General features: G+C 46.0%; 75 protein-coding genes and 1 other RNA gene (2 of these 76 only partly in view). 36 read left to right on the forward strand and 40 right to left on the reverse strand.

Annotated elements, in window-relative coordinates; all coding sequences use genetic code 11:
- The 9 genes from QFZ48_RS03745 to QFZ48_RS03785 all read left to right on the forward strand — a co-directional run.
- On the forward strand, positions 1-399 hold the 3' portion of the coding sequence (locus tag QFZ48_RS03745; protein WP_429061201.1) for a carboxypeptidase-like regulatory domain-containing protein. The gene continues 519 nt to the left of window position 1, outside the view; only the last 399 of its 918 coding nucleotides appear in the window; the start codon falls outside the window, past its left edge; the stop codon is at positions 397-399.
- On the forward strand, positions 299-3,067 hold the full coding sequence (locus QFZ48_RS03750; protein WP_429065457.1) for a SusC/RagA family TonB-linked outer membrane protein: 2,769 nt from the start codon (positions 299-301) through the stop codon (positions 3,065-3,067). Before QFZ48_RS03745 ends, QFZ48_RS03750 begins: the two co-directional genes overlap by 101 nt.
- A gap of 11 nt (positions 3,068-3,078) precedes the next feature.
- Positions 3,079-4,503, forward strand: coding sequence for a RagB/SusD family nutrient uptake outer membrane protein (locus QFZ48_RS03755; protein WP_429045622.1), 1,425 nt, complete (start codon positions 3,079-3,081; stop codon positions 4,501-4,503).
- 26 nt (positions 4,504-4,529) lie between these two features.
- The gene (locus QFZ48_RS03760; protein WP_429045620.1) at positions 4,530-5,456 is read left to right on the forward strand and encodes a hypothetical protein; all 927 of its coding nucleotides are present in this window, start codon (positions 4,530-4,532) and stop codon (positions 5,454-5,456) included.
- 146 nt (positions 5,457-5,602) lie between these two features.
- A complete protein-coding gene (locus QFZ48_RS03765) occupies positions 5,603-6,532 on the forward strand; it encodes an ABC transporter ATP-binding protein (RefSeq protein ID WP_429061202.1) in 930 nt (309 codons plus the stop codon).
- A gap of 21 nt (positions 6,533-6,553) precedes the next feature.
- Positions 6,554-8,854, forward strand: coding sequence for a Gldg family protein (locus tag QFZ48_RS03770; RefSeq protein ID WP_429061204.1), 2,301 nt, complete (start codon positions 6,554-6,556; stop codon positions 8,852-8,854).
- 14 nt (positions 8,855-8,868) lie between these two features.
- Positions 8,869-10,218 carry a MutS-related protein gene (locus tag QFZ48_RS03775; RefSeq protein WP_429045616.1) on the forward strand — a complete coding sequence of 450 codons (1,350 nt, stop codon included), beginning with the start codon at positions 8,869-8,871 and terminating at the stop codon, positions 10,216-10,218.
- Positions 10,215-11,525: a MutS-related protein gene (locus QFZ48_RS03780; RefSeq protein WP_429045615.1), complete on the forward strand. Its 1,311-nt coding sequence runs from the start codon at positions 10,215-10,217 to the stop codon at positions 11,523-11,525. The genes QFZ48_RS03775 and QFZ48_RS03780 overlap by 4 nt, the downstream gene beginning before the upstream one ends.
- Positions 11,526-11,591: 66 nt before the next feature.
- Positions 11,592-14,396 (forward strand): M16 family metallopeptidase, encoded by a 2,805-nt coding sequence (locus QFZ48_RS03785; protein ID WP_429061205.1) that lies wholly within the window; start codon positions 11,592-11,594, stop codon positions 14,394-14,396.
- Between the two features lie 71 nt (positions 14,397-14,467).
- On the opposite strand, the gene QFZ48_RS03790 is transcribed toward QFZ48_RS03785, so the two are convergent.
- The 11 genes from QFZ48_RS03790 to QFZ48_RS03840 all read right to left on the reverse strand — a co-directional run bounded on the left by QFZ48_RS03790 (position 14,468) and on the right by QFZ48_RS03840 (position 39,402).
- A complete protein-coding gene (locus QFZ48_RS03790) occupies positions 14,468-14,902 on the reverse strand; it encodes a hypothetical protein (RefSeq protein WP_429061206.1) in 435 nt (144 codons plus the stop codon).
- A 20-nt stretch (positions 14,903-14,922) separates the two neighbouring features.
- The gene (locus QFZ48_RS03795; RefSeq protein ID WP_429061208.1) at positions 14,923-16,161 is read right to left on the reverse strand and encodes a hypothetical protein; all 1,239 of its coding nucleotides are present in this window, start codon (positions 16,159-16,161) and stop codon (positions 14,923-14,925) included.
- A gap of 704 nt (positions 16,162-16,865) precedes the next feature.
- Complete coding sequence (locus QFZ48_RS03800; RefSeq protein WP_429061209.1) at positions 16,866-17,348, reverse strand: hypothetical protein; 483 nt, start codon at positions 17,346-17,348, stop codon at positions 16,866-16,868.
- A complete protein-coding gene (locus QFZ48_RS03805) occupies positions 17,320-25,644 on the reverse strand; it encodes an RHS repeat domain-containing protein (RefSeq protein ID WP_429061211.1) in 8,325 nt (2,774 codons plus the stop codon). Before QFZ48_RS03805 ends, QFZ48_RS03800 begins: the two co-directional genes overlap by 29 nt.
- 6 nt (positions 25,645-25,650) lie before the next feature.
- Positions 25,651-26,391 carry a hypothetical protein gene (locus tag QFZ48_RS03810; RefSeq protein WP_429045602.1) on the reverse strand — a complete coding sequence of 247 codons (741 nt, stop codon included), beginning with the start codon at positions 26,389-26,391 and terminating at the stop codon, positions 25,651-25,653.
- On the reverse strand, positions 26,384-29,842 hold the full coding sequence (locus QFZ48_RS03815) for a hypothetical protein (RefSeq protein WP_429061213.1): 3,459 nt from the start codon (positions 29,840-29,842) through the stop codon (positions 26,384-26,386). Before QFZ48_RS03815 ends, QFZ48_RS03810 begins: the two co-directional genes overlap by 8 nt.
- 39 nt (positions 29,843-29,881) lie before the next feature.
- Positions 29,882-30,376 carry a hypothetical protein gene (locus tag QFZ48_RS03820; protein WP_429045598.1) on the reverse strand — a complete coding sequence of 165 codons (495 nt, stop codon included), beginning with the start codon at positions 30,374-30,376 and terminating at the stop codon, positions 29,882-29,884.
- Positions 30,377-30,399: 23 nt separating this feature from the next.
- Complete coding sequence (locus QFZ48_RS03825) at positions 30,400-35,979, reverse strand: PA14 domain-containing protein (RefSeq protein WP_429061214.1); 5,580 nt, start codon at positions 35,977-35,979, stop codon at positions 30,400-30,402.
- Between the two features lie 41 nt (positions 35,980-36,020).
- Positions 36,021-36,254: a hypothetical protein gene (locus tag QFZ48_RS03830; protein WP_429061216.1), complete on the reverse strand. Its 234-nt coding sequence runs from the start codon at positions 36,252-36,254 to the stop codon at positions 36,021-36,023.
- Positions 36,223-37,122: a hypothetical protein gene (locus QFZ48_RS03835; RefSeq protein WP_429061217.1), complete on the reverse strand. Its 900-nt coding sequence runs from the start codon at positions 37,120-37,122 to the stop codon at positions 36,223-36,225. Before QFZ48_RS03835 ends, QFZ48_RS03830 begins: the two co-directional genes overlap by 32 nt.
- A gap of 9 nt (positions 37,123-37,131) precedes the next feature.
- Positions 37,132-39,402 carry a hypothetical protein gene (locus tag QFZ48_RS03840; RefSeq protein ID WP_429061220.1) on the reverse strand — a complete coding sequence of 757 codons (2,271 nt, stop codon included), beginning with the start codon at positions 39,400-39,402 and terminating at the stop codon, positions 37,132-37,134.
- A 481-nt stretch (positions 39,403-39,883) separates the two neighbouring features.
- Here QFZ48_RS03840 and QFZ48_RS03845 point away from each other — a divergent pair, with 481 nt between their 5' ends.
- The 4 genes from QFZ48_RS03845 to QFZ48_RS03860 all read left to right on the forward strand — a co-directional run bounded on the left by QFZ48_RS03845 (position 39,884) and on the right by QFZ48_RS03860 (position 42,830).
- On the forward strand, positions 39,884-40,798 hold the full coding sequence (locus tag QFZ48_RS03845) for a hypothetical protein (protein ID WP_429045591.1): 915 nt from the start codon (positions 39,884-39,886) through the stop codon (positions 40,796-40,798).
- Positions 40,799-40,912: 114 nt separating this feature from the next.
- On the forward strand, positions 40,913-41,773 hold the full coding sequence (locus tag QFZ48_RS03850; RefSeq protein ID WP_429061222.1) for an NmrA family NAD(P)-binding protein: 861 nt from the start codon (positions 40,913-40,915) through the stop codon (positions 41,771-41,773).
- Between the two features lie 80 nt (positions 41,774-41,853).
- The gene (locus tag QFZ48_RS03855) at positions 41,854-42,375 is read left to right on the forward strand and encodes a hypothetical protein (RefSeq protein WP_429045589.1); all 522 of its coding nucleotides are present in this window, start codon (positions 41,854-41,856) and stop codon (positions 42,373-42,375) included.
- Positions 42,376-42,488: 113 nt separating this feature from the next.
- Entirely contained in the window at positions 42,489-42,830 is a 342-nt protein-coding gene (locus QFZ48_RS03860; RefSeq protein ID WP_429061224.1) for a HopJ type III effector protein, read from the forward strand.
- 81 nt (positions 42,831-42,911) lie between these two features.
- On the opposite strand, the gene QFZ48_RS03865 is transcribed toward QFZ48_RS03860, so the two are convergent.
- The gene (locus QFZ48_RS03865) at positions 42,912-43,694 is read right to left on the reverse strand and encodes a phytanoyl-CoA dioxygenase family protein (RefSeq protein WP_429061225.1); all 783 of its coding nucleotides are present in this window, start codon (positions 43,692-43,694) and stop codon (positions 42,912-42,914) included.
- A 229-nt stretch (positions 43,695-43,923) separates the two neighbouring features.
- Here QFZ48_RS03865 and QFZ48_RS03870 point away from each other — a divergent pair, with 229 nt between their 5' ends.
- Entirely contained in the window at positions 43,924-45,387 is a 1,464-nt protein-coding gene (locus tag QFZ48_RS03870; protein WP_429061226.1) for a TlpA family protein disulfide reductase, read from the forward strand.
- Positions 45,388-45,436: 49 nt separating this feature from the next.
- Here QFZ48_RS03870 and QFZ48_RS03875 read toward each other — a convergent pair whose 3' ends face one another.
- The 7 genes from QFZ48_RS03875 to QFZ48_RS03905 all read right to left on the reverse strand — a co-directional run bounded on the left by QFZ48_RS03875 (position 45,437) and on the right by QFZ48_RS03905 (position 50,064).
- On the reverse strand, positions 45,437-46,075 hold the full coding sequence (locus QFZ48_RS03875) for an NAD(P)H-binding protein (protein WP_429045584.1): 639 nt from the start codon (positions 46,073-46,075) through the stop codon (positions 45,437-45,439).
- Between the two features lie 40 nt (positions 46,076-46,115).
- A complete protein-coding gene (locus QFZ48_RS03880) occupies positions 46,116-46,931 on the reverse strand; it encodes a DJ-1/PfpI/YhbO family deglycase/protease (RefSeq protein ID WP_429045583.1) in 816 nt (271 codons plus the stop codon).
- Between the two features lie 49 nt (positions 46,932-46,980).
- A complete protein-coding gene (locus QFZ48_RS03885) occupies positions 46,981-47,658 on the reverse strand; it encodes a putative quinol monooxygenase (RefSeq protein ID WP_429061228.1) in 678 nt (225 codons plus the stop codon).
- Between the two features lie 147 nt (positions 47,659-47,805).
- The gene (locus tag QFZ48_RS03890) at positions 47,806-48,618 is read right to left on the reverse strand and encodes an alpha/beta fold hydrolase (protein WP_429045581.1); all 813 of its coding nucleotides are present in this window, start codon (positions 48,616-48,618) and stop codon (positions 47,806-47,808) included.
- Positions 48,619-48,672: 54 nt separating this feature from the next.
- Complete coding sequence (locus QFZ48_RS03895; RefSeq protein WP_429045580.1) at positions 48,673-49,242, reverse strand: carboxymuconolactone decarboxylase family protein; 570 nt, start codon at positions 49,240-49,242, stop codon at positions 48,673-48,675.
- A gap of 16 nt (positions 49,243-49,258) precedes the next feature.
- Positions 49,259-49,828 (reverse strand): cupin domain-containing protein, encoded by a 570-nt coding sequence (locus QFZ48_RS03900; protein WP_429061230.1) that lies wholly within the window; start codon positions 49,826-49,828, stop codon positions 49,259-49,261.
- Positions 49,829-49,839: 11 nt separating this feature from the next.
- Positions 49,840-50,064 carry a 2TM domain-containing protein gene (locus QFZ48_RS03905; RefSeq protein WP_429045578.1) on the reverse strand — a complete coding sequence of 75 codons (225 nt, stop codon included), beginning with the start codon at positions 50,062-50,064 and terminating at the stop codon, positions 49,840-49,842.
- Positions 50,065-50,476: 412 nt separating this feature from the next.
- On the opposite strand from QFZ48_RS03905, the gene QFZ48_RS03910 reads away from it, so the two are divergent.
- Positions 50,477-52,948, forward strand: coding sequence for a histidine kinase dimerization/phosphoacceptor domain -containing protein (locus QFZ48_RS03910; RefSeq protein ID WP_429045577.1), 2,472 nt, complete (start codon positions 50,477-50,479; stop codon positions 52,946-52,948).
- 12 nt (positions 52,949-52,960) lie between these two features.
- The gene (locus QFZ48_RS03915; RefSeq protein WP_429061232.1) at positions 52,961-54,928 is read left to right on the forward strand and encodes a sigma 54-interacting transcriptional regulator; all 1,968 of its coding nucleotides are present in this window, start codon (positions 52,961-52,963) and stop codon (positions 54,926-54,928) included.
- 102 nt (positions 54,929-55,030) lie between these two features.
- On the opposite strand, the gene QFZ48_RS03920 is transcribed toward QFZ48_RS03915, so the two are convergent.
- From QFZ48_RS03920 to QFZ48_RS03955, 8 genes are all read right to left on the reverse strand, one after another.
- Positions 55,031-58,153: a glycosyl hydrolase gene (locus tag QFZ48_RS03920; protein ID WP_429061233.1), complete on the reverse strand. Its 3,123-nt coding sequence runs from the start codon at positions 58,151-58,153 to the stop codon at positions 55,031-55,033.
- A gap of 85 nt (positions 58,154-58,238) precedes the next feature.
- A complete protein-coding gene (locus QFZ48_RS03925) occupies positions 58,239-60,074 on the reverse strand; it encodes a beta-N-acetylhexosaminidase (protein WP_429061234.1) in 1,836 nt (611 codons plus the stop codon).
- On the reverse strand, positions 60,074-61,123 hold the full coding sequence (locus tag QFZ48_RS03930; protein WP_429061235.1) for a DUF6528 family protein: 1,050 nt from the start codon (positions 61,121-61,123) through the stop codon (positions 60,074-60,076). Before QFZ48_RS03930 ends, QFZ48_RS03925 begins: the two co-directional genes overlap by 1 nt.
- 1 nt (position 61,124) lies before the next feature.
- The gene (locus QFZ48_RS03935; protein ID WP_429045567.1) at positions 61,125-62,234 is read right to left on the reverse strand and encodes a DUF6528 family protein; all 1,110 of its coding nucleotides are present in this window, start codon (positions 62,232-62,234) and stop codon (positions 61,125-61,127) included.
- Positions 62,235-62,249: 15 nt separating this feature from the next.
- Positions 62,250-63,806 carry a RagB/SusD family nutrient uptake outer membrane protein gene (locus QFZ48_RS03940; RefSeq protein WP_429061237.1) on the reverse strand — a complete coding sequence of 519 codons (1,557 nt, stop codon included), beginning with the start codon at positions 63,804-63,806 and terminating at the stop codon, positions 62,250-62,252.
- Between the two features lie 12 nt (positions 63,807-63,818).
- Positions 63,819-67,181: a TonB-dependent receptor gene (locus QFZ48_RS03945; RefSeq protein ID WP_429045564.1), complete on the reverse strand. Its 3,363-nt coding sequence runs from the start codon at positions 67,179-67,181 to the stop codon at positions 63,819-63,821.
- Positions 67,182-67,393: 212 nt separating this feature from the next.
- A complete protein-coding gene (locus QFZ48_RS03950; protein ID WP_429061238.1) occupies positions 67,394-68,563 on the reverse strand; it encodes a FecR family protein in 1,170 nt (389 codons plus the stop codon).
- Positions 68,564-68,645: 82 nt separating this feature from the next.
- Positions 68,646-69,227: an RNA polymerase sigma-70 factor gene (locus QFZ48_RS03955; protein ID WP_429045561.1), complete on the reverse strand. Its 582-nt coding sequence runs from the start codon at positions 69,225-69,227 to the stop codon at positions 68,646-68,648.
- Between the two features lie 418 nt (positions 69,228-69,645).
- Between QFZ48_RS03955 and QFZ48_RS03960 the strand changes: the two genes are divergently transcribed.
- Complete coding sequence (locus QFZ48_RS03960; RefSeq protein ID WP_429045559.1) at positions 69,646-70,161, forward strand: GNAT family N-acetyltransferase; 516 nt, start codon at positions 69,646-69,648, stop codon at positions 70,159-70,161.
- Positions 70,162-70,529: 368 nt separating this feature from the next.
- On the opposite strand, the gene ssrA is transcribed toward QFZ48_RS03960, so the two are convergent.
- The 4 genes from ssrA to QFZ48_RS03980 form a co-directional block, all read right to left on the reverse strand.
- Positions 70,530-70,903: a transfer-messenger RNA gene (gene ssrA, locus QFZ48_RS03965) on the reverse strand.
- Positions 70,904-70,979: 76 nt separating this feature from the next.
- Complete coding sequence (gene rseP / locus QFZ48_RS03970; RefSeq protein WP_429061239.1) at positions 70,980-72,314, reverse strand: RIP metalloprotease RseP; 1,335 nt, start codon at positions 72,312-72,314, stop codon at positions 70,980-70,982.
- Positions 72,315-72,398: 84 nt separating this feature from the next.
- Entirely contained in the window at positions 72,399-73,565 is a 1,167-nt protein-coding gene (locus QFZ48_RS03975) for a 1-deoxy-D-xylulose-5-phosphate reductoisomerase (protein ID WP_370909813.1), read from the reverse strand.
- A gap of 90 nt (positions 73,566-73,655) precedes the next feature.
- Positions 73,656-75,155 (reverse strand): GH3 auxin-responsive promoter family protein, encoded by a 1,500-nt coding sequence (locus tag QFZ48_RS03980; protein WP_429045555.1) that lies wholly within the window; start codon positions 75,153-75,155, stop codon positions 73,656-73,658.
- Between the two features lie 384 nt (positions 75,156-75,539).
- Here QFZ48_RS03980 and rplU point away from each other — a divergent pair, with 384 nt between their 5' ends.
- From rplU to QFZ48_RS04015, 7 genes are all read left to right on the forward strand, one after another.
- On the forward strand, positions 75,540-75,896 hold the full coding sequence (rplU, locus tag QFZ48_RS03985) for a 50S ribosomal protein L21 (RefSeq protein ID WP_235015888.1): 357 nt from the start codon (positions 75,540-75,542) through the stop codon (positions 75,894-75,896).
- Between the two features lie 49 nt (positions 75,897-75,945).
- Entirely contained in the window at positions 75,946-76,224 is a 279-nt protein-coding gene (gene rpmA, locus QFZ48_RS03990) for a 50S ribosomal protein L27 (RefSeq protein WP_079468897.1), read from the forward strand.
- Between the two features lie 64 nt (positions 76,225-76,288).
- The gene (locus tag QFZ48_RS03995; RefSeq protein WP_209863763.1) at positions 76,289-76,720 is read left to right on the forward strand and encodes a hypothetical protein; all 432 of its coding nucleotides are present in this window, start codon (positions 76,289-76,291) and stop codon (positions 76,718-76,720) included.
- A gap of 120 nt (positions 76,721-76,840) precedes the next feature.
- A complete protein-coding gene (locus QFZ48_RS04000) occupies positions 76,841-78,529 on the forward strand; it encodes a helix-hairpin-helix domain-containing protein (RefSeq protein ID WP_429061240.1) in 1,689 nt (562 codons plus the stop codon).
- Positions 78,526-79,230 (forward strand): PrsW family intramembrane metalloprotease, encoded by a 705-nt coding sequence (locus tag QFZ48_RS04005; RefSeq protein ID WP_370909810.1) that lies wholly within the window; start codon positions 78,526-78,528, stop codon positions 79,228-79,230. Before QFZ48_RS04000 ends, QFZ48_RS04005 begins: the two co-directional genes overlap by 4 nt.
- 62 nt (positions 79,231-79,292) lie before the next feature.
- Positions 79,293-79,928, forward strand: a complete 636-nt coding sequence (locus QFZ48_RS04010; protein WP_429045550.1) for a DsbA family protein — start codon at positions 79,293-79,295, stop codon at positions 79,926-79,928.
- 4 nt (positions 79,929-79,932) lie between these two features.
- Positions 79,933-80,427 carry a GNAT family N-acetyltransferase gene (locus QFZ48_RS04015; RefSeq protein ID WP_429045548.1) on the forward strand — a complete coding sequence of 165 codons (495 nt, stop codon included), beginning with the start codon at positions 79,933-79,935 and terminating at the stop codon, positions 80,425-80,427.
- A 276-nt stretch (positions 80,428-80,703) separates the two neighbouring features.
- Here the strand turns inward: QFZ48_RS04015 and QFZ48_RS04020 are convergent, their stop codons facing one another.
- From QFZ48_RS04020 to QFZ48_RS04035, 4 genes are read right to left on the reverse strand one after another with little or no spacing between them, the layout of a single operon-like run.
- Positions 80,704-83,187, reverse strand: coding sequence for a Calx-beta domain-containing protein (locus QFZ48_RS04020; RefSeq protein ID WP_370909807.1), 2,484 nt, complete (start codon positions 83,185-83,187; stop codon positions 80,704-80,706).
- Between the two features lie 43 nt (positions 83,188-83,230).
- The gene (locus tag QFZ48_RS04025) at positions 83,231-85,381 is read right to left on the reverse strand and encodes an OmpA family protein (RefSeq protein WP_429061242.1); all 2,151 of its coding nucleotides are present in this window, start codon (positions 85,379-85,381) and stop codon (positions 83,231-83,233) included.
- A 20-nt stretch (positions 85,382-85,401) separates the two neighbouring features.
- A complete protein-coding gene (locus QFZ48_RS04030; protein ID WP_370909805.1) occupies positions 85,402-86,316 on the reverse strand; it encodes a PorP/SprF family type IX secretion system membrane protein in 915 nt (304 codons plus the stop codon).
- 58 nt (positions 86,317-86,374) lie between these two features.
- Complete coding sequence (locus tag QFZ48_RS04035; protein WP_429061243.1) at positions 86,375-96,688, reverse strand: Calx-beta domain-containing protein; 10,314 nt, start codon at positions 96,686-96,688, stop codon at positions 86,375-86,377.
- A gap of 517 nt (positions 96,689-97,205) precedes the next feature.
- Here QFZ48_RS04035 and ahcY point away from each other — a divergent pair.
- Together ahcY and QFZ48_RS04045 are read left to right on the forward strand one after the other, a co-directional pair.
- Entirely contained in the window at positions 97,206-98,534 is a 1,329-nt protein-coding gene (gene ahcY, locus QFZ48_RS04040; RefSeq protein WP_079468905.1) for an adenosylhomocysteinase, read from the forward strand.
- Positions 98,535-98,631: 97 nt separating this feature from the next.
- The gene (locus QFZ48_RS04045; RefSeq protein ID WP_429045541.1) at positions 98,632-99,363 is read left to right on the forward strand and encodes a pyridoxine 5'-phosphate synthase; all 732 of its coding nucleotides are present in this window, start codon (positions 98,632-98,634) and stop codon (positions 99,361-99,363) included.
- A gap of 149 nt (positions 99,364-99,512) precedes the next feature.
- On the opposite strand, the gene lon is transcribed toward QFZ48_RS04045, so the two are convergent.
- From lon to QFZ48_RS04065, 4 genes are all read right to left on the reverse strand, one after another.
- Positions 99,513-101,915 (reverse strand): endopeptidase La, encoded by a 2,403-nt coding sequence (lon, locus tag QFZ48_RS04050; RefSeq protein WP_429045539.1) that lies wholly within the window; start codon positions 101,913-101,915, stop codon positions 99,513-99,515.
- 222 nt (positions 101,916-102,137) lie between these two features.
- Positions 102,138-102,755, reverse strand: a complete 618-nt coding sequence (locus QFZ48_RS04055) for a porin family protein (protein WP_370909800.1) — start codon at positions 102,753-102,755, stop codon at positions 102,138-102,140.
- A 113-nt stretch (positions 102,756-102,868) separates the two neighbouring features.
- A complete protein-coding gene (locus tag QFZ48_RS04060; RefSeq protein ID WP_429061245.1) occupies positions 102,869-103,777 on the reverse strand; it encodes a hypothetical protein in 909 nt (302 codons plus the stop codon).
- 123 nt (positions 103,778-103,900) lie between these two features.
- Complete coding sequence (locus tag QFZ48_RS04065) at positions 103,901-105,166, reverse strand: metallophosphoesterase (RefSeq protein WP_429045536.1); 1,266 nt, start codon at positions 105,164-105,166, stop codon at positions 103,901-103,903.
- 344 nt (positions 105,167-105,510) lie between these two features.
- On the opposite strand from QFZ48_RS04065, the gene QFZ48_RS04070 reads away from it, so the two are divergent.
- The 9 genes from QFZ48_RS04070 to QFZ48_RS04110 all read left to right on the forward strand — a co-directional run bounded on the left by QFZ48_RS04070 (position 105,511) and on the right by QFZ48_RS04110 (position 113,362).
- Positions 105,511-106,191: a metal-dependent hydrolase gene (locus QFZ48_RS04070; protein WP_370909797.1), complete on the forward strand. Its 681-nt coding sequence runs from the start codon at positions 105,511-105,513 to the stop codon at positions 106,189-106,191.
- Between the two features lie 66 nt (positions 106,192-106,257).
- Positions 106,258-107,079 carry a ParA family protein gene (locus tag QFZ48_RS04075; protein WP_370909796.1) on the forward strand — a complete coding sequence of 274 codons (822 nt, stop codon included), beginning with the start codon at positions 106,258-106,260 and terminating at the stop codon, positions 107,077-107,079.
- Positions 107,063-107,980: a ParB/RepB/Spo0J family partition protein gene (locus QFZ48_RS04080; RefSeq protein WP_429045534.1), complete on the forward strand. Its 918-nt coding sequence runs from the start codon at positions 107,063-107,065 to the stop codon at positions 107,978-107,980. The genes QFZ48_RS04075 and QFZ48_RS04080 overlap by 17 nt, the downstream gene beginning before the upstream one ends.
- A gap of 61 nt (positions 107,981-108,041) precedes the next feature.
- Positions 108,042-108,680 (forward strand): DUF5683 domain-containing protein, encoded by a 639-nt coding sequence (locus QFZ48_RS04085; protein ID WP_370909794.1) that lies wholly within the window; start codon positions 108,042-108,044, stop codon positions 108,678-108,680.
- Positions 108,681-108,721: 41 nt separating this feature from the next.
- Positions 108,722-109,441 carry a 4-hydroxy-tetrahydrodipicolinate reductase gene (gene dapB / locus QFZ48_RS04090; protein WP_370909793.1) on the forward strand — a complete coding sequence of 240 codons (720 nt, stop codon included), beginning with the start codon at positions 108,722-108,724 and terminating at the stop codon, positions 109,439-109,441.
- A 151-nt stretch (positions 109,442-109,592) separates the two neighbouring features.
- Positions 109,593-110,012 carry an RrF2 family transcriptional regulator gene (locus QFZ48_RS04095; protein ID WP_142683316.1) on the forward strand — a complete coding sequence of 140 codons (420 nt, stop codon included), beginning with the start codon at positions 109,593-109,595 and terminating at the stop codon, positions 110,010-110,012.
- Positions 110,013-110,402: 390 nt separating this feature from the next.
- Positions 110,403-111,086 (forward strand): phosphoadenylyl-sulfate reductase, encoded by a 684-nt coding sequence (locus QFZ48_RS04100; protein WP_429061247.1) that lies wholly within the window; start codon positions 110,403-110,405, stop codon positions 111,084-111,086.
- A gap of 35 nt (positions 111,087-111,121) precedes the next feature.
- On the forward strand, positions 111,122-112,030 hold the full coding sequence (gene cysD, locus QFZ48_RS04105) for a sulfate adenylyltransferase subunit CysD (protein ID WP_370909791.1): 909 nt from the start codon (positions 111,122-111,124) through the stop codon (positions 112,028-112,030).
- A gap of 81 nt (positions 112,031-112,111) precedes the next feature.
- The gene (locus QFZ48_RS04110) at positions 112,112-113,362 is read left to right on the forward strand and encodes a sulfate adenylyltransferase subunit 1 (protein ID WP_429045529.1); all 1,251 of its coding nucleotides are present in this window, start codon (positions 112,112-112,114) and stop codon (positions 113,360-113,362) included.
- A gap of 224 nt (positions 113,363-113,586) precedes the next feature.
- Here QFZ48_RS04110 and QFZ48_RS04115 read toward each other — a convergent pair whose 3' ends face one another.
- Positions 113,587-114,525, reverse strand: a complete 939-nt coding sequence (locus QFZ48_RS04115; RefSeq protein ID WP_429045527.1) for an NAD-dependent epimerase/dehydratase family protein — start codon at positions 114,523-114,525, stop codon at positions 113,587-113,589.
- A 245-nt stretch (positions 114,526-114,770) separates the two neighbouring features.
- Here QFZ48_RS04115 and kdsA point away from each other — a divergent pair, with 245 nt between their 5' ends.
- A protein-coding gene (kdsA, locus tag QFZ48_RS04120; protein ID WP_370909788.1) for a 3-deoxy-8-phosphooctulonate synthase crosses the window boundary here: on the forward strand, positions 114,771-115,343 show its 5' portion. 249 nt of this gene lie beyond the right edge of the window; 573 of the gene's 822 nt are visible here — the first part of the coding sequence; it begins with the start codon at positions 114,771-114,773; its stop codon lies off the right edge, out of view.

The following is a 115,343-nucleotide window of genomic DNA, read 5'->3' on the forward strand; positions in this document are numbered from 1 at the left end:
GACAACGGATATACCGCCAACACGCTGGATAAAGCACAATCGAAGTCGCTGCTGGTGAAAGAAGGAGCCAACCTCCTGCTGAACATTACGCTGAACAGGAAAGACCTCGAAATGAACGACGTGGTGATCACCGGGTATATGAACGTGAATAAAAAGAATTACGTAGGTTCCGTTTATTCCGTAAAGGCAGATGATATCAAGATTGCCGGCGAAACCAGCATCGATCAGATGTTACAGGGCGTTGTACCGGGCCATGTCTGTTATCACGCAATCAGGACAGGTAGGTTCCACGCCAAAGATCCGTATCCGCGGTACCTCCACCATCCTGGGCAACCAGGAACCGGTTTGGGTAGTAGATGGCGTAATCCAGCGCGATCCCCTGCCAATGCCCAATGGTAGCGGATCACTGGCAGGAGATATGAGCGAACTGCGGCTGATCGCCTCCAATGCCATTTCCTGGCTCAATCCAAACGATATTGAAACCATCACCGTTTTAAAAGATGCTTCGGCCACTGCTATTTATGGTTCACAGGCAGCTAACGGCGTAATTGTGCTCACCACGAAAAAAGCGCGCCCCGGCCAGTTATCGGTGTCTTATAGCTCCAACCTCACAGTGGGTCAGAAACCTACCTACGGCGACTTCGACCTGATGAACTCCCAGGAACTGATGCAGTTTTCGAAAGAAGTATACGAAGCCCGCGACAGCTATACCGCTGAAGTATTGCCGATCGGCTACGCCGCATTGATCCAGCAGTTACAGAGAAAAGAAATCGATTATGCCACTTATATGGAACGGTACCGGAAGCTGGAAAACCAGAATACCGACTGGTTCTCACTCCTGTTCCGCAACCCGTTCAGTCAGAATCATAGCCTGAGCATCTCCGGCGGTACCGAGAAGATCTCCAACAGAACCTCTTTCAGTCTTCAGCAGCAGAACGGGGAAGCCAAAGGGAATGACCTTACTTCTTTCGCCGCTTCCTCCAATACCACTCTCCGGTTCGGAAAACGGCTGACCGTAAACCTGATGCTGAACGGCAGCCGGCGGGAAACAAATGGTTTTTCGTATGGCGTAGATCCGTTCAACTATGCTTATAATACTGCCAGAACCATTCCTATGTATAATGATGACGGATCCCTTTTTTACCATGAGAAAAGAGGAGAATCCAGCACCGTTTTCCCCGGCAACAACAGCTACCGGTATAACATTCAGAATGAAATTAATAATACAGGAAATAAAAATGTTACCAATAACCTCGCATCTACTGTAGATGTAAACCTGCAGTTAACAAAGGACCTGCAATACCAGGGACTGTTATCTTACACCCTTACCAATTCCAGCGTAAAATCCTACGCAACGGAATTATCTTACTTTATCACCCAAACAAGAGGATATGAGTTCGGCAGCGTACTGTCCAACTCTCCGCAGGAACTGGCCAGCCGCCTGCCTTTCGGAGGACTCGCACAACTGCAGAACGCCGACAACAGTGGCTATACCTGGAGAAACAGCCTGGTATATAACCACTTATTTGGTACCCGCCATGCCGTGACCCTTCAGGCTGGAATGGAAGCCAGATCCGCATTAATGCAGGGTAACACCGATACCCGTTATGGTTATCTACGGTATCGCGGGGAAAGCTATGCACCTGTTCCGGTAATGCCCGCGATGATTTCTGCCAATGGCGACAACCTGCTTGATCTCATGCGCACAAATTCAGGAATCGTCAATCAAAAAAGTAATTTCCTGAGTGAGTACTTCTCTGCGGTATATGCTTTTGATCAGCGATTTATCTTCAACTTCAATGCGAGATTGGATGCCTCCAACCGTTTTGGCCAGGATAAAAACAAGAAATTCCAGCCAACCTGGTCGTTTGGTGGAAAGTGGCGCGTTGCCAATGAAAAAATCCTGAGCTCCGTGAAATGGCTGAACGCACTTGACCTGTCTGCCACTTACGGCTACCAGGGAAATGCAGTGGAAGCGGTATCTCCTTACCTGATTGCCACCGACGGAGGACTTAGCAATGTATTCAAACAATATGTCCTCAACATCAAATCGCTGCCTTATCCTGAACTGGGTTGGGAGAAAACAAAAACATGGAACTTCGGACTGGACCTGGCAATGTTTAACGGCCGCCTGAGCGCCACCGCCAACTGGTACAAAAAAAGCAGCAATATCCTGGCTTCACGGGACGTACCCATTGAAAATGGGATGAACTCCGCTACCGTATTTGGTTCCCTGATGGAAAACACCGGGTACGACCTGATCATCAGCGTAGTGCCGGTGCGTACGAAAGACTTCATGTGGCAGTTTTCTGTGAATACCGGTCTTGCCCGGAACGTGCTGAAACAAAACGAAAGGATCAATACAAAAGATGATTACCTGAACGGAACTGCTATTGTGAACGGAGAGGCTTACTCCACCTTTTATTCCTTTGCCTATGCCGGTTTAAATCCAGCCAATGGCGTGCCTCTCTTCAAAAACATGGATATTAAACCTACTGCCAATGACCTGGATTACCTCGTTAAATCCGGTAAGCTGGATCCCGATTTTTCCGGCGGATTCAATACCATGGTGCGATATAAAAACCTTTCGTTAAGCGCGCAGTTTGCTATGGCTTTCGGAAATCAAAAAAGGCTGCCGGTGTTCTACAATTCTTCCGGGGCGCCTACTCCTGAACAGAATGCACCCAGGATCCTGAAGGACCGCTGGAAACAACCTGGCGATGAGCAGCACACCAACATCCCTGCTGTTCCACCCGGTAATCCCCGCAGGATAGAGTTCTACCTGCCCACGATAGCGTCAAACAGAGTAACGCCGTATGACCTGTATAATCAATCCGATTACATGGTGGCAGATGCTGACTTTATCCGTTGCCGGCAGATTGCGTTGAACTATGAGTTTACACAGGAACTGCTGAAAAAGATACACATCAAACGACTGAGTACGTCCCTCAGCATGACCAACCCATTCCTGGTAACTTTTGACGACGCATGGAGAGGTTACGATCCGGAAACAAACGGATGGCCTGCCCGCAGAACAACGTCATTATCTTTTAATATGACTTTCTAATATTGAAGCGCATGAAATATAAGTTATTTGCTGTTTTCTTTGTCTTCACGGTGCTGACATCCAGCTGCACCAAATTCCTGGAAGAACAATCACAGAGCGAGATTATTCCCAAAACGGCTACCGACTTCCGGGAGCTATTGATGGGATCAGGTTATATGGGAAATCAGGAGCCAACTGATTTTCTTTCCCGCATGGACGACGATGTGGACCTGAACATTGAATGGGGCGCGGGCACCCCCTACACTATCGTAGGCACCGCTACGGTTAAAACAGATTACCTGTTTTATACCTGGCAGCCCCAGTTGGCCGACAGGAATGGGTTAGGCGATCTTATCAGTGAAGATCCCGCGTCTACCGCCTATTACTATTTTTATGAGAAGATAATGGGATGTAACGCTGTACTGGATAATATCAATACCGCGATCGGCAGCCAGCAGGATAAAGACAGGGTAAAAGCCGAAGCCCTGGCGATGCGGTCGTTCTATTATTTCCGGTTGGTAAATCTCTATGGAGCACCTTACAACAACAATCCACAGGCGCTTTCCATTCCTTTAAAGCTGAACTCCAATGTTACAGCCGAATACACGGAGCAGTCGACCGTGGCAAGGGTGTACGAGCAAATCGTTAACGATCTGAAAGAAGCTGCCACGCTGATGGATCCGCTGCCTGTTGCGCGCAGGGACTTTCACATCAATCAACCAGCCATTCACATTCTTTTGTCCAGGGTATATCTCTATATGGAAAAATGGGAAGAGTGCGTAGCAGAAGCCAGTAAAGTTTTTGAACAGTCGTCAGTACTGATGAACATGACCGGCATCACCACTGGTTACTGGCTCACCTATACCAACCCTGAAGTAGAGTGGATGTTTGGTGCAAAACCGCAAGGGGGCGACCAAACCGCCTTTATTCCTTCTCCGGATCTCCTGTCAGTTTTTGATCAGAACAATGATGTGCGCCTAAAATATGGTATAACGAATTCAGGTGGCACACCGCTCATCACGAAGTATACAATCATAAACGGAGAACTGACCCAATGCATTCGTACAGCAGAAGCAGTGTTAAACAGGGCGGAGGCAAACGTGCAGCTCGGAAAACTGCCTGCTGCCATGAAAGACCTGAATGACCTGCGCCGTACACGCATCATTGGTTACACAGATGAAAATATTGGCGACAAGGCAGCACTGCTGCAGGCAGTCCGGGTAGAGCGCCGTAAGGAATTTTTCCTGGAAGGATTCCGCTGGTTTGATCTCCGGCGCTATGGCATGCCTGCCATTACACACCGGTATCAGCATGAGCCGGGGGAAGCGGTATTGCATTATACCCTGAAGGAAAAAGATCCGATGTACACGCTGCCTCTTCCCAATAGCATACTGCAGAGAAACCAGGCACTGAAACAAAATCCATCCGGCACTATGCCCGACAGGATCGGCCAGTAATGTTTAACAAGCAATAACATCATAACATGAAGCATATATTTCTAATCGGCTGCATCTCCAGCATATTACTATTTTCCTGTGCGAAGGATACTGAAATCGGCGCACCAACGCCGATCGGACCTGATTATGTTTTACCGCAGGGCAACGCCCCAAAAGAGGCAAATGATAAAATTCAACAGCTCTATAACAACTACGGATCTTACTTCCTGTATGTGTTTACACAAAAGGATTTTGAATGGATGCAGGCAGCCGGCGGCAGCGCATCAAAGATCGATACAGCGGTATTGGGCAACCCTGCTTATACCGGTGATATGCTGAATTTCCTGAACGATGTGTGGTTGAAATTCCTGCCGGATGATTTCAAGAAAAACCAGGGGATTCCTTACCGCGTTCTCATGGCAGATACCATCAAACAATACAGGACCGGGTATCCCCCCGGCAGGGAATACCTCTACTTCGATTACAAGGTAGTAGGTAAGTCCATCACTTTCGCCGGCATGAACGCATCACTGCGTACCATGACCCCGGCTCAAAAGGTGGACAAAAAGAATGTCCTGACAGGCGCTATCTGGAACTATTATATCAGTAATAATATTCTTGATATTCCGGCAGCATTCTACACGGTCAGCAATTATGCGGCAGAAGCAGCACCCACAGCGCCGCTGTCCATTCCTGCCAACCTGGAGGCCTTCCGCAGCAGGGGCTTTTTACCAACCAGCTATGATGCCCTCAGCGGCAGAATAGGTGAATGGTATTATGGCACCTATTCCTGGGGAACGGCCAAATCAAATGATATCACGTCATTTATCATGCATATTACAACCCGGACGGATGCACAAATGCAGCCTTACCTGCAGTATCCGCTCATTAAACAGAAGTTTGATATCCTGGTGGATTATTACAAAACAAAATATCATATAGATGTGCGTGCTATCGCCAACGCCACCTACTGATGTATAACCTTTCCTTTCGCCCGGGGCTTCGTCCCCGGCGAAAGGTATCTTTCAGCAGCACATCTTCATAAAAAATATTCAACTGCAATCACCGTGTAAGCAAAAGCTTACGCCTGCTATATTATTTAATAAACAATCCGTAATGAATGGAAAACGCCATCGTAAAAGTTGAAAATCTGTCTCACCGTTACGCTTCCCAGTGGGCGGTTCGGGACATAAATTTTGAGATCCATAGCCAGGGAGTGGTGGGACTGCTGGGTTCCAACGGAGCCGGCAAATCCACTACCATGAACATCATTTGTGGAGTATTAAAACAATCGAAGGGAGAGGTATTCATCAACGGGATCAACCTGAAAGATGACCCGGTAACCGCCAAGCGCAACATCGGGTTTATGCCGCAAAAACTGCCGCTGTACCTCGATTTCACTGTGGAAGAATACCTCACCTACTGCGCTGATCTGCGGATGGTGGAAAAAAGCCAGTTAAAAAAAGCAGTCGACCAGGCCCTGGAAAGATGCGGTGTGGCACATTTCAGGGAACGTCTGCTCCGCAACCTCTCCGGTGGATACCAGCAACGCGTGGGCATCGCCCAGGCCATTGTGCACAACCCTAAATTTGTAGTGCTCGATGAACCCACCAACGGCCTGGATCCCAACCAGATCGTGGAAGTACGGAACCTGATCAAAGAAATTGCGATAGACCGCTCGGTGCTGCTATCCACGCACATCCTCACAGAAGTACAGGCTACCTGCAAGGAAATAAAAATGATTGAAGAAGGCCAGATGGTATTTTCCGGCACACTGGAAATGTTCGATAATTATATTGAACCCAACTCACTGGTAGTTATGCTGGACACAGCTCCTGCACCTGAAGAACTGCTGAAGCTGGAAGGTATCAGATCTATCGAACAACTGGCCCCCTCCCGTTTCAGGCTCGGATACGACGGGGAAAAGAAAACAGCACAGCGGCTAGCGGAAATAAGTGTGGGCAAAGGCTGGGGACTAACCGAACTGATTATCGAAAAGAGTTCACTGGACGCAGTATTTGCCAGGTTGTCTAAAAAAAATACCAAATAAAAAATCATTAAAAGATATTCAATGAGACAAATTTTTAAGATCGCCAAAGCAGAGTTATTCACTTTGTTTTATTCACCGATCGCCTGGATGATCCTCGTGGTATTTACTTTTCAGACGGGAATGGGCTTTGCAGACACCCTGCAGGAGATGCTGCGTGGCCAGAGCAGCGGTATGGGCCTCTCCTTTATTACCGCTAATATTTTCTCTGGACAAAGGGGAATGCTGGCTTCCGTACAAAATTACCTGTACCTCTATATGCCCCTGCTTACAATGGGATTGATGAGCCGGGAGTTAAGCAGCGGTTCTATCAAATTACTGTATTCATCCCCGGTTACTTCCTCACAGATCATTCGTGGTAAGTTCCTTGCCATGATGACCTATAGCTTACTACTCATCGCCGTATTACTGGTGTATGTAATAGTGGGTATGTTTGTGGTAGATAACTTTGAACTGGCGCCTGTACTATCAGGTCTCCTTGCCATCTACCTCCTGATGTGCGCCTATGCGGCTATCGGGTTGTTTATGTCTTCCCTCACCTCTTACCAGGTAGTAGCGGCTCTCGGCACATTGGTGCTGCTGGGAACACTCAGCTATATGAACAAAGTATGGCAGAGCATCGATTTTGTACGTGACATTACGTACTGGCTGTCTATTTCCGGCCGTTGCAACGAAATGATCAGTGGGTTGATCTGCACAGAAGATGTGCTTTATTTTGTGATCGTAGTTGCCATGTTCCTGGCACTGAGCATCCTGAAATTGCAGTCCAACCGCACCCATGCCTCTTTTTCCTCGGTATGGAGCAAATATGCAGTTGTAGTGATCGCCGCTATGGCGCTGGGTTATACCACTTCCCGCCCAATATTCATGGCTTATTACGACGCTACCGAAACCAAGCGGAATACCCTCACCCCCAATAGCCAGCAGATCATGGCTAAACTGGATGGCGGTCTCACCATCACCACCTATGTAAACCTCCTCGACCGGGAAGGCTATAATGGTATGCCCGAAATGGTAAATGAAGATAAACAACAGCTGAAACAATACATCCGCTTCAAACCGGAAACAAAGCTGAAATACGTTTATTACTACGATTCTGCCAGCAATAACCCCCGCCTGAATTTTGTTTATAAAAACAAATCACTCGCGGAAATGGCACAAAAGGAAGCAGAGATCAAAGACCTCGATATTGATCTATTCCTGACACCGGAAGAAATAAGGAAGAAGATCAACCTCCGGGATGAAGGCAATATTTTTGTCCGCCTAGTAGAAAGAGAAAACGGGCAAAAGGCATTTCTCAGGATCTATGAAGATATGATGAAATTTCCCGACGAAGCGGAAGTATCAGCCGTTTTCAAACGCATGGTAATGAAGCTGCCAAAAATTGCTTTCCTGCAGGGACAAGGAGAACGGAAAATAGAAGGGGATCGTATAAAAGATTATACCCTGTTCTCTTCTGTTAAAACATTCCGTTATGCGCTCACTAACCAGGGCTGCGATGTGGAAACGCTGGATCTTTCCGGTAATAACCAGATTCCCGCAGGAGTAGACATTATCGTGATTTCTGATATGCAGCAGGAGATGGATTCCGTTTCCAAACGAAAACTGGACACCTATATTGCCAATGGCGGAAACCTGGTGGTGACCCTTAAACCAGGATCAGCAGTCATGGAATCTTTCATTTCCCAATTTGGCGTAAAAACAATACCCGGCCAACTGGTACAACCTAAAATAGATGTAGTTGCGAATGCCGTTATATGCCGGCCCACAAATGCTGCTATCAGCATCGCACCTATGTTCGATCTCATGATCAAACAACATGCGTATGTGGGCATGGTGAAAGCGGCTGGTTTGATAATGGCGGAAAACAAAGGCTTTAAAGCCACCCCCGTTCTTCAGACCGATACCATGAAAACATGGAATGAAACGCAGACCATCGATTTTGTGAATGATTCTGCTTCCGTAGATGTAATGGCCGGAGAAAGGGCAGATAGCTTTGTTACGGCAATGGCTTTATCAAGAAAGATAGGTAATAAAGAGCAACGCATCATGATCATAGGAGATGCCGACTGTATCAGTAACGGGGGTATGAAACCGCCTATCAGATATTACGGCGCTTCCAACTTTTCTTTGATTCCGGGTATGTTCCATTGGTTATCTTACGGCACTGTACCAGTAGACGTAAGCCGTCCGCATTCAAAAGACAACACCCTCTTTCTTACCAAAGGAAGCCTGAAGGTGGTGAAATACGGATTAATGGGCGTGATCCCGGGATTATTGCTGATAGGAAGCAGCATTTTACTCATCAGGAGAAGAAGAAAGTAAAACAAACAGCTGGTATGAGCCTAATGACCGATAAACAAACGCTGAATGACCTGAACATTTTCGGGAAAGGTGGAGGCGATTCAGTGTACACGATATTTAACCGCACCTTTACCCGCGGCGGCTCAGAGCTGCTGGAAGAAATGTTCCGCAGCCCGCTCTCCGACGCTGCCGCCATCAATGCGCGCAGCACCATCATCCGCGCCTTTTCTGAACAGCAGATAAGCTTTCCGTATGAGGGTGAATGGTTCGATGCCGCAGAACAACACCTGCAAAATACCGATGAGCGCACGAAGCTGAATGACCAGGAACATACGCTGGGCAGAAAGTTTAATCACCTGATTGCCGCCGACACAGAATACAAAGCCATTGAAAAAGGCGTGGTAAGCCTGATCGGTATCTTACAGGCCACCCGGGTGTTTGCAGACAGCATCCGGCAACAGGTAGCAGGTATTCCTTACAACAGGGAACTCGCTTCCATCGACCGGTTATTACAAACAACAGAATTGCAGCCCCTCCTGCAGGAACATACCAAACAGAAATTTTCTTTTGCCAAGGTAGCGGAGTATGATAAAATACTCCGCTTCCGGCAACGGAACATCATCCTCCAATTGCTGGGACATATTTACCTGGCCGATGTATACCTGTCGGTGGCCCGTACTGCCAGGGAACGGAAGTTCTGCTTCCCGGTTGCCCTGGATGCGGAAAAGCAAACAGTAATACTGGAAGATTTTTACCATCCGTCTTTAACCAGGCCGGTGGCGAATACATTAACCATCACTCCTTCCAGTAACATTATTTTCCTGACAGGAGCCAATATGGCGGGAAAATCCACCTTTATGAAAGCGCTGGGTATTGCTATGTTCCTGGGCCAGATGGGATTCCCGGTGCCGGCAGCCAAAATGGAATTTTCTGTAAGGGATGGTATTTTCACCACCATCAACCTGCCGGATAACCTGAGCCAGGGGGCCAGTCACTTTTATGCGGAAGTGCTGCGGGTTAAAACCATTGCACAGGAGCTAAGCCGCGACAAATACCTGTTTGTCATTTTCGATGAACTGTTCCGCGGCACCAATGTAAAAGATGCATATGAAGCCACCATCGCCATTACATCGGCCATCGCACGCAGGAAGAATTGTATGTTCGTGGTATCTACACATATCATTGAAGCCGGCGATGTGCTCAAAGAAAAATGTGACAATATCAACTTCGTATACCTGCCAACGTTAATGGAAGGCAATAAGCCCGTTTATACGCATAAACTGGCCTCCGGTATTACTTCCGACCGGCATGGTATGGTAATTATAAAAAATGAAGGTATCCTGGACCTATTGGCCAGGAAAAAATCAATAAAGAAGACCACATGAGCTTTATTGCCGATAAACAAACACTGGACGATCTGTCGCTGCTTGGAAAGTATAATGCCAATTCCATCTTCTCCCTTTTTAACCAGGTAAAAACCCGGGGGGCAGAAAAACTGCTGGATGCCATGTTCCTCCATCCACTAACCGATGCGGATCAGATCAATGCCAGGAGCACTGCCTTCCGTTATTTTGGAGAACAGCCCATTCCGTTTCCTTTCAACGAACAACTGCTGGGCAACACGGAAGCCTTCCTGGATGAAGGAAGTAACAGCAGCTTCCCCCTCGCCCTCTGGCAAATGGGCCGGAAAAAGTTAGCGGCCCTTCTGGTAAAGGATGATGCATTTGAATTGCAGCTGCAGGGAATAGATACCTGCGTACAGCTGCTAAAAGGCTTTTCCACCCTACTCAATCATCTCGAAAAAGAAGGCCGTGATAAAAATACCCCTTGGGAAAAATGGGTCACAAGTGCCCGGAACATCCTCCGGGATAAGCGGCTGCAAAATATCAATTCCCAAAGATCCCTGCTGCAAACCGCCAGGTTACACTATCTGCTCGCACACATATTCCAGGATAAGCTAAAAACCTTGTTGGCACTCACCTACGAAATAGAAGTGTATCTCACCGTTTCCGGCATTGCCAAAGCAAAAGGATTTTCCTATGCAAAGGCATTGCCGAAAGAGAAGAATACGCTGATAGCCAAAGGGGTTAAACATCCCGGCCTGGATAAAGCGGTTCCCAACAGCCTTTCGTTTAATGGCAACAGTAATGTACTGTTCCTCACCGGGGCCAACATGGCGGGCAAATCCACCCTGATGAAAGCGACTGGTATCATGATGTACCTGGCACATATGGGATTTCCTGTAGCGGCCCGGGAACTGGAGTTTTCTGTGCTGGATGGTATTTATTCTTCGGTAAATGTACCTGATGACCTGAACCGTGGATACAGTCATTTTTATGCGGAGGTGCTCCGGGTAAAAAAAGTAGCGGAAGAAGTAAATGCTGACAAACACCTCTTCGTTATTTTCGACGAACTGTTTAAAGGTACCAACGTGAAAGATGCCTATGACGCCACACTGGCAGTAACAGAAGCTTTCACCGCCTTCAGGGATTGTTTCTTTATTATTTCCACACATATCTTTGAAGTGGGAGACGCGCTAAAAACAGCAGGCGATCATATACAGTTTGAATTCCTGCCAACTATTATGGAAGGTACCGTACCCAAATACACCTATACCCTGCAAAAAGGTATTACAACAGACAGACAAGGAATGATTATTATCGAGAATGAAGGTATCTTAGACATGTTATAATGTTCTAAGCCGCTTCTTTATAACGGGAACATGTTACACACAAAAACCAACAAAAGATAAACATCTATGCATTATCGTTATCTGGCCATAGCAGCACTGCTATGTCTTTCCACTGCAGGCAGCTTTGCACAGGGCTCCGGTCAGAGCCAGCTCATTCCGCTGGACACGGCTGTTCGCACAGGACAATTACCCAATGGCTTTACCTACTACATCCGCAAAAACAATGAGCCTTCCAAACGTGCATTATTCTACCTGGCCAACAAAGTAGGCTCTATCCTGGAAGATGAGGATCAGCGCGGTCTTGCTCATTTCCTGGAGCACATGAACTTCAACGGCACCACCCATTTCCCCAAAAATGAACTGATCGACTACCTGCAAAAGGCAGGCGTACGCTTTGGCGCCGACCTGAACGCCTTTACATCGTTCGATGAAACCGTTTACCAGTTGCCTATCCCTACTGCCGACCCAAAGATGGTGAGCCGCGGACTGGATATTATGCGCGACTGGGCACAGGAAGCCCTGCTGGAAACAGATGATATTGACAAAGAAAGAGGTGTGATCATTGAAGAAAAACGCCTGCGCGAAGGAGCAGCTGCACGCATACAGGATAAGACACTTCCCGTGGTGTTAAATAATGCCAGGTATGCCAACCGCTCCCCTATTGGTACAGACAGCATACTCCTGCACTTCCCGGCAGCCACGCTCCGCCGCTTTTACCACGACTGGTACCGTCCCAACCTGCAAGCCCTCATCGTAGTGGGCGATGTGGATGTTGACCAGGTGGAACAACAGATCCGCAAACAATTTGCAGACCTGAAAAACCCCGCCAACGAAAAACCCAGACCCGATTATAAAATTGCCCTCACCGGCAAAAATCAATTCCTGACTATTACCGACCCGGAAGTATCTGCCACCAACCTGGAAATGGCCATCAAACATACCGCCGGTAAATTGACTACCACCACCGATTATCTCAATACCGTAAAACGGTCGTTGTTTAACCAGGTACTCGGCGCCCGGATCGGTGAGTTATCTCAAAAACCAAATCCTCCGTTCCTGGGTGTAAACGCAGGCATCGGCAACTTAATGGGCGGACTGGATCAGTTTTCCTTCTCCGTGACGGCGAAACCCGGTAAACTGGCGGAAGCTTTTGCCGCCGGCTGGTCGGAAGTAGAACAGGTGAAACGCTTCGGCTTTACACAATCAGAACTGGACCGGGCCAAAGCAGCGTATATGGCAAGCCTGGAAAAAGCAGCAAAAGAAAAGAATAAAACCGTTTCTGAAAGCTACGTGAAAGAATACCAGACGCTGTTCCTCGAAGGAGCCGCCTCACCGGGGTTCGACTGGGAATACAACTTCCTGAAAAAAGAATTACCGGGTATCAGCCTGGATGACCTGAAAGCAGTCGCCAACGAATATATCACAGATACCAACCGTGATATTTTCATCGTAGCTCCCGATAAAGAGAAGAATAATCTTCCTGATTCCGCCACCGTTACAGGATGGTTTAAAACCGTTGCTGCAGCGTCGCTGGCCGAGTATAAGGACAACGTTACCGACCAGCCACTGTTGAAAAAAATACCGGCGCCTGGAAAAGTAACAGCGCAAAAAAATTATCCGGCATTAGGCATACAGCAATTAACCCTGAGCAATGGTGTGAAAGTATGGCTCAAACCAACCACTTACAAAAATGATGTTATCCAGTTCCTTTCATTTGCACCGGGTGGTATCAATAAATATTCAAATGAAGATTTCCCCAGCGCGTCCAGTGCAAACGGTATTATAAGTGGTTCCGGTCTGGCTGACTTCTCACCCGTTCAATTATCGAAGATATTAAACGGTAAATCAGTCTCCGTAGGCGCCTTCATCAGCGGACGTAGCCAGGGTATCGGCGGCGCCAGCATCGTAAAGGACTTTGAAACCGCACTGCAACTGATATACCTGCGGTTCACCGCACCCCGGAAAGACACCGTGTTATTTGAAAATGCACTGGCTCAATCCAGGGAGCAGGTACAAACCCGTTACAATGATCCGGGCAATGTATTTAAAGATACCGTGACCGCAGTATTGAGCGGCTACAATTACCGCACAAGCCCTGCCACTTTGGCCAGGCTCGATAGCATCAGTTTGGAAAAAGCTTATGAAGTTTACCGCGACCGCTTTGCAGATGCCTCCCAGGCCAACTTTGTATTTGTAGGTAATTTCAATACCGACAGCATCAAACCTTTGCTCGAACAGTATCTCGGCGCACTGCCTTCCCTGAACAGAAAAGAGAAAGCTATTAAACTGCCGGTACTTGTACCCAAAGGACAACTGGTAAAAACAGTCACCAAAGGAACAGACAATAAAGCCAGCGTATTACTGGTTTACAACGGCGATTGTGTTTACAGTACGGAGAACAAAATGCAGCTGCAGGCGTTGTCTGAAATCCTGCAATACCGGCTGCTGACAAGCCTGCGGGAAAACGCCGGCGAAGTATACACCCCTTCGGTAAATGCAAATATGTCGAAAGAACCCGATCAGCGCTTCGGCGTAAATGTATCATTCGGATGTGCACCTGAACACGTGGAACACCTGGTAGGACTGGTACAACAGGATATTGCGAATTTACAGCAGCAGGGCGCCTCTGCCGATGAAGTACAAAAGTTCAAAGCCGGCTTTCAGAAGCAATATGAATTGCAGTCCGAAAGCAATGAGTTCTGGTTACAATTTATCTCCGGGAAAATAGAAGGTAAGGAAGAATTGAAAGAGCTGCCCAATATAGAAAAACAATTGAGCCGGATTAACGGTGCATCCATTAAGGCTGCGTCAAAGAACTACCTGAGTGGAAAGAATGTGATCCGTTTTGTGGCATTGCCTGAAAAGAAATAGAAATTGTTTTTGAGTGATGATGTAAAAGCCGTTTCCTTTTTTGGGAGGCGGCTTTTTTTATGGAAAAAATCTTAATTGAGCCGGAAACCTGAATACAAGCAAGGGTAAACATAAAATTTGTTATCCTTCTTAAAAGCAAATAGTAAGTGAGTTTCATTGGCAGCAAAAACGAACGCGCAATTGCTATTGTCTATAGCGTCAAATTGCAGCTCCTGACCTGAAAGCGGCTGCCCCTTCAGCACTTTAACCACTTCGACAGTTGCCCTATATCCTTTATAATAACTTATACTCTCCTGATGTACCTGTCTTACCTTAACGGTAAAAATAAACTCAGAGGCAGGAATATATGACCTGACCGGATACATAACACAATCACAGGCCACTACTTTCTGACCGCATAAGTTTAAAACTATTGCAATACAAAAAGTTAGCATTTGCAGCCTGAATACGTTGTTATGGATCATTCTTGCTTTTTTGTTGAGTGTTGTAAAGGCAGCCAGCTTCATTCAATGATCCTTCTTTCCAACTACTTTTCGTTCAGCTTGTTTTCCAGTTGGCTAACACGTTCCTTCAATGCCGCTATCTCCTCCATTAACATGCTTATTGTTGGATCCACATTTTGCACTGATGGTGTACTTGTAGCATCGCTTGTTGCACTGAATGACTGGGTGCCTGTAGATGCCAGTTGCACTTGCCTGCGCACTCCGTTTATTGTAAAATACAATGCAGTGCCATTGAACTCCCACGCGCCATTCAAGGGAGTCGTAAGCAACGCTCCCTGGGTAAACAGTGCCACCGGTTTAGAGGTAGTTCCGGCCCTGGCGCCGAAGTTGTACAGTTGCCCTACCGTTGCAGCATGCCGGTCATAAATACCTGCACGAATGGCCAGCAAGCCGTACTTATATTCGTTACTGTCATCGCCCGTATTTTTATATGCATCAAACGTAGTTCCACTTAACACCCACTCTACATTTGAAGATATCGATGTCGGAAAATCCCGGGGGTGCTCAGTTGAATACCTGTTTAAAAAATATGGAATATTATAGGTAGCGGGGCCGCCTATACCAAATCTTCTTGAAACTTCCTGGTTAGCATTTACCTGTAAGCCGCTCGCATACATGTTCTTGGTGGTAATATTGCCTTCGTCGGTTACTGCCTGCAAGGTAATAAGATTAGTTTTCCAATAAGATGAATCAAAAGCTCCCAGGGACGGATTAAAAACAAAATGAACAGGAGTGATGTATTGAGGGGTTAAGCCATTTAAATACCAGCTTATCCCATTACCTACTATTACGTCTGTCATTTGCACAGAATCGCGCTCCCTGGATGCATAAAAATATACGTTCTTACGGTAATAACTAATCGGCCCTATTGGCGCATTACGGGAAGTATATGGCAGGTAATACCAGCCAGATTTGGTAATGGAGTTTACATTTGTTATCCGGATTGCCCTACCGTCTGTTTGCGTAACCCGGGGGGACTGGAACTTATCCAGGATCGTGCTTAAATTCAATGTATCCTGCCCTGTGATGGCAATAGCATTACTGCCAACTGCCGACAAGTGCATCTTTCTGAACTCGGTACGGCCTTTACCCTTATTGAATAAAAAGCCTAGTGTGTCCTGGGTACGATTCTCCAGGATCAGTTCCGCAGTATCACAGGTGTTGTAGATGCGTACACTATCTGCCTTTATCTGGTATACGTGTTGGGCAAAACAAAAATTAGTTAACAATAGGGTGGCAATGGCCAAAAATACAGTTTTCATTTAGATATAATGTTGGTATAAGGGTGGATAAATTATTATGTTTATTTGCGGGCTATTAAAGCCAAACGATTTTTATGTTCTCTTGATATTCCGGACTTGCGACTTGAGCGCCCGTTCCGCGAACTGTGTCATCGGCATTCCTTGAGATCAAACATGCTTCTTTTACCGCCAGACACAATTTCACGTGTAGGACTATTCTGCTTAACGTTTCTGTCATTAGACTCCCTAATTCCTTAATATGTCATAAGATTCGAATACATTATCATCAACAGCCATTAAAACAACTAAGAAGATTACATTTCATTATTTAGATATCTGGCTTATTATTGTCTCAGATCCTCAACGCTGCATTCCTGAGACATTATAAACCTATAAATACTATCTTTGTCTCTAGACGTAAATACCTTCGATATATTTAAATGATTAGTATCTTTTAGCATATTATCATATATCTGTTTAAAGGCCGTCCCTATTTCATTCATACTAATATGGATGGTGTGTACATTGATCTGGTTTCTGAATAATTATGACATGAGATACAATTTTCGGTCACCAGCTTTTTCCCCGATTTACTTTCCTTTACTGACTTACAAGAAAAGTCAATTGCCATTGTAAGTCCGAATAATACAATTAATAACTTCATAAGTTTTTACTCTTTTTTTGTTACGGTTCCCTTTTCTTTCATATATTTAATTGTTTCCTCCCTACTTGTTGTCAATAATCAGATTTCCATTCTCATATTTCTCCTCTTTCAACAACTCCCCTTTCTCGTCATAATATTTCCATGTCCCAGTTCTTAATGGTCTATAATGTGTAGCTGTTCGAGGCGTGCGATTCCCTGTCACGGGATCTACCGCCCAAGCCTGAACGGTATCAAGCTTAACTGCATCCAAATAGTTACCACTAAAAACCAAAATCCCATTGGACAGTAAATGGCGCTCAAGATACATGGCCCCCTTACAACTTTTAAGAAGCATCCTTAAATAATAGGTTTCGCCTTCTCTAATTGTTATAGTATCGGGAGACTCCTCTAAATGAGGAAATCCTGATTTAATTGCATCAACAAAAATTGGCGCCTTACATAATTTTACTTTAGACTGTGCTTTTAAAGTATTCACACAGCAGAGCAAAATAAAAAATACCAATACAGAATTTAACTTACTGCAATTTGATATGTGTTCCTGCATCTTTAATCTTATTAGCATTATTATTTGATCGTAATACTGTGGCTCCCCCATTAACAATTTTCACCTTACTCTTTGTATTTTTATCCAATGTGTTTATTATGTTACCAAGCGCAACATTGGCCTGCCTTACAGCCTCGTTATATTGACCAGCTGTTATATCCGATCCCACAACTTGTGTTAGGCTAACTGTAATAGTTTTAATATTGCCCGCCTGATCAATAGATTTTCCCAATCTTGAAAGTGAACCTTTCATCTCATCCCCTAAATCTCCTGCACTTGGAAAATTACTTACTCCTATATAATAATTATTTGATCCCTTAAAATCAGATAAGGTAACTCCTGGTCTAATAGGGTGATGATCATCAAATAAAACAGGTCGAGGCTTCGGCTTAGCTGGCACAGGATATTCAATTGTTCCTGAAGATTTAATAAAGTTTCCCTCTGCATACTCGCGCCCGTCATATTCAGAACTAGAAAAAGACTCATGCCCACCATTCTTATATGAAAAGCTCCTGACAGATAAATTCTTATTTAAAACATCCTGCTGTGTTTTGGTTAGTTGATCTTGTTCTACAACCTCAGGTGCAGCATTATTTCCTCTATGGTTAAAGGTTAACACATTCCCTGCTATTTTATATCCATCAGACAAGCGAGTCATTTGATTATTTTGTAGTTGCCCATTAACATCTGTATATCTCATAATTTCAATCTTCGACACCTTACCTTGATTAAAGTATTGGTGTACTATTAATTCTTCTAGGCCATCCAGATCTACAGCGACTATAGGCTTATTTCCTGCGAACTGATAAGGAGTATACCATGGATATGTTTGAGTTAATGGATCCACTGACAAAAACCTAGCTATTCGTGGGTCATATATCCTAAACCCATAGTCATACTGATTCCCCGCTCCCTTCACCTCATTATCATTCTCCTTCCCGTTAAACCCATATCGGTATTTCCCCACATCAAACCCTCTACCCGTCAATCCCATTCCAAAAGGTGCATAATCCTGTGCAGATATCACCCTGGCTTCATAACGGTCAATGTTATTGCCATCAGTAGAAACCCCCATCTTCTCATCAGATACCGTAGCCAGCACATTGCCCAGATGATTACTCAGTTCAAAGAACTTATACCCCCGCATAAAGTTAACAAATCTACCGTCTCCAACACCTGTTAACCTGGTATTTTGAACCTCCGCATCATTCTGCAAAGCGATCACACGGGTATCAATGCCTAACCTGCTGCTTCCATACAAATGTGTTTCAATCTGGCTCAGTAAGCCATTATTGATGTTTGTGTTCCCACTTACATACACACTCATTACATTGCCGGTAGCGTCGCGTACGTAGCGGGTTTCTGTGTTACCTGCAATTTTACTGATCCTGTTACCAGCAACATCATATTTATAGATAATCAATGTATTATCTGATTTCCTGATCCTGCTGATTTTACCATATAAGTTCCAAACAATGCTATCCAGCTTGCCTTCTTTGTCTGCAATCAGGTTGCCGATAGAATCATATTTGTAATTACCTGCCTCCTGCGCATCGATATCATTGTCATATTGACCAGGGGCGATAGCATCATCTATGGAAGATAACTTATTGGTGCCCGGCGTGTAGTGATACGTCAGTGCGTCCATCATCCTGGGTTTATTTGCCCAGGTTTCATTTCCATTCCGGTTATAGGTCAGGATATTGCCGTTAGGATCGTAACTAATGTTCTCTTTAAAATCTTCTACTGTTACCGGTGTCCAGGTATTACTGCCCTGATCCAATCCACGATTAGCATTCATACCTGTCAGCCTGTTGAGCACATCATATTTGTAAGCATACAATAATGGTTCTCCAACCTTAGGCAGGTTCAGTGATATTCCGCTGATGTTGCCGTTGAATAAAGGCTTCAGCGTACTGCCGGTGACCGCAAACGGACGGCTGGTAGATATCGGCGTATAATCATTGTCTCCGTAGTAATACAGCGAGTAGCCAAACACATCTTTAGCCGTTAAGCCAGTGCTTGCCCCATCATGCCCCATATCGTTGGTACCGGTGCTGTTAACTCCCTTCATCCATCCCTGCAGATTATAGGCATAATCCATGCCCTGCACCTGCGCCTGACCTATCACGCTTCGCGCGAGTGCTCCATGTTTGTAGTACTGGTAATACGCATCATTCTCCCAATAAAGACTGTCACGGCTGGTTTCTACATTGATAATCCTGTTTTCTGCATCATAGTTATAACGGTGATAATAAGCATCCACCTTTCCTGGCTGGTAGCTCACCGTATTTACTTTGCCACTAACCAGGTCATAAGTATAACGGATTTCTTTCCAGCGATTACCATTGTTATCTTCTGTAGCCGGATTATAGTCTTGCAGTAACGTGCTTACATTGCCATGTATGTCATAACTATAATAAGTTGCGGCAGCTTGTCCGCCTGGTACCGTATCTGCAATATTGTTATAGACACCGGACCAGGATACCCTGTTTCTCAGGTTCTTGGCCTTCCAGCCGATGTTCTCCACAAAATTATAAGGCTGGTCATACACCGTGCGGGTAATCTGCGAACGACTGCTACCACCACCCTGTATCCATAAGGACAAGGCCACCGGATCACGGCTGATGGCATCCGTTATCGCCATACTATTGTTGATCTCCCCTACTTCTGTGATACGACCGATGTAATCATAAAGCGTATAGCTATACGCCACAGGACCCGTTACAGGATGTAATTGTTTTGAGTTCTGAGAAATCGCAATTCTTCCCAAACGGTCATACCAGAAACGGGATGTTCCTGCATCCGGGGTTTTCTGCTCTACTACATTATTTAGGGTATTATACCTGTATTCCGTTTCCAGCTTATGAACCGGTGTTAATGCAACACCATTCTTTCTCGCTTCCTGCACGCTATCCAGCCACTGACGTGAGCGGTTCCTTACCACACCAGCAGGAGGTACCGTTTTTACCAGGTTACCTGCCTGATCATAGTAGTACAGCGTATAATGATACTCACCCAAATTATAACTCACCGCAAAACGCTCACCGGATATGGCGGCCATCGATTTAGAAAGATAAGTGCTCTCAAAATCATTCATCACCGAATCACGGATAGCATTGTAAATCTCACGTGCCTTATTATCTGCTATATCCAGGCTGTCAGCACAAGCCGTTACCGGTGTTAACGGATCTTCCTGGTAAGCAGGTACTGCATTGCCACACAGCAACCCGTCGTAAACCATAAAGCAGCTGTCGATACCCGGACAGGTAATCGCTGTAACAAGCGGGGTACATACCCGGTCGGTAATAGCAACGGTATTAATATTGTTATAGGAAAGATACTGACTGGCTTGTGCGGCCATCAGGATCACTCCCGGCACATTTGTGCTTACACTTAATGTTTCCGGCTTATCATCACAGCCACTTTTTCCTTCCTTGTTAGCCAGCATCAGCATGGCGCGCCCATTATACATCCCGGCTCCGCCATAGGAACTGTCTGACCGCTGCACTACTTTATATACCTTATCATCGCCACTCAGCTGAACATGACTGCCCCAGCTTAATACATTATCAGCACTCCATTTGCTCCACCATACATCCTGACTGGAAGAAGCCGAAATAACGCCACCATCAAGCGTAGCGGAGGCCGTCCATGTTTGACCAATAGCCCCTGATACGCCATTCTGCTGTCTCATGCTAACAATAGCACCGCTGTTATCCACATCTATGAACGATTCGGTATTATTACTTCCTGTTACCACCATCTTATAACCGGTGGTAGTCCGGATCAGGTTATTCACTACGTAATTACCCGTAGCACCAGCAGGCTGATACTGCATCATCAGTAAGGGCGCTCCGGTTTTCAGGTCCTGTTTGAACAACACCGGCATCCTGCCTGTCTGGTTATTCATCGACGTTCCTGCCACCAGCGTATCATTGCTGGCTACCAGGCTGATCATATCTTTGGCATCACCGGCGCCTGTTTGCTTCAGCCATACCAACTCTCCGTTGGCAGACAATACACCGGTCACCCATTCTGTATTGGTAGCCCCTGTAGTACGTAATCCGGCAATAGCAAAGTTACCGTCATCTGTTTGCACAATGTCGCAACCTTTTGCGCCGTTGGCTTCCCCAAAATCAACCGTCTTATTCCATATCACACCGCCGCTGGCATCTATCCTTACCACCATCATCGCTCCCTGCGGGAAGCAATAGGAACGGGTGGTACCAATCGCTATATAACCACTGTCTGATGTTGGTATTAACCTGCGGAATTCCTCATCTTCGTCTCCTCCATAGGTTTTGGACCATTGTAGCTGACCACTGGCATCCGTTTTAATAATGTAGGCATCTTTCTTTCCGGCACTGCAACCGGTAGTAGCCCCGGCCATAATAAATCCATCTGTAACAGCACGGATGTCGGTAATCGTATCCTGTCCGCCATTACTATATGTAACCACCTGGCGCTGTGTGCTGGCTGTTTTCACACAAACCCGGGTACCCTGGTTGGCCGAGTTATGACAACTGTCCAGGAATTCCAGGTAGGTAGCCGTTTTTTCACTGAAGCCCAAACGGTTGTTCATAAAGGCTTCAAACAATTTATTTTTCTGTTGCTGCCCGGGAGCCGTTTCATCGGCAACAGGCGTAATACCAGGATAAGCTGTAGTAAACTGGTGATACAAACTATCTGTTACCGCACAGTTCACGCATGGTGGCGCAATACTACACTGGATCAGCGCCGGGATCTTTACCGGCCGGGGAAGATAATCGCAACCAGATGAACTGCTGCTGCTACATGCTGCCAGCAGATCGTCCAGGTCTGTTTGAGCAATCTTTACCCCGCGGGTGCGTTGCAGGTAAACGGAGAAGTTAGCATCCCCCGGTTTTTTGTTTTGTAAATATTGGGCATTCAGTATACTCAGGTTATTACACTCACATTCCTGGGGTTTCTTATAACTATAGTTACTAGCCAGTGCCGGTTGATTGTTATAAGGCTTAGGGAAAGTGATCAGTTCCCCATTACATATCAGTGGGTCTGTGATCTGGTGACTATTATTATATTCTGCCAGGATGGCCTGGAAACTGCTGTAGGCATTGGAAGCGCCTGGCTTCAGCGTACTGGCGCCATAAGGATGGTCTGCATCTGCACTGGCTTTACACATACTGAGCAGCTTGGTTTTGATCTCCCCAAGTGCCACGTCAGTATATTTACATGGCGCCAGTTGCTTTAACCATGTATTGGCAAGACTATCAATATTGTTATAATAGACCTGGTTGACTGCCTGCTGGGCAGCATCCCGGGTAGCCTGCTCATTACCGGTCTGTCCTAAAACGCCATTCGCAATATCAACTGCACCCGTCTGCCGCATGATCAGGTCGGGCGTAATAAATTGTGGTTGCTTGCCTGCCGCTGCAATGTTTGCTGCTACGCCACGTGCTGCATTACAGCTGCTGTTGATATAGTTATTGCTCTGCTCCCGGTGAATATTCAGGTACAGGGAGCGGAAGTTACGCCAGGCCATATCCAGATCCGCCGCACACATGCTGGCTTCTGCCTGTTCAGGTGTTAATGCTTTATAATCTTCAAAACACGAAGCCGTTTCTCCACATTTACTCGCTGCTACGGCCATACCCAGTAACGTCATAGCGGCACCGGAGGGCGCTTTATATTTGGTTAACCCGGCAATCAGTTCCGCGCGTCTGTAAGAAATTAATGGATCCGGATTGGTAGTAGCGGTGGGAAACAGATAACCTTTTTGCTTCGCTCCAAAATAAGTATCAGTAGCAGAAAAATCCTTCTCCCAGAGCTGCGCCTGCTTCATCTGGTCGGCCTGCAGATAACCCAGTTTGCAGTACTCCGGATGCAGCGGCAATAAAGCCTCTGCCCACGAAGGCTGGAACTCATCTGCAAATTGCTGTGCACTCAGATCCTGCGGAATAACAAAAGTATTGGTTTCAACACTTAATACTCTTGCTTCCTGCCCGTTCGCATCCAGGTATTTAATATCTGTACGCTTATAGGCTGGAGTGGTATTGTTACGGTAAAAAATGGAATAATCCGTTTTCATACTGTCGGACAGCAGCGCATACTGACCAGAAGGCGGACTCATGTCCTGCAGCATCATACTGCGGATATCATCTCCTTCCGTATGCTGAGGGTCTTCGCAATCACCACATACCGGCTCACAAAGCGATTGACGTTGTTTGATCAGCTGATTTTCCCGGATAGTTTCATAAGAAGTACAGATATTATTTTTCAGAAAGATGCTGTCACGATAATACTCCATCGCAACATGGCTCACCGACAGGATCTTTGATATATTATAAGTTCCCTTTACCAGGAAAAGGGAAAATTCCAGCGACAGCTTCCCGTCGCCGGCTACCTGCAACGCTGGCGTATAGTTATGAAGGACCGTATCAAAAGGCACCTTGCCTGGCATATGCTGGTTCCATACATCATCCGTAATACGGATCTGAAGATCATATAAACTAACATAACTGGTGGAGTGCTCATCGCAACCTACCTTTGTTAATACCGGCGGATCCAGCTCATAATTAAACTTATAGGTACCATCCATCAACACGGTAGTGGAATGGTTAGTGACCAGTGAACGGTCACGGATAAACGTTTTGCCAGGGCCTGATAAAGAGTCCGTAACAGGGATTACTTCTTTCTCCGGCACATCTTCCAGGCTCTTGTTCCACGCCTCTCCCGCCAGCGCGGTGGCGATAGTGCGGCCATGCATATCCACATAGCTCACAGACAATTGTCCGTTGGCATCTTCCACTACATTCTTCTTATAATGACTGCTAATGCCTACCTCCGTGCCAAACAAGGCATCCAGGCTCTCCTGCTCCGCATCGCCATAATAATACTTTATCTCATGGTTGCTGCCTATCTTAAAATCAGGTCCTACACCACCCTGGCGACTGATACGCCCCGTGTTATCCGGTGTGAGTACTGTTTCCGTAAAAGCATAACCCTGCGCATCCGGCAGGTATTGGTTTACCCCGGTATTCTTCTCCGGGTTGGCAGGGGAATAATACTGGTTGGCGCCGGCAGCAGTGCTCATCTGAGCTGCACTGGCAGTAATAATTTCTGATGGCTGGTCTATATGATCATACTTGCTTTTATCATACTCCCCGCCATTGATCGCAGAATTAAGATTGCGGGTATATTTTAGTACATTATTCAGCGTAGGGGCCGGCAGCAACTGGATAACAGGTCTTCCCTGGTAATCATACAACGATTCTGCCACCACCGTTTTATTGGTGGTATTATCCTTGGTAGCAGTTTGACGCCCGCGTAAACTTCCATCATAATACTGCACCACCACTTTCCGCTTTCCGTCTTCTGCAAAAGATATACTCGATTGCCAGTTCAACCGGTTCTGGTGACCACCAAAAGTATAATGCCCCAATCCTTCGGTATAATCAGAACTCCAGGCCGTTTCTATTCTTACATCATTACTCTTTTCCTGCACCGCCCTCACCCGGTAATACAACACACCCACCTTGTCGTACAACAAAGGAACAGCATAAGAATTACCGGCAATCGTTACCCGCGTGGTATTATTCTCAAATACCAGCGATGGATTAAGCGGTATGCCATACCGGTTGGATTCCAGCGCGCTCGAGTCCACATAAGCCCATTCCAGGTCATATACATCAGCGCCGGTAACTGCATCCCAGCTCACCACAATTTCATCAGTAGAATCCGTATTGGGTGGATTATTGGAAGAAATCCGCTTAATGGCATCTGCTATACAATCCAGTTTATACACCGGGTATACCGTCATCTCATTTTCCAGTATCAATGCCGGAATAATATTTTTAGACGCATTCGTGGTAACACTCAGCACTTTCACCTTTACCTGGTGGGCCTGGGTGAACACAAAGCTGTTACGCAGCTGATAAGGATGAGTTGTGTCATAATCCACCGTAATAACCTGATCCGTGGAATCCTTGCTCAGGTTTGGAGCCGTATAATAGATACGTACATTCACCGTAGCGCTGAAAGTAGCCGGCAGGTATAAACCTGAAAACTCGTTGATGCGCAGCGTAATACTGTTACGCACCAGGTAGGGCGTATCCAGCTTACTTTTGTTGGCATCAAAGTAATATTTGTCCTGCACGTCAGCTACTGAATCTTTCGTCAGCTGTCCGGCAGCGCCGTCCAATACGCTTTTGATCAGGATGCCGCGGTTCAGCTGCGCATAACCTGTTAATCCTGTCAGCAGGAAAAAACTACATAAAATCAGGATACGGGGCACTTTCAGCAAATAAGGTTTCATATACTTCTATAGGTTCGGCGATGCTTTAAAAATTTGGTATTCCCGGTAAGCCGGCGTTGGTTTGAGCGTATCTCCTTCTCTGGTGAAGTAAATACTTTCATCAAACCCGTGATAGGAAGCAGGCAATGGCTTGTGATTAAAAAAGTGGGAATCCACTTCCAGGACCTGCACACTATCTTCTTTTCCACCAGTAAAGTTCTCCGGAGGAGAGATCATTACTATATGCGCATCTGTTATGTAACCGGTACGCGGATCTATCTTAAATTCAGCGCTCTTGCACCTTGCACCTTCCTTATACCGGATCTTCAATACTTTTTCTTTTCCTTTTGCGCTCATCAGCCAATCCTGCATATCATCGGCCATTCTCCGCATATTTAAATAACCGGCTTCATTCACGTCTTTGCTATCGGATGACCTGGCGAGATACATACTTTTGTTTTGCTTAAACAATACAATCATATACCGCTCATTCACGATTGTTTCCACATCATTCAGCAGGTAGTGCAAACGGCTGCCATCGATATGCATATAGCCAGACATCGAATCTGCTAAAGCGGCAGATCCCGGTCTTATACTGGTAATCCGGATATCATAAGATACCGGCTGTTTTCTGGCATCCTGCTGTATTTTAGTGAATTCAGCAAACAACTTGGTCGTATCCTGCAATTGAGCCAGCACCCGGGAACCGGCAGCGAGTAAAATCAGCAGGAACAAAGCAGTTGTCAGGGTGATATGCTTATTACTCATTATCTGTTTTTATAAGGCCGTTTCTGGATTCTTTGATTGTTTTTATACCGCGCTCTGTTTCCTTTTTCACCCTGGTGAGGGTGCCATTATCGTCATATTCATAGAAGGAAGCATAATTATTCTCGTCCAGCTCCGCCATAAGGCGCAGGTTCTGCGGATCGTACACAAACGATTTCATATTGGCATTGTAAGGATGGAATCTCAGGTCATCGAAATACACTTTCGTATTACCAGTAGCCACCATTACTACACTGAGACCAGTACTACCCGCCGGAAGATCAATGACCTGTTCATACCGCTGCCAGCCTTCAATAATACTGCCGGTAGGCTGCACTTCCGCAGTAACACGGGTTTCACCTGCCACAAACAACGTAATCTTGTTATTGGTATAAGAAGTAGAGTTACAGGTCTGCTCCTCTTTCACCCATACGCTGAATAACATCCGTTTGCCGGCTACGGGTGAAAATGGCGGTAATAATACCGTGCTGTTGGCTCTTACATTTTTCAATACTTCATAGGGCGTGCAGGCATTACTTCCCTTATTAAAAGTGGGAGATTCAAGCACCGTTTCTGCAGCAACCACTGCCACTTTCATCTGGATGGTATCATGTGCATTAGCACGCATACTATAGCGCCCGGTATGATGCTGGGTGCTGTCTATATTAGCCAGGTAACTGCTAAAATCCAGTCTGCGGTCTACTTTACAGGTGGCATCGTCATTACATTTACCACTGATGAACGAATAATCTTCGAAGCCATCAAATGCAGCATCGCGGTAACGGCTATTTTGCACCGTAGCCACCGGAACAGCATTGTCATAACCGTATAATCCGGCGTTGTAGCGGCCTAATGGATCTTTATTCTCCAGTTCAAAACCTTTTTTATTAAAAATAGTACTCTCCGCATTCCATACCCATGCAGTGGAATCGTAGTTGCTATCCTTTGCCCATCCTTTCGTTTGCTGTTTCCAGAAGGTTTCAAAATCCCTGAAAGCACCGTCTGTACGGATATTTGTTTTCACGGCAGTACTGGATTGCGCACGGGCGCCGTAGTAAGTGTAGGTACGTGAAGCACGCCAGTTACCCAGCATACCGAATGTATAAGGATTCACAGTCGTATCTGTAACTGCGCTATAGCAATAAGTGATATAAGGCGCCAACCGGATATCCACACTGCCTTCAATAGGACGCGAGCACATATCGGAGCTGATGGATACATGATACACCCCTTCTTGTGCCGGTTTCACCTGGGGCAACATCACTGTTTGTGCGTTGCTGGTGAAATTATCAGGTCCGGTCCAGGTATAAGTTTTTGCAGTTGTTGGCAGGTTGAATGCTCTCAGGTATACATCATCATTGATACAGAATAGTGGTTTGTCTGTTGTCACTACCTGGTAATTGGCAAAGTCGAGAATCGTTACCCGCTGTACAATGGACGCTCCGCAATCGTCGATGATCTTTATCTGGTAATTGGTATTTCTTGATAACTGGTAATTACTGTTACTGTTGAAATTACCAGTGTAATTGCTATCGAGATAAGGACCGGTTTCCCCTTTTCCGTCTATTGCGAGTTTATACAAATAGTGTTGCGTGCCGCTGTTCCCATCTACGCCCCGGATTTTAATATGGCCGCTGTTAGCCGGGTCACCGGGACATATCCAACCTAAAGTACTGTCGTTCTGAGCTTTCAGGGGGGAGTCATCGAAGGTGATGGTTTTAGTATTCTCCGCTCCCCAATCATACGTAAACGACGTTGAACTTATGGCAATTCTATAGCTACCTGCAAACGGTAATATAATAGACTCTCCTTCACTAATAGATTCTGTTGGGAATGAACTGGTTCCGGATAGTACCTTATAAATCCCTCCGGGTTCACTTCCCCTATATTTGTAACTACCTTTGGGTGTTACTTTCATACCCACACAAGTCCGTTCCAATGTATACGACCAGTTATACCTGTATACATCATCCTCCCCTATAAAAGCCGGCAAATCGTAAGTTTTCCCAATACAAGGATCAGTTATCCTGAAAACATAATATCCTGGTGTCCAATAAGAATTATCTTCCTTATAATAAACATCCATATATGAACGCGAATCGGGTACGGAAATCACTCTTCCTGTGTACGGATAAATGAGTTGAATGGTAGTTCCGCTGGGAAAATGCCCGGTATTAACATAAAAAGAAAAACCTGCAATTCCGCTTACGCCCGTATAGGCTTGATATGGCGATTCTATCCGAACTGAATAAGGATTCAGTGTATCAGTTGGCCCTACCATGAAGGAGGTGTCATTTGCCATCACAAAACCATCTGCGGTGGTAACAGTTAACCTGTAATTGCCATATGGAAATTTTTGAGAAACAGTTCCATTGGCAAAATCAGCTGTTTGGGTAAGTACCTGATTGGTCGTTTTATCTTGTAAAGAGATAGTAAGTGGGTTACAGAAAAGATCTGATTGATAAAAAGTTGTGCCAAAACTAAACCGGTTATCACAGTCCCTCAATATATTATAGGTAAAACTTGGAGTCGGCACTTCCTGCGATGCAACTAATTCATCCTGACAACGGATATTTACGTAATAACTAATTATTTTTCCGTAATAATCTTTGAGCGTCTTTCCTGCCAGGAGCGTAATCGTCTGATAAGCATTTTCCACTGCTTTATACGGCGTTTTTGGCCCCCCGTCCAAAGAAATACTATAAGTGGCAATACTATCTGTATTGGAATAGCCGGAAATATAAAGTTCGTAAATATAGGGGTAAGTATTAAAACTATTACAGCTACCGCTATTCGAAAACTGCGGATACATCCTGTCGATAACCGGCAATTCGTTTATTGTTATACTTCCGGTTGCCGGAGTGGTAGAACAGGCATCCGTTACCGAAACCATATAGGTTCCTGCGGTAAGACTATCGATATATACTATATTAACACTGGTATCAAAATTTTTCGGTCCTCTATAGTTGGCCGGAGTAGAAGTAAGCGTAATCCGGTACGGCTTCCTTCCGCTATTCAACTCAACTCTCATGCGCCCGGTATTACACGCATTCAATGTATTCCTGACCGGAAAAACACCAACCGTCAGCTCCTGGTAACTCCCCGCTACCACTACTTCCACCGACCGGGAAACAGGCTGCTGCCCACACAATGCCTCTACCAATACCTGGTATCTGCCTGGCTTCAGATTTTCCAGCACCGGGGTTGTACTCTGGTAAATCACATTACCTCCTGCAGTCAAAGGATTCAGGCTATAGAAAAAATTGCTCAGATTCCCGGCATCGGCGCCATTAACGGATACCGTTATTTTACCACTGGCGGCACAGACAGAACTATCTGTAACGGTAGCAATATTCCAGTTACTGCATTGCGCCCATAACTGGTTGCCGGTAAACAACAGCAACATTAACAACATTCCGGCCGCGCTCTTCTTACATTTATTGAATTGTCCCATCTGGTATAGGGTAATAGGCTTTAATAATATATTTCAGGATTACTTAATCCTGGTATAATGACAGGTATACTTCATTTTAACTGGTACACCGGTAGACCTGTCCATATAACCCGATATCATCGGACCAATAAACAGATCCCCGTTACTTCCGAATGAATATTGTAACCGTAAGTGGTGCTCCGGTGTTTCCTTGGACGGTGCTTGGCTATCCACTACTGGTTTCAATTCCAAACGTCCGGAGTCTGCATGAATATAATCCCAGGCGTTACGGCCACCGGATTGCTTAATAATGCAATAATCTTCTCTGAATACTATATTCAGAAAGCCTCCTCCAATGGTCGTAATAGAATCATAAGCAGTAATCTCCTGTTTCCCCAGCAAATGGCCCTGCTTCATATGATATCTCTCTACCGTCACACTTTTAACCTGCCATTCTCCTTTCAGCTTTATATCTACCTGTACAGGCACTCTCTGGGCGGAAACGGATATGCCCGATAACAGCAGCAACGCAAATACAATATTCCGGATCTTCATAATTCTCTTTTTAATAATGACGATTACTGGTAAACGCAGGTGGTGGTTGATTTCTTGGAATCTTCCACATGCCAGTTCTGCTTATACTCTACCATAGAGGCATTAATAATATTCTTTTGCTTACCGATCACCAGCTTATAGCCAGTACCGGATTTTTCCAAGGGATTTTTCATCATCGTTACAGTACCCATATTAGCGCCGATATTTTTCCTGCCGGAGCGGATGATCTTCATCGTAACATCATTACCCGTAACTGGTGCGCCTTCTTTAGTCATAAAATAAATATCCGGTGTGCCACCTTTAATAGCGTTGGCATCCACTGCCCAGATTTTAGCACTGCCGGGGAAGCTGGCCAGCTCTGTTGAACATTCTGCTGTATCTATCTGTATCCTGCTGTACATAATGATTTCATCACCGGAAGCAAAATAATCTCCCACTGTAGCAGGGTAAAGATCATTTAAAAGCTTACCCGCCTTGATATTTATACCACGCAGGGAAGTATTGATATTCCTGTACGCGCCACTCATACCATCGTATGCCCAGGCGGCCGGATAAACGAACTGGAATATAGAATCCCCGAACTCGTTTTGTGTGGCGGTCAGCAATACACTTCCCGTTTCACTATCGAAAAGCAGGTTGCGCGTGGTAACCCTGCTTCCTTTGTCGGTTACAGCCACACTATCCAGGATACCGTGACGGTTAATCACTTTAGTTGTAGCAGACGAACGGAACTTCTTCTCTTCACTTTGAGGATATACCAGTCCAAAACCTGTACTGGACCACAAACCGGCATAAAAACCATCAGTTCCTGCGCTATAACTCATTCCTTCTGTTTTAGAAGTCTGCTCCCGCATGTCCGTCATCAGTTCTACATCCAATCCAATAACAGCACTGGAGTCTATTACGCCTTGCGCATTCATTGATAATACCCGGTTGTTCAGGTGCTTGAATTTACTGTTTTCATCTGCCACCCGGTAGTAGTTGGTAGTGGAAGAAATTGGTTCCTTTCCGCCTTCCGCGTATACCGACTGCGACTTCATCTTCCCGTTCATATCATTCAGCTCCACTACGAAGCCCTGGGTCATTGCGAGGTGACGCGCCGTATTTATTTTCAGAATTCCCCCCAGGCCAGGCGTGTAATCCATTCGGGTAGTCCCACCTTCAAACTCTGAGAAACTCACATAAGTAGGGAAATCATAGGCAGTATAAAAACAGGATTCATTATACCCATTGGCAGAACGTACATTTTTTGTCATCAAAGAACGGCTCTGTACTTTGCTGTATCCCACAGAGGCTGAAGGGAACAAGGTTTCACCCAATGGCGTTTCCACGTAACTTACCACATCCGGAATCAGTTTACCTAATTTCTCTTTGTATATAAGTGGCGTACGCCATGGATTATCTTCTCCGCCAAGAATTGGCTCGTAAGCAGCCACGCCACTGCTGATCTCTACTTCTTTACCATTGATCAGCTTTGTTGTAGTATAATTATAAACAGTACCGTACAAGGATTCCTTCTGACCGGTCATAGCATTCCAGTGGTCATAAATCAGGATGCTCTTTACCCGCAATCCGCCCCCATACTTTTTATAATTCGGCTCATTCAACCTGGCAAAGGAACGGGTAAGATCAAGATCCCTTGCTGCCCCACGTTTTCTTGCTGCAGCCGGGAATCCCTGCAACTCACTATGGATGGAAGTGATCATAGTAGCCAGCATCTTGATGGCGCCGGCTCCGGTGAGATCATCACCTATTTCACTTCCCGGGTAAGCTTTTGACGGCAAATTCACTTTCAGGTATTGAATAGCGGCGTTGGCAAGCGGACTGAATTTTCCACCCCCATCGCCATCCAGCTCCACCGAACGGAGTTTTACATAAATAGTTTTCCCGCCATTATAAAATCCGTAATCATCGGCATCAAGAAAACCATAACAAGGAATGTATTCAGCACCATTATCCGGCTTATCGGTTTCCAACGGCATCTGCACATTCATACGGAAATACAGCGTATCATGTAATCCCTCCAGGTAGTTAGTGAATACCTCCTTCTTCGAAGTCACCGCCTTAGGCACATTAAAAGATACATACAGATAATCTGAGCTGCCATAAAGCCGGTTGGAAATATCACTCAGGGAAGATGGCCTGTTAGGTGACAAACCCGCAATCGACGTCATCTGGGCTGCACGGCGGTTTTGCACATAAGCGTAATCATCACTTTCATAGTTGATCTTTATACGCCCTCCTGAAGGCAGTTTTATAGAATCCATTGTCCATGCGGCCACATTGGCCGCCATTACCAAACTATCCTGTAATGCATATGGATATTCCGCATTGGTAATCAGGTTCTGTGCGGTAGATTTGGGATTCTGCAAAGCATCTTTATAATTACCCCAACGGTCAAATGATTTTCCATTGTACCCGGGATTCTTACTGTTGTAATAAAATACATAACTGTTTCGCCTTGCCCTCACAGGATCTTTACTCTGATTACCATTGTAGGAGAACCAGATCCTCTTCAATGTTAGTTTTCCACCATTATTCAGCGGGGCATTAATACCAGGACAAAGCTCATAGGTGTAATCGAAATGCACCGTCTTTATAGGTTTGGCCTTATCGCCATATTTAATAAAGTCTGCCTTTGTATACAGATTAATCTCATCCAGTTTCTTTGGCAGCTCACTGCCTGCTATTTTTTGTCCGCTTTCTGTGATCGGCAGCAAATCTTCCCGGTTGCTTACTTTAAAAGTAGCCACCATATTTTTGGAGATGATGGAGTTCAGGTACCACAGTTCTTTTTCCCCGTATACATAACTGCCTTTATCATCTTTAAAATTAGATTTAACCCCTTCGTTGAAAGTCACCTTATTATTATAAGGAGTTCTCCATTTATAAGAATAAGCGCTACCGGCAGTTTTTGAATAGTTGAACTTAATGGCATTTCCAGGATCGTCATCGGTGATACCATCGCCGGTAAGATCTACATAATCAGGCGACACAATACCAGTCAGTAGAAAAGTATGTGCATATGCCGGCATTACTTCTTTTGAAATATAGTTGTCATTGCCCTTGTTGTTGCGGGTAGTATTATCTACGCCGGAGTTATAGTCTGCAGTTCCTTCCGCTGTATTTCCATCTTCATGGTTTAGGGAAAATGTAGCTTCCTTCTGAAGGAGATTATATACCGGTATGCCGTATACATATTTCTGCCCATCCGGATTCAACACATCAACCTCTGAAATATGATGGGGTTTACGGAAATTGTTAACCCTTTTTTCCAGTGAAACAGCCCCTAGATTTAACGTATCAATGGTTTCAGGTAAAAAGAAGTTTTCGTTTGGCACCCTGGTGCCATTACAATACCAGTCCATTTTTAGTACGCCATTGGCTGGTCCGTTGAAGTACTCAATTTTGATATCATACATTTTACCTGCTTCAAGGTTTACCGTGCTTTCACCCGGTTCATACGAATATTCCCGCTGCCATTTGTCGATGAAAAGGCTGTCATTGATAAATAATCGCAACCTGTCATTGAGGATGGTTTTGATCTGATATTTCCCGGTTAAAGGCGCCTTTAAACGCGATTTAAACCTCATGCACACGCGCGCCTCGTTTCTATAAGGCAAAGGAGAGCTGGCACGGGGCCACAACTGCCAAAGATAGTCAAACGTGATATCAGGGAAGGTAACCACATGCTTCAGCGCATAGTCGAAAAACCAATCAGCCTCATATATTTCCGCCAAAAATCCCTGCTTGTTTTCAAGGCTCGACGGCATGGTCATATCACACTTATTAAGCGTGTATTCGTTAACTTTATAGTTCTCGATAAATTTTGCCATTCCCACGACACTGGCCTCTTCTGCGGAGAGATAAGTAATCAGCTGCGTGCGCTTGTCGCGGTCCTTTTTACGGTTATTGGCAGCAGATAAAGGCAATTTACCAATGATGTTACCACCACGATATCTAAGGAGGTTACCGGTAGTATGAATATGCCGTGTTTGATTGCCGGCAATTTCAGGCATTACTACATCGTCTCCTCCTATTGTTTCATAAAACTGGCTGTTGTTGATGGCCATCTCTCCCGGATTACGAAAATATACCGGTTCATAGTCCTTATCAGCATTGGTAAAACGTAAACTTGCTGCCAATGGATTATCATCTTTCCAGGGTCCGCTGGCCGAATAGGAATGCGTCTGGTTAAAATCTGCCCCTATATGTATAGCATTCCCTGCTCCTATGTCCAAACCTCCGCTGAGCGATTTATCGCGGGTCCGCATCGGATGATCAAACACATAACCCAGGTCATTCCGGTATCCCCTGAACATACCGCCCGTTCCTTCACCGGTAATGGAAAAGGCATCGTAGGTATAGTATGGCAGGGCTATGGTACGGTTGCTCGACTGCACCGGGATTTCCCTCTCCCTGTTGTAATCCAGCAGCGCATTTTCTTTAACGCCTCCGTTATATAGGTTAAGATACCCGTATGCTGGTAAAGTTTTTATCGTATCCTCATCTGCAATGTACTGGGTAGTCACATAGCCACTCAATCCAAAATTTGGATAAAAGCCAAATAATTCTCCACCTAAACTAAATCTGCCTGTATAAGCTTCGCTGGTATAGGGCATGCTGATACTAGGTGTATAGGAAGGCGCTGCAAAACTGATGGAACTGGAAAAACCAAGCGAAGTATAACCATTTACACTCGCGTCGTGCGTGATCTTGTCGAAATGCTGATACTTGGCAACACCAGCGGAAAATTGCAACGCTTTCATACCACTCCTCGTATTAAAGGCCAGGCTTGTGGAAACATTACCGGAGAAACCACCATATTCATTCGTCCCTTTCTGATATAAGGAAAGTGATATGCCAGGTGAAATACTCAGTCCTCCCTGTGTATTCTGCGAAATCCCCAGGCTGGCCGTAAGTGGCCCATCTGCTTTTGATCCGCTGCGGATACTCGCATTGATACCCTGCTCCATTCCCCAGCCCCGATAATTATTATAATACATTCCCAGGTTAGCGGTAAACTTGATGGGGGTACCAAAGATTTTAGCGCCGAAACTACCGTCAACACCTATGGTTTTATTCTTTTTAATACTCATCACTTTCGAAATGTAATCCGTGCCATTAAAATCATCCGGCAGCCCTCTTACATTTCTCGTTATGGAACCAGGGTTAATATTCCACCCTAACCCTGTCCAGCTGGCTTCCTGGTCCATAGTAATGCCGCTGTTATAACCTATGGAGATAGGATATCCGCCTACATCCACCAAAGGAATGCTATAGGAAAAATCCCCGCTGAAAAGGTTCACCATATTGTCACTGTTTACAGAATGGAATGACTCTGTTTCAGGCTGGGTAGGTCCTCCATCTGCTTTGACGGCTTCCCCGGACAAATTTCCTGATACGGAATCCACCTTTACAGGCGCTTCCGCTTTCCTGTTGACTGGCACCGGAAGTACAGGTGCAGCCGCAACAGGCCGGGTATAATGAGGCGTGCCAGGCTTACCCAAAGCATAGGAAGGTATTACCACTTCCATATAGATCAGGGATAGCATAAAACCCGCTATCAGTTTCTTCCTCTTTGCAGCAAGAGCCAATATCATTTCACTTCGTTTTATAGGTATAAGGTGCTTTCAGTTTTTTTCTACAGGGTTTCCCTGTCTCTCACATAAATAAACTTCATCTGCCAGTACTCATTCCGGGAGTTCAGTAAGCGGAACAGGTACACCTGGTCGCTGTCCAGTCCCCGCTTCCTTCCCAATGGTATACTTATATGATTGGCTCCACGCTTTAACGGAACAGCCCCTGCATACACAATTTTATTCGTGTTATCGAGCAGCAGCAGTTCATAATGCGCAGTGGTATCTCCGGTTTCCATTGTTATAGCTCATCTGCATTTCTTCTCCACACCGGATGATAGATCCATCCAGTTCTCTTCTCAACTGCACAAATGCCCCACCAGCATTATCCACTACATTCACAATGCCTTTTACACGGAAAGTCCAGGTCTCAGTTTGGGCGGCAAACAGGTTGCCGTTGCGCGCTATCACCGACCAGGCATACGTGTTGGCGGTATCCAGTGGTGTGGCGCCGGATGGATAGTTAACAAAATTATTACGCAGGCCGGGCACCCGCAGCACGGGTATGTTTTGTTGAATGGCTTCTTCAGGCGACTGGTTTCCGTGTACCTCTGTCAGTATCATCTCGTACTTCAGTTCACCGAACATATTCATTGGCGCCGGCGGCAGCCAGGTAAACTGCGGCAATAAGGTAAGTGATTCGCTTTTGTTCGCAGGCATCAATAGCAATGGAGGACTTATCGGCTCAATAGTAAAAGGAATACAATCTTCGCCCGGCTGATAACCCGATTTATCACCCTCAACAATGATACTGTAACATGCGAGGTAATTACCGGCCGGCAATAATCCGTTCACACTGCGATCTACCGACGCCGAAAGATACTCATATTGAATAGGCATAAAATCCGTTGCCTGCAGCTGTTTGGCTCCTTTATTCATTACCAGCGTACGCGTAATACCGGTGAGCACCGGCTGATTGGTACGGGCATCTGTTAAACGCATGGTGATCCGCACGTTCACAGTAGCATTTGAAGCCGACACCAGTACTATATTCCATAGCTGTGCCTTTAAAAGCACGCCGGCCGGCGGCAACTGTACGGTCATACTAACCTGGGCGCCTGCACGAAAATAACAGGTCAGCATCAGTAGACATAGGAATTTCTTCATATTCAATACTTAAAATATTTTGGTATAGGTTAATCTTCCTGTTTTGTTTGATACCAGCTGCCGGTTCACTCCCGGTACAAATCCTTTATCCCCCGACAGGGATACTTCTCCGAATTTCCGGATACTCACCCTCGCATTTGCGAGATATCCTACCTGCTTTATTTCATACACTGTCTGGTAATTATATTTTAGCCCCGCGCCCAGCTCCAGCCAGTTCAGCGGCCTGTACTGCACACTTCCGTCTGCACCGTATACCGCATACTCCGTAGTGGTAGCAGAAGAAGCACCACCATTCAGGGTAAATTTTCCCAGAAAAACAGTTTGATTCAACATCAGATTAGTACTGTTGAAATACACAAAGTTGCTGTCTGACTGCTGATTATAAAATTTTGTCCCGGAGAAAATAGTATTCATGGTGACGCCTTTTAACTGGTAATAGTAACTACCGGTTGCCACCAGTGTATAATAAAGGTTCTCCACAAACTTGTCATCACTTAACTTCATTAACTGGGAAGAGGGGAAATATCCAAGCGACAACACGGGCCATTTCCTACGCCGGAAAGTAGCCTGTATACTTTTAAAGATGGTATTGCTCCTGTAACTGGCATTATCAAATACACTGGTGTACATATTCTGCCTTACACCTCCTGTCAGCGTAAGCTGCTGTCTGAAAAACGGCTGGGTTAACTGCACCATCCAGGCATCCTGTGAAGAGCCGGAAGCATACAGGCTGAACGACTGGAAATTAGCACCCATCCTTTTATACATCCCGTTAATACGTGTAGACGTAGCCGGTAGATATGAAAAAGCGCTTACCGCATAAGCTTCATTGCTGTGATCATCGAAAGTGAGCATACTGTTTCCCAGGCCCTGATGTGCTGCACTCCTGGCGTAAAAAGGAAGTGATGATTTAGCGACTTCCCCGATTATGTAGTTGTTCTTATCAGGTTGCCACCGGCCTTCCAGCGACAATCCCATTATCTTATAATCCGGTATTTCCACAACGCCGCCGGCAGGAGGATTTGTATTGAAATTATATACCTGCTTTTTTCCCGTGTAATAAGAAAGGATCACATGATTCCCTTCTTTCCTTCCGGCTCCTACCCTTATCATATTGAGGTATTGGCGGACACGGTTATCATTCACAATGAAATCACGGAACCGGTAATCGACCGCCCCCGTTGCAAATGCCACATACCAGGAAGGATTTACTTCCGTTTGTACACCCATGATGCTAATATTCTTTGCCGTCAACTCCGAATAATCCACCATAGTGCGTCCTACCCCGAATGATTTAACAGACAACAATATTTTATATCCCCTTGGCAACAAAGAATCCGGAAGATTTAATGTTTCCAGGTTATTCATCAAATCCAGATCATCCCGGCTATGCTGCAAGGCATCCATCAAACTGCCTTTCCGCGCACTATAGGCTTTTTCCTTCTGGTGGAACAACCGCTCATTTTTAGCGTATGCCTGCTGCAGGGAATCAAACAACACTTTCTTAGCTTCATACTCCTGACGAAACACCAGCAACAAACTATCCCTGCGGGAAAGCTTTATCTCCGGCAAGTTCCCTAAACTATCTAAGGAAGGACGATGTAAACGTGTTGCCAGCTGCGCCAACGAATCCTGTATTTTCAACCGGTACTCCCGCTCCCTGGACTCGGCCATTTTCTGTAACTGTCCCGGGGCCGTGAACCACGACTTTAATTGATTAAGTTTATTCCAGTCATTATCCAACCTGGCTTTCAGCTGCTCTAATGCCACCTTTTGCTTTAACTTACCTGCATCCCACCCCTTCGCTTTGGCCAACAACATATTTTTAAAGTCCTGGTTGGTGTATTGAAAGTTAATACCGGTAATATTGCGGAATAACTGCGAATTGCTTTTGCTGGTGCTGAATGAAAAATGCAAAGGATACTGGTCCTTCACTGTTATATCTAATGTTGTTTGTACAGTATGCTGATAGATATCCTTCTCGAGATAAGGAGTATCTGTATTGGACTGATAGTAACCATCGTAGGTAACATTACCGTGAACCACTAAAAAAGGTGAATGGCGTACTTCAACAGGTATTGGTACCGTATCAGTATGTTTGCGGCGGATAGACTGGTAATGTGTGTCTCCGCGTGGCGATTCATACAACACTACCAATACCGGTAATTTCATTTTGCAGCTGGTGTGAATAAAGAAAAAACTGGTATCAGACTCCCTTCCACTGCTACCGGGCAGGCAGAGCTGCGCCTTAACGTCACAGGCAAGGATAAGAAGTACCATAATTGATATAGCGGCAATACTTTTCAAAAGGGATACAAAGGTTAACTTAATTATTCAGCCCGTCAGAGACGTTTAATCCTCTGGGGCCAGGGCACAATAAACATTCTCAGGACATTAATCCATGTACAGATGATCTTCTAAATAAATACAGCTTGAGCCTGTTGAAAAGCAAGGGCAATCCTGCAACACGGCAGATCTGTTCGATCAGATGTTTTCATAGTATGGGTAATTTTATAGGTATTAATTTTATAGGTATAAAGCTTCAAACTAATCGCCTAAGCGACAGTCAAATATATTATATTAAGTTTATCCCACAGAATTTTTTTTGATCAAGATAAAACTTTATAAAATTTACAGGCAGGAAAAAATTCCCGATCACATCTGGCGTTTAAAAGGCTGGCATCCCCTCCAAACTCTACTACTACAAGTAACAAAAAAGGCACGGAATAAAGTTAACTTAATCTACCTAAATTCTTCAACCATGTCTAAAACTGCTCCCCTGGTATGGCTTGCCGGTGCCATACTATTCATGTCCTGTAACAAAAGCGTTGAACAACCTGCCAACGCTGAAGCCAGCGCCGGACCTGTCTTCCCCGTCACCTTTAATATCGATGATTTTACCCAGCAGCTGGACAGCTTTGGCCGCATCGCCGGCGACGCTGCAACTGCAAAAGATTCCCTGGATGGTCATGTAAAATACCTTTACTACAAAGTGTATGGTACGGGTGCACAGGCAGCCATAAAACATGAAATTATGCAGGAAGTTGGTACCCCTTCTTTTGGTGTAATCAGGGATACATTGCCGCCGGGTAATTACAAGTTTACTTTGCTGGCTGCGGGCGACAAGTATCTTTCCTACATCACCAATGCCGGGTTTAAATATCCCGGCAGTGATGCCTTCAGCACTCACTTTGAAATGGTGGTAAACGGACCGGCTAACGCCAAAGTTTCCCTGGATCGTATTGTGGCAAGGCTGCAATTTATTATCCAGGACCCGCTACCTGCTGATGCTGCCTGGATGGACATCCAGTTTGGGGGCATCCCACGGGTGTTTAATTTCCCAACCGGGGAAGTGAGCAACCCTGCCAACGGTACCGCTTATTCGAATTACATGGGCTATACGTTCCAGATACCCACCTATAACCAGGGAAAGCCGGGCTTTAAAACACAGGCATATTTTCCCCTGCAGGGCAGTTACATTGTGCCTTCGATAACCATTGTCTGCCGGAGCAGACTGGGCAATTTGCTGGCCAACAAAGTTATTAACAATGTTAAGTTTGAAACTAACAAACGCACCGTTTTAAAGGGTAATCTCTTTGCGCCAACCAGCAGTGGTATAGAAGTAGACCTCAACGACACCAACTGGAAAGCAGACAGCATCGCTGTATTCTACTGACAGCCACTTTTATTGCTATCATTCCACCAGCAGCTTCTCTTATGGGAAGCTGTTGTTATTGGCAGCATCATGGTATGATTTGTGGGTTCCATCCGCACACCAAACTACTGATGTATGCATATTGTTTTAGGCGGCACAGGACATATAGGGTCTGCATTGGCAGAAACCCTGATTAAAAAGGTGGAGCCGGTTACCATTATCTCCCGCGATCCTAAAAAGAAACAACAATGGGAACAAAAGGGAGCCGAAGTGGCCATCGCTGATGCGCTGGATGTAAAGCGTTTGCAGAAAATATTTAATACCGGCGAAAAATTATTTCTGCTCAATCCCCCGGCTGATCCGTCAACAGATACCGTAGCACAGGAAAAAGAAACCCTGAACGCTATTCTTACCGCACTCGGTGAATCACAGATAAAAAAAGTAGTAGCGGAGTCTACTTATGGTGCACAACCCGGGGATGGCCTGGGCGACCTGGGTGTGCTGTATAACATGGAACAGCAATTGGCTGAAATGAATGTGCCTGCCAGTATTATCCGCGGCGCTTATTACATGAGCAACTGGGCCACTTCGCTGGCAACAGCGCGTGAATCGGGTATTGTTTATACCTTTTATCCCGTTGATTTTAAACTGCCAATGGTTTGTCCAGGGGATATTGGCAGCGTAGCTGCCCGGCTCATGCTGGAACCAGTTACCCAAACCGGACTGCACTATGTAGAAGGTCCGCAACAATACTCGGCAACCGATGTGGCAGAAGCTTTTTCTGCTGCATTGGGTAAAGACGTCAAAGCAGTGGAAATTCCCGAAACCAACTGGATGCAGGCGCTTAAAGACGCCGGCTTTTCAGAGCCGGCAGCAAAATCAATGGCAGCAATGACCCATGTTACGCTCAAGGAAAAATACGAGGATCCCAATCCTGTCAGGGGTACAACCACATTAAAAGCTTATATCGCGGATTTAGTGGAATCAGCAGCGTAGAGCGACTATAAACCTATCGGCATCCGGGAACACATTTTTTGTATATTTATTTGTTGCTCCCTTTAAATATTATTTAACAGATGTCGATACATGTAGCCATTACAAGAAAAGTGCTTCCCGGAAAAGAAGAGGAATTTAAAGAAGCGCTCAGGCAATTCCTCGGTGAATCATTTATTCATGGCGGCGTTCACGGCGCTGCCATGATCACGTCGCTGCCAGGTTCAGATTCCAATGAAATTGGGATCTTACGAACTTTTGCTGATGAAGCAGAAAGAGACGCATTTTATAATTCAAAGCTTTTTAGAGACTGGGAAGACTTTGCCTCAAAACTTACCGAGGAACCGGTTTACAGGCCGCTAACCGGGCTGGAAGCCTGGTTCCGCTACCCTTTGCCGCCACCACGGTGGAAAATGGCCATTACCACCTTATGCGGTGTTTTCCCCACCAGCCTGTTACTAACATACACACTCGGTCCTTACCTTCAAAAACTGCCTATACCACTACGGGTATTTATTGTCGCAGGCTGCATGGTAGCCTTGTTAACATGGGTAGTGATGCCCGTAATTACCCGGCTGTTGAAAAAATGGTTGCGCCCATCATGAAAATAATAAAAAGACGATGTCATCTTTTTCTATTTTTGACCTGTTAAATGAGGTATGCCGGGCCTGAAGACTTCGCACCGCCTCACATTGATTTTAAATACATCATACGCTGGATGAAAGAACAACTAATTACGTTAATTAAAAATTTAAAAGACAATTCACTTAGTTTCAAAGAGGTGATTGAATTTATAGAAACTTACTATCAACACCAGCCTGCAGCCTTTAAAAACGGAGAAGTGCATAATGAAGCCCCCCAAAACCAGGGAAGTGCAAAGGTGTTTGCTTTCGCGCAGCTAAATAACCTGGACAAAGAAGATACACTGCTGTTATTTGCAGAACACTACCAGGCTGTATTAAATACACCGGATGGCACAGATCACCAGAATATCAGGCAATTTATGATTCACGGCTGGCCCGGAGTAATCTTTGAAAGGCAAGCCCTGCTTGCGAAATAGGTCACAATACTTCTTTTGCAGAGGAAAAAGATTGTCCGGATATCCCGCAGGCATATCCGGACATCTGCTTTATTACACACGTTACTTACCTAATGCGATTTTTATTGCTTCCTCTACCGGACTGCACGGGCCTGAACCACTGATATCAAACCCGGTTCTCAGTAACAGCGGTGGCTGGGCCATAAACTTAGGTACCAGGCCACGATGCCGCTGGGCAGCATGCACCAGGAACGGATGACAGAGATATACCGTGCCGGCCTTTCCCGTAGCCTGGACTTCCTCTTTCTCAGGTAATCCCGGCAACTTCATTGCCAGTTCCATGAAAGAAAGTCCTTCTTCACCTTCCGGCGCCAGCAATCGGGCAACATCCATATGTGAGCCCTTTAAAATCCTGGTTGGCGCATCCCACTCGCCCACATCCGAAAATAGAAACAACATCAGCAAGGCACGGCCTTTAGAGTTTACATTGATTCTGGCTGCGAAAAAGTCATTAGGATCTACACCGGCAAAACTTGCATCTACATGCCAACCGGTATCCCCGGAATCAACTTCCGACGGGAAACGAATGGGAAAGGACCCCATGCTCATACAGGGAATCCATTTTTCTTTACCGGCCAGCTGATCGAATGCACTATGAAGAACGGTGGTATTCGCAGCCTTAATAAATGGCTCCTGTGTATACATACCCAGCCAAACGACCGGTTTTGTCCAGGTGTTGCTGTCGTTGGGATCGGCCGGAATATCTTTCCAAAGAATATCTCTTGCTTCGCTCGCAAGATCAGCAGAAAAAGCGTTATCGATACGGACAAAGCCGTCAATAATAAATGACTGTATTTGTTGAGGATTCAGGGTATTATGCATCATGTTATACTATAAAAGTTCAAACAATAAAGAATTGATGCCCCTCGGGGCACATTGGTCTTAGTGGACTTGAAAATTTTATATTATAACATCACAGTCATTCTCATACAGCAAATTTATTCATTTGTTTTAAAAATACAAGAGGATAGGATCATATCAACTTTCTGCTTATCTTATATGATAATGGCAGAGCAATTTTGTCACCGGATCCCATTAAAACGCACATACCGCTATGAAGCACAAACTTTTCCCACTGTTCCTTCCCTTTTTGTTGGTCCCTGTTTTCCTGTATGCACAGGATTTTAGCCATCCGGGTCAATTTGTTCTTAAGGGAAAAGTGAAGCATTATAAAGATAAAGTGTACGAATTCGGGATGTCCACCTTTTTTGGCAGTTTTGGAGATACGATCCGGATCAAAGCCGACGGAAGTTTTGAACAAACGGTGCCGGTGCAGCAACGGCAGCATATATACTTATACCTGGACGACGATCGTCCCTGGTTTACGGTGGCAGACAAGGATACGATTTACCTGCAATGGGATCAGAAGGAAGAAGTATCCTCCCTTACTATCCGCGCCCAGAACGAGGGACGCACGAAAGAGATAACGCAACAATTACAACTGCATAAAGTCCTGTCGGAACCATTTAGCAATCTCAATCAACAGTTGAGTACTGAAATGAAAAATCTCACTGCAGAAGAAAAATTTAAAAAGATAAACCTGCTCTTTAACAGCCAGGCAAAAAGCATATTTGAAGTAACGGATACTTTTTCCCAATTCTCTACCAGGCAAATCAGTGCCTTGTATTTTGAGTATTCGAACCTGTTGTTTATGCAGCGGCTGCTGCCAAAGTTTGAGCTGAGCTTTATAGCGGATAGCGTTGGCAACTACACACAAAAGCATAGCACCATCCAAACTACTCATTACAAAACGTTAAATGAAAACTGGTTTTGGAACGTACCGGAATACCGTACTTTCATTTATAATTATCTGCGCATGGCCCGTCCGTTTAATGCAACTATAAGCGCAAGTATCCAAACCGCTCCCAATACAAAATCTAATTACACAATGGACTATTATCACCTGGCGGAGGCCAATATTCCTTTCACGGCTATGAAGGATTGGTTTATTACTAACAGTATCATGAGTGGGTTTGAATATTACGAATTTAACGATGTAAAAAAAGTATATGATGCGTTTATGAATACCTGCAACACGCCTTTCCTGAAGGATACGCTGCAGCAATATTATACCACGATTGCACATTTAAAACCGGGAAGCCCGGCGCCTGATTTCACTTTAACAGATGCCACCGGGAAAAATATCTCTCTAAAAGATTATAAAGGAAAAGTAGTGTACATTGATTTTTGGGGAGTAGGCTGCGGGCCCTGCATTTATGATATCCAAAACCATGTGCCGCAGCTGCATAAAGACTTTGAGCATAAGGAAGTGGTATTTCTGAATATCTGTGTGGATGAAACAGAAGTGAAATGGAAAGATGCCCTTAAGAAATATCATCTGGAAGGCGTAAACCTGGTGGCGGAAGGATGGACAGCCCACCCGGTATGTAAAGCGTATAATGTAAATGGTATCCCGCATTATGTTTTGATTGATAAAACAGGTAAGTTATCCAATAACAATGCGCCACGACCCAGTGATGCGTCATTGAAGGGAGCTATTGAAAATTTGCTGAAATAGGGAGAAAATTTCCATCTTCGATAATTTCCGTCACGATCTTTACACTGTTCTAAAACCTGAATATTCTATCCAGCTCTATGACGTGCATTCCGGGCGCGAGTACTTTCGGAGCTTTGGCCATTTTCTCAGCAAGCGTAAACGTAGGTAATGGACGGAACTTCCTGATCAATCCCAAAAAATTCAGCACTTTTAATGCCCCCGCGGTCATTCGTTCACCCAACCGGTTGGTATTCTTCCGCAGCAATAATCCCGGTCTGAAAATGATGTATTGCTCAAATGCCAGGCTGGCTATCCTGTCCTCCAGATTGCCCTTTACCCTGGAATAAAATACACTGCTTTTGGCAGAAGCGCCGTAGGCGGATAGCAGCACTGCTTTGGTAACACCGTTTCGTTTGGCTATTTCAGCAAATTTTGCAGGAATATCATAATCTATATGCCATTGCTTTTCCTTCGAACCAGCTACTTTCATAGTGGTTCCCAAACATGAAAACCATACATCTCCTTTGATAACCTCAGATTCATTTTCTAATTTGTTGAAATCAATCACGATCTCTATCAGTTTGGGATGAACAATTCCGGTGGAACGGCGCACAAATATTACAACGGCTGTGTAGTCACGGTCTTGCAACAATACCCGCACAAGATCTTTGCCGGTAGCCCCTGTTGCCCCTATGATTAATGCTTTCATACCTGGAATTTAGTTTATAACCGGACTACACCTCCTTTGATCATTTCTTTACCAACCAACTTTCCACTGCCCTTGAAAAATCAGCTACATCAATAGGATGCCTGCTGGTAATCAGGTTTCCGTCTGTTACCACAGGTTGCTCCAATACAATCCCGCCTGCATTCTTCAAATCTACCTGTATATTCCAATAACCTGTTAATTTTCTACCTTTCAAAATATCGGCAGATGCTAATACAACAGGTGCATGACAGATTGCCGCGATCAGTTTTCCCGATCTGTTGAAATCCTGTATAAATTTTATTACATCCTTATCGTAGCGTAAGTTATCAGGGTTCCATGCACCACCTGGAATGAACACAGCGTCGTAATCACTTACCTGGATCTGATCCGCAGTACGGTCGAATTTTAGCCAGCCCACAGGCTGTAAGTATTGTATGGCCATGATATGTGTTTTTGCCATTTCAGGAAACATAAGGCCATATCTTTCGGGCGCAGGAACGTATTTTGGTGCCACGATATCTACTGTAGCACCCAGTTGCCTGAAATACCACACGGGCCCCAGTAATTCAATTTCCTCGAAACCGTCGGCAGCGATTACAGCTATTTTTTTACCTTTTAATACGGTTACATCCTTTACAGGAGTAAAAAAGAAAGCCCGCAAAGCCTCGTTTCCGGGAGCATTTAATAATTGTGATACGGGCATGTTTACCACTACTGAAGGAGAAGCCAACTGATTCAATACAGACAGCTCATGGTCATTGATCCGTGTAGTGCTTACTTTATCCTGAGCCTCCGCATTGAATACAGTAAGAACCCCTGCCATGCCTGTCATGACGATTTGATGAATAGCTTTCATTTCTAAATTTTTATTGTTATAAATGATTGTGTTTAAGTCATTGCCGCCTTCAAGGGGCAAAGGCTATCAGCCTGTGAAGACCCGTTTGAAAAGGCTGCTTTTTGATGCTGGTATTCAAATAATCGATCACAGGTTGTATAGGAGGAAAATCCAGATGATACCGGAAGGCATCTTCACTCCTGAATTTTTCATAAGTAACAAACCGGGTACTATCTTCTTCCAGTTGTGAAAGCTGGTAATTAATAACACCTGGCTCGCTCCGGAACTGCGGCATGGCAGTGTGATACACTTCTTTAAAATTACCTTCGGTCCCTTCCCGGCTATCCACAAACAACATGATAGTGATTGGCTTGTCTTCTTTTAGGGGCCTCCGCTGCCATTCGTTCTTTGAAATCGGCTCCAGGTCTTTTATGTAGATCGTTTTTGCAGGTTGTATCAGCCTCTTTTCAGATAATAACTTTATTGGGTTGTATTTCACACCTCCTCTCACGTTCTCCAACCCGTTTTTGCTATCCCATCTTTCTATAAGCCACAACACGGAAAGGTTTTCCTGCTCATAATACGCTTCTGCCATAATGTTGCTTTTATGAGCGATAGCATACTTCACGTACTTACGAAGCGCTTTGCTGAACTTCTTTTTGTACCTTTTCTTCACCTCGTACCTGGTTAACGCGGCTACTTCTTCCGTTTGGCTATGACCTGCTGCTACCAATGGATTCTTCTCCATATTATCCCGTTTTTCTGCCATTGCAAATGGACTGCTAACCAAGAGGCACATAATTATAAATACAGAAACCTTATTGAATAGTGATAAAAACATTTTTGTTGCCATTACTTTTTGTTTTTAGTTTTCATCAATTTGCTTCACCCTGTGTTATTGTGCTATCTTAAGCAACAGGTCTGCAACTACCTGCGGTTGAGACAGGAATGGCGAGTGGCTGGTATTTACACTGTAAATGGTTTTGATACCGGCTCCGGCGATCATACGATCCTGCAGACCCGGTGAGATCACAATGTCCCGAAGCGTTTTGATATACACCTTTTCTACCGTGCCAAAGGCGGCTGCGGTTAAGGTAACCTTGTCGCCAAATGGAATGGCCGGTTCAGCGCGATAGTTATCAATTACCTGTTGCTTGGCGGCCGGCGTACCATCGTTGATGAACAAATAGGTCAGACTGTCGCGCGCTACATCAAGTGTCAGCTTATCAGCAGACAGCGTTAGCAACGGGCCAAGTTTTGAGTCAGGGTCCGAATTTGCCAGGTCGCCAAGCGTTTGTCCTGATGTTGGAACAAAGGCTCCGATATAAACCAGCTTACTGATTTGGGCCGGCACTTTCTCCGCTACCGCGGTTACCACTACGCCGCCCATGCTGTGCCCTACCAGGATTACTTTTTCACCTGCTTTATTGATCGCGTCGATCACTTTATCCCGGTAAACATTTAAAGTAAGCGTGTGAGCCGGTGTTTGGTCGCTACCATGTCCCGGAAGTTCTACGACAATTACTTTGTTGCCTTTTTGTTCCAGATCGCTACGTACGGCATTCCATACATAAGGCGCCTGCCAGGCACCATGTACCAACACATAGGTCTGGTTTTTGGCAATCTTGTCATCATCATTATTATTGCATGATGCCAATGTCGAAAGTGTGAAAGCTGCAGTTAGCAGCGATAAAACTATTTTTTTCATTTTGTAAGAATTTATTGTTGATGCCGGTTTTGTCCAGTTGACTGATTAGTATATTTATTCATTATTGCCAGGCGCCGGTATGTCAAATCCGTTCAGAATCATAGCGATGAAAGTGTAGCCGCTGATCAGGAAGAAAAGTTCTGCCACACCATCCTTTCCCAGCAGATTTACCGCATGATTATAGGTTGAATCCGGAACAATGTGACCAGTCACCAAGGCATGCACAATGTCGTGCACGATGGCCTCCTGTTCGTTTAAACCGGATGGACGGCTGCCAGCGGCAAGTGTGGCGATAATACCCGGCGCAATGTCAAAAGCTGCTGCCATGATCTCATGTGCGTAAAGCTCAAAGCGGGCACCATAAACGCCACCTACCGTTAAAATGGCAACTTCCCTTACTGTTTTAGAAAGTGTTGCATGCGTGTCGAGCGTCCGCAGAAAACTCAGGGCTGGTATGCCAAACTGCGGATAGTGCAGCATCGGCGCGAAAGGGCCTAACAAGGCTCCCTGCGCATCAAGCATGTTTACCTGGCTTTGACTTCGGCCAACAAGACTGGCTATCTCGTTGTGCACACTGCGGACTTCAGGACTAAGAATAGCTGGTGGCAATGGTTTTATACGCATGACGCTTGTTTGTGGATTAAATAATTTCACTGGCAAACTGCCCATCGATCAGCATAAACATCATACGGCAGATCTTACCGGACCGGTTAGCCCAGGCATGATTGGTGCCGTTCTGAATAACAATATCACCAGCCTGGATGATGGTCTCCCCGCGATCAAGGATCAATGTTATCTCTCCTTCAAGTACGATCCCATAATCCACCGTTCTTGTCCGATGCATCAGGGGATGAGGTGCAGCTCCATCTGATGTGGAGGCTTTCTCATCACCCATAATCCTGAATTTCGCGGCAGCATCTGCAGAGGTAAGTTTCTGTATTTCTTCGCCTTCCGGTGGAAATTCGATGACCCGGATGCGGGTACCACTTTTAGGGGGCGGCAATACCAAACCCGGTTCATCCCGCTCATCCGGTTGAGCCTGAATAAAAGCAGGTGTTTCCAACGTATGCCATACTTCAAAAAAAGTAGGACCACCAGGGCCGCCAACAAGTTGTGTATGTACTGGAGGAGCATCTGAAATAATGATTGCCTTCCCGTTTGCATCATGACCTGTTACAATACGCCTGAATGTTTTTGGTTGCTGATTCATAATCCTGGTCTTTAATTGCTTTTTGATTTTTTGAAAACAAATACCCCGAGGTAATGAAAGAGTATACCTATTGCCCACGCTGGTGTGGACCACAGCGGCCAGGGATAGGTCCGGTCGGTGAGGTACCATACCAGCCAGGTCGCCGGGGTGGCAAGCAGGAAAACAATTAGGTGGATCCTGAAACCTTTTTTAGGATCGATAGGGGTAGTTGGGTCCCATTGAGTTGAATATGTCATACAAATGGTTTTGTTGTTTCATGGCTACTTACATGCCATTTAGCAGAAACAACCCTACTAGAAAAGTGTAGATCATTAATGAATTGAAAAACAATTTTTTAGAAAAATATCAATCAGGCGGGGGCGAAAAAAATACAGGCAGGTTACTCCGAAACATTGGAGTTTAATAACAAAACTCCGGAAATATCGGAGTTTGCAATGCTATTGATCAATAAACAGGAAGAATAAAATTCTAATCAGTAAAAAATGCTATATATTGTATAAAATGCTTTCCATGTATTCCATCCCATGGCCATGAAATAAGCATTAAAAATCCAATTTGCTCCGAAGATGCTGTGATGATATTTGCTTTCTGAGTCAAAGTCCCTAAAGATCCAACTCTTCCCAGAGTTATTAATTTAAAAAGAATAACATGTCCAGGCTGACTCTTATGTACATACTGTTCGGTGTGCTGATGTTTTTTGACGGACGATCTCAAAGTTCTGCCAAAACAGAAGTGTCAGGCTATTCTTACTATCATCCGTCGAAGGATAAAGAGTCATGGCAGCGGCTGAATTTGTTGCTTAGCTCCACTTATATTGTTGTTGTAAAAGAAGGGCAGATTAGCCATGATACTTGTTTATATATGGCCAGCCGTTCCCTGGGTCTGAGCCGCTTTCCGGTGTTGGCGGAAGGAATCGGCGGCAACAAATTGTTTGAGCAATCTCATTGGATTGACCGGCGGGAACCAGGCGTTGGTATTGATCGCCTTTCAAAAGCAACAGGCCGGGAACACCTGCAATTATTGATACTCCTGGGATCCTACTATGCTTTTCAACCCGCTAACTATTACGGCTATAAGGACAGCGTTGAATACTTTCTGAACAAAGCAGTGGAAGAAAGTAAATCTTTGAAAGAAGAAAAGCTGGGTAGAATAGCACTTTGCCTGCTTGGAAAAATGTATGTACAAGTAAATGACAGTAAAGGTGATTCCATTTATAACCGGCTGATAGATGAAAGCCGGAAGGCCGGGGATAGGGAAACAGAAGCAAGGGCATTTGCCTACCGCGGCATGTATACAAGCCCCACGCGTGCTACCCTGCTTACAAAAGTCGCCGACCTGCAGAAAGCAGCGGAGCTTTATCGCAGTCTTGGCAATACAGAAGCGGAGATCAACGTATTAACTGATTTAGGCTATCTGCTCGTTGTAACCGGGCAATTGCCAACTGCCAATGAAATGTTTTCAAAAGCACTGGCGCTGGCTGAAGCAATAAACTATCCATATATCCATTATAATACGGAGGCACTTGCTATGGTTACCATGTTTCAAGGGAAATTTGGGGAACCATTAAAATATATCCTTCAAACAATCAAGGTGGCCGAAAGCTGCCGGGACAGTATTGGCTGGGGGTATTTTTATAGCCGGCTGTCGTTCCTTTACGATGCAGAGGGCAGGCAGAAAGAGAGTTTTGATATGGCGCAAAAGGCAATGAAAAGATTCCGCATAGACCGTAATCCAACGATATACAACGTGTTAAATCAGGTAGTAAACTATCTGAACGCAGATGGGCGTGCAAAAGAAGCGCTTAATCTTACGCTGGACATGTCAAAAAAGATGGGTATACCGTCGAATATTTCGGAGCAAATATTTTATTATCACACACTTTCCAACAGTTATCTATACACGGGCAACCTGGATCTGGCGGAGACACACTTAAAAAAGATGGACTCGCTGGAAACCATTGCCGAAGGCATCAGGGGGCCACTCCGGAGAATCTCGATCAATGATCAATATGCCATCATCTTATTTAGGCGGGGCGAGTACCGGAGATCAAGAGAATTATTTGAAAAACATTTTACACCTGTTTCATTAGCAGCCCGGGATTTACCATCCGACCTGGCTGCATACCGCTGGCTGATCAGTATTGATTCCGCGCTGGGTGATAAAGCGTCCGAAGCATCTCATTACGAAAAATACACACAGCTGCTCGACTCCAGTTTCAGGGTAACAAAAATCAGGCAGGCAGAAGAGCTCCGGGTAATGTACGAAACACAGGAAAAACAAGACCAGATCACATTACTACATGAACAGGCAATACTGGAAAGAGCCAATTTAAAACAGGCCAAACTGGTGAAAAATCTAACGCTTGGAGGCATTGCTGCCGTAATAATCATTGCCGGTTTATTATACTGGCAAAACCGCTTAAAACAAAAGAATAATAAAATAATCACGCACAAAAATGAACAATTGCAAAAGTTGCTTACTGACAGGGAATGGCTGTTGAAAGAAATACATCATCGTGTAAAGAATAATCTGCAAATTGTAATGAGCCTGCTCAATTCACAGGCTATATATATAAATAATGATGCCGCATTTACGGCCATCCAGGACAGTAAACGCCGGGTGTATGCCATGTCACTCATCCATCAAAAGCTTTACCAGTCTGAAAACATTGCCTCCATTGCCATGCCTGAATATATCAACGAGCTGGTGAACCATGTCCGGGAGAGCTTTGATGCCGGGAACCGGATAGTTTTTGAGCAGGATATTGAACCGCTGGACCTTGATGTATCGCAGGCAATCCCGTTGGGATTGATCATCAACGAGAGCATTGTAAATGCCATTAAGTATGCTTTTCCCGGTGATCGTGAAGGGATGGTGAGTATCAGCCTGCGACATAATGGGCCTGATCAGCTATTGCTGAGTATATCGGATAATGGCGTTGGCCTGCCTGCTGACCTTGATATACTGGAAAATAACTCGCTGGGGTTTGATCTGGTACAGGGGCTCGCAAAACAATTAAAAGGCCGCTTTAATATTACAAGCGATGACGGTCTGCGCATAACGATCAGCTTTGCCGTTGCCAGCAAACAAATTCCGGATGAAGCTCCAGGTAACTTTTAAGCAACAAATTTTATGAGTAAAAAAGTGCTTATTGTTGAAGATGAATTTATTGTAGCCAATGATCTGCGGTTAATATTAGTACGCGCCGGCTATGAGGTAACAGGTATTGCCGCTTCAGTTGAAGAGGCGAATGAACATCTGCTGAAGCAAGAACCGGGTCTTGTAATGCTGGATATCCGGTTAGAAGGAAATCAATCAGGTATTGACTTTGCCAGGAAACTAAGAGCTGAAAATATCGCTTTTATTTACTTGTCTGCCTACGCAAATCAACAAATACTGGAAGAAGCAAAAACAACCGAACCTTATGGATTTCTTGTTAAGCCATTCAAGGAGCAGGACTTACTGGTTACCCTGGATATTGCATGGTATCGTCACACCAATAGTCTTGAATCAAAATTGCGGCAGGAAGAACATTTGCAAAAACAGTTAACTGCAATAAGCAATGAAACTTCAGATGCGCCACAAAAATTATTGAAGGTGGCCCTGGCCATACAGCCTTTTATACCATTTGATTTTATTACATCGGGCATCAGGCCGCTTGATGCTGAACAGTTTGGTGATACAGGATATTTGCGTATCGGATTTAACGAATACCAGTTTGTTGGCGAAAAAGAATTAATGACGATTACAGGTTTAAATAAAAACCAGCTTTCCGCCATTATTGAAAATAGTTATACAGATAGCAACGCAGTTCTTTATAGCAGTAAAAACATCAATAAAAACACGTCCAGCGCTTCGCTGCAAAGGTTAATGCTGGATCATTTCCAGCTGAAGTCATATCTTGTATTTCCCGTCACGTTGGGGTATGGCCTATCTGTTCACTATTTTTTCTACAGCCGGCAGCCTAATATTTACACCAAAGAGCATATAGCCTTATTGGGCCGTCTGAAGCTATGCCTGGAAGAACTGGCTGAAAAAACAATCTATTATAAAACTCCACCGGCCGGAACAAAGAACCGGTCTTCTTCTGCCAATAAAGCACCGCATGAAGTATTAAACCATGCCGGGTTTAAAAATATCATCGGAAGTCATCATCTTTTGTTGTCTGCATTAGATCTTGCAGCGCAGGTAGCGCCGTATAGCACTTCTGTTTTAATATTGGGAGAGAGCGGTACCGGTAAAGAAAAAGTGGCGCAATCCATTCACCTGTCTTCGCCCAGGAAGAACGGGCCATTCATAAAGGTAAATTGTGCTGCTATTCCTCCAACATTAGTGGAATCTGAACTCTTCGGCCATGAAAAGGGTGCATTTACCGGCGCCTTTGAAAAAAGAAAAGGACGGTTTGAGCAGGCTGATGGCGGCACTATTTTTTTAGATGAGATTGGAGAATTGCCACTTGCCATGCAGGTGAAATTATTACGCGTTTTACAGGAAAGGGAAATCGAATATGTAGGCGGCAGATCACCTGTAAGAGTTGACATCCGTGTTGTGGCTGCTACAAGCCGAAACCTCGAAAAGGAAATTGCAAACGGAAATTTCAGACTTGATCTGTATTACCGGTTAAATGTTTTTCCCATTACGCTGCCCCCTTTACGGGAACGAAAAACTGACATCGAAGCACTGTCCATATTTTTTGCAGAAAGGTTTTGCAGGGCGTTCAATAAACCATTCAATGGCATTGCTGCATCAATGATAGGCGAACTGTACACATATAATTGGCCGGGCAATATTCGTGAACTCGAAAACATCCTGGAACAAGCCGTTGTTCTCAATGATGGTAAATCGAAATTGCAATTAGTACGAAAGCTTTCATTGCCGGCTTCCAGCCTGCCTGTCAGCACGGGTATCAACACCCTCGAGGAAATGAAGCACCTGCATCAGGAAACAGAAAGAGACTATATCATTTCCATTCTCAAAAAAACAAAAGGTCGGATTCGTGGCGCCAATGGCGCCGCGGAATTATTGAATATTAAACCTACTACCCTCGAATCAAAAATGGCTAAGTTGAATATAAGAAGGCGGGATTTTATCAATGCATAGGAAATATATAACCCTTATTCACTTAACCGTTTACCTGATTGTTCCACTTTTAAACCGCCAGCTCCCATCCGGAACGGCCTATGTTGTTGATACAAATTGACTTCAGCGCATAACTTTGATCCCGTAATCTTCTGCTAATCCGTAATCATAAACGTCATATTCATTCCCTGGTGGCTGCGTTTTTACATTGTACCATTTACCAGGATCAACCAGGCCCGGAGCCGGCTTGTTGTAAAATGGTCCTAAAACATTCTTCAAACTGCCGGTTACGGTTACTTCAATCTTATTAGTTCCCTTTTTTACAAATTCCCCGATAGACAACCTGTGGGGTTCAGCAGTGATGACGCCGGCAAGAATCCCATTTACCTTCACCGCTGCCACAGTGCCCTTCCATTTACCTAACTCCACTGCATATGACTTGCCGGGATCTGCCACTGTAAATATCTTCGTATAGGTGATACCGTGTCCATATAAAGGCAATCCCTGTTTGTTCCAGTAACCAAATTGTAATAGTTGCGGTTTAACAATGCTCCAGCCACGTGATGCCGCTTCCAGGTTGAAATCTCCCAAAATATAAACCGGTTCAATTTCAGCATAAACACTCATAGGAGAAACGGTTACAGCCAGTTCATTATCTCCTGTTTTTAAATAGCGGCCGATCTGGTATACGCCAAAGGAGCGGTCCAGCCACCATTGCCCGGGTTCATTTTTAATGTATTCACCATTAATTTTTACATCGTGCCAAAGTTCAGGTTGTTCTATTACCGCTTTGAAATTCCGGAAATCAACGCCAGCCTCCACATTGAAATGATAAACCGCCGTGTACCCGGTACCAGTGGAAAAAGTATCCCGGCTTACAATCGCCTGTTTAAATTGCGTACGGTTATTCCAGGGATTGCCTACGCCATCCGTAAATCCGTGGTGTTTGAAAGCTGTATTGGAGGCTACACCAACGTGTATATTGGTATAATTTGAATCCGGCTTATGTAAATGAAGATCGCAGAAATCAATCGTCAGGTTGTTGTCAAACGGCCTGCTTATTTTAGTTGCGGAAGCCTTCACAGTAGCCCATTCTGCAGCCGGTGCTTCTATTTTATATCCCGGTAATTTCTTATCCGCGATAAACAGTACCTGGCTTCCGGCTGGCGGAATATTAAAGTCGAAATGTACCTCCTGATCATGCAGCGAATAGTTAATGCGGGAAATGTTTCCCGAATTCATATCCATTTTTAACACATCCTGTCCCTGCATGTTGATGCTGCCCGAAGAAATACCGGTCATGCTGGCATTGGTCAGCAGTAATAACTCCCCGTTAGCCAGTTTACGGCGCTGATGATAAATGTTACCACCAATGCTGTCGCCTGTTCCACCCGATATGCTAAAGCCTTCATGATGGAACAGGTCCGGTAATGCCTCCCGGATCTGGCTGATGGTGGAAAGCTCATTGTTCACTGTTCCATCTACTAATCGTAATTGTTCAAAACAGATCACCCTTCCTCCCGCTGCAATATAATCTTTCAGTAAACGGAAGGTACTGCTGTTTATATTTTCCATACCTGGCGGAATCACTACCACCTTGTACGCCCGTTGTCCTACTACAAAGCTGCTTCCCTTAACACTGCCATGATCTTTGATCACGTTTTCTGACCCTAAATCATATTCCAGATGCGATCTTTGCATCTTTGTCACGAAATCATTAAAACTTTTGGTGATGTCGAAGAAACGTTTGTTCTCCCCGTCTCTGGCATAATACATCCAGGCCGAAGTGGTGGGTTCAATTACCAGGATATTGTTGTACTGCTGTCCTTTGGATAATAAATAAGATAAACGTGTGAAGTAATGATTCATAAAACGATAATAGGGCCACCATGGCTCATGATAAGAGAAGCTGGGTGGATAATCGTATTTGCGTGCTCCCGTCAGCGTCATAAACGATAAATGCTGATTCAAAAAGTTAACGCCTAATACAAACTCCCAGTCGGCAAGGCGTTTCATATCCTTAAAAGTAAGTTCCCAACCGGCGCCACCATAGGTTTCCGACAGGGTACGTGTTTTACCCAATTGATTAGCGACACTCCCCAGCTCTTTGACGGCGCGGATATTGCCAAACTGCACCGGTTTATCTTCATTAAACTGGTTGAACAACATATCAATACCCGGCATTTGATGCCAGGCATACATGGCCATATTATCTGGTCCGTGATAAGGACTTGGCCAACCATGTTCCCAATAATGCCCCGTCCAGGTAAGCTGGTGATCACTCATATAGGTGGACACGGGTTTAGACCACCGGTCGATAAAAAGTTCCAGCAAAACCTGGTAGTAATTATGGCGTACCCGTTTCCAATCGCCTGTTTCTTTAAACAGAGATGGCAGATGTAACCTCAGATCGTACTGCCAGTCTTTATAAAACCTGTCGAACAGATCAGGAGTCCAGCGTACACAGTTATGCCCTTCGTTGATGATGGTTGGTTCGTCAGAAAAAACGCCCTTGATGGTTTTGCCAAATTCTTTGCCCACCACTTTTTCATAACTTTTGTATGCGATGTCTATGAACTTATCCGTAACGCCTTTGGCCATCAGATCCACATAAGACACGCCTATAGGACCTGCCACCGAGCCCCGGTTCGAGCGTTGATAATTTACTTTTTTGAATAACTGATAATGTCCGGTTTTCCCTTCTTCGTCTTTCAAATCATTCGTTACATCTTTATAAGATCCATGTTCTTCTTTAAGAAATAAAAAGAAAGCAGAAAGGTCAGCAGGCAACCGGGTTGCTTCTTCCATATACAACATTTGACCCTGGTTGTAGGCTTCGGGCATTTGCTCTCCCACCAATCCGCCGGCAAAGCCTGTAGGGTATGAGTTTTCGTCGTATATCCAGATATTGAGTCCCAGTTTTTTTCCCTGCTGAAGGGCATATTCAAATAAATCAAACCACTCTTTTGATAAGTACTCCGTAATTAAACCGGGGCGTGGATGAATGATCACACCGCCAAAGTCATTCTTCCGGTAATCATTCAGCATGGAATCGATATTTCTTTTGGTAATTTTCGTATTCCATACCCAGAATGGCACGGTACCATAGTCTCTGCCAGGGTTTTTAAACCCCGCTGCAACCTCTTCAAAACGTTCCAATGGTTGTTGTGCATTTGCATTGGAAGAAATAAATACAGCAGCGATGATCAAAGCACTGCATAAGAATTGGCGGATACTTCTTGGCATAGGTTATGTTTTCGGTTTATCGTTATTATCCAGTACGGTACGCGTGATAATGCTTCTGTGGCCTGCGGGAGTAACAACCACCGTTTTAAGAATGATTGTTTTTTCCCCTGGGAATCGTAATAATTATTGGTTCGCGGTATTCGTGATCATAATCGCCCGGCGGCCGGTTGTTCAGCGTGTAAAATATCCTGGCTCCCCGTACAGGTGGCTGCACTTCAAACCTGAAAGTACCGGTTACGATTGTTGTATCTGTGCAGTTAAAAACGGTGGGTACGCGGTAGTTGATACCGGCTTTGTCGAAGCGCTCCAGGTGCAATGGTAATGCTGTGCCGGCGAAACGTGGATAGTCTTTGGCCGTTTCATCTGACCATCCTGTTTCCGCCAGCGCCAGCATACGTGGCAGCAGCATGTATTGGAGTTTGGAAACATCAGGAATGCTTTCCGTCCATATGCAGGCTTCCACGCCCATAATGTGTTTATGTTCTTCTCCGGACAATGCGGGGTATTCCGGGTTGTACTGATAAGCTTTCCATACCGGCTCATTACCTCCGTGACTGGATGGTTCCTGATCTGAAGTGCTTTGCGCATAGTCAAAATAAAGTCCGTTATGACCGGGCGCCAGCACTATGTTCAGCCCTTTCTTAACTTGCTCAATGGCGCCCTTTTCACCAAACCGGTTCATCACCGTGATGCTGTCTTTTGCATTGCCTGCTGCTACTTCATCCCAGGCAATCAGTTTTTTGTGTTTGGACTGAATGATTTTGTTCAGCCTTGAAATAAAATAGCTTTGCAGCTCGTGGGTATCATTGATATGATGTTCCTTCATAAAGTCCTGCACGGCTGTGTCCTTCTTCCAATATCCTTTGTAGCATTCATCTCCGCCAACATGAATGTATGGATAAGGGAACAATGCTGCTACCTCGCCGAATACTTTATCGAGGAATTTGTAAACTCTTTCATCAATAGGATTGAGGGAATTGTCTACATACATTTCAAAATCACCCGAGGGAAACCATTTGGCGAAGCTGCTGCCTGGATTCACTTTAATATCAGAATTCTGCGTAACACACAGCTCAGGATATGCTGCTATGGCCGCCATAGAGTGACCTGGCACATCAATTTCCGGCAGTATTTCAATATGTCTTTCAGCAGCGTAAAGGATCACTTCTTTCACTTGTTCCTGGGTGTAAAAGCCACCATCGGTGGCAAGCTCGCCAGGTTGTGGAGGCAGGGTATTGCCGCCGAACTCGATACGTGGCACACGCCAGGCGCCCACTTTCGTTAGTTCAGGACAGCTTTTGATTTCCAGCCGCCACCCCTGGTCGTCCGTAAGATGCCAGTGAAAACGGTTCAGTTTATAGTAAGCCATCAGGTCCAGCAGGTCTTTGATCTGTTCCACCGTAAAGAAATGCCGGGAAACATCCAGCATGAGTCCGCGGTAGCCGAAGCGGGGAGCGTCTTCTATGGTGAGACAGGGAATAGCTGCTGCTCCGCTTGTTGACACGGACAACAACTGCAGTAAAGTTTGCATACCATAAAACAAGCCCGCGTTTCGGCCTGTGAGGGTAATGCGGTCTGGTGTTACCAACAGCCGGTATCCTTCTTCGGGTAGTTGTTCAGCACCGGTAGCAGTGATGAGCAGTTCCGGCTGCAGACCCGCTGCTTGTGCAGTGCCTGTCATTATTTTGTTTCTGAACTTCCAGGTACTGAACAAACGATCCGTGAAATACTCAACGGCGCGCTTCTCCCGAACGTCCGTCCGGATCAACGTGTTAGCGTTGAAGAGAAAGTTGCCCGTATCCATTTTTACAGAACGCGGCATGGGAACCAGCGCCGGTGTTGCCTGCTGCGCAACACTGCTGCCGGCACTAAAGCCCAGTAACGCCAGGCAACAGGTATATATCTTTTTGCTAAAGTACATCACTGATAATTGTCGTAAACTATTTTTATTTTGTAGAAACAGGCGCCGTTCACTATTCTTGATCCCTGCCACTGCCCGCCTGATGTATAGAAGTCAACCGTGCTGGCAGACCAGTTATTGAGCAGGCAACTGATGGCAGGACGTGGATTTTTATTGGCGTCCGGACGCACCAGTACAATCTGTCCGCCGGGTTGGTTCCCTATCCCTTTTACAAAGGTCAGGTTGTTTGTGGGGGACATGGAAAAGGTTTTTGTAGTTTTATTAAAGACATATTCTCCTCCGTTGGTAGTGACCCATAACAGGTTGGTATTACCATAGTACGCGCTTACTTCATGGCCCCAGGCAGTAGGTAATGTAACCCGGTACTGTGTTAGTTCCGTTAATTCCGGGTTGGTAGCATTGCCGCCAACAGCCAGGGCAGTGAGGATATGCGCATTATTGGATAAATCCTGACCGGTAACCCATAATCCATTAATTACCGGGTCCCATAATACGGCATGTGCCGCGCCCAGCGTAAACTCCGCGTAGGTGTTGTTATCCGCCCCCTGTGAGGAAGCATACACCCTGATCCAGTTACCATCAGATGCTGCGAGGGCGATGTTACCATTGGGCAGCAGCTCTGCTGAATGCAGATTCCCGCTGATCACTTTTGACCATACCCGCTGCCCGGATGGATAGCCAATCAATGCCGCCATGCCGTTGTCGCTGATAACTGCATAGCTGGCATCCTGCCAGATTTTCATTTTCCGCACTTTGAAATCGGTGCCTCCACCAAAACTCTTAATTTCATTTGTGCTGAAGCCCAGTGTAGTGGTAGGAGACCATCTCCACTTTTTTGCATCCACAGTGTTCCAGTCCGTGATCATTGGATCATACAACTCTATCTGCTTGCTGGCGTCATTAGTTAATGCCAGCTGCAGTCCCGGATAAGGCTCGGGAGTTTGCACAGTTGGCGGACCGGGAGCATCTGCTCCCGGTTTTTTACTACAGGCCATCTGAAGAACAACCAAAGCGATAGCAGCGCCCATCCGTATTATTCTGCTCATCATATCAATAATAGTTTGGATCAAATGCTTTCGCTTTATAAATAGCAGCTCCGCTTACAGTACGGGAACCGGTGGCAGCACCGGTGGTGGCATTATAAAAATTAACCACGGAGGTACACCAATTACTGGCGGGATACAATGGGCAGCCAGTGCTGGGTCGTGTTTCTATAAGCGTATTCTGTCCGGGTTGACTGCTGATAGATTTCGCAAAGATTCCATAGGCCGCTCCGGGCATGTCGCTGAAGGTTTCCGTGGATATATGAAAAATATGAACACCGCCATTGGTCGTAATCAGCAACTGGTCCGGGTTATTCACATCGGCTGCAAGGTCGTGCCCCCAGGGACGTGGCAAAGAGTCATAAGAAGTATCCAAACGCAACTTGGGGTTTGTGATAGTGCCTCCGGATCCGGGAGCGTTATAAGAGTATTTTCTCAGCGCATTTCCCAGCGCCCAGAGCACCTGGTGTGTGGCATCCCAAAGCACCGCATGAGCGGAGGCAAAATGGTATTGTGTGTTTACGCCGTGATTGGGTGATGGCTGTGACGATGAATAGATACGGATCCATCCCTGCGGCCATTTTTCGCCGGCGCTGGCAACCACACAGTTGCCATCAGGCAGTATTTCCATCGCATGCAGGCTGGTGGTATCATTAAAACCCATTACCCATAGCTTCTGCCCCTTTGTGCCTGTACCGGTATAACGGGCTATGGTGGCCAATCTATATGACGTGGCGGTGATCACCTGCGAGGTGCCGGCAAACACCGTATTGTTCCTCACCTTGATATCTGTAGGCGCCTTCCAGAGAGGTATTTCACTCGTGGCATTGTACGACAGTGCAGTGGTAGGCTTCCAGACCCATTTGGGCGTAGTCCAGGAAGCATCTGCCGGATCATATATCTCAATGTCGTTTGGGACCTCATTCGTAATAGCCACCCAGCAACAGGTTGCCAGTTCTGTTTTGGGTTGCACCTTTGCCGGCGATTGATCTTCAACTTGTATTTGATCTGCCCGCCGGGAGCAGGAAACTACGAGTAAAGCCAATACAATTGCTTTCCAATTCACACAGGTAGATCGCAGGCAGGAATTACCTGCCTTCATCATAATTTTTTTCATGACTGTGAGTTTTAGTTAGTAACCTGGATTCTGAGTAAGTTTATCATTCAGTAATACTTCTGCATTAGGTATTGGAAATAACAGCCGGTTCTGGGTAACATTATAACTTCCTGCCTGCAGATAACTATACTTCGCCTTTTGTTGAACACCAAAGGCATTCATTACGGCGATGGCATTGCCTGTCCGTACCAGATCGAGCCAACGCTTATTTTCAAAGGCCAGCTCCACTCTTCTTTCCTTTAAAATGACCGTTTGCAATGCTGCCTGATTGGTGCTGGTGATATTATGTAACGCATCCCCAAAAGCGCGTTCTCTTACTGCGTTCAAATAAGGCAATGCTTCACCTGATTTGCCCTGTTGATTCAGGCTTTCCGCCAGCAGCAATAAAACCTCTGAATAGCGGTAAACCGGCCAGTTGTCATTGGTTTGATTACCGATCGTATGCGTATGCAGGTATTTCTTTGGAAACGGCCGTCCGACTTTGCCTGCCGGCGCTGTATAATCTACGGCTGATTTAACCGCAGTAGCCGTAAAATCATCGGTGGCATTGAATGTACCTTCGGCTATAGCGATCGATGCATCAAGGCGTTGATCGCCTGATTCATATGCATTGATCAGGTCCTGTGTAGGGGTGTTAAAACCACCCACAGTGGTAACGCTGTTAAAGTTTACGCCAGTCACCACCGTAGTGTTGACCATGCGTGGTAAAAAATTATAAACAGATGCCTCTACATTGGCCTGTGGTACGGCCAGCCCGGTGTTGAACTGGATTTCAAATATAGACTCCTTACCATTTTTATTCACCAGCTGAAATGCATCGCCATAACCTGGAAACAACGCATAGCCCATTGCAGTTACCTGTTTTAACGCATTTTCAGCGAGGTCATATTTCTTCAGGGTGAGATATACGTCACCCAGCAGGGTCAACGCCGCGCCCTTTGTAGCGCGCCCTGTTTGCGGAAAAGTGGTGGCGCTCAGTTTGGCAGCGGCATCAGTAGCATCAGCAATGATCAGGTCGTATACTTCCTGCGCGGAAGAGCGCGGGATGTAAGTCTCTTCACGGTTAAGCGGTGCGTGTTTATAAATGGGCAATCCGCCGTAATAACGCACCAGGTCGAAATACACCAGGGCACGGATAAACTTTGCCTGGCCCAGAATAGCGTTGCGATTGGCATCAGACAACTTAATATCATCAATATGATCTATGATCACATTCGCCGCTGATATGGCGTTAAAACCCAAATTCCACTTTGGAGGTGTCTGGTTATTATACTTATCATCCAGAAAATCTGCTACTGCGTAACGGTTCACCGTGGCTACTGCCTGGTCAGATGATTTGTAATCGTAGTGCGTGTTATCTGAACGCATTTCGCCCATTACCCAGGCGCTTCTGTTATTATAAAGCCCGCGCAACTGGCTATAAGCGCCGTTCACCGCCAGGTCATAATCGTTCTGCGTTTTGAAGTAGCTGCCCAATGTTACATTGTTGGGATTGACTTCGGCGAGAAATTTCTTACAGGATATCTCCACCAAACTCAGTATCACTAATATTAAACAGGAAATCTTTTTCATTTTTACTGATTTTTAAAGACCGAGATTCAAGCCAAACGTAAATGTTCGTTGCAGTGGGTAAGCACCCAGATCCTGCCCCTGCTGCGTTACAAATGCGAGTCCACCAGCACTTACTTCAGGGTTCCCCGGGTAACTGGTGAAGATGTATACATTTTGTGCTGATGCATACACTCTTAAACTCTTGATAACAGGTGTCCTGAATTTTCTCAGCATATATCCAAGTGTGATATTGTTGATAGTGAGATGGGAAGCATCATAAACGAACAGTGTATTATCTGTACGGTATGCCCCGGTGGTGTTAGCTAAAGTACGCGCCACCTTTCCATTACCCGGATTGGCCTCGGAGCGCCAGCGATCAAGCAATTCCGGCGGACCGTTAAATACACCGTCCAGGTTGTATGTACTTTCCTGCATGCCATTTTTCAGCTTGTTGCCATAAGTACCTGACATGGCGATATTCAGATCGAAGTTTTGGTACTGAAAGGTATTACTGAAACCAAATATAAATTTGGGATTAGGATCTCCGATCACCGTCTGATCATCCGGGAAAGTAATCTTGCCATCGCCGTTTAAATCCTTGAATCTCACTGTTCCCGCCTGAGAGAGTGTAGTGGTACCGGTTCCATAATATTTAGGACCGGCATCGGCTTCTGCCTGATTTTTGAAAATGCCGTCAAATATATATCCATAAAACTGGCCGATAGGCTTCCCAACAAGTGTCCGGTAGTCGGTGAATTCAGATAATGTCCTTGTCGGATTGTCGGCAAAAGAAATATTGTTTAAACCAATTCTTTTAACAAGATTTCTGTTAAATGAGATATTAAAGTCCGTATTCCATTTGAGTTTTCCGGTCAGATTTTTAGTGCTTACAGTAAACTCATGTCCCCATTGGCTGATATCACCCAGGTTATCTTGCACGCTTGAAAAACCCGAAGATTGCGGAACAGGTAGTACGAATAATAATCCCGTCGTCAGCTTATTGTAATAATCGTAAGAGAAATTGATCCGGTTGTCAAATAGCCCCAGATCAAAGCCGGCATCAAATTGCCGGTTGCGTTCCCAGGCCAGATTCGGGTTACCCAAACTGGTTTGTACCTTTCCCGGAGCCAGGCCACCTGAAAAAGAATAATTGGCATTACCAATACCTGCCACGGTAGTGTAGTTACCTATCTCATTCATACCGGTTAAACCGAAGGTCGCTCTTAGTTTCAGCAAACTCAGGTTCGGCACATTTTTAAGAAAGGATTCATCACTGGCGATCCAGCCTGCACCGATAGAAGGAAAAGTACCCCATTTGTTATTATCCCCGAAACGTGACGACCCGTCTCTCCTGATGGTAGCCTGCAAAAAGTAACGCTCTTTATAACTGTAGTTTAAACGACCCAGGAGCGACGCCATTGTCCAGGCGTTAAAGCTGGAAGTGTTGGTAGTAAAACGGGTAGCAGCACTTAAATAGGAAACGCTGTTATCCGGAAAATCGCGGCCCACCATATCGCTTGCAAAACCTGTAGATCGTTGTATTGTAAAACCGCCCAGTAAATCCAGTGAATGATCTTTCCCAAATTGACGCCGGTAGTTCAATGTATTTTCATTGAGCCAGGAATAATCATTATTTACGGCTGATTCACCCAAAGCAGTGTTGTTGCCTGGCGGCGGATTTTCTATAGGTATTGCATTAAAGCCGCCTATTGAAGTAGATGGAATAAACCGGTTGCGGGTCATGCCGCCAACGTCCGCACTACCGGATGTACGGAAGGTCAGATGATCCGTGATTTTTACTTCTGCGAATAAATTGGCCAAGACCCGTAACCGGTTAGCATCGTCTTTTACTTCGAGCAATTGCCTCAGCGGGTTTGCCCATACAAACTGGTTGGTAAAACCAGAAATACCCAGGGCCAGTGAGCCATCCGGGTTGTAAGGAGAGCCCATAGTAGGCATCATGGAGGCAGATGCAAAAATGGCACGCTGTCCATCCACATTAAAACCGTCCCCCTGCCTGTTGTTATGCTCCAGTTGTAAAGACGGTGCAACACCAAAACCTACCTTCACCCGTTTGCCAGGATTGAAATCACCATTCACGCGCAATGAAAAACGCTTGTAGCCGGTGTTTACAAGGATACCCTGCTGATTAAAATAACCAGCCACGATACTGTACGCAGCCTTATCGTTGCCTGCATTAATAGACAGGCTATAATTCTGCACAGGCGCATTCCTGGTCAGCACGCTGAACCAGTCCGTACCCTCTCCATATTGCTCCGGATTCTGATATACAGCAGGTATACCGCCGGTATAGCCTTCGTATTTGATCTTATCTTCATAAAAACCTTTCATGTAAGTAGCCAGTTGTGTGGCGTTCATTACAGGCGGGATCAATTCACGCATCAATGAAGCAGTCCCGTAATAGGAATTAAAATTTATTTGCGTGGCGCCGGATTTCCCTCTTTTGGTCGTGATTATCACCACACCGTTGGCGGCGCGTGAACCGTATAAAGCGGTGGAAGAGGCATCTTTCAGAATGGTAAAGGATTCAATTTCATCAGGGTTAATATTATTGATGTTATCAGGGTTGCCCAACATAGGCTGTCCGTCTACTACTACCAATGGCCGTACGTTGGATGTAAAGGAGGCCGCGCCGCGTATACGCAGGTCCATCCCCTGTCCTGGCCGTCCGGTAGTTTGGGCTACCTGGGCTCCCGGCAGCTTGCCTTGTAACCTTTCAGCGAAAGTGCCGGTTGGCTGATCTTTAATATCAGTGGCAGAAAGCTTTGCTACCGAGCCCACAATTTCACGCGAATTTTGTCGGCCATAAGCGACTACCACCTCGGTGAGCTGTGAGGTGGATTGTTCCAGCTGTACGTCGATAACAGTTTGCCCTTTGATCGGTATTTCTTTGGGGGTATAACCCAGGTATTTGAATGATAACACGCCGCCTCCATCAGGCACACTGAGCGTATAAGTACCATCAGCTTGTGTGGCTGTTCCAATCTGGGAGTCTTTAAGCCTTACAGCAACTCCGGGTAATGGATGATTATTGGCATCAGTAACCCGCCCTTTGATGGTCATGTTAACCAACGTTGGTGCTGTTTGGCGCGTCACCACGATCGTGTTTTCATGGATTGAGTAAGTAAAAGGCTGACTGGCAAAGCTTTTCCGCAATACTTCTTCTACTGTTGCATTGGTTACCTGTATGGCTACGGGTTGAGCATCCTTTAAAATTTCAACATTCCATACAACATTATAACCCGTTTGTTTCCGGATCTGGCGGAATACCTCCCGGAGAGTAATTTGTTTAGCTGATAATGTTACCTTTTGAGCATAACCGGAGGCGCTGACTTCCATTAACGCTGCGATCATTAAAACAAAGGTGAGTTTCATAATCAACAGGAATTTTTTGTACGTGGCGCCGGCTTTTTTTGGGCACACGTCAGGTATGTAAAATTTCATTACATTTGGATGTTTGGGTTTAATAATCAGAAACTGTGACTACAATAGCTTTCGAAACTTGTTTTTCACAGGGTAAGCTCAAACTATCCGGGGGCGCTCCAACGCTCCCGGTTTTTTATTGCGCCCTGTTTGCAGATATTTTTTTATGGCATAACTGTGATCCTCCTTCCGTTTATTTTAAAGTGTACGGTACCTGTTAATTCCAGCATATTTAATACTTCAGAAACATTTTTTGACCGCGATAAACTACCGCCAATGGCTTTTCCTGACACGTCGCCCTGGTAGATAATTTCTACATTATACCAGCGGCTGATTTGCCGCATGATGCTTTCCACCTTTTCATTCTCAAATAAGAAGTAGCCATTTTTCCATGCAATAGCTCCTTCTGTATCTCCCTCTTTTATATTGATCTTGCCGGAAGTCCTGTTTAATATTGCTTCCTTACCAGGAGCCAGCAAGGCATTTGCCCCACCGCAATCTACTTTTACGGCACCTTCAAGCAGCGTAACAATATTGTGCTGGTCATCAGGGTAAGCGTTAATATTAAAATGTGTTCCCAATACCCTTACGGTCATAGGTGCTCCCGATCCTGCATTTACCGTTACAAAAAATGGCCTGGCTTTGTCTTTAGCCACTTCGAAATATGCCTCGCCGGTAAGTGTTACATTCCTTTCATTTCCGGGAAATGACGCGGGGAAACGCAGTGATGAACCTGCGTTGAGCCACACTTTGGTGCCATCCTGCAATGTCATCTGATACTGGCCGCCATAGGGTGTACTCAGGGTATTGTAAACGATGGAGGCAGCGGAGCTACCAGCCGCCTCCTGGTTATAAATCAGGCTGCCGCTGCCGGTCTTATTTACTGAGGCATTGCCCTGTTGGGATATGAGCCCGTTTTTAGCCTCTTCCAGCACTATCTTATCACCGTTAGCTAATGTTAATATTGCTTTGTTTCCCCCGGGACCAATGTCTTTAATATCCCCGGCAATAGCAGCAGGGTGGGTTGAACGGTGGATCTGCGGGTAGTAAAAATAGGTGGTCAATCCCAGGATGAGCAGTACAGATGCAGCAGCAGACAGGTAGTACCAAAGCCGCCTGGTAGTACCTGGTTTGGTTGCAGGATTATTGATTTGCTGATTCAGGCGCAGGAGCATACGCAAACGTACCTGTTCTTCTTCATCCGCATTTTCTGCCGGCCATTCAACATCGGTTTGATTATGATCCTGGTACCAGGCCATTAACTGCTCTTCTTCTGCCGGTGTAATCGTGCCGGCAAGGTATTTTTCGATCAGGTAATATATATTGTCCTTCAATGTATAAATTTTATCCTTATACAGATAGGTACCATAAGGCTGATCTTTACCCTTAGTGAGCGGAGGATTTTTTTTGAAGAAATTAAGAAAGGAACATTTTAACGATTATGATCACCCATAAATAAGGGCGATTCAATTTAACTTTCAGTACTTTCAATGCTTTAGTAAGATGTGCTTCGGCCGTTTTCTCGGCAATACCCAATCTTTGGGCTACTTCTGGTATACTTAGTCCTTCTTCCCTGCTTAGTTTAAACACCAGGCGGCATTTCTCCGGTAAAACTTCCACTATTCCATTAATGTGTTGCTGCAAGAATCTGGTGTAGATCTTTTCTTCATCCCAGGTGGTGATTATGGGATCGGCGGCCTGTTCTTTTATCTCATCCCTCCGTTTCTGCCGCACATATTGTTTAAACACAGATAGCCTCACTGCAGTAGCGAGATAGGCATTTACATTATCGATATAAAGCTCTTTCCGCCTGTTCCAGAGGCCGATAAAGACTTCCTGCACAATTTCTTCTGCAATTACTTTATCCCTGCAATGATTATATGCAATGGCCAGTAATTTCTTCCAGTAGCGGTCGTAAATTTCAGTAAAAGCATCTCCCTTATCCTCGCGCAGGAACATTATCAAATCTGCATCAGTTTGTTGCCGGTACTGCGTCATGTGATTGGTATGGTACACAAGAATATAAAAATAAATCGAGTTTTTGTACCTGTATATGAAAAGATAATATTTAGGAGAAAGGGTACCGGGGCAGATGGTAAATCTTAAAGGCGAACTAAATGCGCCTGTATATTTGATACTGGATTAGTAAGTGCGGGGGGACCATCTTCTTTTCTATATTTCCTTTTCATACAACTGTTTATGGGTAACATAAAAATATGCATGCCCGTTATGAAGTACGTATCATAGTTTTCTTTATTTTCACATGGATTTCCACTTTTCTTTAATCTGAGCGTATGTTGGATATTGTATTACAGTAATTACCGTCCAGGTAATTACATCTTCAGCTGATAATCTATTCATAGCTCCTGTGCCTTCGGCAGCGGGAGTATCTTCTATTTATTTAATTCTATCAGAAATGCACAAATACAATTATACTTTCAGAAGGGAAGAGCCTTCTGATATCGGAGCTATCGATCAGGTAACGAAGGCTGCGTTTGCCTCAGCAGCATATAGCAGTGGAACGGAATCATTCATCATAAAAGCCCTGCGCGCAAATGGCCGGCTGACCCTTTCTCTGGTAGCAGAAGAGGAGGGAGTATTGATAGGACATATTGCTATATCGCCAGTAACCATTTCTTCAGGAAGCGAAGGCTGGTTTGGACTGGGGCCCGTATCGGTAATCCCTTCCAGGCAAGGATCTGGCGTGGGGTCCGGCCTGATCAGGGCCGCCATTGACGCATTGCGGGAGTTGGATGCAGCCGGCTGTGTGGTGCTTGGCGAGCCTTCCTATTATGGCCGGTTCGGATTCAGGAGTGATGCCCGTTTGCAGTACAAGCATGCTCCTGCTGAATATTTCCAAATACATTCATTTACAGGAGCGATACCGGAGGGGACTGTGGAATACGATGATAGTTTCAACGTTACCAGTTGAAATTAATCAGATGTAAATAGAAGAGGCTGTCTCAACAAGATTGAGCAGCCTCTTCTTCTTTGGGCCTGATAGCGACCGGAAGGCGTTGAAAAATCCTCAATGCGTTCGAACGCACTAACTGTTTCTATCGGTGAACATAGGTCCTGCTCAAGTAGCTTGAATTTTTTTTAATTTATCTCCGCCGGGACGCTGGTTCAGATGAAGCAAATTGGATTACTTATTTTATAAGGGGCAATAAAAAAGCAGGATACAAAACCTGCCATTACTGTAAAAAACACGACCAAAAAACTATTAGTTATTGCAATCAATAAGAATACTATTGAAAGGCACATAAAAAAGCCTCTGGTTACCCAGAGGCCTAAAATTATTTGTGGAGATGGCGGGAATCGAACCCGCGTCCAAACATATTCGCCGAAAGCTTTCTACATGCTTATTTACGCATTGTTTTGTCGGGATCTGGCAGGGGCGTAACAAACCAACCATCTCCTTATCCGTTGTAGCTTCAGTATTCACTCACAGAAACCATGAATACCTATCCCTATGGGTTTATGATTCGGCGGCGGAAGTCGCATAAGGCGACAACTTCAAGCGGCTATAATGGGTGTCTAATTTATAATTAGGCAGCCATGGCGTAGTTAGATTCGCCAATTAGAGTTTGAATATTCAGATTATCGTGCTAATTATCCAACGCACGGCATGCTTACACTCTCAAAGATCTATGCTGTCAAAACCAGGCATCCCCCTGTAAAACAGTTTACAAAGATACTATAAAAAACTGGCATTTGATCATTCATCACAATCAAATGCCAGTAATATTTTTAAAATAATCCACTCAGCAGGTTTCTCCACACATCCAGCCCGTTTGCAAACAACAGCAAACTAAACAGGATCAGCATACCTGCAATTTGCGCGTACTCCAGGAACTTCTCGCTCGGCTTGCGGCCTGTAATAATCTCGTACAACAGGAAAAGCACATGGCCGCCATCCAGCGCCGGAATAGGCAGGATATTCATGAATGCCAGGATAATGGATAAAAATGCAGTCATCTCCCAGAACATCTGCCAGTCCCACGCATCAGGGAACAGTTTGGCAATAGACATAAATCCTCCCAGCGACTCACTCACCTTCACTTCTTTGGAAACAAAGATCAGGCGAAGCTGCTGCACGTATTTTACGAGTTTGTCGATGCTCTTGTGAAAACCGGCCGGGATAGATTCCAGGAAAGTATACTTCTTTACTTTATACTCAAAAGGATCTCTTGGATAAACACCAAATGTACCTTTCTCACTCAGCTTTGCAGCCAGGTTCAACGTGTCCTTGCCACGAACCAGGGTCACTATCACATTTTCATTCTTGTGCTTCCTGATCTCCGTTGCAAACTCATGATAGTACAGATACGGTGCTCCATTGATCGCAATAAGCTGGTCGCCGCTCTTCACACCTACCTTTGCGGCCGCAGATCCCGGAAGAGTACTGTCGGCGATATAAGGAAGACGGGGCATGGCAAAAGGCGCTTTCTGCTTCAGCAGCTGCCTGGTAAAGCCAGCCGGAATAGGAAGATCAAGGGTTTTACCATCGCGTTCTACCTGGATACTTTTGGCTTCCGAAAGAATTACATCTCCGGGGATCGCCTCAAAGGCTTCCACGTGATGGTGATCAATGGTAACGATCTTATCACCGTCCTTCATACCAATGCTGCGGGCCAGGGAATCTGTTACCACGCCATATTTTGCGGCAGAAGTAGGCAGGTAGGTTTCACCCCAATGCCATAAGATCATCGCATAAATAAAGAACGCAAGAACAATATTAACGGTAACGCCGCCGATCATAATGATCAAACGCTGCCACGCCGGCTTGGCACGGAACTCCCACGGCTGCGGGGGCTTTGCCAGCTGCTCTTTGTCCATACTTTCATCTATCATCCCGGATATCTTTACATACCCTCCCAACGGCAGCCAGCCGATACCATATTCTGTTTCACCCTTCTTTATCTTGAAGAGGGAAAACCATGGATCAAAGAACAAATAGAATTTTTCCACCCTGGTTTTGAACAACTTGGCCGGGATAAAATGGCCTAACTCATGCAACACTACCAAAATAGAAAGTGACAGTAACAACTGTCCGGCTTTCACCAATATTACCTCTGTAGTCATTTAATTGTTTCTGCTTTAATCTGCCTAATATATCAGTTTTAATACATATTCCGGCAAAACTCTTTGTTAATTTTTACTGGCAATTTATATAACGATAGAATTGATAAGGGATGCAGCGTGTTCACGTGCGGCATTATCGCATTCATAATAATCGTGCAGGGTGGGGGTTTCAATAAACGGTATTTTACCCAGCGTTTCCTCAATTACTTCCGTCATCTGCAGGAAACCTATCCTGTTTTTCAGGAAAGCATTCACCACTTCCTCATTGGCGGCATTCATTACACACGCAGCGTTTCCGCCTTTGTGCATCGCCTCAATAGCAATGGCCAGGTTACGGAAAGTTTTGGTGTCCGGCTGCTCAAAAGTAAGCGTAGGATAATTACGGAAAGAGAAACGGGGGAAATCATTGGCCAGCCTGTCGGGATATCCCAACGCATACTGGATAGGCAGTTTCATATCCGGTAACCCCATCTGTGCTTTCAGGGAACCATCCACAAACTGCACCATCGAATGAATGATAGATTGCGCGTGTATCACCACTTCAATGTTTTCCGGCGCCAGGCCAAACAGCCAGCGTGCTTCAATCATCTCCAGCCCTTTATTCATCAGGGTGGCGGAATCAATGGTTATTTTAGCGCCCATGCTCCAGTTTGGATGCTGCAGGGCATGGTCTTTTTTTACATTGATGAGGAAGTTCGGCTTTTTACCGAGGAAAGGTCCGCCGGAAGCGGTGAGGATTACCTTTTCCACCTTGCTGAAAGGCTCTCCCAGCAAGCATTGGAAAATGGCGGAATGTTCAGAATCCACCGGTATGATGGGTACATTTTTCCTGCGGGCGGTAGCCATTACAATATCACCGGCTACTACCAGGGTTTCCTTGTTGGCCAATGCCACCGGGGTGCCCTGTTCAATAGCAGATAATGTAGGCGCCAGACCGGCAAAACCCATGATGGCGGCCAGTACCATGTCAATCGAACTCCAGGCGGCTACTTCCACCATCGCTTTCGGACCGGCAAATACTTTGATGCCTTTATCAAATAATACATCTTTTACCTGTTTGTACTTTGCTTCACTGCCTATCACTACCGCATTAGGCTTGAATTTCAGCGCCTGCTCAATCAGCAGGTCAGCATTTTGCTGTGCAGTCAATACTTCTACACTAAACCTGTCGGGGTGCGCAGCGATCACCTCCAGTGCCTGTATGCCAATGGATCCGGTTGATCCGAAAATGGCAATCTTTCGTTTATTCATTACGGTGATTTACGTTTTTACAGTTAACAAAAAATGAAGAATCAGCTGCCGGTAAAATAGCCTGACAGCCGTCCCGCCCTGAATCGCCGGTTATTTTTGTAAATACGCTGCCAGCTCATCTGCCAGCTTTCTGTCGTTACTCAAACGAGGTACTTTGTTCTGACCTCCCAGTTTTCCAATGGCTTTCATATAATCGATAAAGCCCTGCTTACGTACAGTCCTTATCTTCAGGGGTTGCAAAATATTACCGGTCAGCAGATCATCGTAATAAATATTCTTCTGACGCATGTTTTCATCTACTTTTCTGGAAAATGCCTCCATGTTGGCCGGCATATTCTCAAACTCTACAAACCATTCGTGGTAAGGCAGTTCACCACTGGTTTGCACCATCGGGGCCACCGTAAACTCTGTGATCTGCACATTTTCCTCCGCTGCCGCCTTCATCAGGCTGTGTTCCACTTCTTCTCCTATCACGTGCTCCCCGAACGCAGAAATAAAATGCTTGATACGGCCGGTTACCAGCAAACGATACGGATTAGTGGAAACAAATTTTACCGTGTCTCCGAGGTTATACCCCCATAATCCAGCGTTGTTGTTGATCACCATCGCGTAATTTACACCGGTTTGTACATCTTTGAGCGACAGTCGCGTAGGATGCTCATTAAAAATTTCCTGTGCGGGGATAAACTCATAAAAGATCCCTGAATTGGTGTTCAGCAGCAAACCTTCCCGCTCTTGCGAGTCCTGGAAAGCAAAAAAGCCTTCAGAGGCAGGAAACGTTTCCACTGTGTGAATCGGCGCACCTATAGATGCCATCAGCTTGGAACGGTAAGGCTCAAAATTCACCCCGCCGTATACCATCACGTCAAAATTCTTAAATATTTCCCTGATCTTTTTACCATTGCTGCGCTCCATCAGGCGGTCGAAATACATCTGTACCCATGGCGGTATGCCGCTGATCAGCGTCATATCCTGGTTAATGGTTTCTTCCACAATCTTGTCCAGCTTCGTTTCCCAGTCATCTATACAATTGGTTTCATACGATGGCAGCTGGTTGGTACGCAGGTACCGGGGAATATGATGGTTTACAATACCGCTCAACCGGCCGGTAGGAATGCCTCCCACCCTTTCGAGCTCCGGCGAACCGGATAAAAAAATCATTTTACCATCGGCAAAGGCCGTACTGCCCGTTTCCCCCATATAGTTCAGTAACGCATTACGCGCAGTATCTATATGATTGTTAACAGATTCTTTGGAGATGGGGATATATTTAACGCCACTGGTTGTTCCGGAGGTCTTAGCCAGGTAAATCGGCTGCCCTTTCCACAGTACATTTTGTTTGCCTTCCTTGATTTTTTCAATATAAGGCTTAAACTGCTCATAATCCCGCAAAGGCACAGCCTGTTTAAATTCTTCGTGGGTTTGTACCCCGCTAAACTTGTGATCTGTTCCGAATTCCGTCTTTCTGCCTGTCTTCAAGAGCTCCTGCAGGATATTATCCTGATCTTCTACCGCCCTTAACATTTCCTTCTTTATCTTATTATGTACGATAGAAGCAAATGGTTTGGCCAGCAGTGATTTAAACTTCATGCCTGTTGTTTTATAATTGAGAGACTAAAGCTGAGCATATTTATTTATCTGGAGATTTAATTGCACTGATTTTTAGGGAGTTCCGGAAGAAATATTCCACTCTGGCAATTAAATAAGCAGGTAAATAAATATCCTCATCCTATCTGTTTTTATTCGTGTAAACGACAAAAGTATACAAAATTGCGTTGGTTTGCACAGCAAGATAGCTGTTTTTAAATGATCCCGAAATAGCATAAAAATGTGCATATAGCGGTCAGGCGCCGGAAATCATTATTTGTTAAAATAATTTAAAATTCAAGAAAGTATGTATCTTTGAAAAGATTAAGCTTTAGGCGGTCCTTCATATGTGTTTATACATGGTGATTTAAAAAAGACCGAAAAACTTTGTCTATTAGAAAACAAAAGGTTACTTTTGCGGAAATTATATTTTGGATAATTATGTTTGCAGTTGTAAAAATCGCAGGTCAGCAATTTAAAGTACAAAAAGACCAGGAAATTTTTGTACAGCAGTTACAAGGAAATATTGGAGACAAGGTGGAGTTTTCCGATGTACTGTTAACAGATAATGCTGGTGCGCTGTCCGTAGGCACTGATGTAAAATCAGTAGTAAAAGCAGAGATTCTGGCTCATGTTCAGGGTGACAAAGTCATCGCTTTCAAGATGAAGAGAAGAAAAGGCTTCAGAAAGAAAGTTGGACACCGTACCCACTTTACAAGAATCAAAATCAATGAAATAGCTTAATCCTGTTAAGCTAAACTTATTTATTAGACAAGTTTAAAGTAGTAATACAATGGCACATAAAAAAGGTGAAGGTAGTGTAAAAAACGGCCGTGACTCCCACAGCAAAAGGCTGGGAGTAAAAATCTTCGGTGGTCAGCCAGCTATCTCCGGCAACATTATCGTTCGTCAGAGAGGTACGGTTTATCATCCCGGTCAAAACGTAGGCGTTGGTAAAGATTTTACCATTTTCGCAGTAGCAGACGGTGTAGTGGAATTCAGAAAAGGTCGCGAAAACAAGACTTACGTTTCTGTTAAAGCATTTGATACCACTGCTCAGGCGGAAGCCTAATCAGTGTTAGCCATAAAGTTTTTTTTAATACCCAATTTTTTTACTAACCCAAATTCAAAAAACAATGGCAACAATTAAAAAAGCGGCTGCTAAGAAAGCTGCACCTAAAAAGAAAGCTGCTGCTCCTAAGAAAGCTGCTGCTAAAAAAGCTGCTCCTAAAAAAGCTGCCGCTAAGAAAGCTGCTCCTAAAAAGAAAGCTGCTGCTAAGAAAGCCGCTCCTAAAAAAGCTGCTGCTAAGAAAGCTGCTCCTAAAAAGAAAGCTGCTGCTAAGAAAGCCGCTCCTAAAAAAGCTGCTGCTAAGAAAGCTGCTCCTAAAAAGAAAGCTGCTGCTAAGAAAGCCGCTCCTAAAAAAGCTGCTGCTAAGAAAGCTGCTCCTAAAAAGAAAGCTGCTGCTAAGAAAGCCGCTCCTGCTAAGAAAGCTGTTGCAAAGAAGAAAGCTGCTCCTAAAAAAGCACCTGCTGCTGCACCAACAGTTCCTCCAGCTCCGGCTAACTAAGATCGGAATTACAAAATGTAGTTATAAGGATCCTGGCATCTATGCCGGGATCTTTTTTTATGCCCATTCCCCAACATATTCCCCCTCCACAATTTCCGCGTAACTCCGTATTTTTACGGCATGGATAATTATTCAATCTCAGATAACTTCTCCCTCCTGTCCAAACTGATGGACATCCACGGAGAAAACAGTTTCAAAGCCAAATCCTTCGCCAGCGCAGCATTCACCATAGAAAAGCTGCCCAGTCCACTGAAAGATACCCCCCGCGATGAAATATTCCGGATAAAAGGCATCGGAGAATCCACCGGGAAAAATATCCTCGAAATGCTGGATACCCAACAATGCTCCCTCCTGAACCACTACATAGAAATTACCCCCGCCGGCATCCTCGAAATCATGAAGATCAAAGGCCTGGGACCTAAAAAAATCGCCACCATCTGGAAAGAGCTGGAAATAGAATCCATGGGCGAACTCCTCTATGCCTGCAACGAAAACCGCCTCATGCTCCTCAAAGGCTTCGGCGCTAAAACACAGGAAAGCGTTCGCCAGAACATCGAATTCTATCTCTCTAACCGCCACCGCTTCCTCTTCGCGGAAGTGGCTACCGCCGGGCACGAACTGGAAAAACAACTGCAGCAGCTCCTGGCCCCCGCCGCGGTTTCGCTCACCGGCGCGTTTCGCCGCAACAGCATCATCATCGATGAAATAGAACTACTCATCGCCGCCCCGGTGGAGATAGTACAACAGCAACTCGCCGCCCTCCCCGGTTTTTCACTCACCGCCGCCAATGCCGGTAACCTGGTATGGCAGCTGAACGAAAAACTCAAAGTAATAACACATAGCTGTACTGCTGATAACTTCGCGGCTACCTTATTTACTACCACCGGCTCACCCGCGTTTATCGATAAATTCAACGCCGCAGGCGGCGCCGCATTCCTTCACAACGCCGCCTCGGAAGAAGCTATCTTCAGCGCTGCAGGAATGGACTATATACCCCCTTTCCTACGGGAAGGCATCAACGAATTAACGCTGGCCCGCAACCGTCAACTGCCGGAACCCATCGTCGCCGCAGATATCAAAGGTATTATCCACTCCCACAGCAACTGGAGCGACGGCGAATCCTCCCTGGAAGAAATGGCCATCGCCGCTAAAACACAAGGCTTCGAATACCTCGTGATCAGCGATCACTCCCGCTCCGCTTTCTATGCCAACGGCCTGCATATAGAAAGGATCTTAGCACAACACGCAGAGATTGATGAACTGAATAAAAAACTGGCGCCATTCCGCATTTTTAAAAGCATAGAGTCCGATATCCTCAACGATGGATCATTGGATTACCCGGATGAAATCCTGGCAAAATTCGACCTCGTAATTGCATCTGTGCATTCCAATCTCAAAATGACAGAAGACAAAGCAATGGCCCGCTTGCTGAAAGCCATCGAAAACCCATACACTACTATCCTCGGGCATATGACCGGCCGCCTGCTCCTGAGCCGCAACGGCTACCCCGTAGATCATAAAGCCATCATAGATGCATGCGCCGCCAATAACGTGGTAGTAGAACTCAACGCGCACCCACGCCGGCTGGATATCGACTGGACCTGGCTGCATTATGCACTGGAAAAAAAAGTGCTCATCTCCATAGATCCCGATGCCCACAGCATCCAGGGCTTCCAGGATATCAGGTACGGCACCCTCGCCGCACAAAAAGGAGGCATTACAAAAACAAACAATCTTAGCAGTTACACTGTTGACATGCTGAATAATTACCTGCTGCAACGCAAGCAACAAAAAAATATCCTCCCATGATGCTATTGGCATTGGCGGTGGCGCCGGGTTTTGCTATCTGTCTTTTCATTTACCTGGTGGACAAATACGACCGGGAACCTACCAGCCTCCTGGTAAAAAGTTTCCTGCTCGGCATGCTCTGCGTAGCACTGCCGCTGGCAGTGCAGGGTCTCGCTGTGGAACTGGGCCTCCGCGAAAATAATGGTACCCTCCTGGGAACCGCCGCATTCGCATACGGCGTAGTAGGCCTCTCGGAAGAACTGGCCAAATTCCTCGTACTGCTGCTGTTCGCCTACCCCAAAAAAGCATTCAACGAACCCCTGGATGGTATTGTATACGCAGTAATGATCGGGATGGGCTTCGCTACGCTGGAGAATATTGCGTATGTAAGCAGGTTCGGCGTAGGCACCGGGATCGCCCGCATGTTCCTCTCCGTACCCGCCCACGGTGCCTTTGCAGTACTAATGGGGTATTATGCCGGCATGGCTAAATTTGTACCGCAGAAAAGCAGTTCGCTGCTATTCCAGGCACTCCTGGTTGCCATTTTCTTTCACGGAACATTCGATTTTTTCCTTTTTCTCGGTAATAACATCTTCCTCATGGGAGCCTCCGTGATCACCCTTATCTTTGCGGTACGCCTATCCATCAAGGCTATACGAAAGGATAGCGCCCTCTCCAAGAAACTGTCTGAGGAACACTTTTTTGAAGAAGAGAACACCTGATACCACCTTTTTGGCAGTCAGCTTTTTAGTTACCTTTGTCAGGGGCCTAAAAGCCGACTGCTATGAGATTCATTTACATTTACGATCCGCTCTGCGGCTGGTGCTATGGCTTTACCCCCGTGGTACAGCAACTGCAGGAACGCAGCAGCGGGAATATGGAATTCAATATCCTCTCCGGCGGAATGATCACCGGCGATAACCGCCATCCCTTCTCTTCCATGAAGGCCTACATTCAGCGGGAACATACCAACGTGGAAAACGCCACCGGCGTGAAATTCGGCGCTGCCTTCCTGGAGAAATTACTTCCGTCGGAAGAAATTATGGACTCCGAAAAACCCAGTGTCGCCCTAACGGTATTTAAACAATACCAGCCGGAAAATGCCATCACCTTTGCACATGATATGCAGGTAGCGCTCAACTATAATGGCCAGAGCCTTAACAACGACAGCACCTACCGCTCGCTGATAAAAAAATTCAGCCTGCCGGAAGATGAATTCATCAACCGCCTGCATGATGAAAATTACCGCTACGAAACCCAACAGGAATTCCAGTTGATCCAGAACTGGGGCATCACCGGGTTCCCCGCGGCCATCCTCGATACCGGCAAACAACTTTATCTCTGCGCACGGGGATACACTCCCCTGGACAAACTGGAAGAAACCATACAAAATATATTGAGAGAAAATAACAGCTTATAACTTTATGTACCACGTCAAAACAGCTACCGTAAACGATATTCCTGTTATACAGGAACTAACAGAAAAGATATGGAGACCTACCTATCAGTCTATTCTGACCCCGGAACAAATAGAATACATGATAGACATGATGTACAGCACCTCCTCCCTGAACAAACAGATCACGGAGCTGCAGCACCAGTTTCTCATTTTGCAGGATGATAACAGCCCCATCGGGTTTGCTGCCTACAGCACCACCGATACCCCCGGCATCTTTAAACTGCATAAGATCTATCTCGATGGAAACTACCAGGGAAAAGGAATCGGCAAATTCCTACTGGAACACGTGGCCGGACAGGTAAAAAGCCGTGGCGCAAATACCCTCGAACTCGACGTAAACCGCTTCAATAAAGCAAAACAGTTTTACGAAAAACAGGGATTCAGCGTGTATAAAGAAAAGCAAACCGATATCGGCAACGGGTACATCATGGACGATTATGTGATGCGTAAACCACTATAAAAAAAGCCCGGTAAGGAGATACCAGGCTATTCCCAAGTTAACCATTAAAAGACACAACTCTTTTTTAAAAAAAATAATGTTAATCTAAGGTTATGTACGATAACGCCCGGTAAGCGGATTTATCCATAGATTAAAAAAGCAGTATCTTTTATATTCTAATATAAAAGATGCTGCTTTTAAGTTTAATATCTTTCTAAAAAAATTCCCGCATAGCTGACTATGCGGGAATGCAGGTGTGCCTGAAGCGCGTATATCGGTTATTGATCCAAGCCGTTATTATTTGGCTGTGAGCACGGTGCCTTCATCGTTATCATCATCATGGATAACAGCAACCGCCTTATTCAGTTTCAGCTCAGGCGAAATTTTCAATACCCCTGCATTGGCAGCAGCAGTAGCATCACGCAGTTTCACAGATACCAGTGCATCTATTTCTTTCACACGGTCGTTTACCAGCGCTACCTGTATATCGGTTTCGCTGAAAGCGCAATCACCGGTAATCTTAACCATGTCGCCGTTCATGATCACATAATCCTTACCGTAAGCCGCCGTACTGGATGAATCCACACCAAAGAAGATGTTGATGTCACTACCGGTGCAATTCGTTTGCACGGTTTGATCCGCAGCTTTCACCAGGATACATTTAAACATGCTCACAGGCGCCGTAGCAGATTCATTGGCATCTGTCAGTTTCACCAGGGTAATGTAAGCCGCCTGGTCCTGTATATACTGGGAAGCTGAAATGGAAGTTACATCGCCGTTATAACCTACCACCGCCTCATTCTCCGCTTTAATTTCGCTTAACACCAACACAACGGTCTCCGCCAGCTCAAAGCGGTTGTCGTCTTTTATCTTTACATTCAAACTCGCAGTAGTAGCGCCGCTGTCGATTACAAAAGGCGCTTTGATGCTGCTTACAAAGTCGGCGCCCGGCAGCGCAGTGCCGTTACCAAACTTGTAAGTCAACCTCACTGGTTTGGAGGTGGCATTGATCAACGGGGTATTATCCCGCTTGAACAAACCGGCAGAAAACACCACATCGGTAGCTGGCTCGGCGCCATTGTTACCACCAATGAATTTCACCATAGCCGGCTGATCCAGGATCGTTACCTCTCCTTTTGACTTGGTAAGATATAACTCCGACGCATCCAGCACTTCTACATGGAAAGCTTCTTTACCTTCCAGCAGGTTATCACTCTTTACAGGGATCTGGATAGATTTGGAGATAATAGCTCCGGCAGCAAACTCAGAAGGCACAAAGGAAATAGTTCCTTCGGTAACATCAAAGTCGGTTGAACCGGCGCCGCCTTTATGCGGAATCGTTTTATAATGAACGTTAACGGGTGTACGAACACCATTGCTTCTTAAAAACCCGGATAAGGTAATGGTGAGCGTAGCGTTGGATAAACCATTCAATGGCTCGGAAACAGCTATATCGTTGATAGATACGCCATGACTGATCTTAATGATACGGTTGCCATCTTCATCACCACCGCCTGCTGCCAGGATTTCGCCGGAAGGGCTCATCAGCAGCGAAGCCAGCGTGGTTTTTGCATCATACTTGCCCAGCTGCTTGTCGAACATCATTTCACCATCAGGACTCAGCTTAATCATGCGATAGCCTTCTTTTGCCACCACGCAGATTTCATCGTCTTCGGTGAGTAACAGATGCTGGAATACAGAACCCAGGTTTTTATCAATGGAAACAGTACCGTCCGGGAGCAGCTTCACAATCTTACCCGTGTTGTTGCTCACATTGCCACCTGCCGCCACTACTTTGCCGTTTTTGCCTACTTCCAGTGCGTATAAAGCAGCATCTGTTTCTTTGTTGAATAACTCCGTGCCATCAGGACGCAACTTAACAATGCGGCCATGATCTTTTTCTTCCGCACAGGCGAAGATCTGGCCCAGGTCGTTCACTTTGATGGCATTGAACTTGCCATCCGCGGTACTGTACTCTTTATCAAATACTACCTGGCCCTCCGCATTTACTTTCGCAATGCGGCTGGCATTGCCGGTACCATAAGCGCCACCGCCCATCGCCAGCACAGCGCCATCTTCCAGCAGCAACATCTTTTCAAATGTAGCGCCGGGTTTACCAAAAGAAAGCTCAAATTGTTTTTCTCCCTTTCCATCCACCTTTACCATGTATGCCTTTCCCTGTCCATCACCCACGTCGCCACCTACAGCAACAATGTTGTCATCTTCATCTATCAGTACATTGGTAAAAACATTGTGCGCACCAAAACCTTTGTCGAATTCTACTTTGCCATCGGGCGACATCTTGGTGATGCGGGCCTGCGCAGGCTTACTACCATCCACGCCAACGGTAATATAGTTGCCATGACGATCCGTAATGATCCGGGTAAAATAACCACCCTGACCGTTACCGATGCTCTTGTCAAATACTACTTCACCGGTAGCAGATAATTTGGTAATACGGGCATTGCCATATGCAATGGTACCACCGCCTACTGCCACCAGTTCATTCTTCGGCAGTAAAAGCAGGTCCTGGTAGGCTACCAACCCGCCTTTATTCAGTTTGGCATTGTAAATAAGAGTGCCCGTTGCAGATAACTTGGTGATACAACCGTTATCTGTTCCGCCCCCGATGGCAACAATAGCATTGTTCTCCGCAATAGCCAGTTTCTTATACTGGTTTTTGGGAGCACTGAAGCTCTTGTTAAACACAACAGGCATCTCCTGTGCGAAGGCCTGTGTGCCTACCGCCAGTAATAGCATTAGTGAGGAAAATTTGTTCATTTGTATTAGTTTGATATACGCTAAAAAATAACCGATAAATAGTTTATTGAATCTTAATCTCACATCTTCTGTTGATACCCTGCAGTTGTATAAAGTATTCCCTGTTAGCCTCGAGCCGCTGGCTCCCCGCCATCCATACCGGACGGGTAGATCCGAAATAATTGATCCTGATTTTATCAGGCGCTACTCCCCTGCTCAGCAGGCACTCCTGGATGTATACTGCCCGGTTCTTCGACAGCGACAGGTTATACCGCTCGGTGCCAATAATATCTGTATGCCCGTTCACCAATATGATCCGGTGCGGGTTCGACTTCCATATCCGGAAAATAGAATCCAGCTTACGCCATTCCTGGTCCTGCGGCACAAAAGAATTCAGGTCGTAGTAAATCACACCGGGCACTTTCCACAATGCTTCCAGCACTTTCACAACACTGTCTTTTACCAGCGTATAACCCATACCGTTAGCAATGGCATGAGGACCGCTAACCGACTGCTGCCACGATACCATTTCCGGGCTGCTGTAGGCAGCCTGGCCGGCATAGGCCGGTTGTACTGTAGTGGTGGCCGCAACTACCGGTTGAACATTGCTGTTACCAGGATGATCATTTTGCCAGGGAATAATTTCGGGAGAACTGTCTGCTGCTGTATTGGTGTAATCCACCATGTTGCGCTCCGGACTAACGGCAACGGCTACTACAGGAACAGGTTTTAACACAACGCTATCTATCACCGGCGTTGCCAGAGGGAGATTGTCGTATTGTTTGGTTCCAACTAAAGTCAGCTGTTGACGGGCATCCGTCTGATTCATGGTATAAGGCACCCGGTCGTCTTCTTTTACTGGCTTGCCGGGATAAGGCAGGTCCAGCTGTTTCAAAGGATTTTTCTTCAGGTTTAACACATAGATATGATCGTTATCATGCGCGCCTGAACGGTCTGATGTAAAATATAATAACAGTTTGCTTTCATCCAGTACGGGATTCAGATCATCAAACTGCGTATTCACAGGATACGGCAAATGTACAGTTCCTTCTTCCGGTTTTTTAATATTTATCATAAAGATGTCCAGTCCACCAAACCCACGAAGGCCATTGGAAGAAAAGAACAACTTATCACCTACCACAAAAGGATACAGTTCATTTCCATTGGTATTTACCTGCGGACCCAGGTTCACCGGCGCTTTCCACCGTTTGGCTTCCTTGTCCCAGTCGGTGTAGTAAAGATCGGTACCACCCTGACCACCAGGCATATCGGATGCAAAGTACAAACGTTTACCATTAGGTGCAACTGATGGATGAAGGAAAGAATATGTTTCCAGGTTTTTCCCCAGCTTCACTGGCAGCGGCTTACTCCACATATCATGATCGGGCTGGTAAACAGCAGATAACAACTGCGTGCCGTTATTGTAATTAATATAGGAATTCTTATCGTTCTTTACATCCGTAAACCGGTTGGAAGTATAGATCACCTTTTGCCCGTTATCAAAGAAAGAAGCAGGTCCTACCTGTAATACTCCGCGCAGGCTATTGTTAAAAGGCTCTACCCCATCTTCAGAAATCTGGTATAATTTGGAATTGGTATAGAAAGATTGCTGCTCGTTTTTCCGGATATCATTGGAAAGAAAAACAATGCTATTGCGGTATAAGGCAAGTCCATACTGGTACCCGGGCAAATTCAGGCGAAGACTGTCCACCCTTATATTCTCCATGGAATCACGGTTAAAGAAACCGTAATAATTCACCAGCGACTCTTTCAGATTGGTAAACCGCGCATTGTTCTTATAGTTATTGGCATACACTGCGCTGATCTCCTGGGCTTTCACTACCCTTCCGGTGCGCTTCAGCAAATCAATGTAATTGGTTACATCCGTTACCAGCACGTCTTTTTCCGGCTTGTACAACAGCTCATCGTATAAACTGATCGTTTTTTCAAACTGCCTGGTTTCAAAGTATACCCGCGCCAGCTGCAATTTAGCCCGGCGTAAAACTTCTTCACTGCCGCCATTATTTATTACTTCATTACACAAAGAGATCGCTCTCTCGTATTCCTGTCTCTTGTAAAGCCGTTCCGCACGCTTTACCTTAGCCATACTTCCCAAGCCACCTATTTGCACTCGGTCTTTTACAAAACTGCAGGAAACAAACAGGGAAACAATGCTCAGAAAAAGTATGAGGGAAGAGAAACTGTATTTTCGCATACCATTCTTGATTTTTAAAATTAGAAATAACGCGGTGCTACCACTTTCCACTTCGACCACGAGAAGCGGTAATTAATCATCACTTCATGCGACACCGTTTGCGCACCTTTCAGATTCGACTGCATAGGCGTATCATACGAATAACCGATCTGCAAGTTCTTCGTTGCCTGCACCTGCACCAAACCCGTCATCGTTTTTTCAGAACGCCACGATGCACCCAGCCAGATCAGGTTCTTCAGAAGGATATTGGCATTCAGATCATACTGAAAACCCGCTCCCTTCACCTGGCGTAACAACACGTTTGGCTTTAACTTCACATCATCATTAATATTGATCAGGTAACCCGTTTGCAGGTAATAGTGCGATTCCACCACTACCTTATTCACGCTGTTGCCAAGGTCAAAACTTTTAAAAGTAGGCGACGACAACCCGATAAAGAACCGGTCTGTAAACAACATGAAACCAAAACCCACATCCGTTTTCCAGTAACTCTGGTTTTGTGCAAACACCGGATCTGTAGTAGTCAGGGAACTATTGTCTTCCCTGAAGTGCGACATGCCCCCCTTCAGTCCCAGGGCCAGGTAAATTTTCTCATTAAGCTTCACCCGTTGGGAAATATTCAGGTTCACCGCTGTTTGCGAATTCACCGTGATCTTTTCATTCATCAGCGACACGCCAAAACTGGTGTTGGTGGCTTTAATAGGAGTATAAAAGGAAGCCGTGGCCGTTTTAGGAGCCCCTTCCACACCTACCCACTGGTTACGGCCTACTGCCGTAAGACTGGAAGATTCATCCATAGAAGGGTAAGCCGGATTGATGATCATGCCATTGAACATATACTGCGAGTACAACGGTTCCTGCTGCGCAGCAACCTGTAAACAACAACACCAGCATAAGATAGTAACCCCTAAAGCTTTCATAAGATGCTTTTTCATAGGTATCAGCTTAAATATTTTTTTGTCAGATGCATCCTGCTTAAAATTCGTATGCCCGTTAACGTTTTATCACAATAAACCCGGTGTAACGCTCTTTCTTACCATCTATCTCTACTTCAATATTGTAGAAGTAAGAACCATCCGGCACATCATTTCCTGAACTGCCGCCTGCATTTGCCTTACCGCGGAAGTTCTTCGATTTGTTATCGTAGTGCTGCAACTTAAATACGGTGCCGCCCCAACGATTAAATATCACTACCTCATTATTTGGATACTTGTCGATATTTTCAATATACATCACGTCATTTCCCATGCCATCGTTGTTAGGGGAAAGCGCCGGGTGTACGCGGATCTTACCGCTGTTGTTATTGATCTGGCGGCCATCCGTACTATACTTTTCAACAGCATCGTTTACACCATCTCCATCAGAATCCAGGTCGAGGAAGTTAGGGATACCGTCTCCGTCTGTATCGTCGTCAAATGGATCACCATTGCTGTTGATGTCTTCCTGCTTATCTGTTAATCCGTCGCCATCTGTATCACAACTGCTGCACATCGGATCATCATTCAGGATCACACCGGTAGCTTTGGAAGGCTCACCTAAAGTTGGCGTATGCTGGCCGGAAGGAACTGATACCGTAGTCATCTTCAGGATGAAGGTTTCATTCTGTTCAAAGGTCGTATCCCCTTTAACATTCACTGTTACCTGTCCGATCGTCTGCAACGCCGGGATCACCGTTTGGGTAACTGTGTTGTCGAAATCATTACCCGGCGTGGCTTTGAAGTCCATGTAAGGATAAGATACCCCATCTACCGAAGCCTCAAAATCATAGTTAATCGTAATCGGACGGGAACTTTGCCTGCTCAGCTGTACATTAAACCTCAGCGGTGTATTCTCCCCGGTATCGCCTTCTTTCACGCTGAATTTGTCGGCAGCAAAAGTGAGGGTCAACGGATCGTTATCCGTGATCGCAACCCTTGCAGTATCCGTAGCCCCGGCTTTATATACCAGGGTACTGCTGCCGCCAATGTAGGGCAGTATCGCTGCTTTCAGGAAGCCGTCATCGTCATTGATATCGTTATCACCAGTGGTGATAATAAACGAGTGTTGCTTTGTAAGCGCCGGCATGTTGATGGTTAAGATGTTACCGCTTACGGTACCTTCACCGGCTGTAAACGTACGGGCGGCATCCTGCGTAATGCGGAGGCGTACCGGCACATCGTAGGCCGCAGATGCGGGCGATTTCAAGGTGAACTTCATACCGCTTCCTTCAGCCGCAGTAACAGCTTCTGCTGATATTTCCACCACCAGCGTATCATTATCATGAATGATTACATCAGCTGCGGCGCTCCCAGATAACGGCCAGGTAATACCTGCCATACTGCTGCTCACTGCGCCCAGCTGTACTTTCACATCTTCATCTCCCTCTACAATATTGTTATCGATCGGTGTTACTTTAATGTCTGCACCATTCTGGCCGGCGGGGATCATCACCGTGCCACTCAGCTTACGGTAACGGGTGTCTGCTACAGCAGTACCGCTAACGGTATAGGTTACATTCACATCTTTCACGGCAGATAACTGTGTATCGGAGAACCGTACACGGAAAGATCCTGGTACATCCGGCTCGGTGGCATCTGCTGTTTTCGCAATCATCATCTCCCGGCCCGGAGCAGAGCTTTCATCATCATGCACTATCAGGGTAACAGTATCCTTATCATCTACATCCAGCGCGATGTTCTTATTAAACCGCTTCATCTGTGCCAGCATTAGTGCCAGCTTCACCTGTTCATCGCCCTCTATCACTTTATTGTCAATCACATTCACGGGAACGGATATACTATTCTGACCGGCAGGAATCACCGCGGATGTTTGTACCGGCGCAATGTTGGTCGTGCCGGCAATGCTGCTTACGTAAAATACTACTTTCACATCAGCTGCTGCAATGCTGCTGCCCGGCAGTTTCACCGTGTATGCCCCGTTTGTAGCCGGTTCTGCGGCGTCTTTGTTCTTTTGCAATACTACGCGCATATCACCCGTTTCAGGGATCAGCACCATACCTGGCTGGGAAAGTGTATAACCCGTTGTTGCCAGCTGTGCGGTAAATTGCAGTTGCTCGTCTCCTTCCAGGATATTATCGCCTGTTAATTTCAGCTGGTATAATTTACTATGTGCTCCGGCAGCCAGCGTTACCTGTGCAGGCACACCACTGTAATCTGCATTATCTGCAGTAGATACGGCGTTTCTGCTGATATTGATCACTACATCTTCGGAAGAAATGATCTGGCTGTTCACAAACCCGATGGTCACATCACTGTTGCTGCCTTCGTGTATAACGGAGGAGTCAATACGCATTTCTACCTTCAGGTTATCCGGATTCAACCGCGTAGCGTCATCAATCGTTACAGATAATTTATCTCCTTTCATACCTGCAAAACCCTGTGGCGTTGCGGCGATCCATAACAGCTCCGGTTTCTCCAGTATAAAGTCTGTTTTGGCAGTAAAAGAGAAGGTAGCATCAGGTATTCCTGCAGGAATGATTACGGTAGCCGGCAGGTTATCAATATCTGCTGCTGTTGCTACGGATGTTGCATCCCTGTTCAGGGTAACAATGATATCCTTGCTGGCAGTAACACCTGGCGCCAGGCTTACCTTCATCTGGTAAGTATTTCCTTCCAGTACTTTGGTACCCGCTGTTACGGAAGTAAGATGTATGAACCCGGTAACCGGATCATCATGTGTTCTGTCTTTGATCGTAATGGTGGTATCTCTTACAACAGCGGTATTAAAAGTAGCATCTGTAATGCTGCCTTTAAATACCACGGTTTCATCATCTTCCAGTACCAGGTCTTTTAATGCCTTCAGCACAAAGGTGTGGGTACCCTTGTTTTGTCCTTTTTTAATAATAATATCATAAGGAGATGGTAAGGCATTATGATCTGCGTTTACCGCGGTACTCAGCGTCTTATCTTTTGTTACATGCACCGTGATGTCCTTGCCCGCCAGCAGGTTGTTGGGCAGCTGCGCACTCAGCGTTGCACCGGAACCGTTTTCATCAATAGCAGCCAGTGTGCTGTTGAGTACAACAGGCGCCGGCAGCGGATACTGCGTTGGATCATCCTCAATGGTGAATACCGGTTTACTGATGGTGTAAGTACTGATGCCATCTGTAGCGCTGGTATTGATGATAAAATTCTCGGGCCCCTCTGTGAAGTTATCTTTCTTAATCTTCAAACCGGTAACGATACTGTTGCCGCTGTTCAGGTAAACGTCGGGCGCCAGGGTGTAATCCAGCCCGGCTTCCGCACTGCCTGCCGATTGTGGCAGTAATATATGAACAGGTACATCAGTGGTAACGCCGGCAGGTAAACTAATAGTTACCGCGCCGCTATCGCCTTCTGTCAGTGGTGTTTTCCAGGCGCTAACATTCAATGCCAGATTAGCGGCATCGCTGCGGGTAAGGTCCTGTATCGCCAGCGGCAGGTTATTAACCGTATATCCATTAACGGTAGCATTCACCACCAGTGTTTCGTTCTTCTCCAGCACCTTGTCAGTCACTGTTTTCAGTAGCTCAAAGGTAGCAGTGGTTTGTCCGTGCGGCAACACATAGGAAGTGGCCGACAGCGTATAGTCATCAATGTTTTTAGCGGTAGTAAGCGCATTATTTACCGCCAGCTGTATGCTTACATCTTTTGTAGACGCATAAGGCACCGTCACGGTCACCATCACTTTATTGCCTTCCGGAACCAAGGTGGCATCCGGGGTAAGTGTCATTTTCCTTGCGTTCGGCTGCTTCTCTGTGTAGTCTTTGATATACACACCTGCACTGGTAGCTGGCATGTTGGTATTACCCTTGTTGCCTTCAATAATCAGTTTCCCTTCATCATCCAGTATGGCATTGGTACCCGCCGTAATGGCCGGAGCAGATGCAGCGGAGGTGTTGTTCAGGATGGTCACACTGGCTGGTACCGCCGTATGACGGGCATCAGCTACAGTAGAAGCGGCAGCATCCTTCGCCAGGTTGATCACCCAGTTTTTACCGGCTTTCCAGCCATGTGGGAAAGTGGCCGTTATCACCGCACTGCTTCCTTCGTAAATGTTGTCGGGCGTACTCGTGAGGATAATGGAATCGCCCACAGGGAAAGGATACTGCGCATCTTTAATACTCATATCCATTGTTGCCGGCAGGAACGTGTACACGGTGCTGAGTGCATCACTTACCGCAGGAGTGATATGTATATCTTCTGCATCTTCTACCAGGATATCTGATGCAACCTTTAACTGTGCAATACCCGAAGCACCGGTAAACGTAGTATCCGCAGGCAGGTAATAATCTGTATTACGTGTAGCCGTTCCGGTAGCGCCACCCATTGTAATCTTAACCGGTATTTCGGTGGTTACACCGGCAGGTAAACTGAAACCAATATTATTGATACTGTTTTCATTCACCGCACCGGATGGCAGCGTGAAGGTGATCTTTGTTTTAGCCGCATCCCTGCGGGTAGCGTCATTAAGCTGGATAGCCGCATCTGTAATCGTATAGCCGGTAGCGGTACCCTTTATCTTCAGTTGTTTATCCTTTTCTATCACTTCATCCGCAACGGCTTTAATAACCGGTGCAGCGGTGGTGAAGGTGTTGCTGTTCTTCGGGAACACAATGCTTGTCTGCAATACGGTATAGTCGGCCGCTGCTGCATCGGTGCCGGTTGGATTGGTTGCCAGTGTAATCGTTACGTCTTTGGCGGCTGCATAGCCCGCTGGTAACGATACCGTGAAAGCAGTACTGCTGCCTTCTGCAAGCGGGGAAGTGACTGCTGTTAAAGTCAGTTTTTTCTGCGCAGGATCAGTACCATCCGTAATATTAATGATAGCGCTGGTAGCCGGCATATTGGTGTTACCGGCATTGCCATCTACTTTGATGAAGCCGCCGTCGTCGAATACGTTGTTGATTTTAGTGGTAATAGCTGCGGTAGTGCCGGATGCGGCGTTGGTGGCAATGGTCACGGAGGCAGGGATCGTACCATGACTGGTATCAGCTGTCGTAGAGCGCAGGGCATCTTTCGCCAGGTTGATGGTCCAGGCTTTACCAGCTTTCCAGCCATGCGGGAAGGTAGCGGTAATGATAGCAGAACCGCCTTCCGTTACCGGGTCAGGCGTGCTGGTCAGCAATACGGAATCTCCCGCAGGGAAAGGATACTGCGCATCTTTAATACTCATATCCATTGTTGCCGGCAGGAACGTGTACACGGTGCTGAGTGCGTCACTTACCGCAGGAGTGATATGTATATCTTCTGCATCTTCCACCAGGATATCTGATGCAACCTTTAACTGTGCAATACCCGAAGCACCGGTAAACGTAGTATCCGCAGGGAGGTAATAATCTGTATTACGTGTAGCCGTTCCAGTGGCGCCACCCATTGTAATCTTAACCGGTATTTCGGTGGTTACTCCGGCAGGTAAACTGAAACCAATATTATTGGTACTGTTTTCATTCACCGCACCGGATGGCAGCGTGAAGGTGATCTTTGTTTTAGCCGCATCCCTGCGGGTAGCGTCATTAAGCTGGATAGCCGCATCTGTAATCGTATAGCCGGTAGCGGTACCCTTTATCTTCAGTTGTTTATCCTTTTCTATCACTTCATCCGCAACGGCTTTAATAACCGGTGCAGCGGTGGTGAAGGTGTTGCTGTTCTTCGGGAACACAATGCTTGTCTGCAATGCGGTATAGTCGGCCGCTGCTGCATCGGTGCCGGTTGGATTGGCAGCCAGTGTAATCGTTACGTCTTTGGCGGCTGCATAGCCCGCTGGTAACGATACCGTGAAAGCAGTACTGCTGCCTTCTGCAAGCGGGGAAGTGACTGCTGTTAAAGTCAGTTTTTTCTGCGCAGGATCAGTACCATCCGTAATATTAATGATAGCGCTGGTAGCCGGCATATTGGTGTTACCGGCATTGCCATCTACTTTGATGAAGCCGCCGTCGTCGAATACGTTGTTGATTTTAGTGGTAATAGCTGCGGTAGTGCCGGATGCGGCGTTGGTGGCAATGGTCACGGAGGCAGGGATCGTACCATGACTGGTATCAGCTGTCGTAGAGCGCAGGGCATCTTTCGCCAGGTTGATGGTCCAGGCTTTACCAGCTTTCCAGCCATGCGGGAAGGTAGCGGTAATGATAGCAGAACCGCCTTCCGTTACCGGGTCAGGCGTGCTGGTCAGCAACACGGAATCTCCCGCAGGGAAAGGATACTGCGCATCTTTAATGCTCATGTCCATCGTTGCCGGCAGGAACGTGTACACGGTGCTGAGTGCGTCACTTACCGCAGGAGTGATATGTATATCTTCTGCATCTTCCACCAGGATATCTGATGCAACCTTTAACTGTGCAATACCCGAAGCGCCGGTAAACGTAGTATCCGCAGGCAGGTAATAATCTGTATTACGTGTAGCCGTTCCAGTGGCGCCACCCAATGTAATCTTAACCGGTATTTCGGTGGTTACACCGGCAGGTAAACTGAAGCCAATATTATTGGTACTGTTTTCATTCACCGCACCGGATGGCAGCGTGAAGGTGATCTTTGTTTTAGCCGCATCCCTGCGGGTAGCGTCATTAAGCTGGATAGCCGCATCTGTAATCGTATAGCCGGTAGCGGTACCCTTTATCTTCAGTTGTTTATCCTTTTCTATCACTTCATCCGCAACGGCTTTAATAACCGGTGCAGCGGTGGTGAAGGTGTTGCTGTTCTTCGGGAACACAATGCTTGTCTGCAATGCGGTATAGTCGGCCGCTGCTGCATCCGTACCGGTTGGATTGGCAGCCAGTGTAATCGTTACGTCTTTGGCGGCTGCATAGCCCGCTGGTAACGATACCGTGAAAGCAGTACTGCTGCCTTCTGCAAGCGGGGAAGTGACTGCTGTTAAAGTCAGTTTTTTCTGCGCAGGATCAGTACCATCCGTAATATTAATGATAGCGCTGGTAGCCGGCATATTGGTGTTACCGGCATTGCCATCTACTTTGATGAAGCCGCCGTCGTCGAATACGTTGTTGGTTTTAGTGGTAATAGCCGCGGTAGTGCCGGATGCGGCGTTGGTGGCAATGGTCACGGAGGCAGGGATCGTACCATGACTGGTATCAGCCGTCGTAGAGCGCAGGGCATCTTTCGCCAGGTTGATGGTCCAGGCTTTACCGGCTTTCCAGCCATGCGGGAAGGTAGCGGTAATGATAGCAGAACTGCCTTCCGTTACCGGGTCAGGCGTGCTGGTCAGCAATACGGAATCTCCCGTAGGGAAAGGATACTGCGCATCTTTAATACTCATGTCCATTGTTGCCGGCAGGAACGTGTACACGGTGCTGAGTGCATCACTTACCGCAGGAGTGATATGTATATCTTCTGCATCTTCCACCAGGATGTCTGATGCCACTTTTAACTGTGCAATACCGGAGGCACCGGTAAACGTAGTATCCGCAGGCAGGTAATAATCAGTATTACGTATAGCCGTTCCGGTAGCGCCGCCCATTGTAATCTTAACCGGTATCTCGGTGGTTACTCCGGCAGGTAAACTGAAACCAATATTATTGGTACTATTTTCATTCACCGCACCCGATGGCAGCGTGAAGGTGATCTTTGTGTTGGTAGTATTCCTGCGGGTGGCATCATTAATGATGACTGCTGTATCTAACACGGTGTATCCGGTTAAACCAAACACACTGCCCGCCAGCCCCAGTCGTTCGTCATTTTCAATAATATGATCATCCCCCACCGCATTGATAATAGTATAAGTAGTAGTATAAGGAGAAGGGGTATTGGCCGGTAACCGGAGGGTATCTTCCGTCATCCAGCCAAAGTCTGTTACACCGGCGTCGGAGCCGGCCACTTTTCTTGTCAGCGCAATTACAATGTCTTTTGCAGAGGTATATCCGGCAGGCAGCGCAATAGTAAAACGGGTACTATCGCCTTCTGGCAGATGATACGTCAGGGGGGCAATGGTTAATTTCTTCTGGGCAGGAGAGGTCGCGTCGTTGATGATCAGGGTAAGACTGTCCTTTACCAGGATACCTGCATCCGCAGTGCTTCCCACTAGTACCAGCTTGCGGGTATCATCCAACACCTGGTTGGTGGTGGTTCCAACAATTACCGTATCAGAGAGTATCCTGGCTGCTGGTATGGTAACGGTACCCGATGGGAAAGTATAGGTGCCCGCTGCCGCTGTTGAAGAGCCGCCGGGCGTAAAGTTAACCTGGATAGGGATTTCGGTGGTAAGACCCGCTGGCAGTTCTGCCCATACGCCCGGAGACGTGCCTTCATTAATGCTGTTGGCAGCAATATGTAAGATAACAGGAGCCGTCATTGGCAACTGTGCATCGGTGATATTTACTACAAACGGTGTAACAGTTGTGGTATAAGTAGTGGAAGGTATAGGGTCTGATGCAGTAAGTTCGATCTCTATCTTCTCTGTTCCTTCTATGGCGTTATCACTTTTAATCTTGAACGGAACCGTGATGCGACCAGCTCCCTGGGGAATAGTAACGGGTCCGGTAAGTTCATAGTCCGTACCATCAGTAGCAGTGGAAGTGCTTTTTTTATTGATGCTCACATCAATCGGTAGATCGGTAGTAACACCGGTTGGTAAAGATATGGTTACCAGCCCGTCGTAAGGCTCTTTCAGCAACGCAGGAGCATCTGTTGTAAAAGAAAGCACCGTTAAAGTAGGATCAAGCCGGGTAGCATCCTCAATGTGGAGCGATTTGGAAGAAGTTTGTGGTTGTCCCATCACCACCGCGTCCGCTTTGAAATTTACCAGTTCGTCTTTTTCCAGGATACTGTCTTTTACAGGTCTTACCGGGATATTTACCCCGTTGGAATCTTTCTCTATATAAGCAATGTTGTTATAGGTAAAATCTGATGCAACCGCCTCTGTGCCGGCCACCACTGATAAATCCACCTGAGTTCTTTCAGAAGCCAGCACTCCTGGAGGAAGTGTTACACGAACCGAATCAATAATACCTTCCCGGATCTTTGCAGGAGCCGACAAGGTAATGTGTTTGGGTTCATCATCCTGGATAGTGTATACGCTGGTCGTTCGCCCGGTTATGTTCACCAGTTTATTTTCGGTAACGGGTACCAGCTGAAAGGTCATATGCCGGCTGTATTCCAGGGCATTGTTGCCAATGATCTTTATGTTGCTCAATCGTATTTTATCCCCGGCCACATATGCTTTCGCAGGAATCATAAAACCGCCGTAAAAAGTAAAGTCGGTTCCTTGCACCGCATTATGCGACCCTCCAGACGGAGGCACCAACGCCACTTTTACATACATCTCTGAAGTAACGGTAGCGGTATTGTTCACCACCAGGTACAAATCCGGTGAGGCGAGATCCCCGTTATTTCCTTCCAGGCCGGTGGCAGAGTCTTTTTCAAACGACACGGAAATAGGATCAGTACCGGTACTAAGGGGCGATCCCTGGAGATTAATATGCACCGGTGTATTGTCATATCCATAATCAACTGCCACACGGGTACCAATAGCTTTGGTGGTGGGTTTCACGCCAAGGGTGATACCTGCCGCCAACCCTTTAGGGGCCGTGTTTACGCCGCCTTCATCAATGGCGTTTACCAGCATGAAGTTGTTAAAGTTCTGCCTGTCTCCTGCCGACTTGGCCACATAGGAAGAAAAGGTGCTATAGGCGTGATAGGTATGTGAGAATTCGCCTACCGTCGCGTTGGGATAATCGGAATTAAAACCAGGCGGTCTTATAAAACCTATGATGTCCGGATTGGGTCCCCCACCCGGAGGATTCATATACCCGGTAGCGCTTCTGTTATTATCCAGTATAGGCCCCACCGGATCATCCTGCATGGTGGGAAATTCACTCAGGTACAGGTAAAAAGTGGTGGAGGGCCTGTCGTTATAAAAAGTATAATCCAGTACAAAGTAACTGTTGGGCACCACGTAGGTGATAGTCATCAGCACGGTGGCAACAAATGGCCCTCTTCCTGCATTTTCATAATACGAGAGGGAGTCAACCAAACAAACCTTATAAGGGTCCGCAACTGTGCCGGAACCCATTACCTCGGATATTTTTTCAAAATTAATGTCAATAGGGGTCGGGGTCTGAAACCCGCTGGTATTTTGCATCTTGAAATTCGACCGGATCCCCATCACGGAGCTTGAGTTTTCCTTCCTGGATTCAGATCTTCCATTCCTGGTTACCTCGTAGGTGCCATCCGTATTGATCTTTATCCTCAATCCATCGGTAAGCGTATTTCCTCCAAGGGGGTTGATGGTTACCTGCGCCTGTACACCCGTACTGATCAGGAAAAAAGCGGCTATCAGGAATAACGCCTGGCACAGGAACACGGGGATACGATGGGGCATATCTTGCTTAATTAATTTCGTAGGATAGGAAAGGAGTAACATATAAGCGTGTAAATTTCTATTTATACATATAGATTTTAAGTCAAAAATGTGAAAAACAGTCCTTTGTAAAACCCTATATGCGAATCTCTGTAATTGGCTCTCCCGGCAGGCTTCTAATATTGCTCCTTCTTCTCTTCTGATGAAACTGAAAAACCAGCCGCCGGCAATTTATAATCTCTATAATCGTATAGTGGTGGGTGCCTAAGACGCGCTAATGGGCGTTTTTTATGATTTTTATAATTATGCCATACTCTTCCATCTGTCACACATCTCTAAACAATTAAATATAAAATCATATATTTTAATTAGCAAATCTATAATAATATTTATATTAAATCAAATTAATTTATCTAACCATAAGTGAGGGGGCCGGAAACAGTGATTAACAAATTTTTAAGGCAGATAACGCCTTATATATCCGATGCGGTTATGTTAAAAGTTAAAATAACCCTAGATTTGCAAAAAACAATTCAGAATGTCAACAATTGCAAAATCAAACATTGACTTTAGCCTCGGATACAAGGTAAAAGACATGTCTCTCGCGGCCTGGGGTCGTAAAGAGATAGAACTGGCAGAAGCCGAAATGCCCGGACTGATGTCACTGAGAGAAGAATATGGTAACAGCAAACCATTGCAAGGTGCACGTGTTGCTGGTTGTTTGCATATGACTATCCAAACTGCCGTATTAATAGAAACCCTGGTAGCTCTCGGTGCTGAGGTGCGCTGGAGCTCCTGCAATATTTTCTCTACGCAGGACCACGCTGCCGCTGCTATCGCCGCTGCAGGAGTACCCGTATTTGCCTGGAAAGGTCTGAATGAAGCAGACTTCGACTGGTGTATTGAACAAACCCTGTTTTTTGGCAGCCCCGACCGTCCGCTGAATATGATCCTGGACGATGGTGGTGACCTGACTAACATGGTGTTCGACAAATACCCTGAGCTGATCCAGCACATCAAAGGACTGAGCGAAGAAACCACTACCGGTGTTCACCGCTTATACGACCGCATGAAAGCTGGTACTTTACCAATGCCTGCGATCAATATCAACGACTCCGTTACCAAATCCAAATTCGATAACAAATACGGTTGCCGCGAATCCTGCGTAGATGCGATCCGTCGCGCTACAGATGTGATGATTGCCGGTAAAGTAGCTGTTGTTGCCGGTTTTGGCGACGTAGGTAAAGGTTCTGCTGAATCACTGAGAGGTGCAGGCGCCCGCGTTATCGTTACTGAAATTGACCCTATCTGCGCTTTACAGGCTGCAATGGAAGGTTATGAAGTAAAGAAAATGAACGACGCCGTTAAAGAAGCCGATATCATCGTAACCACCACCGGTTGCCGCGATATCATCACCGGCGAACACTTCAAACTGATGAAAGATAAATGCATCGTTTCTAATATCGGTCACTTCGATATCGAAATCGATGTAGCCTGGTTAAACAAAAACTACGGCAACACTAAAGTTGAAATCAAACCACAGGTAGATAAATACACCATCGATGGTAAAGATATCATCCTGCTGGCAGAAGGCCGCCTGGTAAACCTCGGTTGCGCTACCGGCCACCCTTCTTTCGTAATGAGTAACTCCTTCACCAACCAGGTACTGGCTCAGCTGGAACTGTGGCTCCACTCAGAAAACTACGAAAACAAAGTATACGTACTGCCTAAACACCTGGATGAAAAAGTTGCCCGTCTCCACCTGAAAAAAGTAGGCGTGGAACTGGATGTACTGACCACCGCACAATCTGAATACCTCGGTATTCCTGCAGAAGGTCCATTCAAACCAGACTACTACAGATACTAGTTTTTTACGACTAACAAATACAAATGCAGCGGAGAAGAAGTCACTACTTTTTCTTCGCTGCATTTTTTGTAAAAGCTAAAAGCCGTAATTTTGCCACATGACAAAGCTGAGTGTAAACATCAACAAGTTTGCTACCCTGCGCAACGCACGTGGAGGCAATCTACCGGATATATTAAAAGTGGCCCAGGATTGTGAACGCTTCGGCGCCGACGGCATCACCGTTCACCCCCGCCCCGATGAACGCCATATCCGCTACCAGGATGTAAGAGACCTGAAACCATTGGTCACCACAGAGTTCAATATCGAAGGATACCCTTCCCAGGACTTTATGGACCTCGTACTGGCGGTTAAACCTCACCAATGCACACTGGTCCCCGATCCGCCGGATGCCATCACCTCCAACACCGGGTGGGATACCATCGCATACCAGTCGCAGCTGAAAGACGTGATCTCCACCCTCAAAAAAGCAGGGATCAGGGTCTCCATCTTCCTCAATGCAGATGTTACAAAAGTAGAAGGCGCTAAAACCGCTGGGGCCGACCGCATAGAACTCTATACCGGCCCTTACGCAGAAGAATATACGAACGCACGCACACAGCCGCAAAACCTGCAGCTATTCAACGACTATAAAAATACGGCAAGAGAAGCCACCGCTATTGGCCTGGACCTTAACGCCGGCCACGACCTCAACCTCGATAACCTCCGCTTCTTTAAACTGCATATACCACAGCTGAAAGAAGTATCCATTGGCCATGCACTCGTGGCAGATGCACTCTACTTCGGTCTGGAAAATACCATCCAGCTGTATAAAAGACAACTGGCCGACTAACTTATACAAAACAATAAAGCCATTCCGTATTATTGGAATGGCTTTATCAACCCTTAAAACAATCAACATGAAGTTCATAACGGGGTCACAACAAAACCGGTATGAACAGTATATAGTTTGCCGTCATGACTGACAGCAATGTTACACACTTACTTCTTTAATAACGCTATTTCCAGCACTTGGTTCATTTGCTTTACATAATGAAACTTCATCCCCTTAATATAAGATGGATTGATCTCTTTAATATCTTTTTCATTTTGCCAGCAAAGAATAATCTCACGGATACCTGCCCTTTTGGCGGCCAGTATCTTTTCCTTAATACCACCTACCGGTAACACCTGTCCGCGAAGCGTGATCTCACCCGTCATAGCCAGGTATGATTTTACCCTCCGGCCCGTAAATACAGAAGCCAACGCTGTAAGCATCGTGATGCCCGCACTCGGACCATCCTTTGGAACAGCGCCCTCCGGCACATGCACATGCACACTCTTCTGCGTAAACTTCTTCGGATCAATACCCGCTTCCTCTGCATGGGATTGCAGATAAGTCAGCGCTGTAACAGCCGACTCCTTCATCACATTACCCAGGTTACCCGTCAGCTTCAGATCACCCTTACCCTCGCTCAAACTGCTTTCTATAAACAGGATATCCCCGCCTACATAGGTCCAGGCAAGCCCCACCGCTACTCCCGGCGGATTACCTACCTTATAGATTTCATTGGAATAACGGGGTTTACCCAATATCTTCTGAAGCCCCTCTTCGGTTAACGCATCCGGTAATTTCTCATCCATCGCCACCTGCTTCGCCAGGTTGCGCATAATAGCGGCAAACTGCCGGTCAAGCTCACGCACCCCACTTTCACGGGTGTAATCGGCAATCAATTGCTCTATCACCGTATTGCTGATCTTTACCTTCGTATCCTTCAAACCATGTGCATCCTTTTGCTTGGGCAACAGGTGCCTCTTGGCAATCTCTACTTTTTCTTCAATGGAATACCCGCTCAGATCAATAATCTCCAACCTGTCACGCAGCGCCGGGTGAATAGAACTGATACTATTGGCGGTAGCAATGAACAACACCTTGCTCAGGTCGTACTCCAGCTCCAGGTAATTGTCGTAGAAAGTAGCATTCTGCTCAGGGTCCAGTACCTCCAGCAATGCGGAACTTGGATCGCCGCGCATATCGTTACCAATCTTATCAATTTCATCGAGGATCATCACCGGGTTCGACGATTTGATTTTACGGATCGACTGTACCACCCTGCCCGGCATAGCGCCGATATAGGTTTTACGGTGCCCGCGGATCTCACTTTCATCGTGCAAACCACCCAGGCTCAGGCGAACATATTTACGGCCAACAGCGTTGGCAATAGATCGGCCCAGGGAAGTTTTACCAATACCCGGAGGGCCTACGAAACACAGAATGGGTGACTTCATATCCCCCTTCAGTTTCAGCACTGCCAGGTATTCCAGGATGCGCTCCTTTATTTTCTCCATGCCATAATGGTCATGGTCCAGTATCTTCTTCGCCTTCTTCAGATCATAACTATCCGTGGTGTACTCGCCCCAGGGCAGGTCCAGCAACAGATCCAGGTGATTATATACCACGCTGTAATCCGGTGTGCTCGGATGCATACGCTCCAGTTTCTCAATCCCCTTCGCAAAAGCTTCCGCAGCGGCAGCCGGCCATTTCTTTTCTTCCGCCTTGCGCTTCATTTCCTTCAGCTCCCGGTCGTTGGCATCTCCACCCAGTTCTTCCTTGATCGACTTCATCTGCTGCTGCAGGAAATAATCCCGCTGCTGCTTGTCCAGGTCGGCCTTGGTTTTGTTGGTAATTTTATTCTTGAGCTCTGCCAGCTGTAATTCTGTTTGCAACAGTTTCATCAGCAATTCCGCACGGGTACGGAGGTTATTGATCTCCAGTAACTGCTGCTTCTCTTTCAGATCTGAGTTCAGGTTGGAAGAAACAAAATGCACCAGGAAAGAAGGATTCTCAATGTTCTTTAAAATGATGCTTGCTTCTGAAGGCAGGTTGGGAGAAAGCTGGATGATCTGTGCTGCCAGGTCTTTGATGGAAGATATATACGCTTCAAATTCTGAATCGTCTTCCGCCGCTTCATCGTGCAATACACTGATCTTGGCTTTGAAATAGGGATCTTCCGTCACTATCTCGTCTATCTTAAAGCGCTTGCGGCCCTGTATGATGATAGTGGTGCCACCATCAGGCATTTTAATGAGCTTTACAATACGCGCCACGGTACCCACTTCACTCAGATCTGCCACACCCGGATCTTCTATCGTACTGTCTTTCTGCGCTACCACCCCGATCGACTTGTCTGTTTTGTAGGCGTCATTGACCGCTTTTATGGATTTATCCCGGCCCACCGTAATCGGCAGCACAACACCCGGAAATAATACTGTATTTCGTAATGGTAATAATGCCAGTTCATCGGGAATCTTTTCATCCTCCTGTCCTTCCCCGTCTTCATTCAAAGGGATAATAGGCATGAACTCCATTTCATCTTCCGAATTTCCTAAATAAAATCTGTTCATCTGAGATATTTAAAGCCTCATGAGGACATTCTGTCATACAACCCGGCAAAAGTCCTCGTTTTTTTATGTATCCCTATATAGTCAAGTTTGATGCCAAGTGACGCTCTGGCAGGAACGGAAGAACGCGCAACAGCGTTCCTTTTATCACAAAAAAGCAGCAAAGTTAAAGTATACACTTTAATCTTTGCTGCTTCATCAAAAGTTAACGCTGAACGCGGGAAACTAGAAGGATACGCCTACACCCAGCTGGATGCTCTGGTTTTTCCAGTTACTGGTGTTAGCTACATCTTTGTAATTGTTTACATCATTAAAGCCAATCACATAACGTGCACTCACATTAACAATTGGCAGTTGCAGCCACAAACCGGCTACACCGGAAATGTCGCCGCCTTTAAATGCTTCATTGGCAGCGCCCAATACTTTTTTATCGCTCACTAATGCGCTGAACTGAGGTCCTACCTGTAGTTTCAAACGCGGTGTTCCCAGGTCAATGTTGGCCAGCAAAGGAATACTGAGATAGCTCATAGTAATCTTCTTACCATTATCTTCCAGGTTTCCAGTATTATAAATTTCACTGAAATCGTCTGTAGTTTTTGTTTTGGTAGAAGAGAAGATTAATTCACCCTGAACTCCGAATCCTTTCACCAGATTCACCTGGGCAAACCCACCGATGTGATAACCTAACTTAAATCCATCCTGAAAACCGGTACCATCAAGCTTTCCAAGATTAGCACCCCCCTTCACACCAAAGCGAAGGAATTTCGTTTGTGCATTAACAGTTGACACGGTTGAAACAGCAGCTATCATCAGCACTGCTACGGCGAAAAACAGTTTTTTCATAAATCTATGTATTGTTAGTAATGGTTAAAATATAGACGTCCGGAGTAAAAAATACCCCTATGTTGTAATTACATTTCCAGTAATTACAAATTCCGTGCTATTTGTTAATAAAATCAAAAACTGTATAAAATACGTGCCGTGAAGTAACTCATAATACCCTGATCTGTACCGGTTAAGGGCTTAAAAACCGTATAGGAAGGCGCCAGGTTTATCCGCCCGATAAAATAGGATACATTCATGGAAACATCTATTGCGCGGGGTTCAAATTCAGTGTGATCTTCAAAATTAAGCTCGCCACCGGAAGGGTTGCGGAGCTTCACCATATGGGGCGACCGGCTGATATATTGAAATGCTTTGAGATTACTGTAATAGTTAGCCGTTCCCAGCGTCATGTTCACAGAAGGCGTCACCATCAGTACATCAAACCGACCCACCACGCCGGAAAAAATAAAAGGATGCCTTACAGACGCTATCACATTGAAATCATTGCCATGCAGCGTTTCTTTGGTATACAAGCCCTCCGATACATGCTTTCCCCAGCCGTAATCCAGGCTCAAACCGGGTTGCACCCACCACTTCCGGTAATAGAAGTAGGCAAAAATTTCATTCTTGATCGGGGTGGAAGGCACATCTGAAGAATCGGCGAAAATATACTTTGTATAAGAGATACCAGTAAGAAAGTTCCTGTTTTTCGTATAGTCGTAACCGGCGGTGAAGTCCCATTCAAACCAGGGCTTATTTACCGAGTTAAAAAGATAATACGCGCTAACGCCGGCATACAGCCCGCTTTTGTGATAATAACTTAAAGAAGGTGCGATGAATGTTTTTAAAACGAGGGGATATTCAAAGTTAGCTACTTTACTGCCATAAGCAGGATTGTTCCCGTACCCGATACCGGCCACTACTTCGCTTTTCTGCTGTTTCTGCAACAGCGAATCCAGCTGTCGCTCCAGCTCTGCCAGGCTTTGTCCCGATGCTACACGGCTACATAACAACAGGAAGGTAAAGAAGTATAGGCGCATGTTTTAAAAAGTACGTCGCTGCAAGATAAGCGTAAATCACTTTCATTTAACCCGGCATCCGCGAACAGGACGAATGTGTGGTTAAACAATGCTTTTCTGTCGGTCAATGCGCACAATACCTTCTTATACCAGGTCGATCACCGTAATTTCCGGCAAAATACCCACTCTTCCTGGATAGCCAAGAAACCCGAAGCCCCTGTTTACATACAGGAACTGCTCGCCCTTCTTATATAACCCGGCCCACTCTTTATAAAAATATTGGGCAGGACTCCATTTCAAACCGGGTATCTCCACACCAAACTGCATACCGTGGGTATGGCCCGCCAGCATCAGGGCAATGTCGGGATACTCTGTACGCACCTGCGCATCCCAGTGGGTGGGGTCGTGCGACAGCAAAATTTTAAACGGTATATGTTCTGCTCCTTCGTAAGCCCTTTTCAGATCGCCGTAACGGGGAAAACGTTTGATGGCGCTCCAGTTTTCAATACCAATCAGCGCAATCTGCTCACCGTTGCGGTCCAGCACTACGTTCTCGTTCATCATCAGCTTCCAGCCCAGCTTGCCATGTACCGCTTTCAATTCCTCCAGGTTCTGGTGCTGCAACGCACTGTAGCCATTGGCGTTTTTATCCGGCCAGGGGTAATAATCGCCATAGTCGTGGTTACCCAGGGTGGAATACACGCCCATCGGGGCTTTCACCTCCCGGAATACATCCAGCCATTCCGCCATTTCCACCGCCCGGTCATTAACCAGGTCACCGGTAAACAGCACCAGGTCGGCCTTCTGATCATTGATCATTTTAATCCCCTTCATAACTGCCTCCCGGTTAGCAAAGCTGCCGGAATGGATATCAGAGATCTGCACAATGCGCAGTCCTTTAAAAGAGGCCGGCAAATGCTTAAAGGCCATTTTTATTTTATGTACCCGGTAGTTGTATTTATTGGAGAAGCCGTACAACAGCGTACCAAAAAAAGCGCCTCCGGTGATGAGTCCCAGCCGGTTAATAAACTGTGAACGCGATAATCCGCCCGCTGCCGGGCTTGCAGTCGCCGCGGGTGCACTGCTGAATTTGCGGATCAGCCACAATACCCCTCTTCTGATGTCATCTATCAGCAGGAACACGGTCACCAGCAGCTTTGCCAGCACCAGGCCCATGAAAATCGCCATCAGGTAGGATTTGAGCGTAGGCGACCAGTTATGCCAATTGATATACGGCAACAACGCTATCATCACCACACAGCTGAGAGATATAAACCAGTAAATGGAATAAGTGATGTTCCTTACTTTTGGAGTAGACATGTACACCATGGCCCTGATGGCCTGGAAAACGTAAATATCCAGCAACAGCAGGAAAACAATGAGTATGACGGAATTCAGTCCGGGTCGCATTATAGAAATTTAATATAGATGCCTAATAATGAAGCAATTTAACACAACTAACCGGGTCTGAAAAGTTAAAACCGGTGCTTGTAATTATACTAGACGAATAACAACGGGAAGAATTGTATGTTTTATTTTTTTTTACCCCGTTAACAGGTTACGGGGCTTGTTCTGCGAACACTTTGTGTATAAATAAATATACTACAGCGCCCGAATTTTAGGTAATCGTTGTATTTTTGTCCGATTACGCTACTTTTAATAGAGTTACTTTTAAATATAAGGTGTAGATTAATCACGGATGACGGAGAGCAGATTTCCCCGAAGTTGTCGTGATGTATTCAAATGGATTGATTATGAAGTATACTTGCTATGGACATTCCTGTTTTGCGGTGGAGATTATGGGGAAAAAGATCCTTTTTGATCCTTTCATCACCCATAACGAACTGGCGGCTAAGGTGGATATCCATGCCATAACGGCGGATTATATTTTTGTTTCCCACGGACATGAAGATCATACGGCCGACCTGGTAGACCTGGCAAAACGGACAAATGCAACAGTAGTATCCAATTTTGAAATTGCCACCTGGGCAGGTAAACAGGGAATCGAAAAGGTACATCCCATGAATACCGGCGGGAAATGGAAGTTTGACTTTGGTACGGTAAAATGCGTGGTGGCACAACATTCCAGCAGTTTACCCGATGGAACCTACGGCGGTAATCCCATGGGTTTCATATTTATGACGGAAGAAGGGAATTTTTATTATGCCGGCGATACCGCACTCACCGTGGATATGGAGCTGATACCAGCTGTTACTTCCCTGGATTTTGCAGTACTGCCAATTGGCGATAACTTCACCATGGGCATCGAAGATGCCATTGCGGCCGCTGAAATGATAGAATGTGAGAAAATAATAGGGGTACACTACAACACTTTCGGCTACGTTAAGATTGACACAGACGAAGCAAAGATGCAGTTTATTGATGCCGGGCTTGAACTGTTACTGCCTGAAATAGGCAGTACTATAGAGGTTTGAGGAAGAAGTGATCATAGCTGATTTATCCTTTATCCTATAAATAACCTTGAATTTTTAAATTACACAATGGCTAGAATAATCGCAATCGCTAACCAAAAAGGTGGCGTAGGAAAAACTACAAGTGCAATAAACCTGGCAAGCAGCCTGGCTGTGCTGGAATTTAAGACACTGCTGGTTGACGCCGACCCGCAGGCAAACAGCACCACAGGGCTGGGTTTCGACCTGCGCAATGTGCAGCAGAGCCTGTACGATTGTATGGTGAACGACGTGCTGGCCAAAGATGTTATCCTGGAATCAGATACTCCCAACCTGAAGGTATTGCCTTCCCATATAGATCTCGTAGGCGCAGAACTGGAACTCATCAACCATCCCAACAGGGAAAGGGTGATGAAACAGGTGATCGACACCGTGGAAGCGGACTACGACTTCGTTATTGTTGACTGCTCCCCTTCCCTCGGCCTTATCACCGTAAATGCCCTCGTGGCGTCTAACTCGGTGATCATACCCGTGCAGTGCGAATTTTTTGCACTCGAAGGACTCGGCAAACTGCTCAACACCATCAAAATTGTACAAAGCCGGCTGAATATAGAACTGGAAATTGAAGGCATCCTGATGACCATGTACGATGGCCGTCTGCGCCTCAGCAACCAGGTAGTGGATGAAGTAAAACAACATTTCGAAGAAAGTGTGTTCAACACCATCATCCACCGCAATACCAAACTGGGAGAAGCTCCCAGCTTCGGCAAATCCGTTATTATGTATGATGCAGCCAGCACAGGTGCGATTAACTATCTCAACCTGGCCAAGGAAATCCTGCAGAAACATAATTTCACCAAAATTAAATCTAAAGACAAAATCCTAGCTATTAACGATGACCAATCCAAGTAAGAAAGAGGCGTTAGGCAAAGGCATCCGCTCACTGCTTCAGAACATGGATACAGATCTGAAGCAAACTGCCGGCGCCCTGGGTGATAAGGTAGTAGCTGCTGCTACCGGTATTGAACGCATATCGCTGGATCTGATTGCCACCAATCCGAAACAGCCGCGTCGTGACTTTGATGAGGTTTCTTTACAGGAGCTAAGCCAGTCGATCAAGCTGCACGATGTTATCCAACCCATCACCGTATCCAGGATCAGCGCCAAAAAATTCCAGCTGGTCGCCGGTGAACGGCGCCTGAGAGCCAGCAAACTTGCCGGCCTCAAAGATATTCCCGCTTATATCCGCCAGGTAAACGACCAGGAACTTCTGGAACTCGCCCTGCTGGAAAACCTGCAACGGGAAAACCTCAACGCCATTGAAGTTGGACTCAGCTATAAAAGGCTTATGGATGAATGCAGTCTCACCCAGGAACAGGTGGCCGACCGCATGGGCAAAGAAAGAAGTACCGTTACCAACTATATACGCCTGCTGAAACTGCCGCCGGATATCCAGGTAGCCGTTCGCAACGGCCAGCTGAGCATGGGCCACGCCCGCGTACTCACCGGCGTGGAAAATGTGGAAAACCAACTTTTCCTGTATAACGAAATCCTGAAAAACGGATTGTCAGTACGCCAAACAGAAGAACTGGCCCGCACCATCAATCAGGCCGATAAAAATCATCAGCAAAAAGCTGGCAAAGTAAAACTACCTCCTGCTTTTCAGAAAATACAGGACAAACTGGCCACTCACTTCTCTACCAAAGTAAAACTGGACAGGGGAAAAAACGGTAAAGGCAGCATCTTAATTGAATTCTATTCGGATGAAGAGCTGGATAGTATCCTCGAAAAAATAGATATATACGGTGGCTAATAAGGCGCATTACATATTTCATTCACTACGATACTCTTTGTTGTTTTTAATCGCGGTTGTAATGGCAGCGCCATTGCACGCGCAGCAGGATACCCTGCGCCCGGTGGCCAAAACAATGGATACGCTCATCCGGCCCATCCCTGCTCCAGGTACGGATACCGTGAAAGCCAATAAAGCCATCTTCACCGACAGCGCCTATATTCCCGATTCCAAACTCCCCCACAGCCCGCGTAAAGCAGCCCTTTACTCCGCCGTGGTGCCAGGTCTGGGACAGGCATATAACAGGGAATACTGGAAAATTCCGCTCGCATACGCCGCCATCGGCACCTGTGTGTATTTCTTCGTGGATAATATGAAGACCTACAAACTGTACCGCGATGCCTACCGCCTCCGGGTAGACGGCAACCCGGATACAAACGACACCAGCCCGGATACCAAACCTTATGATACGGAATCACTGAAGCTGGGCCGCGACCAGTTCCGGCAGTATGTGGACTATTCCGTGTTGTTCTTCATCCTGGCCTATGGCGTAAACATTATAGACGCCACGGTATTCGCACACCTCCGCAACTTTGATATGTCAGACGACCTGAGTATGCGCGTTTCTCCCACACTGATCAACAACCGTACACTGGGCATCGGCATCAACATTTCCATCGGCGGCAAAAAGACCAAAAGCCGGTACTTTGCCGGCCGCTGATCATCATTAATACATCCACTTAAATACAACTTGCAAGGGTCATGAAAATAGCGCTCATCGGATATGGTAAAATGGGACAGGCAATAGATGCTATTGCCACTGCCAAAGGACATGAGATAATACTCCGGGTAGACGTCAACAGCAAACACCTGCTGGAAAAAGAACACCTCGGCCAGGCAGATGTAGCCATCGAGTTTACCACCCCTGAAACAGCTTACCACAACATCGTAAAGTGCTTCGAGGCAAATGTACCCGTAGTATCCGGTACCACCGGCTGGCTCGATAAACTGCCGGAAATAAAAGCGCTTTGCCTGGAAAAAAACCAGGCATTCCTCCACGCCACCAATTTCAGCATCGGCGTTAATATCTTCTTTGAACTGAATAAGAAACTGGCAGCCCTCATGGCCAGCCAGCCACAATACAACGTACAGATGGAAGAAATCCATCATACCCATAAAAAGGATGCGCCAAGCGGTACCGCCATTACACTGGCAGAACAGGTGCTGGCCTCCCTGCCCCGTAAAACCGGCTGGGTAAACGAAGAAAGCAACCAACCGGAAGCCCTTCCCATCATCTCTAAAAGGATTGATCCGGCGCCGGGTACACACACTGTAAATTACACCTCCGCCATCGACGATATTACCATCACCCACACCGCCCATTCCCGCGAAGGCTTTGCAGCCGGCGCAGTAGTAGCGGCAGAATGGCTGAAAGGTAAAACCGGCGTGTTCACCATGCGGGATGTATTGAATTTAGGATAGCAGCAGCTAAACGCATTAGCCGCCGGATACCGCTCCGGTGGCTAAAAGCCAGCCACTCACTGCTGGCAGCTAAAAACTGCTTATCTTTGCCGGAATATAAAGTGTGCACGGCACTATTAGTTCATCCGTGGAGGGATGCAAAAAAGTCAGTATGTTATCGAAAAAAACGCAATACGCATTTCACGCATTAGTACACCTGGCAGAGAACGTAGATAAAGGCCCTATCCTTATATCTGAAATTGCACAGGAAAAAAATATCTCTATCAAATTCCTGGAAAATATTTTGCTGGAATTGAAGAATGCCGGCATCCTCGGCAGTAAAAAAGGAAAAGGTGGCGGTTATTACCTCATGCGACCTCCAAAAGAGATCGCACTGGCCAAAATCATCCGCCTGCTCGATGGCCCCATTGCGCTGCTTCCCTGCGTAAGCCTCAATTACTACGAACGCTGCGAAAACTGCCGCGATGAAGCCGTTTGCGGCCTCAACGAAGTAATGGGACGGGTAAGGGACTCCGCCCTGAAAATCCTCGAGAACAAAACTTTGAAAGACATTCTGACCCGGAACAGCTAATCAGGGTGTAAAATATCCGAGCCGGCCCAAACGCCGGCTTTTCCGCTACAGTAGCAGGTTCCAGGATCAAGTCCACCTCCCCTCCAGGTCACCTCCGGGTTTACAGCACGGATACTCCCAGTGTAAAGCCACTCCTATCTCAGTCCACAGCGGATATCCCCCCCAGCTTGCAGCACATATAAGCTACTCCTTTTCCCCGTCCACAGTAAATAGCCCCCAGGCTCTACCCACGCCCAATTTCCATCCGCCACCACAGCCATTTTACCCGAAAGAAATAATTTTTTACCTTATTAGTCTATCTTTTTTATAGGTTTTATGTATTTTTGTTGAAGGAGTGACCGTAATCGCTCCGCTGGCACTAGACATATCAATTCAATAAGGAAGATCTACATGACAGACATTACCACCGCGCTGGTCAATAAACCGGTTGAGGAGGCCATACAGTATCTGCTGGAACAATACCCCGGCGCTGTAGCATTCTCCACCTCTTTTGGCCAGGAAGACCAGGTGATATCAGATATTATCTGGCGTAACCAATTGCCGGTTAGAGTTTTTACCCTGGACACGGGCCGCCTCTTTCAGGAAACATACGATGTAATGGACCTCACCATGGCCCGTTATAAACAACCTGTAGAAGTTTTCTACCCCGACACCGCCGCGGTAGAAAAACTGGTTTCCGCCAAAGGACCCAACAGCTTTTACGAATCAGTGGAAAACCGCAAAGAATGCTGCGGCATCCGCAAAATTGTACCACTCAACCGGGCCCTGGAAGGCGTAAAGGTATGGATCACCGGCCTCCGGGCAGAACAATCCGAAAACCGGCAAGGCATGGAAATCCTCGGATGGGATGAACATCGCCACCTCTATAAATTTAATCCGCTGATCCACTGGGGCTACGACGAAGTACTGGCCTACCTGGATCAACATAACGTGCCCTACAATAAACTGCACGATAAAGGCTTCATCAGCATTGGCTGCGCACCCTGTACACGCGCCATTGAGCCGGGAGAAAATCCGCGCGCCGGCCGGTGGTGGTGGGAACAGTCGCAGAAAGAATGCGGTCTGCACGGATAAACAACATTTGCTTTTAGAATAAATTATTATAGTCCATGACTAATCAAATAAATTGGGAATTTCCTCAGGCACTGGAAGATGAAGCCATTTATATACTCCGCGAAACAGTAGCACAGTTCGAAAAACCAGTGCTCCTGTTCTCCGGAGGCAAGGATTCAATTACACTCGTACGACTGGCACAGAAAGCATTTTATCCCGGTAAAATTCCTTTCTCCCTGCTTCACGTGGATACCGGCCACAACTTCCCGGAAACCATCGAATTCCGCGATTGGCTTGTGAATTCACTCGGACTGGACATCATCGTTAGAAATGTACAGGACAGCATCGACCAGGGTAAAGCCCAGGAAGAAACCGGCAAATACGCCAGCAGAAACGCCCTCCAAACCGTTACCCTCCTGGATGCCATCGAAGAAGGAAAATTTGACGCCTGCATCGGCGGCGCCCGCAGGGACGAAGAAAAAGCCCGCGCCAAAGAAAGGATTTTCTCCGTAAGAGACGAATTCGGTCAATGGAACGCCAAAATGCAACGTCCCGAACTGTTCGATATCCTCAACGGTAAAATCAATATCGGTGAAAACGTACGCGTATTCCCCATCTCCAACTGGACAGAACTGGACGTGTGGAATTATATCGTTCGTGAAAAACTGGAAATACCTTCTATCTATTTCTCCCATGAAAGAGAAATTATAGAACGCGACGGTCTCTACTGGCCTTACTCCTCTTTCCTCAATACCACTGCCGACGAAGTACCCTTCCGCCAGAAAGTACGCTTCCGTACCGTAGGCGACATGACCTGTACCGCCGCCGTGTTATCTGAAGCCGATAAACTGGAAGATATCATTGCCGAAATCATGGAAGCAAAGATCTCCGAACGTGGCGCACGTATAGATGACAAACGTTCTGAAGCCGCTATGGAAAAGAGAAAACAGGCAGGATACTTCTAGCAGCATTCCCTGTAACACACACTTTAACTTAATTAAACACATCTTTTAACGCCAGCCGCTAAAAGCAAAAAAATAAAAATAATGGAGGTTTTACGTATAGCCACTTCCGGTAGTGTAGACGATGGTAAAAGTACCTTAATAGGCCGTTTATTATACGATACCAATTCTATTCCGCAAGATAAAATGGAAGCGCTCCACGCTGCCAGCAAACGCAAAGGACTGGACTTTACAGACCTGTCGTTGCTTACCGACGGACTGGTAGCAGAACGTGAGCAGGGAATTACGATAGATGTGGCCCACATCTACTTCTCCACCCCTACCCGTAAATACATCATTGCCGATACCCCCGGGCATATTGAATATACCCGCAACATGGTAACCGGCGCCTCCAATGCACAGGTGTCGCTGATCCTCATCGATGCCCGCAGAGGCATCGTGGAACAAACACACCGCCACTTCTTTATCGCTAACCTCCTCCGTATCCCGTACCTGGTGGTTTGCGTAAATAAAATGGACCTCGTGGATTACAGCGAAGCCCGCTTTAACCAGATAGTGGAAGATTTCCAGCAAATGCTCGATAACGCCGGTTTTAAAGGACAGGAAGTGAAGTTTATTCCCATCTCCTCCCTGTATGGCGAAAACGTGGCCAGCCGCACGGGTGCTATCAACTGGTACAACGGCAGCACCCTGCTGGAATACCTGGAACAGGTGTCTTTCGATCATGAAGACCGTAACCACCCTGCCCGTTTCCCCATTCAAAGCGTGATCCGCCCACGCACCACCGAATACCACGATTTCCGTGGCTTTGCAGGCAAAGTGGCCAGCGGGCATTTCTCTGTTGGCGACGAAGTGATCTCCCTGCCCTCCGGGCAAAAGAGCCGCATCAAAACCATTGAGCAATTTGAAAAACAACTACCGGCAGCGCATGCACGCGAAAGCGTGGTGATCACCCTGGAAGGTGAAATAGACAGCAGTCGCGGTAACATGCTCGTAAAAACAAACGAAATACCACCGCAACTAAAAGAAATAAGCGCCAATATCTGCTGGATGGACCAGCTGCCGCTTACTTCCGGCAAAACCTACCTGTTGCAACATGGCGTTAACCGCGTGAAAGCAAAAGTGCAGCAGATCAACTACGTAACAGACGTAACCAACCACGTACAGGTAACGGACAAAACATCCATGACACTAAACGACATCGGCAGAATTACGCTGAAAACCGCAGCACCCATATTCGCCGATCCTTACCAGAGCAATCCGGCCAACGGCGCCTTCATCCTCATCGATGAATTCAACAACACCACCGTAGCGGTAGGCTTCATCGAAGGGTAGCGCAGCGCGGATTTTGTCTTGGCTCAGGATTACGCTGATTTTACTGATTACCTGGATTTTTACTTTTGGATTTTTTTGGATTTTTAGATTAATAATATTTAAGGGAGATAAGAACGGATATCCGCTTCTATCTCCCTTAATCCTTTATAAATCCAAAAGTAAAAATCCAGGTAATCAGTAAAATCAGCGTAATCCTGAGCCAAGACAAAATCCGCGGCAATCCCCTATATATGCTCCAGCATGTCCCGCGTCATTGCCGCCAGGTCGAACTCTGGCTTCCAGCCCCAATCGGCCCGTGCCTGGCTGTCGTCAATACTGTTGGGCCAGCCATCCGCGATTTGCTGACGGTAATCCGGTTCATAGGCCATGGTGAAGGCGGGAATGTGTTTCTTTATTTCTGCGCCTATTTCTTTCGGGGAGAAGCTCATGGCGCCCAGGTTATAGGCGGAACGTACTGCTATTTTAGAGGCGTCTGCTTCCATTAGCTCAATGGTGGCGCGGATCGCATCCGGCATGTACATCATTGGCAGGTACGTGTTTTCAGAGAGGAAGCTGGTATATTTCTGATGCTCTTTCGCCTCATGGAAAATTTCAATGGCATAATCAGTGGTACCGCCGCCGGGCGCCGATTTATAGCTGATCAGGCCAGGGTAACGTAAGCTTCTTACGTCCACACCAAAGCGGTGGTTGTAGTATTCGCACCAGCGCTCACCCGCAAATTTGCTGATACCATAAATGGTGGTAGGCTCAATTACCGTGTGCTGAGGCGTTTCCTGCGATGGTGAGTTAGGACCAAATACCGCGATGGAACTTGGCCAGTATATTTTATCGAGGTTTTCTTCTTTCGCAATATCCAGTACGTTCAACAGGCTTTGCATGTTAATATGCCACGCCAGTAATGGATTCTTTTCACCGGTGGCCGACAGGATCGCCGCCAGCAGATAGATCTGGGTGATATTATGACGGATCACCAACACATGCAGCATCTCCTTGTTCATCACATCCAGCGACACATACGGACCGGTTCCTTTCAGCAAATCATGCTCTTCACGCAGATCTGAAGCCAGCACATTTGCATCCCCATACATCTTTCTTAAGGCCAGGGTGAGCTCCACGCCAATTTGTCCGCAGGCGCCTATAACTAGTATCTTATCTTTCTTCATACAAAAATATAATTGTAAGCTATTTTAAATCGGACCGTAATATTAACGGGTTCGCAGCTATTTCCATTCACCCCGCCTCAGCGCATGACAATGCTATAACAATAAAATTAACGCCAGGTTATGCACATGGTTTTCGGATTACAATGTTATGACAATTACCCCAAATAGCGTGGCTTCATCACCTCCCTTTGCCAGAGAATGCCTATCTTTGCACCTTCAATTAAATGACACAATTTTTTCAAGATATGAAGCATTTAAAATCTTTATTCAAAGAGCAATACAACCCCGAAAATTTCTTCCTGATTGCTGGTCCCTGTGTGATTGAAGAAGAATCCATTTTAATGGAAGTGGCGGAAAAAGTATCCACCATCTGTAAAAGATTAGCGATCCCTTATATTTTCAAGGCTTCTTACCGTAAAGCAAATCGTACCAGCGTGCATTCCTTCACCGGAATCGGTGATGTGGAAGGACTGGAACTGCTGCAGAAAATTGGTAAAACTTTTAATGTTCCGGTTACTTCAGATATTCACTCCGCCGCAGAAGCTGCTATGGCAGCCGCTTACGTGGATGTATTGCAAATCCCTGCCTTCCTCTGCCGCCAAACAGACATCCTGCTGGCCGCCGCAGAAACAGGCAAGGTAGTAAATGTAAAGAAGGGACAGTTCCTCAGCGGCGAATCCATGAAATTTGCCGTGGAAAAAATCAAGGGAGCCGGTAATGATCATATCATCCTCACCGAACGTGGTACCACCTTCGGCTACCAGGACCTGGTAGTGGACTACCGCAATATCCCCATCATGAAACACCTGGGTGAGCCC

Origin of the sequence: Chitinophaga sp. W2I13 (assembly GCF_050434005.1) — a bacterium.
Taxonomy (GTDB): Bacteria; Bacteroidota; Bacteroidia; order Chitinophagales; family Chitinophagaceae; genus Chitinophaga.

Excerpts from the sequence above, each read along its gene's own strand:
- lon (WP_429045539.1), bottom strand. The coding sequence starts at position 101,915 with ATGAACAGATTTTATTTAGGAAATTCGGAAGATGAAATGGAGTTCATG.
- QFZ48_RS03925 (WP_429061234.1), bottom strand. The coding sequence starts at position 60,074 with ATGTACTTTAGCAAAAAGATATATACCTGTTGCCTGGCGTTACTGGGC.
- dapB (WP_370909793.1), top strand. The coding sequence starts at position 108,722 with ATGAAAATAGCGCTCATCGGATATGGTAAAATGGGACAGGCAATAGAT.
- QFZ48_RS04020 (WP_370909807.1), bottom strand. The coding sequence starts at position 83,187 with ATGAACAAATTTTCCTCACTAATGCTATTACTGGCGGTAGGCACACAG.
- cysD (WP_370909791.1), top strand. The coding sequence starts at position 111,122 with ATGACTAATCAAATAAATTGGGAATTTCCTCAGGCACTGGAAGATGAA.
- QFZ48_RS03855 (WP_429045589.1), top strand. The coding sequence starts at position 41,854 with ATGTCGATACATGTAGCCATTACAAGAAAAGTGCTTCCCGGAAAAGAA.
- QFZ48_RS03785 (WP_429061205.1), top strand. The coding sequence starts at position 11,592 with ATGCATTATCGTTATCTGGCCATAGCAGCACTGCTATGTCTTTCCACT.
- QFZ48_RS03765 (WP_429061202.1), top strand. The coding sequence starts at position 5,603 with ATGGAAAACGCCATCGTAAAAGTTGAAAATCTGTCTCACCGTTACGCT.
- QFZ48_RS04000 (WP_429061240.1), top strand. The coding sequence starts at position 76,841 with ATGGATAATTATTCAATCTCAGATAACTTCTCCCTCCTGTCCAAACTG.
- QFZ48_RS04075 (WP_370909796.1), top strand. The coding sequence starts at position 106,258 with ATGGCTAGAATAATCGCAATCGCTAACCAAAAAGGTGGCGTAGGAAAA.
- QFZ48_RS03945 (WP_429045564.1), bottom strand. The coding sequence starts at position 67,181 with ATGAAACTCACCTTTGTTTTAATGATCGCAGCGTTAATGGAAGTCAGC.
- QFZ48_RS03775 (WP_429045616.1), top strand. The coding sequence starts at position 8,869 with ATGAGCCTAATGACCGATAAACAAACGCTGAATGACCTGAACATTTTC.
- QFZ48_RS03895 (WP_429045580.1), bottom strand. The coding sequence starts at position 49,242 with ATGCGTATAAAACCATTGCCACCAGCTATTCTTAGTCCTGAAGTCCGC.
- QFZ48_RS03780 (WP_429045615.1), top strand. The coding sequence starts at position 10,215 with ATGAGCTTTATTGCCGATAAACAAACACTGGACGATCTGTCGCTGCTT.
- ahcY (WP_079468905.1), top strand. The coding sequence starts at position 97,206 with ATGTCAACAATTGCAAAATCAAACATTGACTTTAGCCTCGGATACAAG.
- QFZ48_RS03795 (WP_429061208.1), bottom strand. The coding sequence starts at position 16,161 with ATGAAAACTGTATTTTTGGCCATTGCCACCCTATTGTTAACTAATTTT.
- QFZ48_RS03865 (WP_429061225.1), bottom strand. The coding sequence starts at position 43,694 with ATGATGCATAATACCCTGAATCCTCAACAAATACAGTCATTTATTATT.
- QFZ48_RS03920 (WP_429061233.1), bottom strand. The coding sequence starts at position 58,153 with ATGCCAAGAAGTATCCGCCAATTCTTATGCAGTGCTTTGATCATCGCT.
- QFZ48_RS03910 (WP_429045577.1), top strand. The coding sequence starts at position 50,477 with ATGTCCAGGCTGACTCTTATGTACATACTGTTCGGTGTGCTGATGTTT.
- QFZ48_RS03790 (WP_429061206.1), bottom strand. The coding sequence starts at position 14,902 with ATGAAGCTGGCTGCCTTTACAACACTCAACAAAAAAGCAAGAATGATC.
- QFZ48_RS03960 (WP_429045559.1), top strand. The coding sequence starts at position 69,646 with ATGCACAAATACAATTATACTTTCAGAAGGGAAGAGCCTTCTGATATC.
- QFZ48_RS03845 (WP_429045591.1), top strand. The coding sequence starts at position 39,884 with ATGTCTAAAACTGCTCCCCTGGTATGGCTTGCCGGTGCCATACTATTC.
- QFZ48_RS04095 (WP_142683316.1), top strand. The coding sequence starts at position 109,593 with ATGTTATCGAAAAAAACGCAATACGCATTTCACGCATTAGTACACCTG.
- QFZ48_RS03940 (WP_429061237.1), bottom strand. The coding sequence starts at position 63,806 with ATGAAAAAGATTTCCTGTTTAATATTAGTGATACTGAGTTTGGTGGAG.
- QFZ48_RS03830 (WP_429061216.1), bottom strand. The coding sequence starts at position 36,254 with ATGGAAACCGGAGATACCACTGCGCATTATGAACTGCTGCTGCTCGAT.
- QFZ48_RS03825 (WP_429061214.1), bottom strand. The coding sequence starts at position 35,979 with ATGATATTGGCTCTTGCTGCAAAGAGGAAGAAACTGATAGCGGGTTTT.
- QFZ48_RS04045 (WP_429045541.1), top strand. The coding sequence starts at position 98,632 with ATGACAAAGCTGAGTGTAAACATCAACAAGTTTGCTACCCTGCGCAAC.
- QFZ48_RS04010 (WP_429045550.1), top strand. The coding sequence starts at position 79,293 with ATGAGATTCATTTACATTTACGATCCGCTCTGCGGCTGGTGCTATGGC.
- QFZ48_RS03835 (WP_429061217.1), bottom strand. The coding sequence starts at position 37,122 with ATGAAGAAATTCCTATGTCTACTGATGCTGACCTGTTATTTTCGTGCA.
- QFZ48_RS04065 (WP_429045536.1), bottom strand. The coding sequence starts at position 105,166 with ATGCGACCCGGACTGAATTCCGTCATACTCATTGTTTTCCTGCTGTTG.
- QFZ48_RS03800 (WP_429061209.1), bottom strand. The coding sequence starts at position 17,348 with ATGCAGGAACACATATCAAATTGCAGTAAGTTAAATTCTGTATTGGTA.
- QFZ48_RS03995 (WP_209863763.1), top strand. The coding sequence starts at position 76,289 with ATGGCAACAATTAAAAAAGCGGCTGCTAAGAAAGCTGCACCTAAAAAG.
- QFZ48_RS04035 (WP_429061243.1), bottom strand. The coding sequence starts at position 96,688 with ATGCCCCATCGTATCCCCGTGTTCCTGTGCCAGGCGTTATTCCTGATA.
- QFZ48_RS03805 (WP_429061211.1), bottom strand. The coding sequence starts at position 25,644 with ATGAAACCTTATTTGCTGAAAGTGCCCCGTATCCTGATTTTATGTAGT.
- QFZ48_RS04085 (WP_370909794.1), top strand. The coding sequence starts at position 108,042 with ATGGCAGCGCCATTGCACGCGCAGCAGGATACCCTGCGCCCGGTGGCC.
- QFZ48_RS03890 (WP_429045581.1), bottom strand. The coding sequence starts at position 48,618 with ATGAAAAAAATAGTTTTATCGCTGCTAACTGCAGCTTTCACACTTTCG.
- rpmA (WP_079468897.1), top strand. The coding sequence starts at position 75,946 with ATGGCACATAAAAAAGGTGAAGGTAGTGTAAAAAACGGCCGTGACTCC.
- QFZ48_RS03880 (WP_429045583.1), bottom strand. The coding sequence starts at position 46,931 with ATGAAAGCTATTCATCAAATCGTCATGACAGGCATGGCAGGGGTTCTT.
- QFZ48_RS03840 (WP_429061220.1), bottom strand. The coding sequence starts at position 39,402 with ATGGTACTTCTTATCCTTGCCTGTGACGTTAAGGCGCAGCTCTGCCTG.
- QFZ48_RS03760 (WP_429045620.1), top strand. The coding sequence starts at position 4,530 with ATGAAGCATATATTTCTAATCGGCTGCATCTCCAGCATATTACTATTT.
- QFZ48_RS03905 (WP_429045578.1), bottom strand. The coding sequence starts at position 50,064 with ATGACATATTCAACTCAATGGGACCCAACTACCCCTATCGATCCTAAA.
- QFZ48_RS03915 (WP_429061232.1), top strand. The coding sequence starts at position 52,961 with ATGAGTAAAAAAGTGCTTATTGTTGAAGATGAATTTATTGTAGCCAAT.
- QFZ48_RS04055 (WP_370909800.1), bottom strand. The coding sequence starts at position 102,755 with ATGAAAAAACTGTTTTTCGCCGTAGCAGTGCTGATGATAGCTGCTGTT.
- QFZ48_RS04115 (WP_429045527.1), bottom strand. The coding sequence starts at position 114,525 with ATGAAGAAAGATAAGATACTAGTTATAGGCGCCTGCGGACAAATTGGC.
- QFZ48_RS04100 (WP_429061247.1), top strand. The coding sequence starts at position 110,403 with ATGACAGACATTACCACCGCGCTGGTCAATAAACCGGTTGAGGAGGCC.
- QFZ48_RS03770 (WP_429061204.1), top strand. The coding sequence starts at position 6,554 with ATGAGACAAATTTTTAAGATCGCCAAAGCAGAGTTATTCACTTTGTTT.
- QFZ48_RS03820 (WP_429045598.1), bottom strand. The coding sequence starts at position 30,376 with ATGAAGATCCGGAATATTGTATTTGCGTTGCTGCTGTTATCGGGCATA.
- QFZ48_RS03815 (WP_429061213.1), bottom strand. The coding sequence starts at position 29,842 with ATGGGACAATTCAATAAATGTAAGAAGAGCGCGGCCGGAATGTTGTTA.
- QFZ48_RS04030 (WP_370909805.1), bottom strand. The coding sequence starts at position 86,316 with ATGAAAAAGCATCTTATGAAAGCTTTAGGGGTTACTATCTTATGCTGG.
- QFZ48_RS03850 (WP_429061222.1), top strand. The coding sequence starts at position 40,913 with ATGCATATTGTTTTAGGCGGCACAGGACATATAGGGTCTGCATTGGCA.
- QFZ48_RS04080 (WP_429045534.1), top strand. The coding sequence starts at position 107,063 with ATGACCAATCCAAGTAAGAAAGAGGCGTTAGGCAAAGGCATCCGCTCA.
- QFZ48_RS03955 (WP_429045561.1), bottom strand. The coding sequence starts at position 69,227 with ATGACGCAGTACCGGCAACAAACTGATGCAGATTTGATAATGTTCCTG.
- QFZ48_RS04070 (WP_370909797.1), top strand. The coding sequence starts at position 105,511 with ATGAAGTATACTTGCTATGGACATTCCTGTTTTGCGGTGGAGATTATG.
- QFZ48_RS03930 (WP_429061235.1), bottom strand. The coding sequence starts at position 61,123 with ATGATGAGCAGAATAATACGGATGGGCGCTGCTATCGCTTTGGTTGTT.
- QFZ48_RS03810 (WP_429045602.1), bottom strand. The coding sequence starts at position 26,391 with ATGAGTAATAAGCATATCACCCTGACAACTGCTTTGTTCCTGCTGATT.
- rseP (WP_429061239.1), bottom strand. The coding sequence starts at position 72,314 with ATGACTACAGAGGTAATATTGGTGAAAGCCGGACAGTTGTTACTGTCA.
- QFZ48_RS04015 (WP_429045548.1), top strand. The coding sequence starts at position 79,933 with ATGTACCACGTCAAAACAGCTACCGTAAACGATATTCCTGTTATACAG.
- QFZ48_RS04060 (WP_429061245.1), bottom strand. The coding sequence starts at position 103,777 with ATGCGCCTATACTTCTTTACCTTCCTGTTGTTATGTAGCCGTGTAGCA.
- QFZ48_RS03900 (WP_429061230.1), bottom strand. The coding sequence starts at position 49,828 with ATGAATCAGCAACCAAAAACATTCAGGCGTATTGTAACAGGTCATGAT.
- QFZ48_RS03875 (WP_429045584.1), bottom strand. The coding sequence starts at position 46,075 with ATGAAAGCATTAATCATAGGGGCAACAGGGGCTACCGGCAAAGATCTT.
- QFZ48_RS04025 (WP_429061242.1), bottom strand. The coding sequence starts at position 85,381 with ATGCGAAAATACAGTTTCTCTTCCCTCATACTTTTTCTGAGCATTGTT.
- QFZ48_RS03860 (WP_429061224.1), top strand. The coding sequence starts at position 42,489 with ATGAAAGAACAACTAATTACGTTAATTAAAAATTTAAAAGACAATTCA.
- QFZ48_RS03980 (WP_429045555.1), bottom strand. The coding sequence starts at position 75,155 with ATGAAGTTTAAATCACTGCTGGCCAAACCATTTGCTTCTATCGTACAT.
- QFZ48_RS03870 (WP_429061226.1), top strand. The coding sequence starts at position 43,924 with ATGAAGCACAAACTTTTCCCACTGTTCCTTCCCTTTTTGTTGGTCCCT.
- QFZ48_RS04005 (WP_370909810.1), top strand. The coding sequence starts at position 78,526 with ATGATGCTATTGGCATTGGCGGTGGCGCCGGGTTTTGCTATCTGTCTT.
- QFZ48_RS03885 (WP_429061228.1), bottom strand. The coding sequence starts at position 47,658 with ATGGAGAAGAATCCATTGGTAGCAGCAGGTCATAGCCAAACGGAAGAA.
- QFZ48_RS04110 (WP_429045529.1), top strand. The coding sequence starts at position 112,112 with ATGGAGGTTTTACGTATAGCCACTTCCGGTAGTGTAGACGATGGTAAA.
- QFZ48_RS03935 (WP_429045567.1), bottom strand. The coding sequence starts at position 62,234 with ATGAAAAAAATTATGATGAAGGCAGGTAATTCCTGCCTGCGATCTACC.
- QFZ48_RS03755 (WP_429045622.1), top strand. The coding sequence starts at position 3,079 with ATGAAATATAAGTTATTTGCTGTTTTCTTTGTCTTCACGGTGCTGACA.
- QFZ48_RS03975 (WP_370909813.1), bottom strand. The coding sequence starts at position 73,565 with ATGAATAAACGAAAGATTGCCATTTTCGGATCAACCGGATCCATTGGC.